Here is a 114,177-nt window from a genome sequence, read left to right on the forward strand (position 1 = left end):
TCAGCGGCTACAACGCCACCGGCCTGTATGCCTATTCGATCTACGGCGATGCGCTCGTCGACAACGACGGCACGCTCAAGGTCGACGGCACGAACACCGCCCAAGGCGGCTGGGCGAAGTCGTACTACGGCAACGCGACGGTCGACAACGGCGCGACCGGCGTGGTCAACGTCAACGGCACCTACGGCGCGGCCGGCCTGATCGCCGGTGCATACTACGGCACCGCGACGGTCGCCAACGCGGGCAGCGTCAGCGCGAATTCGGATCTGGGCGTGGCGCGCGGCGTGTTCGCGTACGGCGACTCGGCCGTCGTGACCAACGCCGGCACCGGCACGATCAACGCCAACGGCAACCTGCAGGCGATCGCCATCGATGCCGAAGGCCTCCGCGGCGCGACGGTCACCAACGACGGCGCGCTGACCGCGACGTCCAACGGCGACGCGATCGGCGTGTGGGCGACGAGCTACGGCGACAGCGGCGTGACCAACAACGGCAGCATCGACGTCGACGCCATCAACGGCATCGCGTACGGCGTCTACGCCGGTGGTTACAACGCGTACGTGCGCAATTTCGCGAACATCGATGCCGCGTCGGTCTATGGCGACGCGATCGGCGTCGGCGTGGGCGGCGTGTACGCCTTCGCGCAGAACGACGGCCTGATCAACGCCAACGGCGGCTCGGCCGGCGTGGGCATGTTCGGTTACGGCGTGGTGTCGGCGAACCTCAACAACACCGGCACCATCAACGCCACCGCCAGCGCGACCGACGGCTTCGCGGCCGGCATCCTCGCCGTCGGCGACGCGGCCGGTTCGTACAACGGCGGCACGATCACGGCCGTGGGCGCCTACGCCACCGGCATCGACATTCGCGCGACCAGCGACGGCTCGGCCGTCAACGTCAACCAGGTCATCGTGCGCGGTGGCGACGTCACCGGCATCAGCGTGCGCGCCAGCGGCGAAGGCGGCACGGCCAACGTCCTGAACTACGGCGTCGTGGATGCCGAAGGCGACCTGTTCGCCGTCGGCGTCGCGGCGGTCGCGCGCGGCTATCTCGGCACGGCGAGCGTCTACAACGGCGGCAGCGTCTACGCCTCGGCGAAGTACGGTTCGGCGCAGGGCATCGTCGCCTCGGCCGACATGGACGCGTCCGTCGACAACCAGGGCAGCCTGGTCACGCTCGGCGGCGACAGCGCCTACGGCATCCTCGCGCTGTCGGCCGACGGCGACGTCACCGTCGACAACGGCTTCCAGATGGCCACCGTCGCCAGCAACCGCGGCTACGGCATCGCGTACGGCATCGCCGCGCAGTCGAACAACGGCCTGGTCACGATCAACAACGACGGCCAGATGATCACCGTCGGCGATTCCACCGCGATGGGCATCTACGCCTCGACGAAGTGGAACGACGTCGAGGTCACCAACAGCGGCCAGCTGTATTCGGTCTCCAAGTACGGCGGCGCCACGGGCGCGATCGCGATCACCTACACGGGCGACGCGAACGTCTCCAACGGCGAATACGGCCAGGTCATGGTGCAGGGCGGCTACTCGGCCGGCGGCCTGCGCGCGATCTCGCTGTACGGCGATGCGAACGTCACCAACGACGGCGACGTGCAGACCACCGGCGGCGTGCTCGACCGCGGCCTGACCGCACGTTCGCTGTACGGCGGCACCGCGACGATCACCAACAACGGCACCATCTCCACCGAAGGCGGCTACAGCTCCTACGGCGTGTGGGCGCGTTCGGATTACGGCGACGCCACGGTGAACAACATCGGCGGCATCGAGTCGTACTCGGCGTACGGCGTGGCCTACGGCGCGCTCGCCGGCGGTGCGTACACCATCAGCATCGACAACAGCGGCGACATCCGCGCCTACGCTGCGGATACCGCGGCCGGCGTGCTGGCGTACTCGGTGGCCGGCGATGCGACCGTCGTCAACAGCAACTACCTCCTCGGCGTTGCGGGCAACGCGGCCTACGGCGCGCAGGTCATCGCGAATGCCGGCACGGCGACGCTGACCAACACCGCCGACGGCCGGATCGTGGCCAGCGGCTACAACGTCGCCGACGCGGTGTTCGCGTCCGGCGCCGTGGTGAACGTCACCAACGACGGCACGCTGATCGCGGATGCGGACGGCTGGGCCGCGGGCATCGAAGCGGTCGGCGGCGACATCAACCTCGTGTCGAACACGGGTGCCGACATCTCCGCCTACGCGTACTCCGGACGCGCCACCGGCATGTTCGCCAGCGCCGACGGCGATGCGACCGTGCGCAACGGCGGCGCCATCGACGCCGAGTCGGACGCGGGCGATGCGTTCGGCACGTTCGCGCAGGCCGGCGGCAACGCGGTGCTCACCAACGGCGGCGCGCTCAACGCGACCTCGCACCACGGCAACGCCTTCGGCATGGTCGGCATCGGCTACAACGCCGACCTCAGCCAGAGCGCCTCGATCACGGTCAGCGGTTACGGCACGGCGGTCGGCATCGAAGGCGTGGGCTACGCGCACGCGAACATCATCAACAACGGCGATGTCTCGGTGACGGCGGTGTCCGGCATCGCGGCGGGCCTGTACACGTACTCGGTGCACGACACGCGCCAGGTCAACAACGGCACCATCGACGTGCACGCCGGCAGTGGCCGCGCGTTCGGCATGTATGCCTACGGCTTCGATGACGTGGAGCTGGTCAACCGCGCGGGTCGTTCGATCACCGCATCGGTCGACAACGGCACCGCCTACGGCATGTATGGCTACGGCGGCCGCACGATCCTGACCAACGACGGCGCGATCGACGTCACCTCCGGCGACGGCGCGGCGATCGGCATGCTCGGCTTCGGTTACGAAACCAGCAACGTCTCCAACGGCGAAACCGGATCGATCCTCGGGCACGCCAACCAGGTGCTCGGCCTGATCTCCGCCGGCGACGTCGCGACGGGCTCGAACGCGGGCGACATCTCGGTGCACGGCGGCCAGCTCGCGATCGCGATGCAGGGCGCCGGCATCGACGAAGACAGCACGGTGTCGCTGTACAACACCGGCACGCTGTACGCCAACGTCTCCAACAAATACGGCACGGCCGCGGGCATGGTCGGCAGCGCCGACGGCGACGTGCACATCGACAACGCCAATGCGATCGACGTGCGCAACGGCCGAAACACCTACGGTGTGCAGGGCCGTTCGGAATACGGCACCGTTTCGATCGACAACAGCGGCGCGATCACCAGCTACGGCACCCTCTTCAACGGGGCCGCGTTCGGCATCGAAGCGTCGGGCTACGGCGGTGTCTCCGTCGATTCCTCCGGTTCCATCGTCGTCGAAGGCAAGTACGCCACCGGCATCCGGGCGATCTCCGAAGGCGGCGACGTCACGGTCGACAACTCCGGTTCGATCGAAGCGGGCGGGCTCGTGCGCCAGGCGCTGGGCATTCTTGCGATCACCGATGCGGGCGACGCCACGGTCACCAACTCGCACAGCGTGACGATCGAGGGAACCGCAACGGGCTCGGGGGTCACGGGCATCATCGCCGGTTCGTACAACGGCACCGCCACGATCCACAACGTCGATGGCGCGACGGTCACCACCACGTCCGAGTACGGCAATGCCGGCGGCCTGTACGCCTTCGGCCCGGACGTCACGATCGACAACGGCGGCGACGTGCTGGTCAGCGGCGGTCTCTCCGCGGTCGGCGTCGGGTTCGATTCGGACCACGCCACCATCGTCAATGGCGGCACGATCACCGTCGCGCAGACCGGCGGCAGCGCACCGCAGCCGCCGACCCTGACCGTCAACCCCGGCAACGGCATCGGCATCGCCGGTTACGTCGGCGATGGTGGTTCGGCGCATGTCACGAACGATGGTTCGATCGATGTCGCGGCGCTCGATTACGCCTTCGGCATCAAGGTCGACGGAGCGGGCGACGTCACGATCGACGGCACGGGTTCGATCAACGTCGGCGGGCAGACTGCGCTGGGCATCTACGTGGAAGCGCTGACGGTCGACATCACAACGGGCGAAACGCTTTCGGCCCATGGTTCGAATGTGGCGCTGGGTGTGTCCGCGTACGGCAACGAAGTCGCGATCCACAACGCCGGAACGACCGACGTATATGCGAGCTTCCACGCGGTCGGTCTCCAGGGCATCGGTATCGACGACGTCGCGATCGACAACAGCGGCGATTTGCTCGTGTACTCCTACGGCCACGAGGCGACGGGCATCTCGGCGCTCTCCGGCGCGCACGCGACCGTCGACAATGCCGGCGATATCTCGGTCTCCATCGGCCAGGGCGGCGACGGCGAAGCGTTCGGCATCCACGTTCGGAGCGGCGGGTACGGCGCGGTGGTGAACGGCGGAACGATCACCGTCGACGCCTCGGCGATGCCGCAGGACGGGCTCGCCACCGGCATCTTCGCGCTGGGCGAAGCGGCGGTGAACGTCGACAACACCGGCGACATCACGGTGACCGGCGCCTACACGGCGACCGGCGCCCACGTCTGGGGTCTCGATGCAAGCTTCCACAACGCCGGCGACATCACCGCGACCGGCCGCCGTGCCGCGGTCGGCGCGCACGTGGACGCCGGGACTGCCGACTTCGACAACGCCGGCGATATCACCGCCCACGCCTACCTGGCCTACGGCGTCCTCGCCTTCGGCGACGACCTCACGCTCATCAACGGCGGCGACATCACGGCGACCGCAGAGCTCAGCGCGATCGGCCTGGGCGCCCTGGGCGACGACCTCATTACCGCGAACAACACGGGCGACATCTACGCGATCGCCTACCAGGGCGACGCGATCGGTGCATTCGTGCAGTCGTACGGCAACGTCGACTTCGTCAACGGCGGCTCGATCACCGCGCACGCCGCGGGCGAAACCATCGGCCTGGAAGTTCGCGCCGAAGACGCGCACGTGACCAACAGCGGCCTCATCGGCGCCGTCCACCAGGACTACGCCATCGCGCTGGACCTCGATGTCGTCGGCAACGCCACGGTCGACAACGTCGGCGACATCGTCGCGCAGGCCTCCGAAGAAGGCAGCATCGCCATCCACGGCGGCGACGGCTTCGACCTGGTCACCAGCAGCGGCTCGATCTCCGGTGCGCTGTTGATGGGCGCGGGCGACGACCGCTTCACCAACGCGGCCGGCGGCACGTGGATCGTGCGCGGCCACGCGACCGACTTCGGCGACGGCGACGACGCCATCGTCAACGGCGGCACTATCGTGCTGCACGACGCGGCGATCAGCCTCGGCGGCAACAGCGCGACGGGCAACAGCTTCGCCAACAACGGCCTGATCTCGGTCCGCGGCGACAGCCTGATCGACATGGGCACCGGCAGCCCGGCGCCGCTCGCGGGCAACAACGCCCCGATCGACGTGCTCAACCCGGTCGCCTTCACCAACAACGGCACGATCAGCTTCCTCGACGGCGCGCCGGACGACGTGCTCACCGTCACCGGCGGCGACTTCGCCGGCCAGGGCGCGCTGGACGTCGACGTCTCGCTGCTCCACGGCACCAGCGACATGCTGTACATCGACGGCAACATCGCCAGCACCTCGGTGCAGACGCTGAACGTCAACGTGCTCGACCTGCTCACCAGCGCCACCGAGATCGACATCCCGGTCGTGGTGGTGGAAGGCGAGTCGACGGAGAGCAACGTGCAGGCGGGCAACATCATCGCCGGCAACGTGAACTTCAACGCGAACAACTTCCTCGACCTGAAGGTCGGCGTGAAGACGCACCTCAACGCCGACAACAGTTCGGTCGACATGTTCTCGCTGACGCTGGGCTTCGGTGGCCTCAACGACACCGGCGCCATCGCCACCGCGATCGCCCCGGGCGCGCACAGCCTGATGGCGGCGCAGGTCGGCACGTTCCGCCAGCGCATGGGCGTGTTCTCGCAGCTGGGCGACAGCGACAAGGGCGCGTGGGTGCGCGTGTTCGGCGACAAGGGTTCGATCACGCCGGATGCGCAGCTCGACAACCTGCCGGCGACGAACAACTTCGCGTTCGACCAGACCAACCAGGGCGTGGAAGCGGGCGTCAACGCGCTGGTCACCGATGGCTTCTTCATCGGCGCCAGCCTGTCGAAGTCGCGCGGCAAGCAGGACCTGTCCAACGGCTTCGGCAGCGACGACATCGACGGCACCACCGTCGGCGGTTACGTCACCTGGCTCGGCCAGAACGGCATGTACGCCGACGTCTCGTACCGCTGGATGCATTTCGACGCCGACATGACCTCCTTCGGCGGCCAGCGCGAAGTGGGCGGCGACGCCGGCGCGATCAACGCCGAACTGGGTTGGAACGTGTGGACCTCCGCCGGTGGCATGAAGCTCGTGCCGCAGGTGCAGTACACCCGCACGAAGGTCGAGAACATCGATCGCATCGAAGGCGACCTGGCGGACTTCGTTTCCGAAGGCGGCACGTCCTCGCGCGCCCGCCTGGGCCTGGAGATGGAGCAGACCTTCCAGTCGGCCTCGGGCACGAAGTGGACGCCGTACGGCGTGGTCAGCATCGTTCGCGAATTCGACGGCGAGACCAGCTTCACCGTCGCCGACACGTTCAGCGGTCGCATGAGCACCGAAGGCACCAGCGGCCAGCTGGAGTTCGGCGTGAACGCGAAGATCGGCGAGCGCGTCGACGTGTGGGGCGGCCTGAACTACCTCGACGGCGGTGCCATCGACGGCGTGTGGGGCGGCCAGCTCGGCATTCGCTACACCTGGTAACCGCATCGGTCCCGGCGGCTGTCGCCGCCGGGGCCCATTCAGTCGGAACACCCCCCGCATGGGGAGCAGAAAGCGCTGGCTCCCGGCGCGGAAATCGATTCAACTGTCCCGCTCGCGAGAGGGGACATCTGGAGAAGTTCGTGGCAACCAGCAAGAAGACGCCCGGCGGCAACAAGCCCGCCGCGCAGGCGCCTGAGGCGCCCGCCGCAGACGCCGCGGCAAAGCCGGCCCAGAAGCCGCCGCTCGACCTCACCCAACTCAAAGTCGAAAAGAGCTGCTCGCGCGGCCTGTCGACGTGGTTGTCGAGCAACCGCGTTTCGCTCGCGATCTCTTCCTACCAGACCGGCCGCGTCTACCTGGTCGGCAGCGACCAGCAAGGTCGCGTGTCGTTCTTCGAACGCATCTTCGAACGCGCGATGGGCATCGTCGGCAACGCGCAGCGCATCTATCTCGGCGGCCTGTACCAGTTGTGGCGCTTCGAGAACGTGCTGCGCCAGGGCGAGGTCATCCACGGCAAGTTCGACAAGTGCTACGTGCCGCGCAACGCGCAGACGATCGGCGATCTCGACATCCACGAGCTCGGCATCCGCAGCGATGGCCGCGTGGTGTTCGTCAACACCAAGTACTCGTGCCTGGCCGAGCTGAGCACGACGCACAGCTTCAAGCCGATCTGGAAGCCGAACTTCATCAGCAAGCTCGCGCCGGAAGATCGTTGCCATCTCAACGGGCTGGCGATGGTCGACGGCAAGCCGAAGTACGTCACCGCGGTGTGCAAGTCCGACGCCGTCGACGGTTGGCGCGACCGCCGCATGAACGGTGGCGTGGTGATCGACGTGGAGACCGACGAGATCGTCTGCGAAGGCCTGTCGATGCCGCACAGCCCGCGCTGGGCGAACGGCAAGCTGTGGGTGCTCAACGCGGGCACCGGGCATTTGGGTTACGTCGATTTCGCGACGAAGTCCTTCGTGCCGACCGCGTGGTTCCCGGGCTTCCTGCGTGGCTTGTCGATTGTCGGCAACGTCGCGGCGGTGGGTTTGTCGAAGCCGCGCAACCAGCGCTTCGAAGGCCTGCAGCTGGACGAAGAACTCAAGAAGCGCGACGCCGAACCGTGGTGCGGCGTGCAGATCGTGAACCTGTCCAACGGCGACGTGGTCAACTGGATCCGCTTCGAAGGCGACATCAGCGAAATCTTCGACATCAGCTTCCTGCCCAATGTCGTCAACCCGATGATGATCGGCCTGCGCACGGCGGAAATCCGCGAGCTGATCACCTTCGAACCCGAGCAACAGTCGCAGTCCGAGGCGCTCGCATGAATCGCCGCATCTTCGTCGCCGTCGCATTGATGGTGGCCGCGCCCGCGTTCGCGCAACAGGCCGCCAAGCCGGCGCCGCAGCCTGCGTTGCAGGGCGGCCCCGACGCGACCTTCGCCGCGTGGGACAAGGACGGCAACGGCACGTTGTCGAAGGACGAATTCCGCGCCGGCTGGCTGGCCACGCGCGAGGACCTCGCGCTGCGCCGCCTGCGCACCGAGTTCGCGCGCCACGACGCCGACAAGAGCGGCAAGCTCGAAGCCGGCGAGTACGCCAAGCTCGCGCTCGTGCAGCGCGCGGGCACGTCGGCGCCGGCGATGACGGCGTTCGACAAGGACAAGGACGGCGGCTTGCAGTTCGCCGAGTACCTGGAGTTCGTGAAGGTCGCAGGCGCGCAGCAACAGCCACGCGCGGCCGCGCCGAAGGCGAAGTGACGATGGCTTATTCGATCGTTCCCGTCTGGCGCAACGTCACGCCGGAATTGCAGGCCGAGCTCGTCGACTTCTGGATCGGCCACAAGGCGATGGCCGACGCCGAGCGCGCGAAGCTGCGCGCGCAGCAGGCCGTGTGCGTGTTGCGCGATGCCGACGGCGCGCTGTGCGGCGTGGCCACGGCCTTCGTGCAGGTGCGCCCGCGCCTGCGCCAGCCGATGTACTACTTCCGCCAATTTATTGCTCCAGAGCATCGCCGGCAGCAGCAGGCGATCCCGATTTTCAAAGCCGCCTGCGAAATCCTCGAAGCGGCCAATCGTGCGTCGCCCGAATGCCTGGGCGTGCTGATGGAGATCGAAAACCCCGACCTGGCGCGGATCTTCTCGCACGTGGTCGGCGCCCGCACGGGTGCGGTCTTCCTGGGCTACTCCCCGCGCGGCCACCAGCTGCGGGCGGTGTATTTCCAGGGCGCCAAGCTCTTCCAGCCTGCGCCGCTGCGCCGCCGCCAGGCCGCGCCGGGCCTCGCGAAGACCCCCGAACAAGCCCCAACCGCCTGATTTCACGGGGGGTCCGACTTGCGGTGCCTCCGCGGCGCCGCTATGATTCCGCCTCTTTTGTTCCGCCCTACATCGCGCGGCAACCTTCCGGCGTCCCCGGAACAAGCCCGACCATGTACCAATCGAGTCACGCAATGAAGACTTTTACCGCCAAGAACGAGACCGTCCAGCGCGACTGGTACATCGTCGACGCCGAAGGCAAGACCCTCGGCCGCCTCGCCACCGAGCTCGCACGCCGCCTCCGTGGCAAGCACAAGCCCGTTTACACGCCCCACGTCGATACCGGCGATTACCTCGTGGTGATCAACGCCGAGAAGATCCACGTGACCGGCCGCAAGCTGCAGGACAAGATGTACTACCGGTTCACCGGTTACATCGGCAACCTGAAGTCCGAATCCCTCGGCCAGGCGCTCGAGCGCCACCCCGAGCGCGTCATCGAAACCGCCGTCAAGGGCATGCTGCCCAAGAACCCGCTGGGCCGTGCGATGTATCGCAAGCTCAAGGTCTACGCTGGCCCGAATCATCCGCACACGGCCCAGCAGCCGCAGCCCCTGGACATCTAAGGCAACCATATGGCTATCCAGCAGAATTACGGCACCGGCCGCCGCAAGTCCTCGACCGCCCGCGTGTTCCTGCGCAAGGGCACGGGCACCATCACCATCAACGAGCGCACGATCGAAGACTTCTTCGGCCGCGAAACCGCCCGCATGATCGTGCGCCAGCCGCTCGAACTCACGCAGTCGACCGACAAGTTCGACATCCTCGTGACGGTCGAAGGCGGCGGCATCACCGGCCAGGCCGGCGCGATCCGCCTCGGCATCTCGCGCGCGCTGGTCGAATACGACGAGTCGCTGAAGACCGAACTGCGCAAGGCTGGTTTCATGACCCGCGACGCGCGTGAAGTCGAGCGTAAGAAGGTCGGTCTCCACAAGGCCCGCCGCGCCACGCAGTTCTCGAAGCGCTAATTTTTCGGGCAACGCAATCGCGGTACAATCAAAACAAGCACGTATAGCCCCGTCGCCAAGCGGTAAGGCACCTGACTCTGACTCAGGCATTCGGTGGTTCGAATCCATCCGGGGCTGCCAAACAAGAAGACCCGCCGAAAGGCGGGTTTTCTTTTTTCCGTACAATGCACGGCTCCCACGCGTCGGAAGAGCCCCTGCAATGAAGCTCGGTTCCCTCAAGGAAGGCGGCCGCGACGGCACGCTGATCGTCGTCTCCCGCGACCTCAAGCGCGGCGTGCGCGCCACCACCATCGCGCCGACCCTGCAGCGCGCACTGGAAGACTGGTCCAACACCGCGCCGCGCCTCAATGCGTTGTCCGACGCGCTCGATGCCGGCGATGCGCCCGATGCTTTCGACATCGACATGGCCGCGCTCGCCGCGCCCTTGCCGCGCGCCTATGAATTCGTCGACGGCAGCGCGTATCTCCCGCACGTCGAACGCGTGCGTCGCGCGCGTGGCGCCGAAGTGCCGGAAAGCTTCTACGTCGACCCGCTGATGTACCAGGCCACCAGCGCCGGCTTCCTCGGTCCGCGCGATGCGGTGAAGGTCGTCGACGAAGGCTATGGCATCGACCTGGAAGCCGAGATCGTCGTGATCACCGACGACGTGCCGATGGGCGTCTCCCCGGAGCGCGCCGCCACGCACATCCAGTTGATCGGCCTGGTCAACGACGTCTCGCTGCGCAATCTCATTCCCAACGAACTCGCCAAGGGCTTCGGCTTCCTGCAGTCCAAGCCGCGCTCGGCGTTGTCGCCGGTGTTCGTGACGCCGGACGAGCTCGGCGATGCCTGGCAATCCAGCAAGGTGCACCTGCCGCTGGTGACGCATATCAACGGCGAATGGTTCGGTGCGCCGGAAGCGGGCGTCGACATGCAGTTCGACTTCGCGCAGTTGGTCGCGCATGCGGCGAAGACGCGTCCGTTGTCGGCCGGCACCATCGTCGGCTCGGGCACGATCGCCAACGAAGACACCAGCAAGGGCGCCTCGTGCTTCGCCGAAAAGCGCACGGTGGAAACCCTGGCCAACGGCAAGCCGACGACGCCCTTCATGTCCTTCGGCGATGCGGTCCGCATCGAGATGCTGGACGCGCAGGGCCGCAGCATCTTCGGCGCCATCGACCAGCGCATCGAACGCCAGACGCCGGCCGTCTGAGGCGCGTTCCTGAGGGCGCGCCCGGCGGGCTTTCGCGCCCGCCTGCGCCAAGCTAAGGTGACTGCGCCGCCAGCCGCGGCACGGGGGGAAGGGCGGCAGTGAACGACCGGCTTCGTCTGTATTCGTACTGGCGCTCCAGCGCCGCGTATCGCGTGCGCATCGGCCTGAACCTCAAGGGCCTGCCGTACGAACTGTTTCCCGTGCACCTGTTGCGCGACGGCGGCGACCAGCACAAGCCGGCGTTCCGTTCGGCGAATCCGCAGGGCCTGGTGCCGGTGCTCGAACACGGCCAGCGCATGCTGCGCCAGTCGATGGCGATCCTCGAATACCTCGACGAAGTGTGGCCCGATCCGCCGCTGTTGCCGGCCACCGCGCGCGACCGCCAGCGCGTGCGCGCGCTCGCGCAACTGGTCGCATGCGACATCCATCCGCTCAACAACCTGCGCATCCTGCAGTACTTCGAACGCGAGTGGCACGTGCCGCAACCCGAGCGCGACGAGTGGGTGCGCCACTGGATCTGCGACGGCCTGGATGCGTTCGAAGCGATGCTGCACGACCATCCCTCCACCGGCAGCTTCTGCGACGGCCAGGTGCCGACCATCGCCGACGCCTGCCTGATCCCGCAGCTCTACAACGCGCGCCGCTTCGGCGTGGACATCGCACGCTTCCCGACCATCGCGCGCATCGAGCAGGCCTGCCTTGCGCATCCGGCCTTCGACGAAGCGCGGCCGGAGAAGCAACCCGATGCGCCGGAGAAGAGTCCCGGCTGAAAATTTCGAGTCGATCGCTAGGTTGAACGGCTGCCGGCGATTCTCGAAGGGCGTCATTGACGCCTATGCGTCACTGGCGTACATTCGCCGTGATTTTCATCGAGACCAGTTACTTCACCCAGGACGTTCTCGAGCTTCTCAGCGATGAGGAATACGCCCGTCTGCAGGCGTGGCTGGCGTCGAATCCAGATGCCGGAGACTTGATCCAGGACACCGGCGGATTGCGCAAGGTGCGTTGGTCCGCAGGCGGGAAGGGCAAGCGTGGCGGTGTTCGCGTGATCTATTACGACGCGAGCGACGTGCATCAGATTCGCATGCTGCTCATCTACCGGAAGGGCGTGAAGGACGATCTGACCGCGAAGGAAAAAGCCATCCTTCGTTCCATCAACGCGCAGTGGTGACATGGACGCGAAACTCTTCAAGCGTTTGGTCGGCAGCATGGAGGCGATGGACGAGATCGTTCGCGGAGAGCGACCGCCGTCGCGCGAATTCCATGTCGATGCCGTGGGCGTGCGCGAAATCCGCAAGGCGACCGGGCTTTCGCAGCAGAAGTTCGCCGACATCATCCATGTCAACGTGGGCACGCTGAAGAATTGGGAGCAGGGGCGCCGGGAGCCGACGGGTCCTGCGAAGGCCTTGTTGCAGGTGATCAAGGCAGACCCGCAATACGTCATCGAGACGCTGGCGCACGCGACCTGAAAAAAAGCCCCGCATCGCGGGGCTTTTCGTTTCTTTCGATGTCGTGCGACGTCAGTGCGCTTCGAACACGTCCGCATACGGGTCGTGCTCGCCGGTCGCGCCTTCGGACAAGCGGAACTTCAGCGCCAGGCCGTCGCGCGAGTCGGCCGCGTTGAGCGCCGATTCCTTTTCGACCTTGCCTTCCTTGTAGAGACGGAACAGGCACTGGTCGAACGACTCCATGCCCGCTTCCAGCGATTCTTCCATCGCCTGCTTCAACTCGTGCACCTGGCCGCGGCGCAGCAGGTCGCGGATCATCGGCGTGTTGATCAGCACTTCGCACGCGGGGATGCGGCGGCCGTCGACGCCGATCACCAGGCGCTGCGAAATCACGGCCTTGAGGTTCAGCGCGAGGTTCATCAGCACGTTCTTGTGCGCGGCCTCGGGGAAGAAGTTGAGGATGCGTTCGATCGTCTGGTCGGCGTTGTTGGAGTGCAGCGTCGCCAGGCAGATGTGGCCGGTTTCGGCGAAGGCGATCGCCGCTTCCATCGTCGTGGCGTCGAGGATTTCGCCGATGAGGATCACGTCCGGCGCTTCGCGCATCGCGTTCTTGAGCGCGTTGTGGAAGGCGTGCGTGTCCAGGCCGACTTCGCGCTGGTTGACGATCGACTTCTTGTGCTTGTGCAGGTATTCGATCGGATCCTCGATGGTGAGGATGTGGCCGGCCGACGTGCTGTTGCGGTGGTCGATCATCGAGGCGAGCGTGGTGGACTTGCCCGAACCGGTGGAACCCACGATCAGCACCAGCCCGCGCGGGGCCATGATGATTTCCTTGAGCACCTGCGGGAGCTGCAGCTCCTCGATGGACGGGATCACGCTGCGGATGGCGCGGATCACCATGCCCACTTCGCCGCGCTGCTTGAACACGTTCACGCGGAAACGGCCCGAGTCGGCCAGGGCGATGGCGATGTTGAGCTCGAGCTCGCGCTCGAACTGCGGCACCTGGCCCTCGTCCATCAGCGAATAGGCGATCTTCTTGACCATGCCCGCGGGCAGGCCGGTGTTCCCGAGCGGATAAAGCTTGCCCTCGACCTTGATGTACACCGGCGCACCGGTGGTCAGGAACATGTCGGAGGCATTCTTCTCCGTCATCAGCTTCAGGAAATAGCCGATATCCATAGCGCGTACTCTCTCCCGAAGGCGACCGTTTGCATGCGCGGCGCCGGCTTAACACAATGACTGCGCGCTCAATCCCCTAAAGACCGGCACGGCACCCCTCTATGCGCCCAAGCTTCGCACACTTCACCCGAACGCAACACGCGAGGCTCTGCGGCCTTGTGATCGCAATCGCGTTGTCAGGCTGCGCCAGCGTGCCGCCGCCGACCAGCGAGTTGTCGGCGGCGCAGCAATCGGTCGCGCGGGCCGAAAGCGCCGATGCGGACCAGTACGCAACCTCCGAACTGGTGGCCGCGCGCAACGCGCTGGAATCGGCCCAATCGGCGATGTCCGCCGGGGACGACGAGGATGCGCTGCGCTTCGCGACCTCCGCTTCGGCGTGGGGCGACCTGGCGCTGGCCCGCAGCCGCGCGGCCACCACCCAGGCCGATTACGACCAGCGTCGCGCGGAGATCGCCGGCCTGCGCCAGCGCCTGCAGTTGGGCGCGAACGATGAAACCCCGGCGCTCGCTTGGCCCGCACCGGCGCCGGCGCAGGGTCCGGACGTGGCCGCGGCGCTTTCGCAGCGCCTGGTCGCGCTCGATGCCGACGCCCGCCTGCAAGGCCTCGCCGCCTACGAGCGGCTGCGCGCGCGGCAGGCCGTCGACGTGTTGCCCGAAGCGCGCAAGAGCGATCGCGCGCAGGCGACCCAGATCGCGCAGCAGCGCGTGCAGACCGCGGAAATCGCGGCCCAGACCGAAGCCACGCGCCGCGAAGTCGATCGCCTGGACCGCGAGCGCAGCGAACTGCTCGTCGAAGCCAGCCGCCAGGAAGCCGAGCGCGCGCGCCAGGAAGCCGAGCGCCTGCGTTTCGAAGCCCAGATCCAGATGGAAGAGGCGCAGCGCCTGCGCGCGACCGCCGAATCCGAAGCCGCCGCCCGTGCGCAGGCCGAGGAGATCGTCCTCGACGTCGCCGGCGACCAGGCCGCCAAGCTCGCCGCCGCCAAGGCGCGCGACGCCGAACTGGCGCGCAAGGAAGCCGAGCTCTCCGGCGCGGTGGGCGACCTGCCGCCCTCCAAGCGCAGCGGCGGTTCCGAAGTCTTCACCCTCGGCGGCGATGCCTTCGCTTCGGGCAAGGCCGCGCTGTCGTCCAGCGGCAGTGGCAGCGTTCGCGCGCTGGCCGCGTACATCGCCGCCGCGCCGACGGGCCGCATCCGCATCGAGGCCCACACCGACGGGCAGGGCGAAGCGGCCGCCAACAAGGACCTCTCCCAGCGCCGCGCCAACGCCGTGCGCGACGCACTGGCCGCCGCGGGCGTCCCGAAGTCGAAGATGACCGCCACCGGGATGGGTGAATCGTCCCCGATCGGCAGCGACGACACCGCCGCCGGGAGAGCGCGCAACCGCCGCGTCGAGATCATCGTCGCCGACAAATAACCTTTTATTTTCAATGTCTTGACGTCGCCTTGCCGACTGTCGGCAAGCGGCGGCAAATCATCAAAGGTCCTCTTGCCGAGTCGTGGGGGGAGGAGTAGCGTCGGTTCCCCGAGCACTCTTTTTGCTCGGCTCGCGAGAGACCAGGCCGATGACGCAAACGCCCGCATCCGAGGAGCGTGCCGCCGGACGAAATGTCCGGGCCGGCGCTGAATCGAATGTCACGGCGGCCTGCGAACACAACGACCTGATGCCATCCTCGCCCCCATGGACGCCCCGTGCCCCCAGGCCCGGGGCGTTCGCGTTTCAGAAGTAGTGGATCTACCAGGAGGCTGACATGTTCGAAGGGCAACCGCAGGCGGAACTCGACGCGCTGATGAAGACCAATCCCGAGTTCAAGAGCCTGTATCAGCGCCACAAGGAACTCGACAAGAAAGTGCTCGACGCCGAACTCGGCGTGCTGGCCGTCGACGACCTCACCTTGTCGAAAATGAAACGCGAAAAGCTCGCCGCGAAAGACCGCCTCGTGACGATGTACGACGGACGACACTGACGACTTCCTAACCGTCGCGGGCGGCACCGGCGTCCTCGTCCGCCGATGCCGTCCGCGGTGGCAACCGGACCCGCTGCATGGGCGCCGGCATTCCTAAGCGATAATCGCCCCCTCCCGCCGCACAGCATTGCGGCCGCACCAGGGCGACACCGCATGCCGATCCACCACTCCGTGCTCGAATTGATCGGGCAAACGCCGGTCGTACAGGCCCAGCATCTCGACGCGGGCCCGTGCACGCTGTTCCTCAAGCTCGAAAGCCAGAACCCCGGCGGGTCGGTGAAGGACCGCATCGGCGTTTCGATGATCGAAGCCGCAGAGAAAAGAGGCGACATCAAACCCGGTGACACGCTGGTCGAAGGCACCGCGGGCAACACCGGCATCGGCCTTGCACTCGTCGCGCAGCAGAAGGGCTACAAGCTCATCCTCGTCGTGCCCGACAAGATGAGCCGCGAGAAGATCTTCAACCTCAAGGCGATGGGCGCGCAGGTCGTGCTCACGCGCAGCGACGTCGCCAAGGGGCATCCGGATTACTACCAGGACATGGCCGAACGCATCGCGCGCGAAACGCCCGGCGCGTACTTCATCAACCAGTTCGGCAATCCCGACAACCCGGCCGCGCACGAGTTCGGCACGGGCCCGGAAATCCTGCGGCAACTGGATGGCGATCTCGACGCCATCGTCTTCGGTTGCGGCAGCTCGGGCACGATGACGGGCCTGTCGCGTTGCTTCGCGCAGCACTCGCCGAAGACCGAGTTGATCCTCGCCGATCCGGTCGGCTCGATCCTCGAGGAATACATCAATCGCGGCACGCTCTCCGACAAATCGGCGAGCTGGATGGTCGAAGGCATCGGCGAGGATTTCCTGCCGCCGATCTCCGACTTCTCGCGCGTGAAGAAGGCCTACGCGATCTCCGACAAGGAGAGCTTCCTCACCGCGCGCGAGTTGCTGGCGAAGGAAGGCATCCTCGGTGGGTCGTCCACCGGCACGCTGCTCGCCGCCGCGTTGCGCTGGTGCCGCGAACAGACCACGCCCAAGCGCGTGCTCGTCTTCGTCTGCGACACGGGCAACAAGTACCTGTCGAAGATGTACAACGACTATTGGATGCTCGACAACGGCTTCCTCGAACGGGAAACGCACGGCGACCTGCGCGACCTGATCCTGCGCCCGTACTCGCGCCGCGACACCGTCGTCGTCGCGCCGACCGACCTGCTCGTCACCGCGTACCAGCGCATGAAGCTCTACGACGTCTCGCAGCTGCCGGTGATGGACGGCGAGAAGATCGTCGGCATCGTCGATGAGTCCGACGTGCTGCTGCACGTCTACGGCAACGAAGATCGCTTTCGCGATCCGGTGTCGACCGCGATGGTCTCCAAGCTCGACATCCTCGACGTGCGCTCGCCGATGGAATCGCTGCTGCCCGTGTTCGATCGCGGCCACGTGGCGATCGTCACCGAGCCCTCGCCGGAAGGCCCGCGCTTCCTCGGCTTGATCACGCGCATCGACCTGCTCAACTGGCTGCGGCGCCGGGTGCAGTGACCCCCGACGCGGACCCGCGATTGCGCCGGTGGACCGCGCCGCTGCGGTTCGCCGCGCGGCTGTTCACCGGTCGCGCCGCGCCCGGCGAATTGCGCGCAGCGTGCGTGCGCGTGCTCGCCAACGTGCCGTTCGCCGACGGCGCACGTCGCCGTTTGCTGCTGTCCACGCGTCCGAACCCGTTCGCGCCCCGCGACCCGCACGCCCATGCATGGCCGCGCGATCTGATGCGGCCCGCGCCGCCCGTCGCCGGCAAGCCCGATGTCTTCGTGTGGGCGCTGATCGACTGGCATTTCCGCATCCAGCGCCCGCAGCATCTCGCGCACGCATGGGCGCAACGCGGACACCGCGTGTTCTATGTGTCGAACGAATCGATCGACGCACCGGCGCCCGGTTTCTCGCCGGAATTGCTGGATGCGAACGCGCGCCTGTACCAGGTGCATCTGCACGTCAGCAACGCGCCGACGATCTATCACGCGATGCCGACGGCAGCGCAATCGGCCGAGCTCGACGCGAGCCTGCGCGCATTCCTCGAATGGACCGGCGCGACCGACGCCATTTCGGTGGTGCAACATCCCTTCTGGTCGGACCTCGCCACGCGCGTGTCCGGTGCGCGCGTCATCTACGACTGCATGGACCACCATGCCGGTTTCGACAACAACGCGCCCGACGTGATCGAAGCCGAGCATCGCCTCGTTGCCGAGGCGGAAAGCGTCGTCGTCACCAGCGCATGGCTTGCGCAATCCTTCGAAGGAAAAGCGCGTCGGGTGCAGGTCGTGCGCAACGCGTGCGACTACACGCTGTTCGCAACGCCGCCGCGTGAACGCTTCCGCGATGAAGCGGGTCGCCGCGTCATCGGCTACCACGGCGCGATCGCACCGTGGTTCGACGTCGAACTCGTCGCGCGCGTTGCGCGCGCATTCCCGGACGCGCTCGTGGTGCTGGTCGGCGCGGACACGACGGGCGCGGCTGCGCAACTCGCCGAGTTCCCGAACGTCCGCTTCACGGGCGAAGTGGACTACACCACGCTGCCTTACTGGGTTCACGGATTCGACGTCGGCCTGCTGCCTTTCCGCGTGACGCCCCTGACGCTGGCGACCAACCCCGTGAAGGTTTACGAATACCTGGCCGCGGGGAAACCGGTCGTGGGCGTCGACCTGCCCGAAATGGCGCAGTTCGACGAACTCGTTCACATCGCGCGTGACGACGGGCACTTCCTCGCCGCCGTGCGCGCCTGCCTCGACGCCGCGCCGGACGAACACCAACGCCGTGCACGCCAGGCATTTGCCTCACAACAGACCTGGGGCCGCCGCGCGGATGCCATCCTCCCCGGCTGCTAGAATCGTCGACGCACGCACATTTTGCGCACTCACGCTAATGGGACCCCGCGGATGAAACCAGAAGGACAGGGCGGCACGCGACACGGGCTCGGTACGCTCGCGATCCACGCCGGGCAATCCCCCGACCCCTCGACCGGCGCCGTGATGACGCCGATCTACGCGACCTCGACGTATGCGCAGTCCAGCCCCGGTGAACACCAGGGCTTCGAGTACTCGCGCACGCACAATCCCACGCGCTTCGCCTACGAGCGCTGCATCGCCGGCCTGGAAGGCGGCACGCGCGGCTTCGCGTTCGCCTCGGGCCTGGCGGCGACCTCCACGTTGCTGGAAGTGCTGGACAGCGGCGACCACGTGATCGCGATGGACGATGTCTACGGCGGCACGTTCCGCCTGTTCGAGCGCGTGCGCCGCCGCACGGCGGGCCTGGATTTCAGCTGGGTGGATCTCACCGATCCGGCGAAGTTCGAAGCCGCGATCAAGCCCAACACCAAGATGGTGTGGATCGAAACCCCGACCAATCCGTTGCTGAAGATCGTCGACATCGACGCGATCGCGAAGATCGCGAAGCAGCGCGGCCTGCTGGTCGTCGTCGACAACACCTTCTCCTCGCCGATGGTGCAGCGCCCGCTGGAACACGGCGCGGACATCGTCATGCATTCGGCGACGAAGTACCTCAACGGCCACAGCGACATGGTCGGCGGCATCCTCGTGGTCGGCGACGACGCCGAACTCGCCGAGAAGCTCGCCTTCCTGCAGAACTCCATCGGCGCGGTGCAGGGGCCGTTCGACAGCTTCCTCGCGCTGCGCGGCCTCAAGACGCTGCACTTGCGCATGCGCGCGCATTGCGACAACGCGCTCGCGTTGGCGCAGTGGCTGGAATCGCATCCGGCGATCGAACGCGTCGTCTATCCGGGCCTGGCCTCGCATCCGCACCACGCGCTCGCCAAGCGCCAGATGGACGGGTTCGGCGGCATCGTCACGATCTTCGTGAAGGGTGGCCTGGAAGCGTCCAAGCGCTTCTGCGAACGCACCAGGCTGTTCACGCTGGCCGAATCGCTCGGCGGCGTGGAAAGCCTCGTCAACCATCCCGCGATCATGACGCACGCGTCGATCCCGCCGGAACGCCGCGCGCAACTGGGGTTGTTCGACAACCTCGTGCGCCTGAGCGTGGGCGTGGAAGACCTCGAAGACCTGCGTCGCGATCTCGACCACGCACTGCAATCGAAGACCTGATGAGCACCGATACGCCAGCCAGCCTGCAGCCCCAACGGGATGCGGCGCCTGCGATGCAAGACAGCGACGCAGCGCTGCTGCAAGCGCGCCGCGACGTGCTGTCCTACAAGTACGAAGTCGACCGCCTCTACACCGAATACCAGCGCGTGCACGGCGCCTACGCGCATTCGTCGGTCGAATTGCTCGCGCAGTACAACAAGGTGGTGGACGAGCTCGGCCGTTCGCGCCTGTGGCAGTTGTTCACGAAGATCGCGAAGGTCTGGTCGCGCATCCGCTACAAGCGCGAATACACCGACGTGATCCGTTCGATCCCGTTGCCGCGCGTCGTGCCGCCCGCGGGCTCGCGCCTGCGTCGCCCGGAACTGCCGGACATCGGCGCGATCGAATACCGCGCGCACCCGGTGCCTGCCGAGAAGACCTGGGAAGCGACGTCGTTCCTGTCGCACACCTACTACAACAAGATCGAAACGATCCTCGCGCGCCAGCCCGAGGGCCAGCGCCGCGTGTTCGTGCAGTCGGCGATCATCGATTGGTTCGTGCCGCTGTTCCAGCGCCCGCAGCACATGGCGCTCGCGATGGCGCGCCAGGGCTACCTGGTGTTCTACGTGACGGCCAACATGCTCGGCGATCGCGCGAAGGGCTTCCATGAAGTCGCGCCGAACGTGTTCATCACCAACCAGCCCGCGCATCTGATGGTCGATGACGCGCTGGTGTCGTGCTATTCGACGGTGGCCACGCTGCTGTCGTGGCAGGCCGACGTGGCCAGGAAGGTGCGTGCGCGCAACAACAAGCTGCTGTACGAGTACATCGACCACATCGATCCCGAAATCTCGTTCCACACCACCGGCCAGCTGGCCCGCCAGTTCGCATTGGTGGACGACGAGCACATCGACCTGGGCCTGGCATCGGCCGCGACGCTGCGCGAGGAACTGCGCGCGAAGCTCAACACCGTGCCCGTGACCTACGTGCCCAACGGCGTGGACACCTATCACTACGACGAAGTGCTGCGCCACGACCGCCGTGCGACCGTGCCGCCGGACATGCGCGACGTGGTCGAAGCGGGGCGTCCGATCGTGGGCTACTTCGGCGCGATGGCACCGTGGTTGTGGTACGAGGCGATGAACGAACTGGCCAAGCAGCGCCCGGACCTGTCGTTCGTCTACATCGGCCCGGATTACCTGGACGCGGCGCGCAAGCTGGAGTCGCTGTCGAATGTCTACGCGCTCGGCGCGGTCGACTACGCGGTGCTGCCGTATTTCGCGCAGCACTTCGACGTGGCCATCATCCCGTTCAAGCAGGGCGAGATCGCGCGGACCACGTCGCCGCTCAAGCTGTTCGAATACTTCGCGCTCGGCCTGCCGGTGGTCGTGACGCAGGGCATGGAAGAGTGCGAGCAATTCCCCGAAGTGCTGACCGCGGGCTCCGCCGAAGCGTATTCGGTGGCGATCGACGAGGCGTTGTCGCGTTCGCGCGATCCGGAATGGATCGAACGCTTCCGCGCACTGGCCGAAGAAAATACCTGGGACAAGCGCGCGCAGGTGCTCAGTGCCGCGCATGACGCCGTTCTCGAAAACAAATCCGTGAGCAACTGATGACGACTTTGCGTGTTGGGCTGGTGGGGTACTACGGCTGGGGCAACTACGGCGACGAGTTCTTCAAGGACGTGCTCGAAACCGAATTGAAGGATTGCCGCTTCCGCGTCCTCCACGACCTCGGTCCGAAGGGCGAGTTGATCCTGGACAACCTCCAGGCGAACATCGCCGACGTGGACGTCATCATGATCGGCGGCGGCGACCTGGTCATCCCGTTCTCGCTCAGCACGCTGTACTGGCGCCCGGAATTCCTCGCCAAGCCGGTGGTGATCTACGGCGTGGGCGTGCCCAAGTGGGGCGGTTACAACGCCGATGTCGTGCTGAAGATGCGCGAGTTCTTCCAGCATCCGTCGGTGAAGAAGATCACCGCGCGCGACCAGGAAAGCGCGGAGTGGATTTCGCAGCACCTCAAGCCGACCGCGCCGGTCGAATGCGCGCCCGACATCGTGTGCGCGTACACGCACGAATACGTCGCGCCGCGCGATCGCACCTTCGGCGTGGTCCTGCGCCACCAGCAGAATGGCGTCAGCCAGGAAAAGACGCGCGCGCTGCTCGATGCCGTCCGCGCCCGCGGCTTCCACCCGCGCCTGCTGATGCTCGCCACGGGCCGCACGCTGGCCGACGACTTCGATACGGTCGCGCGCCTGGACCTGGGCAACGCCGACATCGTGATCCGCGACAACCTCGCCTCGTTGACCGATGAACTGATCTCCTGCGATCGCGTCGCCTCGATGAAATTCCACGGCTGCGTGGTGGCGATGACGCACGGCGTGCCGTGCCTGGCGTTGTCGTCGGCGAACAAGTTCAAGAATTTCTACGCCGAACTCGGCAAGCAGGCGTGGGTGTCCTCGCTCGCCGACGCCGCGCTGGAAACCAAGCTCGACGCCTTCCTCGACGCGCCACGCATGGCCTTCCCGCCGTCGATCCGCGAACACGCGCGCGAAGGCCTGGCCGCGCTGCGCCAGGACCTGGGCGACGCGGCCGGTGGTACGGTGAAGCACGCCCGCGGCGAGCGCGCCGTCGGCCACTGACGGATTCGATCCCATGCCCATCGGCACGTTCGGACGCGACCTGGCCGCGACCTTGCGGGAACCCGCGTTCTGGGGCTACTCGAGCTGGCTCGACATCCTCGTCAAGTATCGGCGCACGTCGATCGGCCCGGTGTGGATGGTGCTGCCGCCGTTCGTGTTCGTCGTGCTGCTCGGCACCATCTATTCGCAGCTGATGCATTTCCCGCCGCAGCACTACCTGCCGTTCCTCGGCGTTGGGTATCTGCTGTGGCGCGTGATCATCCAGGTGATCACCGAATCGACGTCGGTGCTGCGCAACCACAAGTCCTTCATCTTCGACGGGCGCGTGCGGCTGACCGACTATTTCCTGCGCACGCTGTCGAAGGCGATGTTCTATTTCGTGGCGTCGCTGCCGATCCTCGCGGGTGTGTTCGCGTGGTCGGACGAGATGCACGTCGCCAACCTCGCGACGTTGTTGGTGACGATGCCTGTCTTCCTGCTCGGCATGCTGTGGCTCGCCGCGCACCTGGCCTTGTTCGGCGCACGCTTCCCGGATACTGCGGAATTCACGAACACGATCCTGATCTTCGCGTTCCTGGTCACGCCGATCCTCTGGTATCCGCAGCAGGCGCATGGCGGTCACGTGCTGACCATGGTCACGCGCGCCAATCCGGCCGCGCACCTGATCAACTTCGTGCGCGATCCATTGCTCGGCAAGATGCCGGACGCGTACACGCTGTGGTTCGTGGGCATCTTCGTCGTGGTCGGCGGTCTGTCGACGTCGTGGTTGTATCGACGCTACGGCCGCTACGTGCCGCTCTGGATCTGAGGCGCACATGGCATCGAACCCCAAGCAGGGCGCGTCCATCCGGCTCAGCCGCGTCACGCTGAAGCTGCCGACCTTCTTCCAGCACCAGAAGGCCGAGGATTCGTGGCTGAAGACCTTGTTCGGCGCGGCGATCGACCGCCCGGACCGGCGCCTCAACACGATCCTCAGCGACATCGATTTCGAAGCCAACGATGGCGACCGCATCGCGCTCATCGGGCGCAACGGTGCCGGCAAGACGAGCCTGTTGCACCTGTTGACGGGCTGCTACCTGCCCACCGAAGGCGAAGTCGAAATCCACGGTTCGCGCCAGGCACTGCTCAACGTTTCGCTCGGCTTCAATCCGGAAGCGACGCTGCGGGAAAACATCTTCCTTCGCGGCGCGGCGATGGGCGCGCCGATGCACACGATCCGCGACTCGGTGGGTTCGATCCTGGAATTCGCCGAACTCGGTGCGCTCGCGGGCCGACGCCTGGCGACGCTGTCGGCGGGCCAGCGCATGCGCCTGGGCTTCGCCATTTCCACCAGCGTGCAGCCGGACATCATGTTGCTCGACGAGTGGATCGGCACGGGCGATGCGCAGTTCATCAAGCGCGCACGCGAACGCATGCAGGACCGCGTGTCGGGTTCGCGCATCATGGTGCTCGCCAGCCACAGCGACGACCTCGTGCGGCGCGTGTGCAATCGCGGGCTCGTGCTCGAAGCCGGTCGCGTGGTGTTCGATGGCGCGATCAAGCAGGCGCTCGATCACTACCGGCATTTGATCGCGCCGAAGGAACAACCCGCCGCCGCGGCCGCCGCGCCTGCGTTCGTTCCGCAGCGCCTCGCACATGCGACGGGTCACGGCATTCGCTTCGCGAAGCCGCCGCATCGCCTGTTCGAAAACCTGGGCGAAGGCCGTTACGGCTTCACCGTGGAAATCCACGACGACACGCTCGCCAACGCGCTTGCATCGCTGTCGGCATCGCTCGCCGCGCGCGGGCTGCGGCCCAGCGCGTTCGCGTCGACGACGCGTGGCCTGCCGAATGTCTTCGAATTCACCGGCGCCGGCGGCGCCACCGCGCGCGTCACGCTGACCGCATACGTGCCCAACGACACTGCGCGCCAGGCGCCCGGTGCGGTCGGTCGCATCCATTTCGCGATGGTCGACGCCGCGCACGCCAACGCGCATTCCTGATTATTTCCGACCCCAATCCATTCGAGGCCACCTCATGTCGCTCTTCCGTAACGCCGCGCTGATCGCCGCTTCCGCGCTCGTCCTTGCCGCCTGCCAGCGCAGCGAAACCGCCGCCGATGCGGCGACCGACGCCGCCGCGCAGCAGACCGTCCCCACCGCCGCCACCGTCGCGACCGCGCCGGCCGCGATCGCCGGCCCGCACATCGCGTCGGTCAGGGTCGGCCGTTACATCGAACCCAAGACCTTCCAGGTCGGCGGCGTGGCCACCAAGTTCAAGCAGGGCGAGAAGCTCTTCGCGATGGTGCAGCTGGAAAACATCGACGCGCCGACGCGCGTGGACGTCGCGCTGATCGATTCGCAGGGCGGCAACGTCGCCGGCGACAGCAAGACCATCGCGGCGAAGGGCGCGCATCGCGCCAACTTCTCGCTCGCGCCTGCCACCACGCTCGCTGCCGGCAGCTACACGCTCGAAGCGACGATGGAAGGCCAGGCGCAGCCGGAAAGCGTTTCGATCGAAGTGCGCTGAGGCACTTCGCTTCGAGTCACGCGTCGCGCGATGCGAAGCGCGACGCGATGACCTGTGCGATGCGCTTGCCCGCCAGGCCATCGCCGTACGGATTGTGCGCGGTCGACATCCGCGCATAAGCCTGCGCGTCGTCGAGCAGGTGCGCCACGCTTTCGGCGATGCGGTTTTCGTCGGTTCCCACCAGCAGCACCGTGCCGGCATCGACGGCTTCCGGGCGCTCGGTGGTGTCGCGCATCACCAGCACCGGCTTGCCGAGCGACGGCGCTTCTTCCTGCACGCCGCCCGAGTCGGTGAGAATCACGTAGCTGCGCTGCATGAGGAATACGAACGGCAGGTAATCCTGCGGTTCGACCAGGTGCACGTTCGACAGGCCCGCCAGATGGCGGCGCACGGGTTCCTGCACGTTCGGATTCAGGTGCACCGGATACACGATCTGCAAATCGGGCCGCGCCGCGAGACGCGCGATGGCGCGGCAGATGCGTTCGAAGCCTTCGCCGAAATTCTCGCGACGATGACCGGTGATGAGCAGCAGGCGGCGGTTTGGATCGAGGAAGGGGAAGCGCGCTTCCATCGCGCCGCGCAGTTGCGCGTCTTCGCGCAGGCGCGCGTCCACTTCGAGCAGCGCGTCGATGACGGTGTTGCCGGTGACGTGGATGCCGTCGGCGGCGATGCCTTCGCGCTCGAGGTTCTCGCGCGAGCGCGGCGTCGGTGCGAAATGCAGCGCGCACAGCGGCGCGGTCAGGCGGCGATTCATTTCCTCCGGCCACGGCGCATGCATGTTGCCCGTGCGCAGGCCCGCTTCGACGTGGCCGATGGGCACGCGTGCGTAGAACGCCGCCAGCGAGGTCGACAAGGTCGTCGACGTATCGCCATGCACGAGCACCAGGTCGGGCGCGAACTGCTGGAACACCGGCGTCATGCCGGTGACGATGCGGCTGGTGAGGTCGGGCAGGGTCTGGCCCTGCTGCATCAGGTCGAGGTCGGCGTCGGGGCGGATGTCGAAGACTTCCAGCACCTGGTCGAGCATCTGCCGATGTTGTGCGGTCACCACGACCTGCGCTTCGAGGTCGGGGTGGGCCTGGATCGCATGCACCACCGGCGCCATCTTGATGGCTTCCGGTCGCGTGCCGAATACGACCATGACGCGCCTGCGCCCTTCGCTAGTTGTCATGGGAGGTACTCGTCTCCGGGCCGCATCAGCCCGGCCAGCGTTTGAAGACCCAACGGTCCAGGAAAAAGAACACGACCACGGGCACGAAGGTCATGGTCGCGATGACCCCGTAAAGATACCCGGCATGCAGGACCGAGACCACAAGGTGCATCACGGCCGCGGACGCGGCGATGTTGCCCGCATGCACGAGCAGGTAGCGCGGAAGATCGCGCTGCACGCGGTTCTCCGAGCGGAACGCGAAGCCGCGCTGCAGCAGGAAATTCAGCGGCACGGCCGCAAGGTAAGCCAGCACGGACGCGGGCACGGGTGCCACGCCCGCATGTTCGACGAGCAGCCACGCCATCACGCCGTAGAACAGCGTGGTCGCGCCGCCCACCATCGCGAAGCGCACGAAGCGCGCCGCCATCGCGGAGAGGTCCATCGTCATCCGCCTTTCCGCGCGGACAGGCGACCGACGGTCTTGCGCACGACGTACTGCGGCTTGCCGTTGAGCGTGAGCAGCACGCGGCCCACGTATTCGCCGATCGCGCCGAGCGAGAGCAACTGGATGCCGCCGAGGATCAGTACGGTGACGATCAGCGAGGCCCAGCCGACGGTCCATTCCGGATGCAGCAACTTGGACACGACCACCACGCCCGCCATCAGGAACCCGAACACCGACGACAGCGCACCGACCAGCGAGACGAAACGCAGCGGCACGACGGAGAAACTCGTCGCCATCTGCGACCACAGCGAGACCAGCTTGGTGAAGCTGTAACCCGAGCGCCCGTCGCCGCGCGCATGGTGTTCGACTTCGACCGTCGCGATGTTGCGCGTGGCCTGCAGGATGAGCCCGTCGACATAGACGAAGGGGCCGTCGTAACGCAGCACTTCGTCGCGAATCTCGCTGCGCATCGCGCGGAACGGCGAGAGGTACAACCCCTTTGGCTTCTTCAGCAAACGCTGCGCGACCCAATCGTTGAAGCGGCTGCCGAGCACCTTCCACGCCGCGTGTTCGCGCCGCGCGAAGTTCGCGTAGCACACGTCCGCGCCGCCTTCGATCTTCGCCACGAGCGTGGCGATGTCGTCGGGCGAATGCTGCAGGTCGTCGTCCATCGTGACGACGATGGCGCCGCGCGCGTGCGCCAGGCCCGCCATCACCGCGTTGTGCTGGCCGGCGTTCATGCGCAGGTCGACGCCGCCGAGCCAGGGATGTTGCGCGGCGAGCGATTCGATCACTTGCCACGCATCGTCGGGCCCGCTGTCGTGCACGAGCACCGCTTCGAAACCGTCGAGGCCGTAGCGCGGCGCGAGCGCGGCTTCGAGCCGGCGCGCGAGCTCCGGCAGGATGCGCGCGCTGCCGTAGACCGGGATCACGACCGACAGCGCGATGGGCGTCTCAACCATAGTATTTCCCGATGACGCGTTCGAGGTAGCGCGCGTCGAAGCCGATGCCGATGCGTGCGGCGATACTGCGCGCGAGCGCGGTGTCGACGGGCATCGGGCGACCGAGGTCGAGCGAGGTGTAATTCGCCTTGCGGCCGAGCACCTGCTCGAATACCGCGACGATCTTCGGCATCGGCGTGGAGGCCGGGCTGGCGATCGTGACGGTGCGCCGGTCCTCCGGCCACTTGTCCAGCAACGCGGCGACGATGCGCACGACATCATCGACGTCGACGAGGTTGCGCTCGGCGTTCGCCCACAGATCGAAGTGCTCGCCGCGCACGATGCGGTCGCGCAGATAGTTGGTGAGCGTGTGCGGATTGTCGGTGCGCCCGACGACCTGCGGCAGGCGCACGATTCGGCCGCCGTGCGCGCGCACCAACGCTTCCATCGCCAGTTTGTGGCGGATGTAGGGACGGCGCGCTTCGTGTTCGTCGGCGACGCCGCAACTGCTGAAATACAGCAGCGTGCGCGGATCCTGGAGGTGTTCGCGCAGCAGCGCTTCTTCGCGCGCGAACGCCGCCGGATCGGTTTCCGTCGAATTGGAAACGCCCGATGCGAAGGCGATGCACCCGTGGCGCGCTTGCACGACCGGCGCCATCGCGTGCGCGAGCATGCCGCGTCCCACGATCGCGGCGCCTGTCACGGGCCTCAGGTGCGTCATCGGGTCACGCGCGTCCGCTCGCGACGTATTGCGCGCCCATCGGCACGCGCGTGAGCAGGCGTTCGAGCGGGCGCAGCGCGGCGAGCGCATGCGGGAAGAAGATCGTGTAGTCCACGTGCGTGTCGTTGAAACCCGCATCGCGCATCAGGCTGCGCGTTTCGATGCTGCTGAGCAGGATGGCGTCTTCGTCGAACGGACATTCGTCGACGACCTTGCGCGTCAGCGGATTCCACGGATTGTGTTCGAACACGAACAGCCGGCCGCCCGGCTTGAGCACGCGACGCAATTCGCCCAGCCAATTCGCGCGTTCGACCGGCGCGATGTGGTGGAAGACGCACGCGGCCACCGCGACGTCCACCGCAGCGTCGTCCATCGCGAGGCGGTCGCCTTCGATCACGGACAGCGCGACATCCGGATGCGCCTGCGCGGCCATCGCCAGGCTTTCGCGCGAGACATCCATGCCGTGCAGTTTCGTACCGGGCAGGGCGTCGCGCAGGAAGCCGAGCGTGCCGCCGATGCCGCAGCCGAAATCGAGCAGGCGCGCCGGCGTTTGCGCAGACATCGCGCGCGCGACATACGCGGCCTTGGAGGCGGCGAAGTACGCCGGCTCCTCGCCGCTGGCGCGGATGCTTTCGCCGTGCAGGCGCGCGTAATCGCGCGCGTAGCGGTCGAATTCGGGAGGCGTGTCCAAAGCCGCCCCTGCGTTAAAGCGCCTGCTGCAATTCCGGCAGCAGTTTGAACAGATCGCCGACCAGGCCGATGTCGGCGATCTCGAAGATCGGCGCCTCGGGATCCTTGTTGATCGCCACGATCGTGCCGGCGTCCTTGATGCCGGTCAGGTGCTGGATCGCGCCGCTGATGCCGACGGCGACGTACAACTCCGGCGCGATGATCTTGCCGGTCTGGCCGACCTGCAATTCGTTCGGCACGTAACCGGCGTCCACCGCCGCGCGCGAGGCGCCGACCGCGGCGCCGAGCTTGTCGGCGAGCTCGTAGACGATCTTGAAGTTTTCCGCCGAACCGACGCCGCGGCCACCGGAGACCACGCGCTTGGCACTCTGCAGGTCAGGACGATCGGACTTGCCGGCGGCGAGTTCCTTGAAGCGCGTGTGCGTGGGCAGCGTCGCGTCGGCGTTCGCCGCTTCGACGGCGGCGCTGCCGTCGCGCGCGACTTCCGGCCACGAGGCCGTGCGCACGGTCGCGACGACCGGGCGGCCCTGCGGCGCTTCGACGGTGACGATCGCGTTGCCCGCGTAGATCGGGCGCTTGAACGTGTGCGTGCCTTCGACCGACATGACATCGGACACCTGCGACACGCCGAGCAGTGCGGCGACGCACGGCATCAGGTCCTTGCCGAAGGTCGTGCTGGGGCCGAACACATGCGTGTAATCGGCGGCGAGCTTCGCCACCTGCGGCGCCTGCACCTGCGCGAGCGCATGCGCGTTGGCGGCGTTGGCGACGGTGAGCACGCGCGCGACGCCCTGCAACTTCGCGGCATCCGCGGCGACGGAAGCGGGATCGGCCGCGAGCACGACGACGTCGATCGACTCAGGTTTAAGCGCCTTCGCTGCGGACACGCACTTGGCGGTGGATGCGTTGAGCTTGCCGTCGAGATGTTCGGCGACGATCAGGACCTTGGACATCAGAGCAACCCCTTCGCTTTCAGTGCGGCGACCAGTTCGGCCGCGTCCTTCACCATCACGCCCTTGCTGCGCTTGGCAGGCGGCGCGTAGTGCGTGGTCTTGAGTTCGTCGGCGGCGTCGAGGCCGAGATCGGCGAACGGAATGGATTCGAGCGGCTTGCTCTTGGCCTTCATGATGTCGGGCAGCTTGATGAAGCGCGGCTCGTTGAGGCGCAGGTCGGTGGTGACCACCGCCGGCAGGTCGACTTCGAGCGTTTCCAGGCCCGCGTCGACTTCGCGCACGACCGTGGCCTTGCCGTCGGCGACGTCGAGCTTCGACGCGAAGGTCGCCTGCGGGCGGCCCCACAGCGTGGCGAGCATCTGGCCGGTCTGGTTGGCGTCGTCGTCGATGGCCTGCTTGCCGAGGATGACGAGGTCGGGCTGTTCCTTCTCGACCAGCTTCAACAGCGCGCGCGCGGCGGTGAGCGGGGCGATCGCGCCGTCGGCGACCACGTGGATCGCGCGGTTGGCGCCCATGGCCAGGCCGTTGCGCAGGTGGGCCTGGGCGTCGGCGGGGGCGATGGTGGCGACCACGACTTCCGTCGCGATGCCCTTGTCGCGCAACCGCAGGGCTTCTTCCAGCGCGATTTCGTCGAACGGGTTGGCCGACAGCTTGACGCCGTCGGTGACCACGCCCGAACCGTCGGGTTTGACCTGGATGCGGACGTTGTAGTCCACCACGCGCTTGTAGCCGACGAGGATCTTCATTGGGGGAGGGGCATCCGATGATCGAAGCGGACCGCGATTTTAGCCCGCCCGGCCGGCAAGGTGGACGAAAGACCGATGGGGCCCGGACGTGCCCGCGCTAGAATCCAGCCTCTTTGCATCGGAGGTTCCATGGCCGGCAACAAGCTCTTCCCGGACGCGGCCACGGCCCTGGCCGACCTCGTCCAAGACGGACAGACCCTCGCGGTCGGCGGTTTCGGCCTGTGCGGCATTCCCGAGGCGCTGATCGCCGCGTTGCGCGATACCGGCGCCAAGGGCCTGACGGTGATCTCCAACAACGCGGGCGTCGACGGCTTCGGCCTCGGCCAGCTGCTCGCGACCCGGCAGATTCGCAAGATGATTTCGTCGTACGTCGGCGAGAACAAGGAATTCGAGCGCCAGTACCTGGCCAACGAGCTGGAACTGGAGTTCAACCCGCAGGGCACGCTCGCCGAGCGACTGCGCGCGGGCGGCGCGGGCATCCCGGCCTTCTTCACCCGCACCGGCTTCGGCACGATCGTCGCCGACGGCAAGGAAACGCGCGAGTTCGACGGCCACAGCTACGTCCTCGAAACCGCGTTGCACGCCGACGTCTCGCTGGTGAAGGCGTGGAAGGCGGACAAGGCCGGCAACCTGGTGTTCCGCAAGACCGCGCGCAATTTCAATCCGGCGTGCGCGATGGCCGGCAAGACGTGCGTGGCGGAAGTCGAGGAGCTCGTCGAAACCGGGCAGATCGATCCCGACCACGTGCACCTGCCCGGCATCTACGTCGACCGCATCGTCGTCAACGCGACGCCCGAAAAGCGCATCGAACAGCGCACCGTCCGCCAGGGAGGCGTGTAATGGCCTGGACCCGCGACCAGATGGCGCAACGCGCCGCGCAGGAACTCACCGACGGCGCGTACGTCAACCTCGGCATCGGCTTGCCGACGCTGGTGGCCAACTTCATTCCCGACGGCATGGATGTGTGGCTGCAATCGGAGAACGGTTTGCTCGGCATCGGCCCGTTCCCCACCGAAGACGAAGTCGACGCCGACCTCATCAACGCCGGCAAGCAGACGGTCACCGCGCGCGAAGGTGCGAGTTATTTCGGCAGCCACGATTCGTTCGCGATGATCCGCGGCGGTCACATCGATCTGGCGATCCTCGGCGCGATGCAGGTCACCGACCAGGGCGATCTCGCGAATTGGATGGTGCCCGGCAAGATGGTCAAGGGCATGGGCGGCGCGATGGACCTGGTCGCCGGCGTCAAGCGCGTGGTCGTGCTGATGGAACACACCGCGAAGAACGGCGAACACAAGTTGCTTTCGCAATGCACGCTGCCGCTGACCGGCGTGGGCGTGGTGAATCGCGTGATCACCGATCTCGCCGTGCTCGACGTCACCCCCGCGGGCCTGAAGCTGGTGGAACTCGCGCCCGGCGTGACGCAGGACGAGCTGGCCGAAAAGACGGGCGTTGCCGTTCTCCCCTGAAAAGCGACCTGACGCGTTCAGGCAGCGAGCGCCCAAAAACGGCGTTCGCTGAACCATTCGCGTTACTTCCGGTAACCCCGGAAGGACATCATGCGGTGCGCGCGCCAATTGTGATGGGAATGCGCTTGCGTCCACCTGTGCAAAGGGATAATCCTTAGCCGAGCGGGGAGAGGATCGACCCGCGCACGCTGCATCAGGGGGCCGTCTCCCACGGTTCGCGGCGGACATCAATTCAACGGGAACCCATTCGAATGCGCCTTCCTTTGCTCCTCGCCGGTGCGCTTGCCCTGGCGGCATGCACTGCTCACGACACTCCTTCCGACGGCAATGGATCCGCCGCGAAAGGCAACGCCACCGCGTCGGCGACGCAATCGCCCGCCGGCCTGCGCAACCACCGCGCGCGCGCCATCGCCGGCGTGCCCGACCGCGGCCAACTGTTCGCCTACACCGCGGCCTCGCCGCGCAGTCGCAGCGCGTACACGTGGCATGCGATCGCGCTCAGCGAGGACCACGCGCTCAACGCGATCGCGTCGGGCACGCTCGACGTGCCGGCGCCCGATGGTTCGACGATCTCGCTGAAGTTCGACCACGCGGTCGACCACGGCGACGGCAACTGGACCTGGGTCGGCCGTCCGGCCGGCACCAAGCCGGGCACCGAAGCGATCATCACCTTCGGCCCGAAGGCCGTGTTCGGCACCGTGCCTTACGGCCGCAAGCCCGCGCTGCGCATCTCCTCGGCGCAGGGCCGCACGTTCCTGATGGAAACCGATCCGGTGAAGCTCGCGCGCCTGGACAACGTCGGCCGTCGCCCGACCGGTCCGGACTCGGTCGCGCCGCCGCCGGCGCTCGCCGCCGCGCGCGACAAGGTGCTCGCGCGCGCTGCCGCGCAGCCGAAGACGCAGTCGCTCGTCGCCTCCGCCGCGGCGCCCGAATCGAACACCGTCGATGTCGTCGTCGGTTACACGAACGGGTTCGCCACGCGCCTGGGCGGTGAGTCGCAGGCCGTGACGCGTTTGACGCACCTGGTCGCAGTGACCAACCAGGCCTTCACCAACAGCCAGATCAATGGCGCGGTGCGCCTGGTCGGCACGGTGCAGGTGACGTATCCGGACGACACCAACAACGAAACCGCGTTGCGCGCCCTCAGTGGCGTGACGTGCACCGAGTTGGAAAACGGCAACCTCAGCTGCAGCCCGGCGGCGATTCCCGCCGCGTTGCAGCCGCTGGTCACCGCGCGCGAAAACCTGCGCGCCGACCTGATGTCGCTCGTGCGCAACTTCACCGATCCGGAAAACGAAAGCTGCGGCATCGCCTGGGCGATCGGCAGCGGCGAAGCGCCGATCACGCAGGCCGACGCGGAAGCGGGCATTTCGATCATCAGCGACTCCAACGGCATCGGCGACGACGACAGCACCGGGCAGCCGTTCCCCGACAACGGCTACGTCTGCCGCAACGAAACCTTCGCGCACGAGCTGGCCCACAACATGGGTTCGGCGCACGACGCGACGACCGCCGCGGGCGTCGACGGCGTGCTGACGCTCGATGAGCACGGCCGTTATCCGTACTCGTTCGGCTACAAGACCGACGCGGGCAGCTTCTACACGATCATGGCGTACGGCGACGATGGCCAGCAGGCCTTCCGCGTGTTCTCCAATCCGCGCATCAGCTCGTGCGGTTCGATGGCGTGCGGCACGGCGAATGCGGACAACGCACAGAGCCTGAGCAACACCATCCCGGTGGTCGCGCAGTTCTACGCGTCGATCTACGGCGGTACTTTCGCCGACGTGCCGACCAACTTCTGGGCCTTCGCGGACATCCAGAGGCTTTACGAAGGCGGCATCACGGGTGGTTGCGCCACTTCGCCGCTGCGTTATTGCCCGGCCACCGCCGTGGCGCGTGATTCGATGACGGTGTTCCTGCTGCGCGCCAAGCACGGTCGCAACTACCAGCCGCCGGCGGCGACCGGCATGTTCGCCGACGTGCCCGCCAATTACTGGGCGCGCGCGTGGATCGAACAGGCCGCGCGCGAAGGCATCACCGGTGGCTGCGCGACCAACCCGGCGCGTTTCTGCCCGACGACCCCGGTCGCCCGCGACCAGATGGCCATCATGCTGCTGCGTGCGCGCCACGGCGCGGCGTACCAGCCGCCGGCGGCGACCGGCACGATGTACGTCGACGTGCCCAAGACCTATTGGGCGGCGGCCTGGATCGAGCAGTTGTCGAAGGAAGGCATCACCGGCGGGTGCAAAACCACGCCGAAGACCTACTGCACCACCACGAGCGTCGCGCGCGACCAGATGGCCGTTTTCCTCGGCCGCGCCTTTACGTTCTGATCGTTTCCGGGCGGGGCGCCGCATGCGCCCCGCCCGCATTTCGTGAGCCGCCGGTGAAGGCGGCTGAAGTCCTGCCGCTGAGTTCATCACGCCTCTTGCATCTGAGCAGGCGTATCTCGCAATGCCTGAGCTCCCGCAGGGGGGGCCTTTCATGGCAGATCGGGAGAGCGACATGCGGAGCGGAATCTTGGTAATGGGGGTACTCGCCGGCTTGCTGGCAGGGTGCTCGGCAGGTGGACAGACGGACCTTGGCGCGAACAGTCGCGCCGCGGCTTCGAGCGCGACCGACGCGAAGTCGGTGGCGAGCACACGGCGCACGCAGGGTGCGCAGATCGCGTCGGCAGCCGACACCGGTTCGTTGTTCACGGTGGATCGCGCGCAAGCGCAGGTCCGTCGCGGCGGCATGGTGTACACGCCGGTCGCATTGAGCGAATCGCATGCACTGCGCGCGATCGCCGGCGGCACGCTCGACGTGACCGCGCCGGATGGCGAACGCATCGCGGTCAAGTACGCCCGCCACGTCGAACACGCGGACGGCAACTGGTCGTGGGTCGGCCATCCGGACGCGAAGACCGGGCAGGGCGGCGACGCGCTGCTCACCTTCGGCGAGAAGGCGGTGTACGGCACGATCAAGCGCGCCGATGGCCGCGAGTTGCAGGTCACCACGATGGGCGGCCGCACCTGGCTGGTCGAAGCCGATCCGATCGCCGCGAAGAACGCGCCGAATCCGGAACTGATGGCCGCCGACCACCTCGCGATGCCGGTCATGGCGCAGGTCGCCGATGCCGCCGCGAAGGCGAAGACGAAGGCCTCCGCGATGAAGACCGCTTCGTCGATGAAGAGCGCTTCGAAGCTCCGCGCCTCGGCGGCGGGCCCGAACACGGTCACCGTCGACCTGCTCATCGGCTACACCGCCGGCCTGCGCACGCAGCTGGGCGGCGCCTCGCAAACGCAGACGCGCCTGACCAACCTCATCGACGTGGCGAACGATACGTTCGTGCAAAGCCAGGTCGATGCGCAGATCCGCCTCGTGCAGTCGATGGAAGTGAACTATCCGGACAACACCGCCAATCGCGTGGCGTTGATGGAACTGAGCGCGGTGACGTGCGCGAACAGCAATGCGACCGACCGCACCCTGCCTTCGGGCGGCGTGACGTGTTCGCCCGCGGCGCGCCCGGCGGCCCTGGCGGCGCTGGTCAACGCACGCGAACAGGTCGGTGCCGACCTGGTCACGCTGATCCGCCCGTTGCGCATGCCCGACCAGCAAAGCTGCGGCGTGGCGTGGATGCTCGGTGGTGCGCAACAGCCCTTCAACAGCACCAGCGATGACTTCGCGTTCTCCGTGGTCAGCGATTCGAGCGGCGCCGGCTTCCCGAGCAACGGCTCGACCTGCCGCAACGAAAGCCTGATCCACGAACTCGGCCACAACATGGGCCTGCAGCACGACCGCACCGCCGCGGCCGGCGCCGACGCCGTGCTCGACGCCGACGAGTTCCCGCATCACGCCTTCGGCTTCGGCTACAACACGGCGACGTTCTTCACCGTGATGGCCGTGCGCCAGACGGGCCAGACCGGCATCCGCGTGTTCTCGACGCCGAACCTGTCGATCTGCCAGGGCCAGCCCTGCGGTATCGCCGACCAGGCCGACAACGTGCGCAGCCTGCTCGACACGTTGCCGACCATCGCCGCGTTCCGCGCGCCGCCGATGAACTTCGAAGACGTGCCGACCAACTACTGGGCCTACGATGCGATCCGTCGCGTGTTCGCCGCCGGCATCACCAGCGGCTGCAGCGCGGCGCCCGCGCGTTACTGCCCGACGGCCGTGGTCAAGCGCGACCAGATGGCGATCTTCCTGCTGCGCGGCATGCACGGTGGCAGCTTCCAGCCGCCGGGCGTGACCACCAGCTCGTTCGCCGACATCCCGCAAGGGTTCTGGGCGATCTCGTGGGTCGAGGCGCTGGTTAACGAAGGCATCACCAGCGGTTGCGGCGTGAACCCGGCGCAGTACTGCCCGGCCGGCTCGGTCACGCGCGCGCAGATGGCGGTGTTCCTGTTGCGCGCCAAGTACGGTGCGGCGTTCGTGCCGCCCGCCGCGACCGGCCGCTTCGCCGACGTCCCGACCAACTACTGGGCCGCGGCGTGGATCGAAGCGCTTGCCGACGAAGGCATCACCGGCGGTTGCGCCGCTTCGCCGGCGCGCTACTGCCCGGAGACGGCGGTCACGCGCGACCAGATGGCGGTCTTCCTGACGCGCACGTTCAACCTCTGACGCTTGCCTGAACCAACAAGGGCGCCATCGAATCCGATGGCGCCCTTTCTTTTTGCGCGAACGGTTTGCGTCAGAGGTTCTGGTAATTCGGCCCCGAACCGCCTTCCGGCGTGACCCACGTGATGATCTCGTACGGATCCTTGATGTCGCACGTCTTGCAGTGCACGCAGTTCGCGGCATTGATCTGCAGGCGCTTGCCGGTGTTCGCGGGACCGTCGGGATCGTCGACGATTTCGTAAACACCAGCCGGGCAGAAGCGCGTGCACGGATTGTCGTACTCGGCCGCGCAACGCGTGACGCACACGGTGGGATCGTGCACGACCAGGTGCACGGGCTGGTCTTCGTCGTGTTCGGTGGCCGCGAAGTACACGCCGGCGAGGCGATCGCGCGGCGCGAGTTCGCGCGCGATGTAATCGACCTTGCTCGCCTCGTGCGTGCCGACCTTGTCGATGGAACTCCAGTCCGCCTTGTTCTTCAGCGTCCACGGCGACAGACCGAAGGTCACCGTTTCCCATGCGGCGTTGAGCAGCCCGAACCACAGGCCCTTCTTGAAGGCGGGCTTGATGTTGCGCACCTTGCGCAATTCGGCCATCACCGCCGAGCCGCGCAGCTTCGCATCGAAGCCCGTGGACGACAGTTGCGAGGCGTGCAGATGTTCGGCGGCGAGCATCGCCGAGCGGATCGCCTGGTGCGTGCCCTTGATCTTGGGCACGTTGAGCGTGCCCGCGGTGTCGCCGATCAGCAGCGCGCCCGGCATTTCGCACTTGGGCAGCGACTGGTAACCACCGGTGACGATCGCGCGCGCGCCGGCCGAGACGATGGTGCCGCCTTCGAGCAGCGATTTGACCGACGGATGGTTCTTCCATTGCTGGAAGGCTTCCCACGGCTTGTATTGCGGATCCTTGTAGTCGAGCCCGCTGATGTACCCCAGCGCGATGCGGCCCTTGTCCAGGTGATACAGGAACGAACCACCGTAGATGTCGGTGGGCAGCGGCCAGCCGAGCGAATGCACGACCTTGCCCGGGCTCGTGCGTTCTTCCGGCACCTGCCACAGTTCCTTGATGCCGATCGAATAGCCCTGCGGATCGCAGTCGGCGGTGAGGTCGAATCGCTTGAGCAAACGCTTCGTCAGGTGCCCGCGTGCGCCTTCGGCGAGCACGGTGACCTTCGCGCGGATGTCGATGCCCTGCGTGAAGCCGGGTTTGTGCGTGCCGTCCTTCGCCACGCCCATGTCGCCGATGCGCACGCCGGCGACGCGGCCGTCTTCGTCGTGCAAGGTTTCGCTCGCGGCGAAACCGGGATAGATCTCCACGCCGAGCGCTTCGGCCTGCGGCGCGAGCCACGCGCACAACGCACCGAGGCTGACGATGAAGTTGCCCTTGTTGTGCATCTGCGGCGGCACGATGGGCGTCTTGATCGACGAGGTCTTCGTCATCAGCAGGAATTCGTCGTGCGTCACGGGCACGCAGATCGGCGGCGGGTTGTCGCGCCAACCGGGGAGCAGGGCATCCAGCGGCTGCGGCTCGATCACCGCGCCGGACAGGATGTGCGCCCCGATGGTCGAGGCCTTCTCGATCACGCACACGGTGGTGTCGGGGCTGAGCTGCTTGAGCCGGATCGCGCAGGCCAGGCCGGCGGGACCGGCGCCCACGACGACGACGTCGTACTCCATTACGTCGCGTTCGGTGTCAGTCATGTAACCCTCCGGTCGATGGCGCCATTCTAAGGCGCATGACGGCGCAGGCGATCCAATTGGCGGGGGCGAGCGTGACGTTCGACCCCGCGTGGCTGGGCGAAAACGAGGCGTGGGCCCTGTTCGAAGCGTTGTACGCGGCCCTGCCGTGGGAACGGCACCGCATCAAGGTCTACGGCCGTGCGATCGACGCGCCGCGGCTCAGTTGCTGGATCGGCGACGCGGCCTACAAGTATTCGGGGACGGTGTTCGAACCGCACCCCTGGCCGGCCGCGCTGGCGCCGGTGCGCGAGCGACTGGCGCGCGAACTGCAGGGCGACTTCAACAGCGTGCTCGCCAACCTCTACCGCAATGGCGCCGACCGACTGGGCTTCCATCGCGACAGCGAACCCGAACTGGGGCCCGAGCCGCTGATCGCGTCGGTGAGCCTGGGGGCGACGCGGCGCTTCCGGTTCCGCGCACGGCAAGGGGAGGGCACGCTCGGACTGGAGCTCTCGCACGGCAGCCTGCTGGTGATGTCGGGTGCCACGCAACGCAATTGGTTGCATGCGGTGCCGCCGACCGCGCGCACGGTGGGGCCGCGCATCAACCTGACGTTCCGGCATGTAGCGCCGCGATGACGCGGGTCAATCTTCGTCGGCGAGCAACTCGAGCGCCATGACCAGCGCATCTTCGCGCCCATCTTTCGCCGGGTAATAGCGCGGGCGGCGGCCGATCTCGTTGAAGCCTTCGTCGTGGTAGAGCGCGATCGCCGGTGCATTCGACGGACGCACTTCGAGGAACACGCGCTGCGCGCCGCGACCGCGCGCGAGTTGCAGGATCGCGCGCAACAAGCGGCGACCATGGCCGCGGCCCTGGACTTCCGGCGCGGTGCAGACGTTGAGCACGTGCGCTTCGCCCGCGGCGACGCTCAGCACCGCATAGCCGATGATGTCCGCGTCCTGCACGAGTACCCAAGCCGGATGATTGGCGAGCAGGCAATCGCGGAACACGCCTTGCGTCCACGGGAACGGGTAGGCGCGTTGTTCGATCGCCATGACCTCGGGCAGGTCGGCTTCGCGCATCGGGCGCAGCGACGCATGCGGCAGGCTGTCGGCGGCGAGCGCGCTCATCGGCGTGCGGCCTTGCGCAACGCGCGCAACTGCGGCCACAACGCGCGCTTGGCGGCGGGCGTGCGCAACTGCGCGAGCGGCGGGAGTTTCGGCAGCGCCGCCAGGTCGGTCTTCGCTGCGCGCGCGATGGCCTGCGTCAACGGCGTGTCTTCGATCGCGTCGGCGTTGTGCACGCGGAACACGACGTGGCCGAGCGCGTCGAGCATCTCGCGCTGGAAGTCGTCCCACGGCGGCGACGCATCGGTCATGCGGTTTCGCTCACGACCTTGCGCCGACGGAACCACATCGCGGGCCCCGACAACGCGTACAACGCCGTCGCTGCGAGCAGCACGCGCGGCGGGTCGATCCACAACGCGATGAGGATGGCGACGGCGACGACGATCGCGGTGAACGGCACGCGTTCGGCGCGCGCGCCGTGGCCGCTGCCCTTGAAGCTGTTGTAGCGCACGCGGCTGACCATCAGCAGGCCCGCGATCACCGCCACCACGGCGGCGGGGTAACGCAGCTCGGTGCCGGAGAAGCCGAGGTCGTCGCAGGTCCACACGAAGCTCGCCATCAGGCCCGCGGCCGCGGGACTGGCCAGGCCGATGAACCAACGCTTGTCGACCTGGCCCACCTGGCTGTTGAAGCGCGCCAGGCGCAAGGCCGCGCAGGCGGCGTAGAGGAACGCGACGAGCCAGCCGACCTTGCCGAAGATCGCGCCGTCGAGCTTCATCGACGACAGCGCCCAGTGATACATCACCAGCGCCGGCGCCATGCCGAAGCTGACCAGGTCGGCGAGGGAGTCGTACTGCACGCCGAACTCGGTCTGCGTGTTCGTCATGCGGGCCACGCGGCCGTCGATGCCGTCGAGGATCGCGGCGATGAAGATCGCGATGCAGGCCACCTCGAACTTGCCCTGGGCGGCGGCGATGATCGCGAAGAACCCCCCGAACAGGCCGCCGGTCGTGAACAGGTTGGGCAACAGGTAGATGCCGCGCGGGCGAGGCCGCGCTGGTTCGATGGGCTCCATGGCCAAAGTGTAGCGCCTGCGACGCAGGTCGCTTGCGCGCCCCCCGTCGCAGTGCTGCAATCGCCCCACTATCCCGGGGGAAGCGCCATGAACCGATCGACCCGCCTGCTCGTGGGCGCCTGCGCCCTGGTGATGTTCGCGCCTGCCTTCGCCCAGGCCGTCTACACGTGGAAGGACGACAAGGGCGTGACCCACTATTCCGATTCGCCGCCGCCGTCGGGTGCGAAGAAGAAGAATGTGCGCACGTCCGCCGATCCGGCGCCTGTCGCCAAGCCCGTCGCCGAAGTGAAGGCGGCCGATGCCGCCGACGCCGCGGCCAAGCCCGACAACGCCGCCGAGCAGGCCGCCAAGCAGGCGCAGGCGCAGGCCGCCGCCGAACAGCAGGCAAAGCAGCGCGACCAAGCCTGCAAGCAGGCGCAGGCCAACCTCGCTGTGTTGAACAGCCAGGCCGGCGTGTCGGTCGACCGCGACGGCGACGGCAAGGCCGACGCGGTGCTCGACACCAAGCAGCGCGCGCAGGAAGCCCAGGCCATGCAAGCGGTCGCCTCCGCCAACTGCAACTGACGCAAGCCGCATGTACCTGCGCGCGGGCTGGGTGGTGATGGGCCTTGCGATCGTGGCGGGCACCGCGTGGTACGCCGCGCGCGACCCCGCCGAGCCGGCCCGCGAACGCGCCCGCCGCGAGCGCGCCGAACAGGCCTCCGCGGAAATCGCCGCCGACGCGCAACCGATGCTCTATCGCTGGCGCGACGCGCAGGGCCAGCTGCACGTCACGCAGGAACCGCCCGCGGGCCGCCGTTACGAACGCGTCCCTCGGGACGTGCCCGCGCGCGCCATCGAAGTCGACGGCAACCGCCCGTAACGCAATCCGCGTGATGCGAGCGGGCCGGCGCGAGGTCCCGTGGCAGAATGCGGGTCTTTCCGCCGTCCGAAGTCCCCCCGATGCGTCTGTCGCAATTCCATCTCCGCACCGTCAAGGAAACGCCCGCCGACGCCGAAGTCGTCAGCCACCAGCTGATGCTCCGCGCGGGCATGATCCGCAAGCTCGCCGCCGGCCTGTACACATGGTCGCCGCTCGGCCTGCGCGTGCTGCGCAAGGTGGAAGGCATCGTGCGCGAGGAAATGAACCGCGCCGGCGCGATCGAATTGCTGATGCCGTCGATCCAGCCGAGGGAATTGTGGGAAGAGACGGGCCGCTGGGAGAAGTTCGGCGGCCAGCTGCTGAAGATCAGGGATCGCAAGGAAGCCGAGTACTGCTACGGCCCGACGCACGAAGAAGTGATCACGGATTTCGCGCGCAACGAGCTGTCCAGCTACAAGCAGTTGCCGGTCAATTTCTACCAGATCCAGACGAAGTTCCGCGACGAGATCCGCCCGCGTTTCGGCGTGATGCGTGCGCGCGAGTTCCTAATGAAGGACGCGTACTCCTTCCACGTCGATGAAGCCTCGCTCGCCGACGAATACCGCAACATGTACGACACCTACGGGCGCATCTTCACGCGCCTGGGGCTGAAGTTCCGCGCCGTGTCCGCCGATTCGGGCGCGATCGGCGGCAGCGTCTCGCACGAATTCCAGGTGCTCGCCGAGTCGGGCGAGGACGCGATCGCGTTCTCCGATGGTTCGGACTACACCGCGAACATCGAACTCGCCGAAGCATTCCCGCCCGGTCCGCGGCAGGAAGCGGCGGAAGCCTTGCGCAAGGTGGAGACGCCGACGCAGAAGACATGCGAAGACGTCGCTGCGTTGATGGGCATCGCGCTCGATCGCACGGTGAAGTCGGTTGCGGTGATGGGCGACGACGGCTTCGTGCTGGTGCTCGTGCGCGGCGACCACGTCGTCAACGAGGTCAAGCTGCGCAAGCTCGCGGGCCTGGCCGACTATCGCCTCGCGACCGAAGCGGAAATCACGACGCACCTGGGCGCCGATCCGGGCTTCCTCGGTCCGCTGCAACCGCGCGCCGACATCACCGTCATCGCCGATCGCAGCGTCGCGGCGATGCACGACTTCGTCGTGGGCGCCAACGAAAACGGCTACCACGTCGCCGGCGTGAACTGGGGGCGCGACCTGCCGGAAGCCGACATCGTGGCCGACGTGCGCAACGTCGTCGCGGGCGATCCCTCGCCCGACGGCAAGGGCACGCTGGGCATCGCGCGCGGCATCGAAGTCGGCCACGTGTTCCAGCTCGGTCGCAAGTACGCCGAAGCCATGCAGTGCACCGTGCTCGACATGGCGGGCAAGGCCGTCGTGCCGTTGATGGGTTGCTACGGCATCGGTGTTTCGCGCATCGTGGCCGCCGCGATCGAACAGAACAACGATGCCAACGGCATCCTCTGGCCCGAAGCGATGGCGCCGTGGCAGGTCGCCGTGTGCGTCATCAATCCGAAGAACGACGCGAACGTCGCCGCCGCCGCCGAAACCCTGCACCGCGAGCTCAACGCGGCGGGCATCGACACGGTGCTCGACGACCGCGGCCTGCGCCCGGGCCAGATGTTCGCCGACATCGAGCTGATCGGCGTGCCGCATCGCGTGGTCGTGTCCGAGCGCGGCCTGGCCGCGGGCACGTTCGAGTATCGTGCGCGCACCGCCGCCGATGCCGAGCAGCTGGACCGCGAGGCCCTGTTCGCACGCTTGCGCACCTGAAACCAGATCCTTCCTTCACCTTGCCGAGGAACGCCCCGATGTCCATCGATCTCAACGGCCTGTCGGCCAAGGAACTCGACGCGCTGATCGCCCAGGCGAAGAAGCGTCGCACCACGCTGAGCAAGCGCAAGCCGATCGCGCTGGTGCGCAAGAAGCTCACCGCGCTCGCGCGCGCCGAGGGGTACACGGTGGCCGAACTGTTCGGCGGCGCGGCGGGTTCGGCGCCGGCGAAGAAGGCCCCGACCAGCGCGGCGCCTTCGTCGCGCAAGTCGACCAAGGGCTACAAGCTGGGGAAGGTCGCGCCGAAGTACCGCAACCCGCAGAACGCCGCCGAAACCTGGGCCGGCCGCGGACAGCAGCCGAAGTGGATGGCCTCGCAGATCGCCGCGGGCAGGAAGCTCGAAGACTTCCTGATCCGGTAAACGACGTCAGAGGTTGCGGCGCGCGGAGACCAGCAGGTTTCCGAACAACAGGCCCGCAACCAGTGCCATCAGCGAATTGAGCACCGCGATCGCCGCGGCGCTGCCTGCATCGACGTTCTGTTGTTGCACCAGGTCGATCACGCCGCGCAGCGCGATGCTGCCTGGCACCAGCATGATGATGCCGGGCACGCGCACCAGCGCACCCGGTCGCTGCGAGAGGCGCGCATAAGCGTTGCCGAGCGCGGAGGTCGCGAGCGCCGCGAGGAACACGCCGCCCACGGCGTCGAACATCTGCCCACCGAAGCGCGCGATGAGATACCCGCCCGCCGCCGACAGCATCACCACCCAGTAGTCGCGCAAGCCTGCGCGGAACAACACGGCGAAGGCGAACGCGCCGCTGACGAGCGCGACGCCCTCGACCCATTCGGGTTGCGGGCGCGAGGCGCGGATCTGCGGATGCAGCCCGATGTACTCCGCGAGTTTGAACGCGATGACGGTGCCGATCGTGAGCTTGAGGATCGTCGTGAGCGCGCCGGCGAATCGCGCCGTGCCGGACACCAGGTGCCGGCTGGTGAGTTCGTTCACCGCGTTGGTGAGCGTCATGCCGGGGAGCAGCACGATGAGGGCGGCGATCGTGACGGTGTTGAGGTTGAGCGGGCCGACCAGGCTCGCCACCGTGATCGCGACCAGGCCCGCGACGACGCCGGCGATCGCGTCGCTCGCTTCGTTCAAGCGGACGCGGCCCTGCGAGGCGAGTTCGAGCATGCCGATCAGCAGGCCGATCAGGCCGGCGGTGCCGATGTCGAGCCAGGGCAGGCGCAACAGGCCCGCGACGGCCGCCGAGGCCAGGCCGAAACCGAAGACCTGCATCGCGCGCTGTCGCGTCGTCGGCGGTCGCGACAATGCGCGAAGTTGCGCGTGTCCTTCCGCGATGCCGACGCGGCCGGCCATCACGTCTTCGGCGATGCGATCGGCCTCGCATAACTTGTAGAGGTGCGTGTCTCCGGGCGCCAAACGGATCACTCGCGTCGTATCCGAGACGCCCGCGGGTCGACGCGGATCGCTGAAGGACAGGATCATGCCCGTGGGGTTCGACCACGGTTCGCAGTCGAGTCCCAGGCGTTGCGCCACCGCGACCACCGCGCCTTCCAGGCGTTGCGCGGTCGTGCCGTAGGCATGCAGGTGCTCGGCGACTTCGAGCACGAATTCGATGCGTTCGGCGTAGCCGGCGCTCGCGGCGTCGGCCGTTGCCGATGCCACCGTCGGAACCAGGGAAGGAGGCGCGCTCATATGTTCGAAGCATCGCATGACACTCGCGACACACAAGGCGGCGGCGAGGGCACTCGGTCATCCATCATCGGACGAATCGTTGCATTCCGTCCCGGAATGGATTACAACGGGATCATCTCCCGCCTGGGACGTGCCATGGCCCAACCGCTCGAAAAACCGCAGGCACACGCACCGGACCTGTCTTCGGCGCAGTCCGCCGCGGCTGCGCTGCGCACCTTCTTCCGCATCGCCGATGCCTGGGGCCTGTCCAACGACCAGCAGCGCCAGTTGCTCGACTGCGGCCGCAGCACGTTCTACGAGTGGAAAAGCGGGCGCGTGAAGCGCGGCCTGGACAACGCCACGCTCGAGCGGATCTCCCACGTCTTCGGCATCTACGCCGCGCTGCAGGTGCTGCTGCCCATTCCCGAACGCGCGCACGCCTGGATCAAGCGCGACAACGCCGCGCCGCTGTTCGGCGGCAAGTCCGCGCTCGATCGCATGCTCGCCGGGCAGGTGTCGGATCTGTTCGTCGTGCGCCAGTACCTCGACGCGCAACGCGGCGGGTGGTCCTGACGCACGTGCGGCTCACGCATGTCCAACTCGCGTGGGACACCTCGTGCCGGCTCGTCGCAAGCCGGTATCCGGCGGTGGGCCTGTTCGATGCGGTCGCCGATCCGCTGGACCTGGAGGTCGTGTTCGCGGTCGAAGCGCTCGGCAATCCGCGCCTGCGCCAGGAACAGGGCGCCCTGTCGCTGCTGCCGCAGGACCAGCGCATCAGCGGCCCGGGCACCACGCCGATCATGTCGGCGTTCACCCATCTCAACCCCGAGGGCTCGCGGTTTTCCGACGGCACCTGGGGCGTGTATTACGCGGCGAACGACCTCGACACCGCGATCGCCGAAGTCAGCCACCATCGTGCCCGCTTCCTCGCGCGCACCGCGGAGGCGGCCATCGAAATCGATCTGCGCTGCTATCGCGTGCCGGTGCGCGCGCGGCTGCTCGACCTGCGCGGCCGTCGCGCACCCGCGGGCATCCTCGATCCCGCCAGTTATGCCGCTTCGCAACCCTTCGCACGCACGCATCGCGATGCGAACGAGCCGGGCATCGTCCACGACAGCGTGCGGCGCCGCGGCGGGCAATGCGTCGCGCTGTTCACGCCGAAGGCGACGGTGCCGCCGGCGCAGCAGGCCGAACACGTCGCCCTGTGCTGGAACGGTGAACGCATCCATGCGTGGTACCGCAAGTCGGACGCCCGGTTGCTGTAAAGCGCGCGTCCACGCCCGGCGCAAGCGGGACTCTGTATGCTCCGCGCCAAAGGGGACCCGATGCGCGACGAGAGCCGCCCGCCCAGTCTTGAAAGCGATGCCGAAAGCCGCCTGCGCCTGCTCGGCAGCTGGACGCTCGCGCACGCCGCCGGGATGGCCGAGCAACTGCGGATGGCGCCGGACACCGTCGAAGCCGTCGACGCGTACGACATCGAACACCTCGACTCCGCCGGCGTGCTCCTGCTGCTGCGCTACGCGCGGCGCCGCGGCCTGGACCTGGACAGCTTCCACTTCCGCGACGACCACGTCCCGCTGGTCTCGGCCATCGAGGACGTCGCCGACGACCGCCCGAAGAAGAAGCGCGAATTCGGCGTCAGCGCCGCGCTCGCGCGCCTGGGCTACGCGGTGCACGACAACTGGCGCGAGATCCTCGCGCTGGTGGGCTTCCTCGGCGAGAACCTGATGAAGTTCGGCCGCATGCTCGCGCAGCCGCGGCGCTTCCGACTGACCGCGACCGTCTTCCACATGGAACAGGTGGGCCTGGACGCCGTGCCGCTCGTGTTCCTGCTGTCGTATCTGGTCGGCGCGGTGATCGCCTTCCTCGGCGCGAACATCCTGCGCGACTTCGGCGCGGAGATCTACGTCGTCGAATTGGTCAACGTGGCCTTCCTGCGCGAGTTCGGCGTGCTGCTCACCGCCATCATCCTCGCCGGCCGCACCGCGAGCGCGTTCACCGCGCAGATCGGTGCGATGCAGAGCCGCGAGGAAGTCGATGCGATCCGCACGCTCGGCATGGATCCGATCGACCTGCTCGTGCTGCCGCGCGTGATCGCGTTGCTGGTGATGCTGCCGCTGCTCACGTTCATCGCGATGATCGCGGGCTTGCTCGGCGGCCTGTCGGTGGGCGCCTTCAGCCTCGACATCCCGCCGCAGGCGTACCTTGCGCGCATGGAATCGACGATCGAAGTGCGGCATTTCCTCGTGGGCCTGTCGAAGGCGCCGCTGTTCGCGCTCGTGATCGGGTTGATCGGCTGCCTGGAAGGCCTGCAGGTCGAAGGCACGGCGCAATCGGTGGGCGAACGCACGACCTCCAGCGTCGTGCAGACCATCTCGCTGGTGATCGTGATCGACGCGATCATGGCGCTGTGGTTCCTGCAGATGGACATCTGACATGGCCATCGACGAAAACAACATCGTCATCCGCGTCCGGGGCCTGACCAACACCTTCGGCGAGCAGATCGTGCACGAGAACCTCGACCTCGACGTGCGCCGCGGCGAAATCATCGGCGTCGTGGGCGGGTCGGGCGCGGGCAAGTCGGTGTTGATGCGTTCGATCATCGGCCTGCGCCGGCCGGATGCGGGCGAGATCGAAGTGCTCGGCGTCGATGCGCGCGACGAAGACGAAGACGTTCGCAACCACATCCAGCGCAACACCGGGGTGTTGTTCCAGGACGGCGCGTTGTTCTCCTCGCTGAGCGTCGGCGAGAACGTGCAGGTCCCGTTGAAGGAAGAACACCCCGAGCTTCCCGATTCCCTGCGCTACGAACTCGCGCTGCTGAAGGTGAAGCTCGCGGGCCTGCCGGCCGACGCGGTGAACAAACTGCCTTCGCAACTTTCCGGCGGCATGCGCAAGCGCGCGGGCCTGGCGCGCGCACTCGCGCTGGACCCGCCCTTGTTGTTCCTCGACGAACCCACCGCGGGCCTGGACCCCATCGGCGCGGCCGCGTTCGACGAACTCATTCTCACCCTGCAACAGGCCCTGGGCCTGACGGTGTTCCTGATCACGCACGACCTGGACACGCTGTACGCGATCTGCGATCGCGTCGCGGTGCTGGCCGACAAGCGCGTGGTGGTGAACGCCCCCATCGAGGAGGTCGAGCGCTTCGACCACCCGTGGGTGCAGGAATATTTCCACGGTCCACGCGCCCGCGCCGCCCGCACGGCGACCGCTGGCACAATGGCCTGAAGGGAGGGTCCATGGAAACCAAGGCCAACTACGTCCTGATCGGCGCCTTCACGCTGGCGGTCAGCATCTTCGGCCTGTTGTTCGCGTTGTGGGCGGCCAACTGGTCCTCCGAACGCGAATGGAACAAGTACCACATCGTCTTCAACGAGGCGGTCACCGGTTTGTTCGAGGGCGGGAGCGTGCGCTACAACGGCATCACCGTCGGCACCATCGACCAGTTGCGCCTGGCGCCGAACGACCCGCGCAAGGTCGTCGCCACGGTGCGCATCAACACCAACACGCCGATCAAGACCGACACGCACGCGAAGATCTCGCAGGACGGCCTCACCGGCCCGACCTTCATCCAGCTCAGCGGCGGCAGCCCGAACGCGCCGCAGCTGGTGTCCAACGACAGCGACGTGCTGCCGACCATCGCCACCGAACCCTCCGCGCTGCAGAACATCGCCGACACCGCCAACCGCCTGGTCGCGCGCATGGACGTGCTGCTCAGCGACGAGAACGTGCGGCGCATTTCCGATTCGCTCGCGAACATCGAAGCGCTCACCGATTCGGTCGCCGCGCAGCGCGAGGACATCGGCGCACTGATCGTCAACGCGCGACAGGCCAGCGAACAATTGAAGGTGACGTTGGACACCACCAACGGCGCGGTCGAACGCCTGGACAAAGATGTCGTGCGGCAGTTGCCGCAGATCATCGCGAAGCTCGATCGCACGCTCGCGCAATTCGAATCGGTGGCCACCAACGCCAACGGCGTGATCGACGACAATCGCGCGCCGCTCGCCAACGGCCTGCAGCAACTCGGGCCGGCGATGGCCGAACTGCGCGGCCTGGTGCGCGACCTGCGCCGCGTCGCGAGCCGCCTCGACGCCAACCCGGCGGGCTACGTGCTCGGCCGCCAGCAACCCAAGGAGTTCGTGCCCGAATGATCACGCGCATCCGCCTGGTGGTCGCAACCGCCGTGCTGGCCCTGCTTGCCGGCTGCAGCACCATCGTGGGAAAGCGGGAGTCGCTGTCGCTCTACGCGCCCGAAGCAAAAGTGCAGCCCGATGCGGCCTGGCCGCAGGTGGACTGGGCCTTGCAGATCCCGCGCCCGCACGCATCGGAATTGCTGGATTCCCCGCGCATCGTGGTGCGCCCGGCCGATGGCGAATTGCAGGTCTACCACGCTGCGATCTGGGCCGAACCCACGCCCGACCTCGTGCAGGACGCCGTGCTGCGCGCCTTCGAAGACAGCGGCCGCATCGGCGCCGTCGCGCGTCGCGGGACCGGGGTCAAGGCCGATTACGAATTGTTGCTCGACATCCGCAACTTCGAATCCGATTACGCAGGCGGCGCGACGCCGAGCGCGGACGTGCAGATCGTCGCCAAGCTCGTCGCCAACCGCACCAACACGGTCGTGGCGACGCGCATGTTGAAGCAGCGGACACCGGCGGCTTCGACCAAGGTCGGCGATGTCGCGCGTGCGTTCGATGCCGCGCTGTCGGCAGCCGTGAAGGACGTCGTCGGTTGGGCGCTGGTGGAAGGCCAGAAATTCGACCAGGCGCATCCGGCGCCGGTGCCGCCGATCAAGCGCTGACTTTCTTCCGCGCCAGCGCCGGCTTTTCCACGAGGTGCCAGGAGAGCACCGCCAGCGCGATGGTGCCTGCGCCCGATGCCGCGATCATCTGCTCGGGCGTGATGCCCGGGATCGTCGACACCAGCAACTGCTGCATCGGGAAGGCATAGATGTAGATGCCGTAGGAGTAGTCGCCGAGCTTGTTGAATTTGCGAATCCAACCGCCCGGCACGTACGCCAGCCACATCACGATGTAGGGCGCGGTCAGCGGATAGACCCAGAAGAACGCCCTCGGCTGCCAGATGCCCACGACCAGCAACGCGCACGCGGCCGCGAACAGCTTGCCCGACATCGGAATGCGGTCGCGGTAGATCCACATTCCCGCGCCGCAGAAGAAAAAGAAGAACAGGCGGAAGGTGTGCCAGTGCTTGTACGCCTGCGCATGCGCGATCCAGAACGACAGCAGCATCAGCGCCGTACCGACGATCACGATCCGCGTGAATGCACGCGCCTTGTCCGACTTCACGAAGCCCGCCACCCACCACACCAGCGCGAGCGTGAGATAGCAGCGCAGCTCGAAGGGCAGCGTCCACAGCGAACCGTTGATGACCTGCATCGAATTGGATTCGAACACGCCCGGCAGGCTGTATTTCAGGCCGGTGAGGACCGTCGTGTTCTTCCAGATGAACTTCCACACGGCCCAGTCGCTGAAGTACTCGTTCAACGGCACCGTCGTGACCAAGGGCCCCATCACGAGCGCCAACAGTATCGACATCACGAACAACGCAGGGAAGATGCGCAGCGCACGCGCGCGCACGAAGGCCTTGAAGTTGTCCAGGCGCAGCAGGCTCGCGGTGACGAGGAACCCGCTGGTGATGAAGAACACGTCCACCGCCACGCCGCCCGGCGTGTAACCGAGCCACTGCACCCAGGGTTCGAACGCGGGGCTGAGCACGATCGCGTAGCTGTGGCTCCACAGCACGGCGAAGGCCGCCGCGAAGCGGACCAGGTTGAAGTTGTTGTCGCGCCCCGTCGCGTATTGCGAGAGCCGCATCGTCAACCCAGCCGCGCCCGTTGCGCGGCGAGCGCGTCGCGTTGCGCGGTCCAGTCGATCAGGCGCTGGCGCTCCTGCTCGACGACGGCCGCCGGCGCGTTCTGCACGAAGGTCGCGCTGGCGAGCTTGTTGGTCGACTTCACCAGCTCGGCTTCGACGCGCTTGAGTTCCTTGTCCAGGCGCGTGCGTTCGGCGGAGAGGTCGACCAGCCCTTCGAGCGGCACGAACAACTTCATCTCGCCGACCAGACCCGCGGCCGCGGCGGGCGGTTCGCCCTGCAGCACGTCGATCGTTTCGATGCGGTTGAGGAAGCGCAGCTGCGAGTCGAAGCGACCCAGGCGCTTGCACTCGGTTTCACCGCCGCCCTGCACGAGCAACGCGATCTGCTTGGTCGGAGACACGCCCAGTTCGCTGCGGATGCGGCGCAGTGCGCTGACCATCGCCTTGAGCCATTCGACGTCGGCTTCGGCCGCCGCGAAATCGCCGGCGTTGTCGCCGGCCTGCGGATAGGACTGCAGCGAGATCGTCGGCGCGTCGATCGACAGGCGCGGCGCAACCGACTGCCACAGTTCTTCCGTCACGAACGGCACCAGCGGATGCAGCAGGCGCAGCAGCGATTCCAATACATGCAGCAAGGTATGGCGCGTGCTGTCGGCGGCCTGTGCGTCGCTGCCGTTGAGCGCGGGCTTGGCGAGTTCGACGAACCAATCGCAGAACTCGTTCCACGCGAACTCGTACAGCGCCTGCGCAAGCAGGTCGAAGCGATACGCGGCGAAGTGCGTGGCCGCCTGCGTCGTCGCGTTTTCGAGGCGCGCGAGAATCCAGCGCTCGGCATCGGTCGCGGGCGTCGGCTTGCCGGTGAACACCTTGCCTTCGGTGTTCATCAACACGAAGCGCGTGGCATTCCACAACTTGTTGCAGAAATTCTTGTAGCCCTCGGCGCGACCGAGATCGAACTTGATGTCGCGGCCCGGGCCGGCCAGTGCGGCCATCGTGAAGCGCAACGGATCGGCGCCATGCGCGGCGATGCCGTCGGGGAATTCCTTGCGCGTGGCCTTCTCGATCTTCTCGGCCATCTTGGGCTGCATCAGCCCGGTCGTGCGCTTTTCGATCAGCGCACCGAGCGCGATGCCATCGATGATGTCGATCGGATCGAGGATGTTGCCCTTCGACTTCGACATCTTCTGGCCGTCCTTGTCGCGAACCAGGCCCGTGATGTAGACGTCGCGGAACGGCACGCGCCCCGTGAGGTGGTCGGTCGCCATGATCATGCGCGCGACCCAGAAGAAGATGATGTCGAACCCGGTGACGAGCACGGACGACGGCACGTAACGATCGAAGCCGAGTTCCGACATCTTCGCTTCGTCCGGCCAGCCCATCGTGCTGATCGGCCACAGTTGCGAAGAGAACCAGGTTTCGAGGACGTCGTTGTCCTGCGTCAGCGCGACGTCGCTTCCGAGCGCGTGCTTCGCGCGCACTTCGTCTTCGTTGCGACCGACGTAGATCTTGCCGCTGGCGTCGTACCACGCCGGAATGCGATGGCCCCACCAGAGCTGGCGGCTGATGCACCAGTCCTGGATGTTCTCCATCCAGTGGCGATAGGTGTTGATCCAGTTCGGCGGAACGAACTTCACTTCGCCGCTCTCGCACAACTCCAAACCACGCTTCGCGAGCCCATCCATCTTCACGAACCACTGGTCCGTGAGATACGGCTCGATCACCTGGCCCGTACGATCGCCGCGCGGCACCTGCAGCTTGTGCGGCTTGGTCTCGACGAGCAGGCCCTGCGCTTCGAGATCGGCGAGCACCTGCTTGCGCGCGATGTAACGATCCAGGTCGCGATACGCCTCGGGGACGTTGTCGTTGGTCACCGCATCGGGCGTGAAGATGTTGATCAGCGGCAGGTCGTGGCGCTGGCCGACGAGGTAGTCGTTGAAGTCGTGCGCCGGCGTGACCTTCACCACGCCCGTGCCGAATTCGCGATCGACGTACGCGTCCGCGATGATCGGGATCTCGCGATCGGTCAGCGGCAACTTCACCCGCTTGCCGATCAGCGGCGCGTAGCGCTCGTCGTCCGGATGCACCATCAGGGCGGTGTCGCCGAGCATCGTTTCCGGGCGCGTGGTCGCGACCGTGAGCAGGCCACTGCCGTCGCTGAGCGGATACGCGATCGACCAGAGATGACCGTCTTCTTCTTCGTTGACGACTTCCAGGTCGGAGATCGCGGTCTTCAACACCGGATCCCAGTTGACCAGGCGCTGGCCGCGATAAATCAATCCGTCGTCATGCAGGCGCACGAAGGATTCGATCACCGCGTCGGCGGCCATCGGATCCATCGTGAACACACTGCGCGACCAATCGCCCGACGTGCCGAGTCGGCGCATCTGGCGTTCGATCGTGTGGCCGCTCTGCTCGCGCCACTCCCACACCTTGTCGATGAAACCCGCGCGGCCGAGGCCGTCGCGCGTCAGGCCATCGCGCGCGAGGTTGCGCGCGACCACCATCTCCGTCGCGATGCCGGCGTGGTCGGTGCCCATCTGCCACAGCGCATCGAAGCCGCGCATGCGGTGATAGCGCACCAGCGCATCCTGCAGCGTGTGCTGGAACGCGTGGCCCATGTGCAGCGTGCCGGTGACGTTCGGCGGCGGCAGCAGGACGACATAGGGTTCCCCGATGCCGCGCGGCTTGAACGTGCCGGCGCTTTCCCACGCTGCGTACAGGCGGGATTCGAAGGAAGAAGGATCGTAGCTGGGGGCGAGGGTGTCGCTCATCGGGTCACATATCGTGCTTGGTTACATCGAAGCCGCGCGCGGCGTACTGCTTCCAGCGCTCGCGCAACGGGCCGCGCGCGCTTTCGTCTGCGGGCACCACTTCCAGGACGCGTTCGACCGCGCCGTCCACCGCGCCATCGCGCAGGTTGATCACGATCGGCCGCAGCGCCGCATCGACGTCGGGCGGCGCGATCAACACCGCGGCTTCCTCCTCGTCGTCGTCCTGGCCTGCGATCTGATGCGGGATGTAGGCATCGTCGCCCATGTCCCACAACAGATCGTCGAGCGTTTCCGCTTGCTCCGCATCGCGCGCGAGGATCAGCGTCGCGATCCCCGCGTCGTGCGCCTTGCGAGCGAGCTCGCAAACGAGCCGCAGCGGTTCATCGCGGAACCGCGGCTTCGCGATCAGGTAGAAATCGGCGCGCGGCACGCGGTCAGGCTGCCGCGCGATCGAGCAACCACTGCGAGAGCAGGCCGACCGGGCGACCGGTGGCCATGCCGCGCTTGCCTTCGTCGTTCGCCACGCCCGCGATGTCCAGGTGCGCCCAGCGCTGGCCTTCGGCGAAGCGCGCCAGGAAGCAGCCCGCGGTGATCGCGCCGGCCCAGCGGCCGCCGATGTTGTAGACGTCGGCGAAGCTCGACTCGAGCAGCGACTGGTATTCGTCCCACAACGGCAGGCGCCATGCGCGGTCGAAGGTGGTTTCGCCGGCGGCGAGCAATTCGGCCGACAGATCGTCGTGCTTGGTCATCAGGCCGCTGGCGTACTTGCCGAGCGCGACGACGCAAGCGCCGGTGAGCGTGGCGACGTCGACCAGCGCCTGCGGTTCGAAGCGCTGCGCATAGGTGAGCGCGTCGCACAGGATCAGGCGGCCTTCGGCGTCGGTGTTGCCGACTTCGATGGTCTTGCCCGACATCGAGGTGATGACATCCGACGGGCGATAGCTGTCGCCGTCGGGCATGTTCTCGACGGCCGGCACGATGACGACGAGGTTGATCGGCAACTGCATGCCGACCGCGGCGACGAAGGTGCCCATCACCGTCGCGGCGCCGCACATGTCGTACTTCATTTCCTCGATGCCGCCCTGCGTTTTCAGGTTGATGCCGCCGGTATCGAAGGTGATGCCCTTGCCGACGAGCACGTAAGGCTTCGCCGCGCCACCGTTGTTCCACTTCATGATCACCATGCGCGGCGGATTGGCCGAACCGCGGGCGACCGCGAGCAGCGAGCCCATGCCGAGCGCATCCATCGCGTCGCGGTCGAGCACGTCGCACTCGGCCTGCGGGAAGCGCGCGGTGAATTCCTGCGCCTGCTGCGCGAGGTAACCGGGATTGCAGATGTTGGGCGGCAGGTTGCCGAGTTCGCGCGAGAACGCGACGCCCGCGGCGATCGCCTTGCCCTGCGCGAGCGCTTGCGCGTCGTCGCCGGCAATGGCCATCGACTTCAGGCCCGTTTCTTCGCGCTTCTTGTTCTTCGCGCCGAGCGTGGCGGTGTAGCGGTAGCACGCGTGCGAAGCGGCGACGACGGCCTGGCGGATGTTCCAGGCGGTGTCGCGTTCCTTCACGGGCACTTCGGTGAGCGTGAACAACGCCGAGACGACCGGGCCGGTGCGCAGCGCGCGCGCGGCGTCGCCGACGGCCTTGAGGTATTGCGCGGCGCCGAACTTGTCGCGGTCGCCCAGGCCGATGACCAGGACGCGCGGCGCGGTAACGCCGGACAGGTCGTGCAGCAACGCGGTGCGGCCGGTCTTGCCGCTGGCGTCGCCGCGGGTGATGAGCGCGGCGATGCGGCCGCCGCTGGCTTCGTCGATGGCTTGTGCGGCGGGCGACAGGGTGCCGTCGGCGAAGGCGCCGACGACGACGCAATCGGTCGTCACGCCGGCGACGGACGCGGAGTTCAGGGTGAATTCGAGGGACATCGCAACGTTCCGGGGGGTGAGAAGGTCGCCCGCGACTTCGGGGTCGCGTCGGTTTCCGTACAATCGCACGGCGTTCAATGCCGCGCGGCCGGACTTCCGGCGATCGAATGCGGAATTCTAGAGCAACGAGGCCCGATGCCGAAGCTGGACCGCTATCTCTCGCGCGAATTCGCCCAGTCGGTGCTGGCCGCGTTCGTGGTCCTCGGCCTGATCAGCCTCGGTGGCGTCTTCGCGGACCTGCTCAGCGAGATCGCCCGCGGCCGCGTGCCCGCCGGCCTGATGCTCTCGCAGTTGGGCCTGCGCATCATCACGTTCCTGCCGATCCTGCTGCCCCTCGCGCTGATGCTGGGCATCCTGCTGGCCATGGGCCGGCTGTACCGGGATTCGGAAATGCCGGTACTGGCCTCCGTGGGCGTGGGCCCCAAGCGGCTGCTCCGGCCGCTGGCGGTGGTCGTCATCCCGATCGTGGTCGTCGTGGGCTTGTGTTCGTTGTGGCTGGGGCCGGCGGCCCTGCGCCTGGGCGAACGCATGATCTGGGACGCCAACCGCAACCTGGTGCTCACCGGCCTGGAGCCGGGGCGCTTCATCGCGCTGCCCAACAACGGCGGGGTCATCTATGTCGGCGGCATGTCGCAGGACGGGAAGACGTTCTCGCGCATGTTCGTGCACCGGGTGTCGGGCGACCGGATCGACGTGAGCACGTCGATGACCGGCGCGCTCACCGTCGATGCCGACGGCACGCGGTATCTCAAGCTCGATGACGGCTTCCGCGTCGAAGGTCCGTCCGGCGCCGGCCGCGACTATCGGCTGATGCGCTACGCCAGCAACGAGCTGCGCCTGCCCGACACCGAGGCCAAGCGCGCGAAGGACGACCCGGAACTCTCCTCGACGATCGAACTGCTGTCCGATCCGCGCCCCGGTGCCACCGCGCAGTTGCATTGGCGCATCGCGCCGCCGCTGTTGACGCTCGCCTTCGCGTTGATCGCCGTGCCGCTCGCGCGCAGCGCGCCGCGCCAGGCGCGTTACGGCAGCATCATGATCGCGTTCCTCGCGTATCTGGTCGGCATGTTCAGCACGGTGCTGGGCCGGCAGTGGATCGAAGCCGGGCGCGCGCCCGCGGCGCTCGGGTTGTGGTGGTTGCTGCTGCCGGTGCTCGCATTCGCTGCGTGGTTGTACCTGCGCGACGGCCGCATGCGTCGTCCGCGCATCGGGAGCGCTGCATGAAGCCCTTCCCGAAGGTCCACGATCTCTACATCGGTCGCGTCGTCCTGGGGTCGGTGCTCGTCACGTGGGCTGTCGTCACCGGCCTGGATCTCGTGCAGGCGTTGCTGCTCGGCGAGATCAAGGACATCGGCCAGGGCCAGTACGGCTTCGTCGAAGCGCTGACCTATGTCGCCTACACCGCGCCGCGCCGCGCGTACACCTTGTTCCCGACCGCGGCGGTCGTCGGTTCGCTGATGGGCCTGGGGCAACTGGCGGCGAGTTCCGAACTCACCGCGCTGCGCGCGCTGGGCCTGTCGCGCCGGCGTTTGAGCGGCGCGGTCGCGCTCGCACTCGCCGTGCTGACGCTGCTGATGGTGGTGAACGGTGAAACGCTCACGCCCTGGAGCCAGCGCAAGGCCGACCAGCTGAAAGCGCAGGCGCGTTCGAACAACGCGATCCTCGCCCAATATGCCGGGGTGTGGGCGCGCGAGGGCGACGTGTTCTTCAACGCGCTCAGTGGCCAGCAGCGCACCGCGAAGGGCGACCAGTGGCTCGAATTGAGCCACGTCAGCCTGTATCAGTTCGACGACGAGGGCCGTCTGTCCTCCATCGCGCAGGCCGCCATCGCCGAACATCGCCCGAGCGGTTGGCTCCTGCGCAACGTCACGCGCACGACGTTCGGCGCGACGTCGGTGACGCAACAAACGATTCCGGTGGAACGCTGGAAGACGAATCTCGACGACGCCGCGCTGGCGGCAAGCGTCACGCGCCCGCGCTATCTGCCTTCGCGCGATCTGGCGCAGAGCATCGATTACTTCAAGCGCAACGGGCTGGATTCGGGCGACTTCGAAGAAATCTATTGGGGCCGCTGGTTCTATCCGATCAACGTGCTGGCGTTGTGCCTGGCGGCGGTGCCGTTCGCCTTCGGTTCGCTCCGCAGCGGCGGCATGGGCAAGCGGTTGTTCATCGGCATCGTGTTCGCGCTGGGGTTCTGGATGTTGCAGACCCTGTTCGGCAATCTCGCGCAGGCGTTCCACTTCGACGTGCGGATCGCGATGTTCCTGCCGCTGGCGGTGATGTTCGGTGTGTCGGCGTTCCTGTTCCGTCGGCGAAGCGGTTGATGTGCTCCCTCCCCTGCACGCAGGGGAGGGCTGGGGTGGGGTTGCGTCGGTTCGCTGCGACCTGAGACCCCACGATTCGCGCTATGCGCGAATCACCCCCCTTGTGCGGGGGGTAGGGTCGGCGCGCGCTGCTTCGCATCGCGCAACATGCGTGTCTGGCTCGCGCGGTCGTGCCAGGTGAGGCGGTCGCGATCGATCCACGCCCACCAGAATCCGAGTCCCGCTGCGAGCAGGGACACCGATCCCATTGCGTAGCGGATCCACAGTGCGCGCCAGGTCGGTTTGCCGCCATCGGGCGTGGTGACGCGCAGGCGCCAGGGGCGCATGCCGAGGGTTTGGCCGCCGCGTCGCCAGCTCAGCACTCCATAGAGTCCCGCGATCGTCCAGCACACCAGCCACAGCAGCCATTGCAGGGGGCTGAAGGGTGGGATGTTCTGGTGCGTGTCGTGGTGGCCTACGTAGGTGTAGGCGAGGGTGAAAGCCAGGGACGCCAGGAACCACAGGGCGATTACGGGGAATGCGTCGTAGAGCAACGCGAATAGGCGCCAGAAGATCAGGGCTTTGGGTTTCTCTTCCGGGGGGATTTTGGTTTGCATCGATGAAGGATACCGGGGGGTGTGGGGGTGGCTCCACCAGAGGGGCGCAGCGGCGCGCCGCATTGAAGGCCACATTGCTCCGCAAGAGCTCAAGCTCCGCAATGTGGCCTTCAACGCGACGTCCACTGCGCGCTACTCGTCGGGTTGCTCGACAGCTGGTTATGGATGGTTGCGTTGTGCGTTGATGCATTCGCGCCTACAGCCAGCACACCCGACGGGCGGTGCCTTGCCCGTCGAGGACATCTTGTAGCCGAGCTCCGGTCGCGCGCTCTACTCGATGTCCTCTCTCGGGCATCGGCACCTTCGCGGCGATCTGTCAGAAAGGCAGCGCGCTCCGCTCTCAAAGATCGGCCAGTGCGAAGCTTGCTTCGCACCCTCCAATAAAAGCTCGGGCGCGTTGCCCTGATCGAAGCGACCCGCAAGGTGATGCCCCAGCGTTGATGGTTTCAACTTTTTTTCCCAAGAAAATTTGGAACCATCAACGTTCGGGCGGCGCGCCAATGATTTCGAAAGAAGTCGGATAAGCTGCGAAACATGCCGTCCTCCTCACCCTCCCAACGTCGCACGCTTGCCATGCAGCGCGGGCCCGTGCCTGAGGCGGATTCGCAGGCCATCGCTGAATTTCTCGATGCGCTGTGGGCGGAGTCGGGTGTGGCGCAGGCGACGTTGGAAAGTTATCGGCGCGATCTGGAAGGGTATGCGCGGTGGCGCGAGGGGCAGGGCGGTGGGTTGGCGGGGGCGGATCGTGCGGCCTTGTTCGATTATTTTGCAGAACGTACGCATGCGGGGTATTCGCCGCGCAGCAATTCGCGGTTGCTGTCGACGTTGCGTGCGTTCTACAACCATTGCGTGCGGCGGCAGGTGCGCGAGGATGATCCGACGGCGTTGATCGATCCGCCGCGGTTGCCGCGTTCGTTGCCGAAGGCGTTGTCGGAAACGGATATCGATGCGTTGCTCAATGCGCCGGACATCGACGATGCGATCGGGTTGCGGGATCGTGCGATGTTCGAGTTGATGTATGCGTGCGGGTTGCGCGTGAGTGAGTTGTGCAATTTGCCGTCGACCGGGCTCAATTTGCGCCAGGGCGTGTTGCGCGTGATGGGCAAGGGCAGCAAGGAGCGCATGGTGCCGCTGGGCGAAGAAGCGCAGCACTGGTTGCAGCGTTATCTCACCGAGTCGCGGCCGAAGATCGCGGGCAAGCGAGCGCTCGCGCCGTTGTTCCTCGAACACAGTGGCGAAGCGCCGTCGCGGCAGCGGTTCTGGGGGTTGGTGAAGCAGTACGCGGCGGCCGCGGGCATCGACCCGCGTCGCATCAGCCCGCACGGGCTGCGCCACAGTTTCGCCACGCACCTGCTCAACCGCGGTGCCGACCTGCGCGCGCTGCAGCTCCTGCTCGGCCACAGTTCGCTGTCCACGACACAGATCTACACGCTGGTGGCGCGCGAACATTTGCAGAAACTGCACGCCAAACACCATCCGCGCGGGTGAATGCGCCCGGCGTTGGCCGATCCGTGACCAGCGGTACTGGCCCTTCAGGAGCGTCGTGCCATGATCCCGCCGCCCCCTTCCTGGATCGTTCGATGATGCGTTTCGCCGCCGGCCTGCTTTGCGTTGCCCTCAGCCTGTCCGCCTGTGCGCAGGAGGGCCCGCCGGCCGTCGCCGCCAAGCCGGGCGCCAAGGCGACCAAGGCCCCCAACGCCATCGAACCCTTCATCCGTTCCGGCACGCCCGAGGCCCGGGCGCGCGACGCGATCCGCCGCATCAACGACCAGGTGACGATCGAATGGGTCGGCGCCGCGCCGTTCCCGGGGTTCCGCCAGATCGTGGTCGGCGGCCAGGTGGTCTACGTCAGCGACGACGGCAAGTACCTGATGCAGGGGCAGGTCTTCGACACCTTCACCGACACCAACATGGGCGACGCGCCGCTGAACGCCGTGCGCCGCAAGCTGATGGCCACGATCCCCAAGGCCGACCGCATCGTCTTCTCGCCGCCGAATCCCAAGTACACCGTCAGCGTCTTCACCGACGTCGAATGCGGGTTCTGCCGCAAGTTCCACAGCGAAATCGCCGAGATCAACCGCCAGGGCATCGCGGTGGAATACCTCGCGTTCCCGCGCATGGGCCTGGGCAGCCCCGATTTCCAGAAGATGGTTTCGGTGTGGTGCGCGCCCGACCGGCGCCGCGCGCTGACCGACGCCAAGAACGACCGCCCCGTGAAGAACGTCAACTGCACCAACCCGGTGACGATGGAATACGACGTCGGCCGCCGCGCGGGCCTGACGGGCACGCCGATGATCGTCGCGGCCGATGGCACCGCGCTCGGCGGCTACCTCCCGCCGGAGAAGCTGCGGGCCGCGCTGGACCAGCTCGCGGCCGGCAAGGCGGTCGGGCGGTCGAACGCAACCGAACCGGCGGCCGGCCGGGGCGGGGCCGGGAGCCGCTGACCGGTTAGAATGCCGGGCCCGTTCCCACGGTTCCGTCCCAGATGATCGTCCTCGAGGGCCTGCCGGCCCTTTCGCCGTTCCGACGTGAACGGCTCGAAGCGCGCCTCCGGGCGCTGGCACCCGCGCTCCGCATCGCCGGCGCCTGGTTCACGTATTGGGTCGAGCCTGCGAACGGCGAGGCACGCGTCGATCGCGACGCCCTCCATCGCATCCTCGAAGCCGGCGACACGCAGGCGCCACGCGCCGACGGCGCGGTCTCGCGCTACGTGCTGCCGCGCCTGGGCACGATCTCGCCATGGGCGAGCAAGGCGACCGAGCTGCTGCACGGCGCCAATCTCCCGATCAAGCGCGTCGAACGCGGCCTGCGCCTGGACATCGCGGGCTGGCCCGACGATCCCGCCACGCAAACGGCGCTCGCGCGCTTGCTGCACGACCCGATGACGCAATCGCTCGTCGCCGAACGCAACGCGGGCGCGGCGATGTTCGCAACGCCCGAGCGCGCCTCGCTCGAAGTCGTGCCCGTCGCCACGCTCGATGCCGCCAACGCGCGCCTGGGCCTGGCGCTGGCGCAGGACGAAATCGACTACCTGCGCTATCGCTACACCGAATTGGCGCGCGATCCGCACGACGTCGAACTGATGATGTTCGCGCAGGCGAACTCCGAGCATTGCCGCCACAAGATCTTCAACGCCTCGTGGACCATCGACGGGCGCGAGATGACGAACAACGGGCAGAACGTCTCGTTGTTCAAGATGATCAAGCACACGCACGCGCGCACGCCGGAACACACGCTGTCGGCGTACAGCGACAACGCGGCAGTGATGGAAGGCGCGGACAACGTCTCGCGCTTCCGCCCCGATCCGCAGACGCACGAATATCGCAGCGAACCGGCGCAGCCCGGCGCGTTCTGCATCAAGGTCGAAACGCACAACCATCCGACGGCGATCTCGCCGTTCCCCGGTGCGTCCACCGGCGCCGGCGGTGAAATCCGCGACGAAGGCGCCACCGGTCGCGGCGGCCGCCCGAAGGCGGGCCTCGCCGGTTTCTCGGTCTCGCACCTGCGCATCCCGACCTTGCCGCAACCGTGGGAAGCGCCGCGCGCGCTGAATCCGCGCATGGCGCCCGCGCTGGAAATCATGACCGACGGCCCGCTCGGCGCCGCGGCATTCAACAACGAATTCGGTCGTCCGAACCTCAACGGCTATTTCCGCAGCTTCGAACTCGGCGAAGGCGACGGCCTGGTCCGCGCGTACGACAAGCCGATCATGCTCGCCGGTGGCCTGGGCGCGATGGATCGCGACATGGTCGCCAAGCGCGCGCTCTCGCCCGGCGACGCGGTGATCGTGCTCGGTGGTCCCGCGATGTTGATCGGCCTGGGCGGCGGCGCCGCGAGTTCGGTGGCGTCGGGCGAAAGCGCCGAAGACCTCGACTTCGCGTCCGTACAGCGCGACAACCCGGAGATGGAGCGCCGCGCGCAGGAAGTGCTCGACCGTTGCGTCGCGCTCGGCGCCGACAATCCGATCCTGTCGGTGCACGACGTGGGCGCGGGCGGTTTGTCGAACGCGATTCCCGAATTGCTGCACGATTCGGGCGTCGGCGGCGTGATCGACCTGGATCGCATTCCGACCGACGATCCCACGCTTTCGCCGATGCAGTTGTGGTGCAACGAATCGCAGGAACGCTACGTGCTCGGCATCGCGCCGGAGCGCGTCGCGGAATTCGCCGCGCTTTGCTTGCGCGAGCGTTGCCCGTTCGCCGTCGTCGGCCACGCCACGGCGGAAGAACGCCTGGTCGTTGCGCATGGCGCCACGATCCAACAGTTGCCCGACGATCGCGCGATCGACCTGCCGATGGACGTGTTGTTCGGCAAGCCGCCGAAGATGCACCGCGACACGTCCACGCCGCCTGCGCCGCGTTGGCCGGAACTGTCGACCAATTCGCTCGATCTCAACGACGCCGGTTTGCGTGTGCTCGCGCATCCGACCGTCGCCTCCAAGCAATTCCTGATCACCATCGGTGACCGCACCGTCGGTGGCCTCACCGCGCGCGATCAGATGGTCGGTCCATGGCAGATGCCGGTCGCCGATTGCGCGATCACGCTCGCCGATTACGCGGGCTTCGGTGGCGAAGCGATGGCGATCGGCGAACGCTCGCCGCTGGCGTTGCTCGACGCCGCCGCCGCCGCGCGCATGGCCGTGGGCGAGGCGATCACCAACCTGTGCGCCGCGCCCGTCGCGTCGCTCGATCGCATCAAGCTCTCCGCGAACTGGATGGCGGCCGCCGGTCACGCCGGCGAAGACGCGAAGTTGTTCGACGCCGTGCGCGCGGTCGGCATGGAACTCGCGCCCGAACTCGACCTCAGCATTCCGGTCGGCAAGGACTCGCTGTCGATGCAGGCGCAGTGGACCAGCGATGGCGTTGCGCACAAATCCGTGTCGCCGGTGTCGCTGATCATTTCCGCGTTCGCGCCCGTCGACGACGTGCGCCAGCAGCTCACGCCGCTGCTCGTGCGCGAAGCCGACAGCGAGGTGTGGCTGATCGGCCTGGGCGGCGGCAAGCAGCGCCTGGGTGGATCGATCCTCGCGCAGACGCATCCGGCCGCCGGTGTCGGCGCTTCCGCGGCGTTGCCCGCGTTCGCCGGTCCGGTGCCCGATCTCGACGATCCGCAACGCCTGCGCGCATTCTTCGAATTGATCCGCGACGCGCGCGAAGCGGGCCTGCTGCAGGCGTACCACGATCGTTCAGACGGCGGCGCGTTCGCGGCGTTGTGCGAAATGGCGTTCGCTTCGCACCTGGGCCTGGACATCTCGCTCGACAACTGGGGCGAGGATCCGTTCCGCACGCTGTTCAACGAAGAACTCGGCGCGCTGGTGCAGATCCATGCGGAGGATCGCGCGGAGTTCGCCGATCTCGTCGCGCGCCATGGCCTGATCGATTGCGCGCAGCGCATCGCGCGCCCGACGACGGCGCCGACGGTCCGCGTCCTGCGCGAAGGCGCCGTGCTCACCGAATGGCGCTGGGATGCGCTGTTCGACGCCTGGTGGTCGGTCACGCACGCGATGCAACGCCTGCGCGACAACCCCGAGTGCGCCGATGAAGAACAAGCCACCGCGCGCCGTTTCGACGCGCCGGGTTTGCAGCCGCGCCTGACCTTCGAACCGGCCGACGACATCGCCGCGCCGTACATCAACGTCGGTGCGCGTCCGCGCGTGGCGATCCTGCGCGAGCAGGGCGTCAACAGCCAGGTCGAGACCGCGTACGGGTTCGACCGCGCGGGTTTCGCCGCCGTCGACGTGCACATGAGCGATCTCATCGCCGGCCGCGCGACGCTGGAGGACTTCAAGGGCTTCGTCGCCTGCGGTGGTTTCAGCTACGGCGACGTGCTGGGCGCCGGCCGCGGCTGGGCGACTTCGGTGCTCGAACGTCCGGAGATGCGCGAGCAGTTCGCGCGCTTCTTCGCACGCGCGGACAGCTTCGCGCTCGGCGTGTGCAACGGTTGCCAAATGCTCGCGCAGCTCAAGCCGATCATCCCGGGCGCCGAACACTGGCCGCGCTTCCTGCGCAATCGCAGCGAACAGTACGAAGCGCGCCTGGCGCTGCTCGAAGTGTTCGACTCGCCGTCGCTGTTCCTGCAGGGCATGGCGGGTGCGCGCATCCCGGTCGCGGTGGCGCATGGCGAAGGCCGTGCGGCGTTCGCGAACGAGGGCGATGCGAAGAAGGCGTTGATCGCGCTGCGCTACGTCGATGGCGACGGCAAGACGGCGACTTTGTATCCGGCCAACCCCAACGGCTCGCCCGATGCCATCGCCGGCCTGACGTCCACCGACGGCCGCGTGACCATCCTGATGCCGCACCCCGAACGCACGCTGCGCACGGCGAATTACAGCTGGGCCCCGCGCGGTTGGGGCGACGACGGTCCGTGGATGCGGATCTTCCGGAATGCGAGGAAATGGGTGGGGTAAGGGCGGCATTTCCCCGACCGACCCCCTACGCGGCGTCTGCTAGAGTCAGGCGATCATGAATGCCATCGTCGAAACATTCGATTCACGGCCCGACCCGGGCAGCATCGAGGCCGCGGCGGACGACCGCATCGTCGCCGCCCTCGTCGAGCGCGGCCGGCTGAAGGACGCCGACCTCGCCCGCGCACGCCGCCTGCAGGAAGAAACCGGCGGCAGCCTGCTCGGGCTGCTCGCGCGCCTGGGCCTGGTGTCCGAACGCGACCACGCCGAAACCGCGTCCGCCGTCCTCGGCCTGCCGCTGGTGAGCGCGAAGGACGCGCCCGAGTTGCCCCCCGAATCGGTGGTGCTCTCGACGAAGTTCATGAAGCAATTCCACGTCGTGCCGATCGCCGAACGCGACAACCTGGTCGACGTGCTGATCGCCGATCCCCAGGATATCTACGCACTCGACGCCGTGCGCCTGGCCACCGGCCGCGACGTGCGTCCGAGCATCGCGCTGCGTTCGGAAATCGACGACCTCATCGAACGCTGGCACGGCCAGGGCCGCAGCGCGATGGGTGCGATCGTCGAAACGGCCGAAGGCGAAACGGGCGACATGGACGATGTCGAGCACCTGCGCGATCTCGCGTCCGAAGCACCCGTCATCCGTTTGGTGAACCTGATCATCCAGCGTGCGGTCGAACTGCGCGCGTCGGACATCCACATCGAGCCGTTCGAGAACCGCCTGAAGGTGCGTTACCGCGTCGACGGCGTGCTCGAGGAATCGGAAAGCCCGCCGGCCAACCTCACCGCCGCGATCATCAGCCGCATCAAGATCATGGCGAAGCTCAACATCGCCGAACGCCGCCTGCCGCAGGACGGCCGCATCATGCTGCGCGTGCAGGGCAAGGAACTCGACCTGCGCGTAAGCACCATGCCGACCTCGCACGGCGAGAGCGTGGTGATGCGACTGCTCGATCGCGAGACCGTCGTGCTCGACTTCGAGCGCCTGGGTTTCACCGACGAATTCCTGCCGCAGTTCCAGCACGTGCTCGAACAACCGCACGGCATCATGCTGGTCACGGGCCCGACCGGTTCGGGCAAGACCACCACGCTGTACACCGCGCTGAGCAAGCTCAATACCAGCGACGTCAAGATCATCACCGTCGAAGATCCGGTCGAATACCAGATCGAAGGCATCAACCAGATCCAGGCCAAGCCGCAGATCGGGCTCGACTTCGCCAACGCGTTGCGGTCGATCGTGCGACAGGACCCGGACATCATCATGATCGGCGAAATGCGCGACCTGGAAACCGCGCGCATCGCGATCCAGTCCGCGCTCACCGGCCACCTCGTGCTCTCCACGCTGCACACCAACAACGCGGCCGGCGGCATCACGCGCTTGCTGGACATGGGCGTGGAGGATTACCTGCTGACCTCGACGGTCAACGGCATCCTCGCGCAGCGTCTCGTGCGCCGCCTGCACACGGAAAGCGCGGAGCGCTATCGCGCCTCGCCCGAAGAAATCGAGAAGTTCAGCCTGCGCAAGTACGAGCGCGATGGCGACATATATCTGTATCGCCCGAAGCCTTCCGAATATTCGCCATCGGGTTACCTCGGGCGCACGACGATCATGGAGTTCCTCGTGATGAACGACGAACTCCGTCGCGCCGTCATGCGCCACGCCGGCATGGGCGAGCTCGAACAACTCGCGCGCCAGTCCGGCATGCGCACGATGTACGAGGACGGCATCGTCAAGGCCCTACAGGGCGTCACCACCATCGAAGAAGTCCTGCGCGTCACCGAAGACGCATAAGCCCCCATGCCCCTTTTCCGCTACAAGGCGCTCAACGCACGCGGTGAACTGCTCGACGGCCAGATGGAGGCCGCGACCGCGGGCGAAGTGGCCGTGCGCCTGCAGGAGCAGGGGCACCTGCCGGTCGAAACGCGGCTGGCGTCCGAAGGCGGCGGCGAATCGGCGTGGCGCGCGTTGTTCAAGTCCAAGCCCTTCGCGGGCGAACGGCTCGTGCAGTTCACGCAACAGCTCGCGACCTTGCTCGGTGCGGGCCAGCCGCTCGATCGCGCGCTGACGATCCTGCTGGAATTGCCGGAAGACGAAGCGGCCAAGCGCACCATCGCCGACATCCGCGATGCGGTGCGCGGCGGCAGCGCGTTGTCGACGGCATTGGAGCGACAGCACGGCACGTTCTCGCGGTTGTACGTCAACATGGTCCGCGCGGGCGAAGCCGGCGGCACGCTGCACGAAACGCTGCAACGCCTGGGCGAATATCTCGAACGCAGCCGCGCATTGCGCGGGCGCGTGGTCAACGCGCTGATCTACCCGGCGATCCTGCTGCTCGTCGTCGGTGGCGCGCTGTTGTTCCTGCTCGGTTACGTGGTGCCGCAGTTCTCGGCGATGTACGCCAGCCTCGATGCGGAACTGCCGTGGTTCTCGAAGATGGTGCTGGGCCTGGGCCTGTTCGTGCGCGACTGGTGGATCGTGATAGTGGTCCTGCCGGCGCTCGCGCTGTGGTGGTTCGACCGCAAGCGGCGCGATCCGGCCTTCCGCGCGCGCTTCGACGAATGGCTGCTCGGCAAGAAGATCGTCGGCCCGCTGATCGCGCGGCTGGAAACCGCACGTTTGGCGCGCACGCTCGGCACGCTGCTGCGCAATGGTGTCCCGCTGCTGACCGCGCTGGGCATCGCGCGCAACGTGATGGGGAACCTCATGCTCCAGGCGGATGTCGAATCCGCCGCCAACGACGTGAAGAGCGGCGTCGGCCTGTCCACGGCGCTCGGCAAGGGCAAGCGGTTTCCCCGCCTGGCCTTGCAGATGATCCAGGTGGGCGAGGAATCCGGCGCGCTCGACACCCTGTTGCTGAAGACCGCCGACACGTTCGAAGCCGAAACGGGACAGGCGCTGGACCGCATGCTGGCCGCACTCGTCCCCGTCATCACGCTGGTGCTCACCGCCGTCGTCGGCGTGGTGATCATGGCCGTGCTGATGCCCATCTACGACCTCACCAACGCCATCGGATGACCCTCATGAACCGAAACCTCAGGATCCCGGCCGCACGCGCCGCGCAATCGGGCTTCAGCCTGATCGAGATCATCATCGTGGTCGTGCTCATCGGCGGCATCGTCGCCTTCGCCGCCACGCGCATCCTCGGCGGCGGCGACCGCGCCAAGGTCAACCTCGCCAAGGCGCAGGTGCAGACCATCGCCGAGAAAGTGCAGCAGTACGAACAGGACACCGGCACGCTGCCGCCTTCGCTCAACGATCTCGTGCAGAGCGACGCGAGCGGTTGGCTCGGCCCCTACGCCAAGACCGGCGAGCTCAACGACCCCTGGAACCATCCCTTCGTCTACAAGACTCCCGGCGAAGGCAAGGCCTTCGACCTGATGAGCCTGGGCAAGGATGGCAAGCCGGGCGGCACGAGCGTCGACGGCGACATCGCGTTCGAATAACCGCATGCGCCCGGTCGCGTTACCGCGCGGCTTCACGCTGCTCGAAGTGCTGATGGTGCTGGTGCTGATCGCAGCGGCCAGCGCGCTCGCGGCCGCGGCCATCACCGGCGGCTTTTCCGGCATGCGCCTGCGCGCCGATGCGAAAGAGATCGCCGCGCAGTTGCGCTACACGCGTGCGCAGGCGATTTCCACCGGGGAGCCGCAACGCTTCCTGATCGATCCGGCCGCGCACACGTGGCTCGCGCCGAACGATCGCGCCGGCACGATCGACAAAAAGTTCGGCATCACCTTCACCGGCGCGCGCGAAGTGAAACCTGCGAACGGCATCGGCGGCATCGTGTTCTTCGCCGACGGCGCGTCCACGGGCGGCCGCGTGCAACTCAGCCAGAAAAGCGCGGCGTGGAATATCGATGTCGCGTGGCTCACGGGCGAAGTCAAAGTGCGTCCGGGTGAGGTGCAGCGATGAACCTGCGTCGGCGCGCCGCGGGTTTCACGCTGATCGAAGTGATCCTCGCCTTCGCGTTGCTCGCGTTGGGGTTGACGATCCTGCTCGGCATTCTTTCCGGCGCGACCAAACAGGTGCGCTGGGCCGACGATGCAGGACGCGCGGCGATGCACGCGCAGTCGCTGATCGCGCAGCAGGGCGTCGGCGCGCCGCTCGAACAAGGGCACAAGGAAGGCGATTTCGAACAGGGGCGTTATCGCTGGACGCTCGACATCGAGCCGTGGCGCGACCCGAGCCTGGTCTCCGACAACCCGCAGCCGCAGGATCCGACCGCCTCGAAGATGTACGCGATCGACCTGCAGGTGCAGTGGGGCGACGGCACGCCGCGCAATCGCTTGCGGATCCGCACGCTGCGCCTGGTCGCGCCGACCTTGCAGGGAGGCATCTGATGCAGCGGCAGCGCGGCTTCTCGCTCATCGAAGTGTTGCTCGCGACGATGTTGCTTGCCGCGGGCCTCGCGCTCGCGTTCGCGTCCCTGCGCGCCGCGACCGCGACCGCCGCGCGCGGCGAAACCATCGCGCAACGCAACGAACACATGCGCGCGGTCGAGTTGTTCCTGCGTCGTCGCATCAGCGGTGCGCGTCCCGTGCAATTCGGCCTCAACCAGGACACGGGCATGCCGCGGCGTTTCGAAGGCGATGCCACGCACATGCGCTTCGTCGCCGACCTGCCCGATTACCTCGGACGCGGCGGGCCGTATTTGCACGAACTCACCCTGGTCGACGGGGAGGGCGGCCCACGCCTCGAAGTCACGTTCACCCTCGTGCTCGCAGGCGAAACGAAATCGGAAACGCCGCCGCGCGAACCCGAATTGCTCGCAGGTCCGTTGCGCGAAGCGACGTTCCGCTATCGCGCGATGAAAGCCGACAACACGATCGGCGATTGGCAGGACCAGTGGATCGCCGGCGATCGCCTGCCGGTGCAGGTCGAAATCACGCTGCAGGACGCCGATGGCCGCGCGTGGCCGCCGATGGTGATGACGCTGCCGCTCGCGGCGGGTTACGTGGGGTCTTCACTATGAGTGCGCAGCGCACGCAACGCGGTGTCGCGCTGCTGCTGGTGCTGTGGCTGATCGCGTTGCTCACCGCGTTGATCGGCGCGTTCGCGCTGACGGCGAAGATCGAAGGCCTGCAGGGCCGCGTGTTGCACCGCGGCGTGATGGCCGAGGAAGTGGCGCGCGCGGGGATGGAATACGCGCTGACCCGCGTCACCGAACCCGACCCGCGCCGCCAGTGGCGGCCCGATGGGCGCGACTACGACTGGACGTTCGCCGACGCCGACGTGCAGATCGCGCTGACTGACGAAAACGGGAAGATCGATCTGAACCAGGCGGACCTGGCCTTGCTCGCCGCGTTGTTCCAGCAGCAGGGCGCGATGTCGATGGAAGATGCGCGCAAACTCGCCGCCGCCGTGATGGACTGGCGCGACCCCGACCTGCTGACGCAACCCGAAGGCGGCGCCGAAGATCCCGACTACGCCGCGGCCGAACGCCCGTACGGCGCGAAGGACGCGCCCTTCGAAAGCGTCGCCGAACTCGAACAGGTGCTGGGCATGACGCCCGCGCTGTACGCGAAGATCGCGCCGGACCTGACGGTGTTCAGCGGCCGAACGCGCCCGGACCCGGCCTTCGCCTCGGCCCCGGTGCTGCGGGCGATGGGCCTGGACCCGGAGCCGACGATCGCGCGCCGTCGCGCATGGGATCCGTCCTCCGGGCAACCCGCGCCCGTGCTGGAAGGCGGCGAGCCTTTAGTGAGCAGCGGCAGCGGCACGTATAGTATCGACAGCCGTGCACGGCTTCGCGATGGACGCGAAGCGAGGCTGCGCGTCGTGGTGCGTGCGGGGGGTAACGGCCTGCCGGGCTCCGCGTACACGCCGCTGCGCTGGGAGGAGGGAGCATCGCCGCGATGAATGCACTGCGCGACCGTATCGGCCGCATCCAGACGCGTGTCCTGCCGGGCGCGGGTGGATGGCTGTCGTGGTGGTCGCGCGCGCTCGCCGCGTGGTTGCCCGTGCGCTGGCGTGCCGCGCTCGGCCTCGGGCGCGATCGCCTGCTGCTCTCGCAGGATGCCGGCACCGGCGAAGATGCACTGCAGGTGCGCCTGCAGACCGGTGATGTCGACGCCGCCGCCATCCGCGACATCGGCCGCCTGCCCGCGGGCGAAGACCTCGGCATCGACGCCGATCCGCTCGCCACCGTGCTCGCGCCTTCGATCGTCGACCTGCCGCGCTGGCTCGTGATGCCCGCCGCCTCCGGTTTGCGCCGTCGCCTCACGCTGCCCTCCGCCGCGGCCGAACGCCTGCGCGACGTGGTGTCCTTCGAAATCGATCGGCAGACGCCGTTCACCGCCGAGACCGCCGCGTTCGATGCGCGCATCCTCGGTCGTCGTGCGAGCGACGGCCAACTCGACGTCGAACTCGTCGCCGTCCCGCTCACCGCCATCCAGCCGCGCATGGCCGCGCTCGGTGGCATCCAGTCGACGCTCGCGGGCATCGACCTGTCCGACAACAACGGCGTGCCGCTCGGCGTGAACCTGTTGCCGCCGGCGCAACGCCGTCATCGCGCCGATCCGCTCGCACGCTGGAACTGGGTGTTCGGCGCCGTCGCGTTGCTCGCGCTCGCCCTGGCGCTGTGGCAGATCCTCGAAAACCGCCGCGCGGCCGCGGATGCCTTCGAAACCCAAGTCTCTGCGCAGTCCGCGAAGGCGCGCACCGCTTCGCAGCGTCGCCAGGAACTCGTCGACATGGTCGAAGGCCAGGCCTATCTCGACCAGATGCGCCGCGGCCGCCCGAGCGCGATCGAAGTGATCGACGAACTCACGCGCCGCCTGCCCGACACGACCTACATGGAAAAGGTCGCCATCGAAAACGACAAGCTCACGCTGATCGGATTGAGCAGCGAAGCCTCCTCGCTCGTGCAGCGCCTGGAAGGCTCGCCGCTGTGGCGCGCACCCGCGCTCACCGGCGCGCTGCAACCCGATCCGCGTTCGGGCCGCGATCGCTTCACGCTGACGGCCGACCTCGTGGTCGTGCAACCCACCGTGCAGAACGTGCAGAACAAGCAGGAGACCACGCCCCGTGGCGCCGGCAACGACTGACCGCGATCGCTGGCTCGCGCTCGGCCTGCTGGTGGCCGCGCTCGCACTGGCGTATTTCGTGCTGCTGCATCCTTGGTGGACGGTGCCGATGATGGATACCGAAGACCGCATCGCGGGCCTGCAAGCGCGCGAGCTGCGCGTGCGCACGCAGTTGGCGCAGGCGCCGGCGGTCGAACGTCGTCTCGTGCAGGTGCGCCAGGCCTTGCGCGGTCGCCCCGGTTTTCTGCCCGAAGCCACGCCGGAATTGGCGACCGCAGGCCTCGTGCAACGCCTCGAAGCCGTCGTCGCGCAGGCGAGCCCCGGCAACCGGAGTTGTGCAATCACCAATCGCTCGCCCCTGTCCGAACAACGCCCGGCCGAACGCTTCGTGCGTGTCACGGTGCAGGTGCGCCTGCGTTGCGGCACCGGCGAACTGGCGAGCGCGCTGCACGCGCTGGAAAGCGGCAGCCCGCGCGTGTTCGTCGAAAACCTCAACATCCTCGCGCAGCGTTACTTCTACATGCCGGGGCAGGGCAAGGCGCAAAGCGGCGGGCTCGACGTGAGCTTCGATTTGTACGGTTACATCGCGCCGCGCGCGCCCGGACGCACCGCGCGCGCCGCCGCGCCGCCGCCGCCGCAGGCGCAACCGGAACTGCAGCCGGAAGACGCACCGCAGCCGATGACGGGAGGCAACGTCGATGCGACTGAGTGACGCCGGCCCCCGCACCTGGTTGCTCGCCACCCTCGCCGGTTGGGCGTTGCTCGCGTGGGTGCTCGCACTCGTGGGCATGGGCGGGCGCATCGGCAAGTTGTCCGACGATCCCTCGCTGTTGCGCGCGTTGCCGGATGTGCCGAAGGCGCAACCCGAGCGTATCGGCCCCATCGCGCAGTACGCCGAAACCGCGCAACGTCCGCTGTTCTCCGAAGATCGCCGCCCGCAACCGTTCTCGCTGCAACCGCAGGGCGACGACAGCGAGGCGCAGCAATTCGAATTCGCGCTCACCAGCGTGCTGATCACGCCGCAACTGCAGATGGCGATCATCACGCCCACCAACGGCGGCCAGCCGATCCGCATGAAGCAGGACGAAGCGCCGGCCGAAGCGCAGGGCTGGCGCCTGGTGTCGCTGGAACCGCGCGCGGCCACCTTCGTCGGCCCGCAGGGCGAAAAGCGCATGGAACTGCGCACCTTCGACGGCAAGGGCGGCGTGTCGCCGACCAATCCCGTGCCGCCGCCCCAGATCAACATGGACGAACCGCTGGACACGGCCTCCGCGCCGCCGCCCCCGCCGCCGCCCGCCGCCGTGACCAACGCCAACGCGGCGCCGCAGCAGACCGGTTCGACGCTCGAGGACGCCCCGATGACGCCCGAACAACAGATGGACGCGATCCGTCGCCGCATCGAGCAACGTCGCGCGCAATTGCGCGAGGAAGCGCAGCAACAAAATACCCAGAAGACTCCGGCGAAATGAGCAGAGAGCGAGCCATGACGACTGATCGATCCAAACTCGCGACGCTCGCGATCACCGCCTTTCTCGTGGCGTTGGCCGGGTGTACCTCGCAACCGGTGGCCACGATCCGCAAGGACGGCGACCGCACCGTGCCGGTGATCCAGTCGAACCTGCCGCGCCCGCAGATGGACACCACGACCGGCACGACCACCACGCCCGTCGGCGAAACGCCACCCGCCACCGACGGCACGCCGTCCGCGCAGCTCAAGCGCGGCAGCGGCGAGGTCATCAACAGCAGCGCGGCGAGCGCGCCGCCGCCGAACCTGGGTGGCAGCTCCGGCGCGGCGACGTTCAATTTCGAAGGCGAATCGCTGCACGCGGTGGTGAAGGCGATCCTCGGCGACATGCTCGGCCAGAACTATGTCATCGCGCCGGGCGTGCAGGGCACCGTGACGCTGGCCACGCCGCGGCCGGTGAGCCCGGCGCAGGCGATGTCGCTGCTCGAACAGGTACTGGGCTGGAACAACGCGCGCATGGTGTACGCCGACGGGCGCTACAACATCGTCGCCGCCGACGCCGCGCTCGCGGGCACGGTCGCACCGCGCACCGGTTCGCCCGCGCTCGCGCGCGGTTACGAGGCGCGCGTGGTGCCGCTGCGTTTCATCTCCGCCGAGGAAATGAAGAAGGTGCTGACGCCCTACGCGCGCGCCAACGCGATCATCACCACGGATAACTCGCGCAACGTCATCACCATCGGCGGCACGCGCGCCGAACTCGAAAACTACATGCGGACGATCGAGATCTTCGACGTCGACTGGTTGAAGGGCATGTCGGTGGGCGTGTTCCCGCTCAAGTCCGGCAAGGCCAGCAAGGTCGTCGGCGATCTCGAAAAAGTGTTCGGCGAATCGAGCAAGTCGCCGGTGGCCGGCATGTTCCGCTTCATGCCGCTCGACGGCGCGAACGCGGTGCTGGTGATCACCTCGCAGCCGCGTTATCTCGACGAAATCCAGTCGTGGCTCGACCGCATCGAAGGCGCGGGCGGCGAAGTGCAGCTGTTCTCCTACGAGCTGAAGTACGTCAAGGCGAAGGACCTGGCCGATCGCCTCGCGCAGGTGTTCGGTAGCGGCAGTCGCGGCGGTGGGGAGAGCAGCGGTTCGCCCTCGCTGATGCCGGGGCTGGAGTCGACGGAAATCAAGGACGCCGGCGTGGGCGACGACGGCACGAGCAACGCCACGATCGGCGGCGACTCGGGCGGCAGTAGCCTGGGCGAAGGCATGTCCCTCAACCCGCGCAGCGGCGGCAGCAACGGCGCGGTCACGCTGCAGGTCAACGGCGACACGGTCGGCGTTGCCGCGGTCGACGAGACCAACACGCTGCTGGTGCGCGCGAACGCGGGCGCGTGGACGTCGATTCGCGACGTGATCGAACGCCTCGACACGATGCCGCTGCAGGTGCACATCGAGGCGCAGGTCGCCGAGGTGAAGCTCGAAGGCAACCTGCGCTACGGCGTGAACTGGTACTTCGAGAATGCGATTCCCGATCCGACCCTGCGCGCCCTCGCGCTCGGCCGTTCGATCTGGGGTTCGACCGCGGGCAGCGCGGGCGGGCTCGCCACCGACGGCGACGGCAACGTGACCGGCGGATTGTCGGCCACCTTCCTCGGCCCGAACGCGATGGCGGTGATCAACGCGCTGGACCGCGTCACCGACGTCAACCTGCTGCAGACGCCGTCGGTCGTCGTGCGCAACAACGCCGAGGCGACGTTCAACGTCGGCAGCCGCATCCCGATCCAGCCGGTGAGCGTGAACACCGGCACGTCCGATCCGACCAACACCATCAGCCAGGTGCAGTACCTCGACACCGGCACGATCCTGAAGGTGCGCCCGCGCATCACGAAGGACGGCATGGTGTTCCTGGACCTGGTGCAGGAAGTCAGCACGCCGGGCCCGATCGCGGCCGACGCGCAGGGCAACGTGCGCATCGACACGCGCCGCCTGAAGACCGAAGCCGCCATCCTGAGCGGTGAGACCGTCATGCTGGCCGGCCTGATCCAGGATCAGCGAGACAAGGGCTCCTCCGGTGTTCCGGGGCTGAGCCGCATTCCCTGGATCGGCGGCCTGTTCGGCACGCAGAGCACCATCACCACGCGCACCGAAGTCATCGTGTTGCTGACGGCGACGATCATCCGCAACCCGCAGGAAGCACGCGATCTCACCGACGAGTACGGCCAGAAATTCCGCGCGCTGGAGCCGCTGTATCGCAAGTAAGGCGAGGGTAAGATCGGCTCCAGGGGTATCACGGAGCCAGGAATGACCAATGCGGCGGCGCCCATCGTCGTCCTGCCGGTGTCGGTCGACGATGTCGCGCTCGATGCGTGCCTCGCCGCGGTCGACGCCGGCACGCAGCCGGGTACGCGCGTGTGGCTCGCCGACGACGCGCGCGCCGGTCCGCGCGAGCACGCCGTGATCCAGGGTTGGCTCGCGCGCACGCCGATGCAGGCGCACTACACGCGTCGGCAGCGCATGGTCGGCGACGTCGCGCATCTGGATGAAGTGCTCGGCGCCTGCGGTGATTCCGATGTCGTCGTGCTCGCGCCCGATGCGCAACCCGCGCCCGGGTGGCTCACGCAACTCACCGCCTGCCTCGCGCGCGATTCGGCGATCGCCACCGCCACGCCCTGGTGCAACGCCGGCGAAGTCGCCGCGTGGCCGCGCGTGGGCGAGATCGACCCGATGCCCGCCGATCTCGAACGCCTCGCGCGCGCATGCGCCGCGATGGCACCGATGCATCCCGAACTGCCCGCCGCCGTCGGCCACGCCGTGTTGTTGCGCGGCCGCGCGCGCCAACGCGCGGGCGGCCTGGATGCCGCGAGCTATGGCTCGTGGATGGCGGCGTTGATCGATCTGTCGCTGCGCCTGTCGGGCCTGGGCTGGCGCAACGCGCTGTGCGAAACCGCGTTCGTCGCGCGCCCGGGCGAAGGCTTTCCGTTCGACGGCGACATGGACGCGCTCGCCGTGCGCTGGCCTGCGTGGCACGCGCGCCTGGCGCAATTCCTCATGGGCGATCCCTTGCGCCACGTGCGCGAAGAACTCACGGCGAAACTCGCGGTCGTCGGGCCGCCGGCGCCGCAGCGGGAGTTGTTCGCATGACCGACGGCGACATCGCAGTGGTCGTGGTCGCGCACGAAAGCGCGGACACGCTCGACGATTGCCTCCTGCGCCTGCGCCACGCGACCGGCGTCGGCCAGATCCGCATCATCGACAACGGCTCGCGCGACGGCACGCTGCAGATCATGCAACGCCACGCCGCCGCCGATGCGCGCGTGCGCTTCGTCGCCAATCCCGACAACCCCGGCTTCGCCACCGCCTGCAACCAGGGCGCGGCCGAATGCGACGGCCCGTGGCTGGCCTTCGTCAATCCCGATTGCCTCGTCGAATCCGACACGCTTTCGCGCCTGCGCGAGGCCGCCGAAGACCTCGGCGGCGCGGCGATCGTCGGCGCCGATCAAGTGGACACGAGCGGCGAGCGCGATCCGGCAACACGACGCCGCGATCCGGATTTCGCCGCGATGCTGCATTCGCCGTCGAACGCCAACCTCGGCGTGCCGATGGATGCCGGTGAACCCTTGCAACGCGTGGAAGCGATTTCCGGCGCATTGATGTTGCTGCCGCGCGCGTTGTTCGAACGCTTGCAGGGCTTCGATGCCGGCTACCGCCTGCATGCCGAAGACCTCGATCTGTGCCGCCGTGCGCGTGCGCTCGGCGCGACCGTGGCCGTCGCCAACGACGTGCAGGTCGTGCACGTGCGCGGGGTGTCGTCGCGCGCGCGGCCGGTGTTCGTCGAATGGCACAAGCACCGCGGGTTCTGGCGGTACTTCAGCAAGTTCGAAGCGTCGCAACGCTCGATGTTGCAGCGCCTCGGCGTGTTCTCGCTGATCTGGGCACGCTTCCCGTTCGCGACCGCGCGCGCGGTGTGGCGCGCGCTGAGCAGCTGATCGCGGAAGTCCGGCGCTGCGCGCGCATCGCACGCGCGCAACGCCGGAGACCTCAGTACTTCACGAACTCCCACAGCGCATTGTCCGAGGCGTCGCACGCCCAGGCCGTCACCGTCTCGCCCTCGGGAACGAAGCTGCCGCGCTTGGCATGCAGGCACTGCCCGGTGCCGACGTTCTGCACCTGCCAACGCATCTGCCTTCCACTCGCATTCGGCACCTGCGCGCTGGCGCCGGTTTCCAGGATGCGCCAATGCCCGTCCGTGCCCGTGAGGCAGTTGGCATAGACCACGGCGTTGTCGACGCCGCCATCGATCAGGCACGTTCCCTCGACGGGGCCGTCGAAGCGGAACGTCGTCGCCGACGCATCGATCGGGACGAACCGCAAGCTGCTCCGGCGATCGTTCTCGCACGCGACCGACACCGGGAACTCGCCCAGGCTCATGCACGCACCGTCGATGACCGATCGCAACGCGAACGCACCGCTCGGCGCACGCGCGCCCTGGCGGCTCGCCATCCACGTCGGCGCCTGGCCCGTCGTGAAGCTGCAGGTCGCTTGCGACGCGGTGCCCGCGTAGAAGTCCAGGCACAGGCCGGTTTGCTGGCTGCGGATCATCGCCGTGCCGGGATTGCCTTCGGAGAAGTTCACATCCCAGCGCTGCGTTTGCGCACCGTTGCAGGTGAACGCGTTGACGACCGTACCGGGCGCCGAGCCGGCCTCGGCATCGAGGCAATGCTCGGACTTCATGTTGCGGACGATGTAACCGCCCTGCACGGCGGACTCGAACTGCCACATCTGCGCATCGCCGACCGTCAGGCACTGCGCCTGCAGCACCTTGAATCCGTAATCGGGCGGCTCCGGAACATGCAGGCAGGAACCGGCGAGGGGCCCGTCGAACATGGCCAACTGCACCGGCACGTTGGTGGGCGGCGCATCGGCGAAGGCGGGCAGCGCCGCGCCAAACAGTGTTATCGCAAGCAGGGAACGCAACATCGGAACCTCCTTTCTCTCTCCTGAAGGAAGGTCCAGCGTTGCAAACGCGATACCACGATGTCGCTCAGCGCGCGGCGCGCAAACGATGCGCCGCTTCCCTTCGTCAAGCCGGAATCAGCCGCGCGCGGCGTTGATCGTGTCGCGCAGCTCACGCGCGGCGCGTGCCGCAGCTTCCGCGTAGTCGTCACCCGAAGACGCGTAGAGGATCGCGCGCGACGAACTCACGAGCAGGCCCATGCCGTCCTTCGTCGCGGCGTTGCGCACCACGGCTTCGGCATCGCCGCCCTGCGCGCCGACGCCCGGCACGAGGATCGGCATGTCGCCGATGATCGCGCGCACTTCGCGGAGTTGCTCCGGCCACGTCGCGCCCACGACGAGCGCGCAGTTGCCGTGCGTGTTCCATTCGTTCGCGACTTTTTCCGCGACGTGCTGATACAGCGGGCGCCCGTCGATCACCAGGTCCTGCAGGTCGCCGGCGCCCTTGTTCGACGTGCGGCACAGGATGACGACGCCGCGATCGGCGCGATCGAGGAAAGGCTGCACCGAATCGCGCCCCAGATACGGATTGGCGGTGACCGCGTCGGCGGCGTAGCGATCGAAGGCTTCGCGCGCGTATTGCTCCGCGGTGCTGCCGATGTCGCCGCGCTTGGCGTCGAGGATCACCGGGACGCCGGGATGCGCGGCGTGGAGGTGCGCGATGAGGCGCGTCAATGCGCCTTCGGCACCGAGCGCTGCGAAATGCGCGATCTGCGGCTTGAACGCGCAGGCGTACTGCGCGGTGGCATCGGCGATGTCGCGGCAGAAGGCGAACACGCCTTCCTCGTCGCCGGCGAAATTCCGCGGGAACTTCGCCGGCTCCGGATCGAGCCCCACGCAGACGAGGGAGTTGCTGGACGACCAACGATCCTTCAGCGCCTGCATGAACTGCATCGATCGCTCCTTACTTGAGGGCCTTGAAACGCAGGCGATGCGGCTTCGCGCCTTCTTCGCCCAAACGACGCTTCTTGTCTTCTTCGTACTCGCGGTAGTTGCCCTGGAAGAACTCCACGTGCGAGTCGCCTTCGAAGGCGAGGATGTGCGTGGCGATGCGGTCCAGGAACCAGCGGTCGTGCGAGATGACGAAAGTGTTGCCGGGGAATTCGAGCAGCGCGTCTTCGAGCGCGCGCAGCGTTTCGACGTCGAGGTCGTTGGACGGTTCGTCGAGCAGCAACACGTTGCCGCCCTGCAGCAGCGTCTTGGCCAGGTGCAAACGACCGCGCTCACCGCCCGACAACGCGCCGACCAACTTCTGCTGGTCCGCGCCCTTGAAGTTGAAGCGGCCGATGTAGGCGCGCGACTGGATCTCGATGCCGTTGATGTTGAGGATGTCCGCGCCGCCGGAGACTTCCTGGAAGACGTTGTGGTTGCCTTCCAGCTTGTCGCGGCTCTGGTCGACGTAGGCCAGCTTGACCGTCGAACCCATGTCGATCGAACCGCTGTCCGGCGTTTCCTGCCCGATGATCATGCGGAACAGCGTCGACTTGCCGGCGCCGTTGGGGCCGATGATGCCGACGATCGCGCCCGCGGGGACCATGAAGCTCAGGTCGTCGATCAGCAGGCGATCGCCGAAGCGCTTGGAAACGTTCTTGAACTCCAGCACCTTGCTGCCCAGGCGCTCGCCCGGCGGGATGAAGATTTCATTGGTTTCCTGGCGGCGCTGGTAGTCGACCGACTGCAGCTCTTCGATGCGCTGCAAGCGCGCCTTGCCCTTCGACCGGCCGCCCTTCGCATTCTGGCGGGCCCACTCGAGTTCCTTCTGGATCGCCTTCTGGCGCGCCTTTTCGCCGGACTCTTCCTGCTTCAGGCGCTCGTCCTTCTGGATGAGCCACTGCGTGTAGTTGCCCTTCCACGGAATGCCGCGGCCGCGATCGAGTTCGAGGATCCACTCGGCCGCGTTGTCGAGGAAGTAGCGATCGTGGGTGACGGCGACCACCGTGCCCGGGAAGCGGGCGAGGTATTGCTCGAGCCACTCGACCGATTCGGCGTCGAGGTGGTTGGTGGGTTCGTCGAGCAGCAGCATGTCCGGCTTTTGCAGGAGCAGGCGGCACAGCGCGACGCGGCGCTTCTCGCCACCGGAGAGCTTGCCGACGACGGCATCCCACGGCGGCAGGCGCAGCGCGTCGGCGGCGACTTCGAGCTGGTTTTCCAGGGTGTGCGCATCGCCGGCGGCCAGGATCGACTCCAGGCGCTGCTGTTCGGCGGCGAGCTTGTCGAAGTCCGCGCCTTCCTCGGCGTAGGCCTCGTAGATGCGGTCGAGCGCGGCCTGGGCCTGCAGCACTTCGCCCACGCCTTCCTCGACGGCTTCGCGCACGGTCATGGCGGGGTCGAGCTGCGGCTCCTGGGCCAGGTAGCCGACCTTGATGCCCGGCTGCGGGCGGGCTTCGCCGCTGAAATCGGTGTCCACGCCGGCCATGATCTTCAGGACCGTCGACTTGCCGGCGCCGTTGAGGCCCAGCAGGCCGATCTTGGCGCCCGGGAAGAAGGACAGCGAGATGTCCTTGATGATCTGGCGCTTCGGCGGGACCGTCTTGGACACGCCGTTCATGGTGTAGATGTATTGCATCGAGGCTCCGCAGGCGGGCGCGGTCGAGCTGCCGTAGGGGCAGGGCCGCGAGGGTAAATCGGGATCGCGGGATTATAGGGGACGCCGGTCGATGGGGCGTCTGTAAACGCTAAACTTGGCGCCTTTCCCCACGACCACGGACCGCCGAATGTTCCCTCGCGACGCCCGCATCGAAGGTTTCGACCCCGAACTCGCCGCTGCCATCGCCGGCGAGAACCGCCGCCAGGAAGACCACGTCGAGCTGATCGCGTCGGAAAACTACGCCAGCCCGCGCGTGATGGAAGCGCAGGGCAGCCAGCTGACCAACAAGTACGCCGAAGGCTATCCGGGCAAGCGTTACTACGGCGGCTGCGAATACGTCGACGTCGCCGAACGGCTGGCGATCGAACGTTGCAAGCAGCTGTTCGGTGCCGACTACGCGAACGTGCAGCCGCATTCGGGCTCGCAGGCCAACCAGGCCGTGTATCTCGCGTTGCTGAATCCGGGCGACACGATCCTCGGCATGTCGCTCGCGCACGGCGGCCACCTCACGCACGGCGCGAAGGTGAACATCAGCGGCAAGTTGTTCAACGCCGTGCAGTACGGCGTGAACGACAAGGGCCTGATCGATTACGCCGAAGTCGAACGCCTCGCACTCGAACACAAGCCGAAGATGATCGTCGCCGGCTTCAGCGCGTACTCGCAGATCATCGACTGGGCGAAGTTCCGCGCGATCGCCGACAAGGTGGGCGCGTACCTGTTCGTCGACATGGCGCACGTCGCCGGCCTCGTGGCCGCGGGTGTTTACCCGAACCCCGTGCCGCACGCGCACGTGGTCACCTCCACCACGCACAAGACGCTGCGCGGCCCGCGCGGCGGCATCATCGTGGCGAAGGCCAACGAAGACCTCGAAAAGAAACTGCAGTCGATCGTGTTCCCCGGCATCCAGGGCGGCCCGCTGATGCACGTGATCGCGGCGAAGGCCGTGGCGTTCAAGGAAGCGCTGGAGCCGGAGTTCAAGACTTACCAGCAGCAGGTCGTGAAGAACGCGCAGGCGATGGCGAAGACCATCATCAAGCGCGGCTACAAGATCGTCTCCGGCGGCACCGAGAACCACCTGATGCTCGTCGACATGATCGGCAAGGGCATCACCGGCAAGGACGCGGAAGCCGCGCTCGGCAAGGCGCACATCACCGTGAACAAGAACGCGGTGCCGAACGATCCGGAAAAGCCGTTCGTGACCTCGGGCCTGCGCCTGGGCACGCCGGCGGTGACGACACGCGGCTACAACGAAGCCGAGTGCATCGCGCTGGCCAATTGGATCTGCGATGTGATAGACGCGCCGAACGATGCCGCTGTGTTCAAGCGCGTTCGGGAAGAAGTTACGAAGCAGTGCAAGGCGTTTCCGGTTTACGGCTGAATGCAGGGAACAGGGAATAGGGAATAGGGAATAGGGAATAGTTGATACGAGGGAGCTTGAGGGCTTCGCCCAAGGAGGGGCGATGGATTTCAGGGATTTGCGAGTTTGGGATGAAGCGATGGAGTTGGCCGAACAGGTGTATGCGGTGACGAGCACTTTTCCCAACGAAGAGCGGTTCGGGCTGACTGCGCAACTGCGCAGGTCCGCCGTTTCCGTGCCGTCGTGCATCGCCGAAGGCAATGGACGAGACGGGGTGCGGGACTATTTGCGCTTCCTGTCGATGGCGCGCGGATCCCTCTCTGAACTCCACACCCAGGTGATGTTGTCGACGCGACTGGGCTTCATCGCGCTGACTGCCGCGGCGCAGCTGGAGCATCAGATCCTGAAGGTCGGCAAGCTTCTCCAAACCCTGAGAAAGTCGCTTCGCGCAAAGTTGCCGCGCAACACCCATTCCCCATTCCCCATTCCCCATTCCCCAAAGACGCCCTGATGCACTGCCCCTTCTGCCAGCACGTCGACACCCGCGTCATCGATTCGCGCGTGTCCGAAGACGGCGCCACCATCCGGCGGCGCCGTGAGTGCGAAGCATGCGGGGAACGGTTTTCGACGCTGGAAACGATCGAACTGAAGTTGCCCCTGATCATCAAGGGCGATGGCCGGCGCGAAGCCTTCGATGCGCGCAAATTGCGCCTCGGGTTCGATCGCGCGCTGCAGAAGCGGCCCGTGTCGGAAGAACAGATCGAAGCCTCGGTGCGCGCGGTCGTGCATCAACTGCGCATGACGACCGAGCGCGAGCTCGCGTCGCGTCGCGTCGGTGAATTCGTGATGGCCGAATTGCGCAAGCTCGACCACGTCGGTTACGTGCGCTTCGCGTCGGTGTATCGCTCCTTCGAGGACGTGGCCGATTTCCGCGAGGAACTCGATCGCCTCGAACGCGAGTTGCCGCCGGGCGAAGGCCAGCTGCCCTTGCTCGAGGGCGAGCCGACCGAGAAGGCGCGGCGCCGGTGAACGGGCTGCGCGCCCTGCTCATCGCTGCGGCGCTGGCCTGGGCGCCGATTTCCAGCGCGCAGGATGCAACGCAGCATGCCGCGCCTGCGACGGAAAGATCGATCGCCGGCGATTACCATCTCGAAAGTGTGATGGAGACCGGTTCGGGCCTGCGCTTGAAGGACGACGGCACGTTCGAATGGTTCTTCACCTACGGCGCGCTCGATCTCGCCGCACGCGGCAAGTGGTCGCGCGCGGGCGACGGCATCGATCTCGTCGTCGGGGAAATGGGCTATCCGCCGCAATTCCCCGAAACAAAATTCGACCGCATGCACCTGCGCAGCGACGACGGCGAACTCGTGCCGGCGTGGCCGTGGGACATGGATGATTTCCGCAAGAACGAGGAACGCGGCGTTTACGTGCGCGAAGAATGATGTCGCAACCCCAGCAGGCGTATACCGCCACCGACCACGCGATGATGGCGCGCGCGCTGCGACTGGCGCAGAAGGGCGCGTATACGACCAAGCCCAATCCGATGGTCGGCTGCGTGATCGCGCAGGGCGACGAAGTCGTCGGCACCGGTTGGCATGAGCGCAAGGGCGGGCCGCACGCGGAAGTCTTCGCGCTGCAGGCGGCCGGCGAACGTGCGCGCGGCGCGACGGCCTACGTCACGCTCGAACCGTGTTCGCATGTCGGCAGCACCGGCCCGTGCGCCGATGCGCTGATCAGTGCGGGCGTCACGCGCGTGGTAGGCGCGGTGCGCGATCCGTTCCCGGAAGTCGATGGCAGTGGTTTCGAGAAGCTGCGCGCCGCCGGCATCCAGGTCGATGTCGGCTTGATGGAAGCGCAGGCGCGCCAGCTCAACAAGGGGTTTTTCTCGCGCATCGAGCGCGGCCGTCCGTGGGTGCGGGTGAAACTCGCGACGAGCCTCGACGGCCGCAGTGCGCTGGCTTCGGGCGATTCGAAGTGGATCAGCGGCGAAGCGGCACGACGCGACGTGCAGAAGTGGCGCGCCCGCGCCGGCGCGATCCTCACCGGCGCGGGCACCGTGCTGATGGACGATCCGCATCTCACCGTGCGCCTGGGCGACGACACGCCGTTCGTGCCGCCGTTGCGCGTGGTGCTCGATCCCGGCCTGGCGACCGTGCAACGCGGCCACGTCCGCGAAGGCGGCGCCCCCACGCTCTACATCCACGCGACCGATGCGCGCATGCCGCGGGGTGTCGAAGCCGATCACGTCGCGGTGCCGGTCGAAGCAGGTCGCATGGATCTTGGCGCCGTGCTCAAGTTGCTCGCGCAGCGGCAGATCAACGAGGTGCAGGTCGAAGCGGGCGCCACGCTCGCCGGCGCGTTCCTCACCTCCGGCCTCGTCGACGAACTGCTGCTGTATGTCGCGCCGGTGATGCTGGGCGAACGCGCGCGGCCGCTGTTCGACAACCTGCACATCGACGAGATGACGGAACGACTCAACATGCATGTCGCCGAAACGCGCCGCATCGGCGAGGACGTCCGCGTGTTCGTGCATCCGGGGCCCGCACCGAAATGAACGACGGCCTCCAGGAACCCGCTTTCCACGACCATTTTTCCGCCGTCGCCGCGCAGTACGCGCAGGCACGGCCGGAATATCCGGCCGAGCTGTTCGGCTGGATCGAATCGATCGTGCTCGTGCATGGCCTCGCGTGGGAACCCGGCTGCGGAAGCGGGCAGGCGACGCGCGATCTCGCGCCGGTGTTCGACCGCATCCTCGCCACCGATCCGAGCGCCGCGCAGATCGCGCAGGCGCACGGGCCGTCGAACGTCACCTTCCGCGTCGAGCCCGGTGAAGCGACGACGCTCGGCGATGGCACCGCCGACGCGATTTGCGTTGCGCAGGCGCTGCATTGGTTCGACCAGCCGCGCTTCTTCGCCGAATGCGCACGCGTGCTCAAGCCCGGTGGCGTGCTGCTCGCGTGGGGTTATCAAAACCTGATCGCACCCGATGGCATGGAAGCGGTGCTGAAGCAATTTTCCGACGTGATCGAGCCGTACTGGCCGCCCGAGCGGGAGATGATCGACGACGCGTATCGCGACTTCGCGTTCCCGTTCGATTGGATCGAGACGCCGGTGTTCGAGTTACGCGCGGAGTGGAACCTGGCGCGCATGCTGGGTTACTTCTCGAGTTATTCGGCGACCAAGCGTTACATCGATGCGCACGGCACCGATCCCGTCGCCGCGCATGCACCCGCGATCGCGAAGGCATGGGGCGATCCCGAGCAAACCCGCCTGCTGCGCTGGCCGATGTTCGTGCACGCGCGCAGGAAGTTGGAGGACTGATGTTCACCGGATTGATCGCCGGCGTGGGCCGGCTGGCGTCGCGCGAAATGCGCGGCGGCGACGCGCGCTTGCGCATCGACGTCGGCACCTTGCCGTGGGGCAAGGGCGCTGATGTGCGCATGGGCGAAAGCATTTCCGTCAACGGCACGTGCCTGACGGTGGTGGCGTTCGACGATGCGGGTTTCGAAGCCGATGCGTCGAACGAAACGCTCGCGCTGACGACGCTCGGTGACCTGGCCGTCGGACGCGCGTTGAACCTCGAGCGCGCGATGTTGCCGACCGATCGCCTCGGCGGACATCTCGTGAGCGGACATGTCGATGGCGTGGGGACGGTCGCGCACACGTGGGACGACGGACGCGCGCAACGTTGGGTGTTCGCGGTGCCGGCGTCGCTGCGCCGCTACATCGCGGCGAAGGGTTCGATCTGCGTCGATGGCGTGAGCCTCACGGTCAACGCGGTCGACGATTCGGGATTCGAAGTCGCGCTGGTGCCGCACACGATCGCGCACACGGCCTTCGGCGAAACCAAGCAGGGCGACGCGGTGAACCTGGAAGTGGACATGCTCGCGCGTTACGTCGAGCGCCTGATCAATGAACGTGCTTGATGAGAGCCGGAGACACACACGCATGAGCTTCGCCACCATCCCCGAATTGCTGGACGAACTGCGCGCCGGCCGCATGGTCGTCATCGTCGACGACGAAGATCGAGAGAACGAAGGCGACCTGATCATGGCCGCCGAAGTCGTGCGGCCCGGCGACATCAACTTCATGGTCACGCATGCGCGCGGCCTGGTGTGCCTGTCGCTCACGCGCGAGCGCTGCCGCCAACTCGGCCTGCCGCCGATGGTGCGCGACAACACCTCGCCGCACGGCACCAACTTCACCGTGTCGATCGAAGCGGCCGAAGGCGTCACGACCGGCATCTCCGCGTACGACCGCGCCCACACCATCCGCACCGCGGTGAAGCCCGACGCGACGTCCGAAGATCTCTCGCAGCCCGGCCACATCTTCCCGCTGCAGGCGCAGCCCGGCGGCGTGCTCAGCCGCGCGGGGCACACCGAGGCCGCGAGCGACCTCGCGCAGCTCGCAGGCTTCGAACCGGCCGGCGTGCTGGTGGAAATCCTCAACCCCGACGGCAGCATGGCGCGCCGCCCGGAGCTGGAAGTGTTCGCGCGCGAGCATGGGTTGAAGATCGGCTCGATTGAAGACCTCATCCGTTATCGCCTCGCCACCGAACACACGGTCGAGCGCGTCGACAAGCGCGAGATCGACACCGAGCATGGCCCCTTCACGCTCCACACCTATCGCGACCGCGTCAGCCGCGCGCTGCATTTCGGGCTGTTGCGCGGTGAAGCGGACGCACGCGTGCCTTCGCTCGTGCGCGTGCATGCCCTCAATCCGCTGGCCGACGCCGTGCATTGGCGCCGCCCGGATTTCGGCCCCGCGGTGGGCGACGTGCTCAAGGCCATCGCCGCCGAAGGCCGCGGCGCACTCGTCCTGTTGGGCGAGGCGCAGGACGCCGAGGCCGTGCTGGCCCGCATCCGCGAGCAGCCGGCCGCGCCGCAGGACCGCGCGGGCGCGTTGGCCGAATGGCGCCGGACCGGCGCGGGCTCGCAGATCCTGGCCGACCTGGGCCTGGGCAAGCTCCGCGTGCTGGGCACGCCGCGCAAGCAGGTGGGCCTGGCGGGCTTCGGCCTGGAGGTCGTGGCGCATGTCGAATGGCCCGCGCGCTAAACTGCGCGCCCCCCGCGTCCCCGCGACCGAGCATTCCATGAAGTTCATCGAAGGCGACATGCGCGCCGCGCCCGGCGCCCGCTTCGCCATCATTGCCGCCCGCTGGAACCCGCGCGTCACCGACGCGCTGGTCGAAGGCGCGCGCAAGGCCTTCCTGGACAACGGCGTCGCCGCCGAGGCGCTCGACTTCGTTCGCGTGCCCGGCGCATGGGAATTGCCGCTTGCCGCTGCGCAGCTTGGCGCTGCCGGCAAGCATGTCGCGATCGTCGCGCTGGGTTGCGTCGTGCGCGGCGACACGCGGCATTACGAGCACGTCGCGGATCGTTGCGCGGACGGCCTGATGCGCGTGTCGATCGACTATCGCGTGCCCGTGCTCAACGGCGTGCTCGCGGCCGAACGATTCGAAGACGCCGAAGCGCGCGCCGGCGGCAGCCACGGCAACAAGGGCGAAGAAGCGGCGCTGGCCGCCATCGAAATGCACAACCTGCTGGAGAAGCTGCCTTGAACCGACGCCGCGACGGCATCGACCCGGTCCACCGTTCGCGCGCGCGACGCCGCGCGCTGCAGGCGCTCTACGCCTGGCAGATGACGGGCGGCAGCGCGGAACAGATCGTCGCGCAGTTCGCGCACGAGCAGGCGCACGAGATCGCGGACCTCGTCTACTTCGAGGACATCGTGTTCGGCGTGATCAAGCATCTGACGGATATCGACACGGCGTTGCAGCCTTTCCTGGATCGCACCGTCGAGGAAGTCGATCCCATCGAGCGCGCCGCGTTGCGCATCGCCGCGTATGAACTGCGCCATCGCATCGACGTGCCGTATCGCGTCGTGATCAACGAAGCGATCGATACCACCAAGCGCTTCGGTTCCGAGCACGGCCATACGTTCGTCAACGGCGTGCTCGACCACGCAGCCGCCGCGTGGCGCACGGCGGAGTTCGACGCCAAGCGCAAGTGAGCGCGAACGAGTTCGAACTGATCGAGGCCATCCGCCGCCGCGCGACGACGACGCGCGCGGACGTGCTCCTCGGCATCGGCGACGACGCCGCGCTGCTCCAGGTGCCCACCGGCCACGCGCTGGTCGTGGCGACCGACACGCTCAACGCGGGCGTGCATTTCCCCGTCGAAACGCCGCCCGCCGACATCGGTTGGAAGGCGCTCGCGGTGAATCTTTCCGATCTCGCCGCGATGGGCGCCGCGCCTGCGTGGTGCACCTTGTCGTTGTCGCTTCCCGAAGCGGATGCGACGTGGGTCGATGCGTTCCTCGAAGGGTTCATGCGCCTGGCGGTGTTGCACGACGTCGCACTCGTCGGTGGCGATACGACGCGCGGGCCGTTGTCGATCAGCGTGACGGTGCATGGCATCGTCGATCCGGCGCGCGCGCTGCGTCGCGCCGCGGCACGCGAAGACGACGATGTCTGGGTGAGCGGCACGCTCGGCGACGCCGCGGCGGCGCTCGAGCAATGGCGCGCAGGCGCGTTGATCGATCCGACCTTGCGCGAGCGGCTCGATCGACCGACGCCGCGCGTTGCGCTGGGGCGTGCGCTGGGCGGCATCGCGCGCGCGTGCATCGATGTGTCCGATGGCTTGCTCGCGGATTTGGGGCATGTGTGCGTTGCCAGCGGCGTCGGCGCGGAAATCCAGATCGATGCGTTGCCTGCGTCGGACGCGTTGCGCGCGGAATTCGGCGGCGATGCGCGCCGGCACCTGCAGGCGGCGGGTGGCGATGATTACGAGTTGTGCTTCACCGCGTCGGTCGCGGCGCGCGAGGCCATCGAGACGGCGGCGCGGAATGTCGATGTCATGGCGACGCGCGTCGGACGCATCACGGCGCGCGGGCCAGGGCCGGTGGCGGTGTTCGATGCGGACGGTGCGCCGTGGTTGCCCGGGTCGATGGGGTGGCGGCACTTCGCGGATTGATTGCGGTAACCCGGATTACTTCGCCGCCGCGATCACGACCGACATCGCATCGGCTTTCACGACGGTCTTCTTCGGCTGCCCCTTGAGCTGCGCCTGCGACTCCATCGGGGCGTCGGGTTTCACCGCCGCATTCGCCGGCAGGAAAGCGAAATCCAGCGTGACATCCGCTGGCACCGGCCACGCGCCGACGATCGCTGCGTGCAACTGCGTCGCCATCACCAAGGTCGCGATCAGGCTCGGGTGTACGCCATCGGGGAACGTCGCCGCATCGCCGTTGCGGTGCGCGAGCGCGCGCAAGGCCTTGCCGGCCGGGACCACCTGCGCATCGATGCGCGAAGCGATCTGCTTCGCGGCGCGATCGAGTTTGTTCTGCCAAGCGTCGTCGGGGCCCCAGGTCGCGAGGACGTAAACCGGCGTGCCCACCGTCTTCGCACGCGCGGCGAATTCGCGATGCGCGCGTTCACTCGCACGACACTCGACGGAATTGCGCTGGTCGCTGTCGACCATGCAGGCGAGCACACCGCCGCGTTCCTGCAACACCAATGCGTCCCAATGTCCCGCGCCAAGTGCAGCGGCCGCCTTGCCGTCGATCCATCGGTCGGCGAGCGAACCGCCGGGCGCGACGAAGGTCTGCGTTTCGATCGTTACCGGCGTCGGCTGCGAGGCGGCGAGCGCGCGGAGCGTCGAGGGAAGATCGTTGACGTAGGTCAGGCTGTTGCCGACGAAGAGGACGCGCAACTTGCGCGGCGCCGTCTCCTGCGCATGCGCGAAGCTCGAAAACGCGAGCAAGAGCAGTGCAAGGAACGTGCGACGGCGAACGTGCGGCATGGCCACCTCGCGGGGTAGGGTGCGTGCATCGCAACGCCGGACGCGGCCAGCGTCAAGTGCGCTTCGGCAGGTCAGCGGCACGAGGCCGTGAAGGCGGCACGGATCCAGCGCAGGTCGGGGGCTTCGGGATCGCCGCTCGCGTCCACGACGTCGAAACGGCACGGAAACTGCGCGAGCGCGGGTTGCCGTTGCAGGAACACCTGCGCGGCGCGGACCAGCCTGCGCCGCTTGCCCGCGTCGACCGATGCCGCACCGCCGCCGTAGCCCGCATGCGCGCGATAGCGCACTTCAACGAAGACGACGGTCGCGCCGTCGCGCAGGACGAGGTCGAGTTCGCCGACCTTGCTCAGCGCGTTGCGGGCGAGCAACTGCAGCCCTTGCGCCTGGAGATACGCGAGCGCGGCGGCCTCGACGGCGGCACCGCGCGCGCGGCGATCGATGGGCTGTACGTCAGCGCGCGGACGCATCCGCGAGCGGCACGGGCGAGCCACCACGGAACGTCGACCACGTCGGCGTGTGCAGGATGTTGCCGACCGGATCCAGGCGCAGCGTGCCGGTCGCGCCCTGCACCTGGCCGTTGGGATCCAGCGCGAGCTTTTCGAGGTACGCGGTGATCAGCCACGCGTCGTAGCCGAAGGCGAACAGGCGCGCCGCCGGACCGCGCGCGGTCTTGAGCTGCGAAGCCACGCTTGCCGCCGAGGGCAGGCCCGACACGCCGCGCACGATCCACGGTTCGGTGGGATAGGCGATGCCGTCGAGCACGAGATCGTCGGCGGGCTTGCCCGTGCCGGCGACCAGCGCGGACGTGGCCACCAACGGTTTTTCGCCGAGGCCGGCCGCGCGCAGCAGCGGTGCGACCGTGCGCGCTTCGGACGCGCGCGTGGCGAGGAACACCGCATCGACCTGGCCCGCTTTCTGGAGGGCCGATTGCAGGCGCGCGAGCAGCGATGCCGCATCGCCGCCCATTTCGAGCGATTCGACGACGGTGCCGCCGCGTTCGGCCAGCGCGTCGCGCAGCGCAGCGGCGGCGCGATGCAGGCCTTCGTCGACGCCGTTGATCACGAGTACGCGCTTGGCGTTGTGCGCGCGCAGGTATTCGGCGGCGGCGATGCCGTCGTCTTCGGGCGACAGCGAGAAGCTCGCGTTGCCCGCCGGCGGCGGAATCGAGGCGCGATTGAGCGCGAGCATCGGCACGGTGGGCTTGGCGTCGCGGAACACCGCGGCCACTTCATCGCGACCGAGCGGGCCGACCACGAAGTCGTTCCCTTCGGCGACGGCCTTCTGATAAGCGGCGACTGCGCCGCCCGGCGTGCCGGCGGTGTCGTAGAACGCGACTTCGGGGCGGCGACGCGATTCACCGTAGTAACCGGTGAGGAAGCCATCGCGCACGGGCGCCGCGGACGGCGAGAGGCTGCCCGACAGCGGCAGCAGCACCGCGAGCTTCACCGGCGGGCGATAGCCGTCGCTTTCGGCGGGCGGACGATTGCCCGCGTCGAATTTCCATGCGCCACGATCGAACGGCCGCGGCAAGGGCAGGCCGCGACGCTGCAGCGCGTGGCCGGCGTAGGGATAGAGCGGGTCGCCCGCGGGGAGCGCGGCGGCGTCGGCGGACAGCGTGGCGTCGTCGAGGCCGGCGAGCAGCTTGTCGATCGCGCGGTCGTTTTCCGCACGCTTGTCGGCGGGCAGCGTGCCCGCGTTTTGCGCCAGGTCGCGCGCCTGCGCGAAGGCCGGCGAAAACGCGTGGGCCGCGGCGTCCGGCCCGGAGACCTTCACGCTGGCGCAACCGGCCATGCCGATCGCGAGCATGCCCAGCAGCACGGCGCGCAGCCAATTGCCTCGAGTGAACATGCGGGTCCTGGTGCTGCTCGAACGCATCGAAACCTCGGCCGTCGGCGCGGCATGGGGGGAAGCGGCTAGGATTCTACCCGTCCGCCCGTCGATGCCACCCTTGACGTGCGCAATTCGCCGAAGGGTTCCCGATGTCCTCTCCTGTTCGACCCGGCACGCTGCACGTGATTGCGACGCCCATCGGGAATCTCGGGGATCTCTCGCCGCGCGCGCTCGACACGCTGCGCAGCGTCTCGGCCATCTGCGCCGAAGACACGCGCCACACCCGCCAGTTGCTCGCGCATTACGGGCTCGAACGGCCGCTCGTGGCGCTCCACGAACACAATGAAGAACAGCTCGCCGACAAGCTCGTCACGCGCTTGCAGGCGGGCGAATCGCTGGCGCTGGTCTCCGATGCGGGAACGCCGCTGGTCAGCGACCCCGGTTTTCGCCTCGTGCGCGCAGCGCGCGCGGCGGGGATCGCGGTGAGCCCGGTGCCGGGCGCGTGCGCCTTTGTCGCGGCCCTGAGCGTCGCGGGGTTGCCGAGCGATCGGCTCGTGTTCGAAGGGTTCCTGCCCGCGAAAGGCAACGCGCGCCGGGAACGCCTGACGACCCTCGCCGCGGAAACGCGCACGCTCGCCTTCTACGAATCGGCGCACCGCATCGAGGAAACGCTGGCCGACATGGCGACGGTCTTCGGCGCGCAACGCCACGCCGTGGTCGCGCGCGAGCTGACCAAGCTGTTCGAAACCGTCCTGGACGGCACGCTGGAAGACCTGCAGGCGCGCGTGGCCGCCGATCCGAACCAGCGCAAGGGCGAGTTCGTCGTCCTGGTCGCGGGCGCGGGCGAAGACGAAGACGCGCGCATCATCGAAGGCCGGCGCCTGTACGCGAAACTCGGCGAACACCTGCCGCCGTCCACCGCCGCCAAACTCGCCGCCGAACTCAGTGGCGCGCCCCGCAAGGCCTTGTACGGCAGCTGATTCCTCGAAGAATTGCACCAAATGCCGATAGGCGCGCTGCACCGCGCACGCTAACGTCCGCCACACCCTACCGGCGAACCGACACATGGGCGTGGGCGACGCCGCGCTGCACCGACCGATCGAACGCACCGTCTACACCTGCGCGCTCGACGACACGCCGGCGCACTGGGCGTCGTTCGCGGTGTGGCTCGCCACCGCGCTCGGGCCCGGCGGCATCGACGCGCGCGACATCGTCGCGCACCACGTCGCGCCGCTGCCGCCGGACATCCAGGCGCTGTGCGAAACGCATCGCCTGCGCACGGTGGCGATCGCGCCGTTCGATTCGCGCAGCGCGCAATGCAACAAGATTCGCCAGTGCGAAACCGACTTTGGCGATGCGCGGCGCGTGGTGATGATCGATGTCGCCACGGTGTTCTCGGGGCGACTGCCGTTGCATGCACTCGATGCGCCGGTCGCGGGCACGAGCGCCGATCCCGCGAATCCGCCGCTGTCGATTCTCAGGGGCGTGTTTGGTGCTGCGGGCCTGCGGATTCCGGACGCGCGCACGCACCTGGACAGCGGTTTGTACGTGTTCGATGCGCGCGCATGTCGCGACACCATCGGCCCGCGTTGGTCGCATTGGGCGCGCTGGTTGCTCGAGCGCGCGGGTCTGCTCGAACGATGGCGTGCGCAGGTCGATCAAGTCGCGTTGTGGCTCGCGCTCGCCGAGTGCGGCATGCAAGTGCAAGCGTTGCCCGATCTCGAACGCATCCTGTTGCGCCACCACGGCAAACTCGATGCGCACATGTGCGTCGATGCGAACGCAATCGAACACGCAGGAGAAGCACTCGTCATCGCCAACGCCGCGATCGAACGCTTCCAGCACGAACGCTTCGACAACCGCACGTACTGGAATCATCGCTACGCCGCGCATCCGGAGCTGGGTAGCGGACCCGCCTCGCGTGGGGAAGCGCTTGCGGACAAGCGCGCGTGGTTGTCCGCGTTGACGTCGCATGCGCCCGGCATGTCGGTCCTCGACTGGGGATGCGGCGACCTCGAAGTCGCGCGCACCTTGCCGTGCGGCGACGGCACGGGCGTGGATGTCTCCGTCGAAGCATTGCGCCTGGCGCGTTCGAAGCGGCCCGACTGGCGCTTCCTGACGCCGGTGCAATTCGATGCGCTCGATGGGCGCCCGCGCGATCTGGTGCTGTGCCTGGACGTACTCATCCACCAGCGGCGTTACGACGAGTACGCGCTGATGCTGCATCGCCTCGGGCCGCTCGCGCGCCTGGGCTTGCTGGTTGCCGGCTATGACGCCGCACCGCGCAGTCGTTCGCACGTCACCTGGTTCCACGAGCCGCTGCGGACGACGCTCGCCGCGATGCCGCATGTCGTCGAAGCCATTCCGTTGATGGAGCGCGGTGACACGACGCTCTATTTCGCCGCCACCAGCGAAGCGGGCCGCGCGCTCGCGCATCGCGTCATGGACGCACGCGTCGCCTGAGCGCAGATACCAAAAAGCCCGCTAGCGCGGGCCTTTTGGTGGCGAAGCCGGTCGATAAGCCGGGTTCTGTCGTGGACAACCATTCCTCTGGACGCATCGTCACCGATGCGCCTCAAGCAGCCTACCCGGACCCGACGCGGGCAACGTCATGAGGTCCCTATTTGGCCTTGCTCCCGGTGGGGTTTGCCGTGCCGGTCCGTTACCGGACTCGCGGTGCGCTCTTACCGCACCATTTCACCCTTGCCTGAGCCCCGAAGGGCCATCGGCGGTTTCTTTCTGCTGCACTTTCCGTCGGCTCGCGCCGCCCAGGCGTTACCTGGCACCGTGCCCTGTGGAGCCCGGACTTTCCTCGGCGCGCTTGCGCGCGACGCGGTTGCCTGACCGACTCCGCCGCCGGGGATTGTGTCAGAAGCGGCGGCCGGGGGGTGGGCCGGGGTCGGGGGCCCCGAGGGGCCGAATCTCAAAATTTGAGACGATTCATGGGTTAGTGGATAACTCTTGATCCAGTCTCTGAAGTTCGTCGCAAGCCATTGATGGCAAAAGGCAAAAGTTGTCCCCAAGCCTGTTGACAACCCTGTGGGCGGGGCCTAACGTGGCGACTCGTGGGAATTCCGGGAAATCCGTGGAGACCCATCCTAAACAGCCCGCAGCAGACGGGCGAAACCGGGCAGGGCGATGTTCCAGGGTGAGACCGCCATCACAATTGACGACAAGGGCCGGCTGGCCATCCCGACCAGCTACCGGGACGTCGTCGCGCGCGAATGCGGCAACCAGTTGGTGGTCACCTACAACCCGTTCGACGCCGGTTGTCTCTACATCTACCCGATGCCCGCCTGGGAGCGCGTCCGCGACCAGGTCAACGCCTTGCCGCGCACCAAGAGTGTCAGCCGCAACCTGCAGCTGAAGCTGGTCGGCGCGGCAACGTTCGTCGAGCCCGACGCCAGCGGCCGCATCTCGCTGCCGGCGAGCCATCGCAACGCAACGGGGCTCGAAAAGAAAGCCGTGCTGTTGGGCATGGGCGACAAATTCGAATTGTGGAGCGAGCAGTCGCACCTGGCGCAGATCCGGCAGACCTTGTCGGACGACGACCTGGGCGACGGGCTGCTCGAACTGCAGTTGTGACCGGCGGTGGCGCGGATGCCCGGTCCGCCCACCTTCCGGTCTTGTTCGCGCAGGTCATGGAAGGGCTGCGTGTGCGCACGGACGGACGTTACCTCGATGGCACTTTCGGCCGCGGCGGCCACGCCGCCGGCGTGTTGGACCAGTTGGGCGCAGGAGGGCGCTTGCTGCTGATGGACAAGGATCCCGAGGCGATCGCCGAAGCCGGACGCAAGTTCGGTACGGATGCCCGCGTCGCGATCCGCCGCGGCAGCTTCGCCGACCTCGGCACCTGGGACCTCGCACGCGAAGGCCTCGATGGCGTGTTGTTCGACCTCGGCGTCTCCTCCCCGCAACTCGACGTCGCCGAACGCGGCTTCTCCTTCGCGAAGGACGGCCCGCTCGACATGCGCATGGATCCCGATTCGGGCGAAAGCGCCGCGCAGTGGCTCGCGCGCGCCGACGATCGCGAGATCGCCGATGTGTTGTTCACCTATGGCGAGGAGCGCCAGTCGCGCCGCATCGCACGTGCGATCGTCGCGCGTCGCGCCACGCAGCCGCTGGAGCGCACCGCGCAACTGGCCGACCTCATCGCCTCGGTGATGCCGCGCGGCGATTCGAAGATCCACCCGGCCACGCGCTCGTTCCAGGCGATCCGCATCTTCATCAATCGTGAACTGGCCGATCTCGAAACCGGCCTCGACGCCGCGCTCGAGTGCCTCAAGCCCGGCGGTCGCCTCGCGGTGATTTCCTTCCATTCGCTCGAAGACCGCATCGTCAAGCAGTTCATCGCGCGCCACGCGAAAGCGCCGCCGACCAACCGCCGCATGCCGGTGGTGCCCGATTTCGTGCCGACACTGCGCATGATCGGCGACGCGACGAAAGCCGACGCCGCCGAACTCGCGGCCAATCCGCGTGCACGCAGCGCCGTGCTGCGCGTCGCCGAAAAAGTCGGGGAGGCCGCGTAATGCTGCGCATTCTCCTGTTCGTCCTCGTCATCGCCAACGTGGCCTCGGCCATCGGCGTGGTGTACGCGCGGCATGAACACCGCCAGTTGTTCGTCGACTTCAAGCGCCAGGAGCGCCAGCGCGACGAGCTCAACATCGACTTCGGCCGCCTGCAGCTCGAACAGGCGACGTGGGCCGAAGCCAATCGCATCGACCAGGTCGCGCGCAACCAGCTCGGCATGGCGTTCCCGTCGGCCGACGAAACCGTCGTGGTGCGCCCATGAGGCCCGGCATGCCGTCGAACGAAAAGCGCGGCACCCACGGCCTGGGCAGGCTGCGCGCGATGTTCGGCGCGCAGCGGCAGAAGCCGCGCGGCCGTGCGCAGTTCAACCTGCGCGGGCGCCTGGCGATCGTCGCCGGCACGCTCGCGCTGTGTTCGGTCGCGTTGTTCGGTCGCGCGTTCGACCTGCAGGTCGTGCACAACAAGTTCTACCAGGCGCAGGGCGATGCGCGCTTCCTGCGCGAAATCCCGATCGCCACCTCGCGCGGCATGATCACCGACCGCAACGGCGAGCCGCTCGCGGTGTCCACGCCGGTCGAATCGATCTGGGCCAATCCCCAACTGCTGCTCAAGTCGCCCGAGCGCATTCCGGAACTCGCCAAGGCCCTCGGCGTGCCGGCCGATCACCTCGCGCGCAAGCTTTCGCAGCGCGCGTCGAAGGAATTCGTCTACCTGCAGCGCCGCATGCGCCCGGAAGCGGCGCAGGCCATCGTCAAGCTCGGCACCCCCGGCGTGTTCTCGCAGCGCGAATACCGCCGCTTCTATCCGCAGGGCGATGCGGTCGCGCACGTGCTCGGCTTCACCAACATCGACGACAGCGGCCAGGAAGGCCTGGAACTGGCGTTCGACGAATGGCTGCGCGGCACGCCCGGCGCAGAGAAGGTGATCCGCGATCGCCGCGGCCGCATCGTCGAGAACGTCGACCTCGTCCGCGCCGCGTTGCCGGGCAAGGACCTCACGCTGTCGATCGACCGCCGCATCCAGTTCCTCGCCTATCGCGAACTGCGCAACGCGCTGCTCGAGAAGGGCGCAAGCAGCGGTTCGGCCGTCGTGCTCGACGTCGCCACCGGCGAAGTGCTGGCGATGGCCAACCTGCCGTCCTACAACCCGAATGCGGTCGAAAGCGCCAATCGCGACGCGCACCGCAACCGCGCGGTCACCGACCTCATCGAACCCGGTTCGACGATGAAGCCGATCACCGTCGCCGCGGCGCTCGAAAACCACGTGATCACGCTGGGCACGCGCTTCGACACGAATCCGGGCTGGATCCCGAACGGCCGCTACCGCACGACCGACACGCACAACTACGGGCTGCTCGACACCACCGGCGTGATCACCAAGAGCTCCAACGTCGGCGCCGCGATGATCGTGCACCGCCTGCCGGACCGCACGTTCTACGACTACATGCGCAAGCTCGGCTATGGCAAGACGACCGAGAGCGGATTCCCGGGCGAAGCGGCGGGCCTGCTGCCGGCGCCGGATCGCTGGAGCGGCACGAGCAAGCAAACGATGTCGTACGGCTACGGCCTCAGCGTGACTCCGTTGCAGATCGCGCAGGCGTACGCTGCGATCGGCAACGGCGGCAAGTTGATCGCGCCGACGTTCGTGAAGGGCCAGCGCAACGAGGCCCACCAGGTGATGGATCCGGTGGTCGCCAACGAAGTCCTGCGCATGATGGAAACGGTGACGCTTCCGGGCGGCACCGCGACCCAGGCGCGCGTGCTCGGTTATCGCGTCGCCGGCAAGACCGGCACCGCGCGCAAGGCGAGCGCGGGCGGTTATTCGCGCCGTTACGTCGCGTTCTTCGCCGGCCTGGTGCCGGCGAGCAATCCGCGCTTCTCGATGGTCGTGGTGATCAACGATCCCGCGCCGGAGCTCGCGTATGTCGGTGGCCTGGTGTCGGCGCCGGTCTTCCACAACGTGATGGACGGTGCGCTGCGTTTGATGGATGTCGCGCCGGACGATCTCGACGCATGGCTCGCCGTGCAGGCCGCGGCGGAAGCCAAGCGCGCGCCGAAGACGACGACGGCCCCCGTTGCGACGCCCGCGCCCGCCGCGCCGGTGGCGTTGCCGGTGGTGCCGACGCACGGAGCGCGCCAATGACGCGCGCGATGCGCCTTTCCGAATTGTTGCCGGATGTCGCGGCCGTGCCCGCTGGCCTGGAAATCACCGGGCTGGTGATGGACAGCCGCGGGGTGAAGCCGGGCGATGCGTTCGTCGCGATCGCGGGCTTCGGCGCGCATGGCTTGCTGTTCGCCGAACAGGCGAAGGCGAGCGGTGCGCGCGCGGTGTTGTTCGAACCGCCGGCGCCGGAAACCGCGCCCGCGCCCGTCGATGCGATCCCCGTGCCGGGTTTGCGCGCGCGCCTGGGCGAACTCGCCGATCGCTTCCACGATTTCCCGTCGCATGCGATGACCACCGTCGGCGTCACCGGCACGAACGGCAAGACGTCGACCGTGCAGTTGCTCGCGCAGGCGTGGACCTTGCTCGGCACGCGCGCGGCGTCGATCGGCACGCTCGGCGCCGGCCTGTATGGCCACGTGGTGCCGACCGGATTCACCACGCCGCTCGTGTTGCAGGTGCATCAGCTGATCGCGCAATTGCGCGACGAAGGCGCGCAGGTGTTGTCGATGGAAGTCAGCTCGCACGCGCTCGACCAGGGCCGCGTGGCGGGCGTGCATTTCGATGTCGGCGTGTTCACCAACCTCACGCGCGACCATCTCGATTATCACGGCGACATGGACAGCTACGGCGCCGCGAAGGCGAAGCTGTTCGGCTGGCCGGGCCTGCGCGCGGCGGTGATCAACCTCGACGACGACTACGGTCGCGCGATGTTCGATGCCTTGCCGAAGACCGTGCGCCACGTGGGCACCAGCGCGCGCGGCGATGGCGATGCAACGGTGCGCGCGGAACACATCACGCTCGACAATCGCGGCGTCGGCTTCGAACTCGTGGTCGGCAACGAGCGCAATGCGGTCCGTTCGCCGCTGCTCGGCCGCTTCAACGTCGACAACCTGCTCGCCGTCGCGGGCACGCTCGTCGCGCTCGACCATGCGCCGGCGAAAGTCGCCGACGTGCTCTCGCGCCTGCAACCGATCCACGGCCGCATGAACCGCCTCGGCGGCGAAGGCGATGCGCCGATGGTCGTCGTCGACTACGCACACACGCCCGATGCGCTCGAGCAAGCGCTGACCTCGCTGCGCGCACATGCCGCGGCCAAGCTCGCGTGCGTCTTCGGTTGCGGCGGCGAACGCGACACCGGCAAGCGCCCGCAGATGGCCGCGATCGCCGAACGCCTGGCCGATCGCGTGTTCGTCACCGACGACAATCCGCGCGGTGAAGACGGCGACCGCATCGTCGAAGACATCGTCGCCGGCTTCAGCGATGCGATGCGCGTGGATCCGCGCCTGACGATCGAACGCGACCGCGCGAAAGCGATCGCGCGCGCGGTCGGCGAGGCCGGCCCGAACGACATCGTCCTCATCGCTGGCAAGGGTCACGAGCCGTATCAAGAGATCGACGGTGTGCGCCACCCGTTCGACGACACGGAAGTCGCAAAACACGCACTGGCTCATCGCACATTGGAGCCTCGCCCATGATCGCCATGCCGCTCTCGCGCATCGCGAATCTCGTCGGGGGCCGTGTCGTTGGCGATGACGTGATGGTCGACGTCGTCGCCACCGACACGCGCGCCATGCCGCACGGGCACCCGCTGTTCATCGCGCTCAAGGGCGAACGTTTCGACGGCCACGACCACCTGTCGATGGCCGCGCGCAATGGTGCCGTCGCCGCGCTGGTCTCGCGCGAAATCGATAGCCCGCTGCCGCAACTGATCGTCGCCGATACCGAGCGCGCGCTCGCCGCGTTCGCCGCCGGCGTGCAGCGCGAACGCAAGACGAAAGTCATCGCGATCACCGGCAGCAACGGCAAGACCAGCGTGAAGACGCTGGTGCTGGCGATCCTGCGCGAAGCGTTCCCGGAGGAGGGCGCGGTCTACGCGAACCCCGGCAACTTCAACAACGAAATCGGGCTGCCGCTCGCCGTGCTCGCTGCGCCGGCGCAGGCGCACTTCGCCGTGTACGAAATGGGCGCCGGCAAGCCGGGCGACATCACGTATCTCACCGCGATCGCGCGTCCCGACATCAGCGTCGTCAACAACATCGCACCGGCGCACCTGGAACGCATGGGCAGCCTGCTCGGCGTGGCCGACACCAAGGGCGCGATCTACGACGCGCTGCCGGCCGATGGTGTCGCGGTGATCAACGCCGACGATGCGTTCGCACCGTATTTCGCCGAGCGCGCGCACGGCCGCCGCCTGATCCGTTACGGGCTCGACGCGACCGCCGACGTCACCGCGCACGCGATCGACCTGTTGCCGGACAGCGCGCACTTCACGCTCGTCACGCCGATCGGCGAAGTCGAAGTCGGCCTGTCGATGGCTGGCCGTCACAACGTGTTGAACGCGCTCGCGGCCGCGTCGATCGCGCTCGGCGCGGGCATCGAACCGGACGTGATCGCCGAAGGGCTCGCGAAGGCGCGCCCGGTCGCCGGCCGCCTGGTCACGCATCGCCTGCAAAACGGCGCGATCGTGATCGACGACAGCTACAACGCCAATCCCGGTTCGCTCAACGCGGCGATCGATACGCTCGCATCGAGCGGCGACACCGCATGGCTCGTGCTCGGCGACATGCGCGAACTCGGCGCGGATGCCGAGTTGCTGCATGCCGAAGCGGGCCGTCGCGCGAAGAGCGCGGGCATCGCGCGCCTGTACGCGCTCGGTCCGCTGAGCAAGCACGCCGTCGACGCGTTCGGCGAAGACGGCCATCACTTCGATACGCACGCTGCATTGGCGCAGTCGCTGGCGAGCGGGCTGCGCGAAGGCGTGCGCGTGTTGGTCAAGGGTTCGCGCGGAAGCGCGATGGACAAGATCGTGTCCGCGCTTCTGCGCGACGAGGGGAACGATCCGCATGCTGCTTGAACTCTTCCGCTGGCTGGAACAACTCCAGAGCCTCTTCGGGCTCTTCGGGTACCTCACGTTCCGCGGCATCCTCAGCGCACTCACCGCACTCGCGCTGTCGTTGTGGTGGGGCCCGGCGATCATCCGCCGCCTCGCGCTGCTCAAGGGTGGCCAGCCGATCCGCAAGGACGGCCCGCAGTCGCACTTCTCCAAGGCGGGCACCCCGACGATGGGCGGCGCGCTGATCCTGCTCACGATCGTCGCATCGGTGCTGCTGTGGGGCGACCTGCGCAACCGTTACGTCTGGCTCGTGCTCGGCGTGATGGTCGCCTTCGGCGCGATCGGTTGGTGGGACGACTGGATCAAGATCGTCAAGCGCGATCCCAACGGGATGAAGTCGCGCTGGAAGTATTTACTGCAGTCGCTGTTCGGGCTGAGCGCCGGCCTGTTCCTCTGGTACACCGCCGATACGCCGGCGGCTACCACTTTTTACATTCCGTTCTTCAAGACGGTCGCCCTGCCGCTGGCGTCGATCACGTTCGTCGCGCTCGCGTACTTCTGGATCGTCGGCTTCTCCAACGCGGTGAACCTCACCGACGGCCTCGACGGCCTGGCGATCATGCCCAGCGTGCTGGTCGCGTGCGCGCTCGGCGTGTTCGCGTATGCATCGGGTAACGCGGTGTTCTCCGAATACCTGCAGATTCCGCCGGTGCCCGGGGCGGGCGAACTCGTGATCATCTGCGCGGCGATCGCCGGCGCGGGGCTCGGGTTCCTGTGGTTCAACACCTATCCGGCGATGGTGTTCATGGGCGACATCGGCGCGCTCGCGCTTGGTGCGGTGCTCGGCACGGTCGCGGTCATCGTGCGCCAGGAACTGGTGCTGGTGATCATGGGCGGCGTGTTCGTCGTCGAGACGCTCTCGGTGATGATCCAGGTCGCTTCGTTCAAGCTCACGGGCAAGCGGGTGTTCCGCATGGCCCCCATCCACCACCACTTCGAGCTCAAGGGTTGGCCGGAGCCGCGCGTGATCGTGCGCTTCTGGATCATCTCCGTGATCCTCGTCCTGGTCGGGCTGGCCACGTTGAAGGTGCGCTGATGACCGACGGCACGAACGCCCGGCACCAGGCCACGCGGCTCGACGCGATCGAGGGCCGCTTCGACCCATGGCTGATGGGCGCGGCGATCGCGCTCGCGGCATTGGGCGTTGTCATGGTCGCGTCGAGCTCCATCGCCATCGGCGAAGGGCTCGATGTCGGGCCGTTCTATTTCCTCACCCGTCACCTGGTGCTCCTCGCCGGCGGTTGTGCGCTTGCGTTCTGGATGATGCGCACCGAGCTCAAGACGATCGAAGCGAAGAACCACCTGTTGCTGCTGGCGTGCTTCGCGCTGCTGCTCGCGGTGTTCGTGCCCGGTTTGGGTCGCACGGTGAACGGCGCGCGCCGCTGGCTGAACTTCGGCGTCTCGAACTTCCAGGCCGTCGAAGCGGTGAAGCTGCTCTACATCGTGTGGCTCGCGAGCTACCTCGTGCGCTTCCGCGACGAAGTCAACGCGACCTGGATGGCGATGCTCAAGCCGCTCGGCGTCGCGGTGGTGCTCGTCGGACTGTTGATCCTGCAGCCGGACTTCGGTTCGCTCTCGCTGATCCTGGCGATCACCGCGGGCATGCTCGTGCTCGGTGGCGTGAACATGCCGCGCATGTTCGGCCCGGTGTTGGTCGGCCTGCCGATCCTCGCGGCGATCGCGATCGCCGAACCGTATCGCGTGCGCCGCTTCACCTCCTTCCTGGATCCGTGGGCCGACCAGTTCGACAGCGGCTACCAGCTCACCAACTCCCTGATGGCGGTGGGCCGCGGCGAAATCTTCGGCGTGGGCCTGGGCGCATCGGTGCAGAAGCTGTCGTACCTGCCCGAAGCGCACACCGACTTCATCCTCGCGGTGATCGCGGAAGAACTCGGCCTGGTCGGCGTCTCGCTGGTCATCGGCCTGTATGCGCTGCTTGCGGGCCGCGCGTTCTGGGTCGGGTTGAAGTGCGTCGAGATGCGCCGCCACTTCGCGGGCTATTGCGCCTTCGGCGTCGCGTTGTGGGTGAGCCTGCAAAGCTTCGTGTCGATCGGCGTGAACCTCGGTCTGCTGCCGACCAAGGGCCTGACGCTGCCGCTGATTTCCTCGGGCGGTTCGAGCGTGCTGATGACGGCGATGGCGATCGGCCTGCTGTTGCGCGTGTCCTACGAACTCGATCGCGCCGAACGCCAGGTCGCGCGCCTGCGCGGCGAAGCGCTGCAACCGGCGCCGGGCAACGTGCCCGCGACGACGCAGCCGCCGACGCCCGCCGCGACGGCGAGCGTGCGCGGCACGAGCCGCCTGCGCCAGCGCGTCGAACCCACGCTCGGGAGGACGTCCGCATGACGGCGCCCGCACGCGTGATGATCCTCGCCGGCGGTACGGGCGGCCACATTTTCCCCGGCCTCGCGGTCGCGCGCGCCTTGCGTGCGCGCGGTGCGGAAGTGACGTGGCTCGGCGCCGACGGCCAGATGGAAACGCGCCTGGTGCCGCAGCACGACGTGCCGATCGACACCATCGCGGTGAAGGGATTGCGCGGCAAGGGCATCGCGACGCTGCTCGGCGCACCGGTGCGCGTGTTGAATGCCGTACGTGGGGCCGCGCGCGTGATCGCGCAGCGTCGCCCGCGCGCGGTGATCAGCTTCGGTGGTTACGCCGCGGGTCCGGGCGGCGTGGCCGCGCGACTGGCCGGCATTCCGCTGATCGTGCACGAACAGAACCGCGCGCCCGGCTTCACCAATCGCGTGCTCTCGCGCATGGCGCGCCGCGTGCTGACCGGTTTCCCGAATACATTCGCCAACAGCGTGATCGCCGAAGTCGTCGGCAATCCGGTGCGCGAAGAGATCGCGGCCGTGCAACCGCCGCAGTTGCGCATGGCGCGCGGCAACGGTCGCATGCGCCTGCTCGTGCTAGGCGGCAGCCAGGGCGCGCGCGCATTGAACATGGCCGTGCCGAAAGCGCTGCAGGCGATCAACGATCCGATGATCGAAGTGCGCCATCAGTGCGGCGAGAAGCTGCGCGCCGATGCCGATGCGGCCTACGCGCAGGCGGGCATCGCCGCGCGCGTGGAGCCCTTCATCGCCGACATGGCCGATGCGTACGCGTGGGCCGACATCGTCGTGTGCCGCGCCGGTGCGCTCACGCTCGCCGAACTTTGCGCCGCGGGCGTCGGCAGCGTGCTGGTGCCGTTCCCGCAGGCGGTCGACGACCACCAGACGCGCAACGCCGAATACCTCGTCGAACGCGGCGCGGCCGTGCTGCTGCCGCAGAACGACCAACTCGCCGACCAACTGCGCAACGTGCTGATCGACTTGCGCGCCAATCCCGTCCGCCGTAGCGCGATGGCCGAAGCCGCGCGCGCGATCGCCCGTCCCGATGCCGCTGCGCGTGTCGCGCAGATCGTGCTCGAGGAAATCGCGCGCTTCGACCGGACGCACAAGGAGGCTGCGTGATGGCCAACGTCCAGCGCCGCCTGCAAGCCACCGGCGATCTCGCCAAGGCCTATCCGCGCGTGCATTTCATCGGCATCGGCGGCGTGGGCATGAGCGGCATCGCCGAAGTGCTGTGCACGCTCGGCTACCAGGTCTCGGGGTCCGACAACGCCGACAACGCCGTCACGCGCCGCCTCGCGCAGCTCGGCGCGAAGGTGCATCGCGGCCACAGCGCGGTGAACGTGCTCGACACCGATTGCGTCGTCGTCTCCAGCGCGATCCGCAAGGACAATCCGGAATTGATGGAAGCGCGCGCGCAGCGCATTCCGATCGTGCCGCGCGCCGAGATGCTCGCCGAACTGATGCGCTTCCGCCGCGGCATCGCGGTCGCAGGCACGCACGGCAAGACGACGACGACCTCGCTCGCCGCAAGCGTGCTCGGTGAAGGCGGCATGGACCCGACCTTCGTCATCGGCGGCAAGTTGCTCGCCGCCGGTGCGAACGCGCGCCTCGGTGGCGGCCAGTGGTTGGTCGCCGAAGCCGACGAAAGCGACGGCTCGTTCCTGCGCCTGAATCCCGCGGTCGCGGTGATCACCAACATCGACGCCGACCATCTCGAGAATTACGGCGGCGACTTCGCGAAGGTGCAGGAAGCCTTCGCCGAGTTCCTGCATCGCCTGCCGTTCTACGGCCTGGCGGTGTTGTGCATCGACGATCCGGAAGTCGCGACGCTCGCGAAGAACACCCCGCGCCACGTGATGACCTACGGCTTCGATCCGCAGGCCGACGTGCGCGCCGAGGACGTGAGCCAGATCGGCCCGTGCATGCACTTCACGCTGCACCTGCCCGATGGTTCGCGCACGCCGGTCGAACTCGCCTTGCCGGGCCGCCACAACGTGCAGAACGCGCTCGCCGCGGCGGCGATCGGTTGGCAGCTCGGCGTCGCGCCGGAAGCGATCGCGTTCGCGCTGAAGAAGTTCGAAGGCATCGGTCGCCGCTTCAATTTGCTTGCGCAGTTGCGCACGCCGAAGGGCGCGACCGTGCAGCTGGTCGACGACTACGGCCACCACCCGAAGGAACTCGAAGCGGTGTTCGCCGCCGCGCGCGGCGGTTGGCCGGACAAGCGCCTGGTCGTCGCCTTCCAGCCGCATCGCTACAGCCGCACGCGCGATCTGTTCGACGAGTTCGCGGCGGTGTTGTCGACGGTCGATGCGCTGGTGTTGACCGAGGTCTACCCGGCGGGCGAAGCGCCGATCGCCGGCGCCGATGCGAAGGCGTTGGCGCGCGCGATCCGCACGCGGGGTCGCGTCGATCCGATCGTCGTCGGCGGCGCGAGCGAGTTGTCGAGCGTGTTGCCGGATGTGTTGCAGGACGGCGATTTGCTGCTGCTGATGGGCGCCGGCGACATCGGCGCGGCCGCGCAGCAGATCGCAACGCAAGGTTTTGAAGGAGCATTGAAGTGAACGGTCATAGTTTCCCGCCGCTGCGCGTGACCGACCCGGCCGTGTTCGGCCGCGTCGCCGTGCTGATGGGCGGCACCAGTTCCGAGCGCGAGGTTTCGCTCGATTCCGGCCGCAACGTGCTGGACGCGCTGCGCTCGCGCGGCGTCGCCGCCGATGCGGTCGACGGCATTCCGAACCTGATTCGCGAATTGCAGGACAAGCATTTCACGCGCGTGTTCAACATCCTCCACGGCCATGCCGGCGGTGGCGAAGACGGCGTGCTGCAGGGCCTGCTCGATGCACTGAACGTGCCGTACACCGGTTCGGGCGTGCTCGGCTCGGCCCTGAGCATGGACAAGATCCGCACCAAGCAGGTGTGGCTGTCGCTCGGTCTGCCGACGCCCAAGTACGTGCAACTGGGCAAGGGCGCGGACGTGCATGCCGCCGCGTTATCGATCGGCCTGCCGGTGATCGTGAAGCCCGCCGCGGAAGGTTCGAGCGTCGGCGTCTCGCGCGTGTATGAAGAAAAGGATCTCGACGCCGCCGTCGAACTCGCCAAGCGCTACATCGACGAAGAAGCCCGTGGCGAACTGTTGATGGAGCAACTGATCGAAGGCGACGAGCTCACCGTCGCCGTGCTCGGCGACACCGCGCTGCCTTCGATCCGCATCGTGCCCAAGGGCCAGTGGTACGACTACCACGCCAAGTACGTCGCCGAAGACACGCAGTACCTGTGCCCGGGCCTGGAAGGCGAAGCCGAAGACGAAATTCGCCGCCTCGCCGTCGCCGCGTTCAAGGCGGTGGATTGCAGCGGCTGGTCGCGCGTGGACGTGATGCGCGACCGCGCGAGCGGCAAGTTCTACCTGCTCGAAGTGAACACTGCGCCGGGCATGACCTCGCACTCGCTGGTGCCCAAGGCCGCGCGCCAGGTCGGCATCGAGTTCGACGAGTTGTGCTGGCGGATCCTCGAAACCTCGCTCGACCGCGACGGAGGTGCGCACAAGTGAACGCACTGCTGCGCATCCTGGCGTGGACCCTCGCGGTGGCACTCGTCGTGCTGCCGGTCGTTGCGTTGCTCAACGGTTGGGTCGCGTCGGAACGCTGGCCGCTGCGCACGCTGCGCGTGCAGGGATCGCTGCACAACGTCGATGAATCGCAGTTGCGCGCCACGGTGCTGCCGTATGCGCAACGCGGCTTCTTCGCCGTGGATTTGGAAGCGGCGCAGAACGCCGTCGCGCGCCTGCCGTGGGTCGAGCGCGCCGAAGTGCGCAAGCACTGGCCCGACGTGCTGGAAGTGCAAGTGGTCGAACATCGTCCGTTCGCACGCTGGGGCAGCGATCGCTTGCTCAGCGAACACGGCCGCCTGTTCCCGGTGAAGGGCATCCGCGTGCCGGCGAAGCTGCCGGAACTCGCCGGGCCCGACGCGCGCGTGCAGGACGTGGTCGCGCTCTACAACGAATCGCGCGCGTTGTTCGCTAGCACGGGGCACGACGTGCGCTCGCTGAAGCTCGACGCGCGCGGCAGCTGGTCGCTCGTGCTGAACGATGGGACCGAAGTGGTCGTCGGCCGCAGCGATGCACGCCCGCGCCTGGGCCGCTTCGCGCGACTGCTTCCGCAATTGACGGCGCAACCGCAACGCCTGTTGCGTCGCGCCGACCTCCGCTACACCAACGGGTTCGCGCTGCAGTGGGTCGATGCACCCAAGGCCGCCGCCGCGCCCGTCACGAATTCGCAGGGAAACACATGAACCGCAAAGGCGACAAATCCTTGATCGTGGGCCTCGACATCGGCACGTCGAAGGTCACGGCGCTGGTGGGCGAATACTCGCCGGGCAGCCCGATCGAGGTGATCGGCATCGGATCGCACGAATCGCGCGGGCTGAAACGCGGCGTGGTCGTCGACATCGAATCCACCGTGCAATCGATCCAGCGCGCGGTGGAGGAAGCCGAGTTGATGGCCGGCTGCGAAGTGCGCTCGGTCTACGCCTCGATCTCCGGCAACCACGTGCAGTGCCGCAACTCGCAGGGCATCGCGCCGATCCGCGACGGCGAAGTCACCTACGCCGATCTCGATCGCGTGCTCGAAGCGGCGAAGGCCGTGGCGATCCCCGCCGACCAGCGCATCCTCCACGCGATCCCGCGCGACTACGTGCTCGACGATTCGCAGGAAGGCATCCGCAATCCCGTCGGCATGACCGGCGTGCGCCTGGAAGTGCATGCGCACCTGGTCGTGTGCGCGCAATCGGCGGCGGCCAACATCAGCAAGTGCGTGCAGCGTTGCGGGTTGCAGGTCGACGATTTGATCCTCGCCTCGCTCGCGTCCAGCACCGCGGTGCTCACGCCGGACGAACGCGAGCTCGGCGTCGTGCTCGTGGATCTCGGCGCGGGCACCACCGACATCGCGGTGCACGTGCAGGGCGCGATCGCACATTCGGCTTCGCTGCCGATCGCCGGCGACAAGGTCACCGAAGACATCGCGCACATGCTGCGCACGCCGACGCCGGAGGCCGAACAGATCAAGGTGCGTTACGCCTGCGCGCTCGCACAGTTGGCGACGGCCGAAGAAAGCATCCAGGTGCCGAGCGTGGGCGATCGCCCGCCGCGTCGCCTGCCGCGCCATTCGCTCGCGCAGGCGGTGCAGGCGCGTTACGAGGAAATCTTCGAGATGGTGCAGGCGGAACTTCGCCGCAGCGGTTTCGAACAGCACGTGCGCGCCGGGATGGTGCTCACGGGCGGTGCTTCGAAGATGGAAGGCGTCGTCGAACTCGCCGAGGAAATGTTGCAGATGCCCGTACGCGTGGGCATCCCGCAGCACGTCACCGGCCTGGGCGAAGTCGTCGGCAATCCCGTGCATGCCACGGGCGTCGGGCTGCTGCTGATGGGCAGCCAGATCGAAAACCCGCGCAGGCCGTCGATCTCGGCGGGCCGCGCAGGCTCGTTCTTCAACAAGTTGAAGAACTGGTATCGCGGCGAGTTTTGAGGAAGGCGGGCAGGGCGGAAGGACGGCGGCGGAAAATTTTTGCGGTACGCAATACGTGGTTCATAAAACACTTATAAGAGGACACGGACATGGCGCATTTCGAACTGGTTGAAAAGATGGCCCCGAACGCGGTGATCAAGGTCGTCGGCGTCGGCGGTGGCGGCGGCAACGCGGTCGCCCACATGGTCAACAGCAGCGTGGACGGCGTGGAATTCATCACGGCGAACACCGACTCGCAGGCGATCAAGAACTGCGGCGCGAAGCTGCAGCTGCAACTGGGTTCCAACGTCACCAAGGGTCTTGGTGCCGGTGCGAATCCGGAAGTCGGCCGCCAGGCCGCGCTGGAAGATCGCGAACGCATCATGGACGCGCTGCAGGGCTCGGACATGGTGTTCATCACCGCCGGCATGGGCGGCGGCACCGGCACGGGCGCGGCGCCCGTCGTCGCGCAGCTCGCCAAGGAGATGGGAATTCTCACGGTCGCGGTGGTCACCAAGCCGTTCCCGTTCGAAGGCCGTCGCCGCATGCAGGTGGCGCTCAAGGGCATCGACGAGTTGAGCCAGCATTGCGACTCGCTGATCACGATCCCCAACGAAAAGCTGATCACCGTCCTGGGCCGCAACGCCACGATGATCCAGGCCTTCCGCGCCGCCAACGACGTGCTGCTCGGCGCCGTGCAGGGCATCGCGGACCTGATCGTGCGTCCGGGCCTGATCAACGTCGACTTCGCCGACGTGCGCACCGTCATGTCCGAAATGGGCCTGGCGATGATGGGCACGGGTGCGGCGCGCGGCGACGATCGCGCGCAGGCCGCAGCCGAATCGGCGATCCAGAACCCGCTGCTCGACGACGTCAATCTCTCCGGCGCCAACGGCATCCTGGTCAACATCACCGCCGGTCCGGACTTCACGATGGCGGAGTTCGACGAGGTCGGCCGCACGATCGAGAACTTCGCTTCCGAAGACGCGACCGTCGTCATCGGCACGGTGCTCGATCCGGAGATGCAGGACGAAGTGCGCGTCACCGTCGTCGCCACCGGCCTGAATCGTGCGGTGTCGCGCCAGGCGTTGCCGGCACGCGACCACGGCGTGGCCTACCAGGGCCGCGAGTCGATGGTGCGTTCGCCGATCAAGCTGGTGCGCAACGCGACGACCGGGCAGCCGGATTTCGACGCGATGGCCAACCTCAACGAACCGGTCGTGCCGAACTTCTCCAACGCGACGTCGGGCAACCTGCGCGGCAATCGCAGCGAGCCGGCCGCGGCGGATTTCGGTGGCGACAGCAGCTACCTGGACATCCCGGCGTTCCTGCGTCGCCAGGCTGACTGAGCAGTTTTAAACGGCTGAGCACCGCGGGGCTGCGCCAGGCCCCGCGACGTGTCCTTCGGTCGGCCGGTGCGTACCGGCCGACCCCTTTCGGGCATGTCCTGGTCGAACCCGGCGCACCCTAGGGACGCACCCACAAGGCACGTCCGCGAGACGCTCCGTCCACGCCTTGCCGAAGCATTCAGCAGGTCGCGTGGTACCCTTTGCGGCCGCTGCGCCCCCGGCGCAGTCCGTTCGAATCCCCCGCCTCGGTCCGAGGTTCGAGAGTCAAGATCGCACGCCGACGATGCTGCCCCAACGCACCCTCAAGAACGTGATCCGCGCGACCGGCGTGGGCCTGCACAGCGGAGAGAAGGTTTATCTCACGCTGCGTCCGGCCGCCGTCGATACGGGCATCCGTTTCCGGCGCGTTGATCTGGATCCGGTCGTCGAGATTCCCGCGGATGCATCGCTCGTCACCGAAACGATGTTGTGCACCGGCCTGTCGTCCAACGGCGGCAAGGTCATGACCATCGAACATCTGATGTCGGCCTTCGCGGGCCTGGGCATCGACAATGCGTATGTCGACCTGTCGGCGCCGGAAGTGCCGATCATGGACGGCTCGGCCGGTCCGTTCGTGTTCCTGCTGCAGTCGGCGGGGATTTCCGAGCAGTCCGCGCCCAAGCGTTTCCTCCGCATCCGCAAGCCGGTCGAAGTGCGCGACGGCGACAAGGTCGCCCGCTTCGAGCCTTACGACGGTTTCCGCATCGGCTTCACCGTGGTTTTCGACCACCCGGCCATTCCCGCTGCGCAGTCGCGCGCGGAGGTCGATTTCTCCACGACTTCCTATGTCAAGGAAGTGAGCCGCGCGCGCACCTTCGGGTTCATGCGCGACCTGGAGTTCATGCGCGAGCGCAACCTCGGCCTCGGCGGCTCGATGGACAACGCGATCGTGCTCGACGAGTTCCGCGTCCTCAACGACGACGGACTGCGCTACGCCGATGAGTTCGTGCGCCACAAGATCCTCGACGCCGTCGGCGACCTGTACCTGGCCGGCCGCCCGATCATCGGGGCCTTCGAGGGCTTCAAGTCCGGCCACGCGCTCAACAACAAGCTGGTTCGCGCGCTCCTGGCCGATGCCTCGGCCTGGGACGAAGTGACCTTCGACGACCCGGCCGCCGCGCCCGTCGTCTACGGCAACCCCGCCATCGCCTGACCGGCGGTTGTCCCAAAGGGTTGACCTCACACCCTTCCGCATGCCCGTCCGACAGCGCGGTCACCTCCGTGATCGATCTGTGAACCGGATTGGTCGGTTTAACGAGTGTTTAACGAATTCTGAATGATTCGTTAGCGAATCGGGGGCAAAAGGCGGGGTAGCATCCCCTCCAAGCCGAATCGGGCCTCCCTCGCAAACGCACTCGGGGGGATCGACCGGCCAGAGTCAGGAGTCTTTGGAACCCGTGTCTTTGGGATCCACGAGGGACGCCAGCGCGGACTGCAACGCTTGTTTCGCAGCCGCCGACATCGGTGTGACTTTAGGTTTCGGCCGCTCAGGCGGTTGGAATGGGAGGGTCGTCGTTTTGACGACCAGCTCGGTCGCATCGAGCCCGAGGGATCGGGCCGCGTCAAGGAGGTCCTGTGCGACGAGCCGCAGTTTGGCCCGCCACACCGGTGCATCCACGACGTAGACGAGCCTGCCACCGTCGACGTTCGCCACCCGCGCATGCGGAGCGAGTGCAGGAGGCAGGGAAGGGCGCAACCGCTGATCCAGCGCGTCAAGCCATAAGGCACGGCGCAGGGGATCGAAGGCGACGTCCGCGAGCAACGCCTCCATGGGCGCTTGCGGACCCGCGTTTCGATTGGCACGTGCGGGCTTCGGCTTGCTGGACTTGGGATCTGAAATCGACATGAGCTTCAAAATCGTACTGAACAATCGACACCGACAGCCGACGGGCCTCGTCGACCGCCTCTCGGACAACGCGCAGCGTCGTCCGGGTGTGGCCGCAGGCATTCTGCTCGCTTCCGGCCTCGTGCTGGGGCTCGGCGCTTCGGTCGGCATCGCCGGCGCCTACAACTCGCACTTGCAGGCCAAGGTCGAGAAACAGGAAAGCGAACTCGCCGCCACGCGCGCGACGTCGCAACGCGAAATCAATGCGCTGGCCGCGCGCCTGGGTGAACTCCAGGCCCAGGCCAACCGCCTCAACGCCCTCGGCGAGCGCCTGACGCGCGCCGGCCAGCTCGAAGACGGCGAGTTCGATTTCGAACAGCCGGTCCCGACCGGTGGTCCCGGCCCCGTGCGCGACATGCCCCGCGACGAGCTGCATCGCGAGCTGACCTCGCTCGAGAAGGAATATGCCGCCTCGGGCCAGCAGCTCTCCGTGATGGAAGCGCTGCTGTTCAACCGCGAGCTCGATCGCAACGCGGTTCCCTCGCGCGATCCGATCGCCAACAGCTACATCACGTCCGGCTTCGGCGGCCGCGCCGATCCGATCGTCGGCGGCCACCAGTTCCACAAGGGCATCGACTTCAAGGCGAAAGTGGGCGATCCCGTGCTCGCCGTCGCCGACGGCGTGGTCAGCTTCTCCGGCGTGCGCTCGGGCTACGGCAACGTCGTGGAAATCGACCACGGCAACGGCTACGTCACCCGTTACGCGCACAACTCGCGCCTGATGGGCCGCGTCGGCGACCTGGTTCGCGCCGGTCAGCAGATCGCGAAGGCCGGCTCCACCGGCCGTTCCACCGGCGCCCACGTGCATTTCGAAGTGTGGGACAACGGCCGCGTCGTGAATCCGCGCAAGTTCCTGGGCCAGACCGGCAACCGCTCCGCCACGCGGGGCTGATCCAGAATCTGGGAACTCCGAAGGCCGCGCCCGGTCACATGCGGGCTTGATAGGCGCCGCCGCGGTCCCCAGCTACAATGCCGCGTTGCCGTACAAAGGGCGCCCAGCGCCCTTTTTTATTGCCGAAGGCCTCCCTCGCGAGTGCCCGGCCCACTCCCCGGAATTTGGTGTCCCACGATGCTCAACAGCTTGCTCACCCGCGTCTTTGGCAGCCGTAACGAACGCCTGCTTGGCCAGCTCGGGGGCATCGTCAAGAAGGTCAACGCGCTCGAAGTACAGATGCAGGCGCTGTCGGATGCCGAGCTCCAGGCGAAGACGCCGGAGTTCAAGGACCGCATCGCCAAGGGCGAGTCGCTCGACAAGGTCCTGCCCGAAGCCTTCGCCGTCTGCCGCGAAGCCTCGCGCCGCGTGATGGGCATGCGCCATTACGACGTGCAGCTGATCGGCGGCATGGTGCTGCACCTGGGCAAGATCGCGGAAATGCGCACGGGCGAAGGCAAGACGCTCGTCGCCACGCTGCCGACGTACCTCAACGCGCTCGAAGGCAAGGGCGTGCACGTGGTCACCGTCAACGATTACCTCGCCCGCCGCGACTCGGCGTGGATGGGCAAGTTGTACAACTGGCTCGGCCTGTCGGTCGGCGTGGTCTATCCGGGCATGCCGCATTCGGACAAGCACGCCGCGTACGCCGCCGACATCACCTACGGCACCAACAACGAGTTCGGCTTCGACTACCTGCGCGACAACATGGCGCTGGCGAAGGAAGACCGTTACCAGCGCGGCCTGCATTACGCGATCGTCGACGAAGTCGA

The 114,177-nt window shown here is 67.4% G+C and carries 106 protein-coding genes, 1 tRNA gene, 1 other RNA gene and 2 pseudogenes (2 of these 110 cut by a window edge); 84 read left to right on the forward strand and 26 right to left on the reverse strand.

Annotated elements, in window-relative coordinates:
- The 11 genes from GN331_RS05710 to GN331_RS05760 all read left to right on the forward strand — a co-directional run.
- A protein-coding gene (locus GN331_RS05710) for a hypothetical protein (RefSeq protein ID WP_156640883.1) crosses the window boundary here: on the forward strand, positions 1–6,716 show its 3' portion. Its footprint begins 1,003 nt before the window's first position; 6,716 of the gene's 7,719 nt are visible here — the last part of the coding sequence; its start codon lies off the left edge, out of view; the stop codon is at positions 6,714–6,716.
- Positions 6,717–6,856: 140 nt separating this feature from the next.
- The gene (locus GN331_RS05715) at positions 6,857–8,029 is read left to right on the forward strand and encodes a TIGR03032 family protein (RefSeq protein ID WP_331713370.1); all 1,173 of its coding nucleotides are present in this window, start codon (positions 6,857–6,859) and stop codon (positions 8,027–8,029) included.
- Complete coding sequence (locus GN331_RS05720; RefSeq protein ID WP_156640884.1) at positions 8,026–8,460, forward strand: EF-hand domain-containing protein; 435 nt, start codon at positions 8,026–8,028, stop codon at positions 8,458–8,460. The genes GN331_RS05715 and GN331_RS05720 overlap by 4 nt, the downstream gene beginning before the upstream one ends.
- Positions 8,461–8,462: 2 nt before the next feature.
- On the forward strand, positions 8,463–9,014 hold the full coding sequence (locus GN331_RS05725; RefSeq protein ID WP_156640885.1) for a hypothetical protein: 552 nt from the start codon (positions 8,463–8,465) through the stop codon (positions 9,012–9,014).
- A 134-nt stretch (positions 9,015–9,148) separates the two neighbouring features.
- Positions 9,149–9,577, forward strand: a complete 429-nt coding sequence (gene rplM, locus GN331_RS05730; protein ID WP_156640886.1) for a 50S ribosomal protein L13 — start codon at positions 9,149–9,151, stop codon at positions 9,575–9,577.
- A gap of 9 nt (positions 9,578–9,586) precedes the next feature.
- A complete protein-coding gene (rpsI, locus tag GN331_RS05735; RefSeq protein ID WP_156640887.1) occupies positions 9,587–9,979 on the forward strand; it encodes a 30S ribosomal protein S9 in 393 nt (130 codons plus the stop codon).
- 45 nt (positions 9,980–10,024) lie between these two features.
- A tRNA-Gln gene (locus GN331_RS05740) sits at positions 10,025–10,099 on the forward strand.
- Between the two features lie 79 nt (positions 10,100–10,178).
- Positions 10,179–11,171, forward strand: coding sequence for a fumarylacetoacetate hydrolase family protein (locus GN331_RS05745; RefSeq protein ID WP_156640888.1), 993 nt, complete (start codon positions 10,179–10,181; stop codon positions 11,169–11,171).
- 98 nt (positions 11,172–11,269) lie between these two features.
- Complete coding sequence (gene maiA / locus GN331_RS05750) at positions 11,270–11,941, forward strand: maleylacetoacetate isomerase (protein WP_331713371.1); 672 nt, start codon at positions 11,270–11,272, stop codon at positions 11,939–11,941.
- Positions 11,942–12,030: 89 nt separating this feature from the next.
- Complete coding sequence (locus GN331_RS05755; RefSeq protein WP_231734339.1) at positions 12,031–12,342, forward strand: hypothetical protein; 312 nt, start codon at positions 12,031–12,033, stop codon at positions 12,340–12,342.
- Between the two features lies 1 nt (position 12,343).
- Complete coding sequence (locus GN331_RS05760; RefSeq protein WP_156640890.1) at positions 12,344–12,640, forward strand: helix-turn-helix domain-containing protein; 297 nt, start codon at positions 12,344–12,346, stop codon at positions 12,638–12,640.
- 51 nt (positions 12,641–12,691) lie between these two features.
- Here the strand turns inward: GN331_RS05760 and GN331_RS05765 are convergent, their stop codons facing one another.
- Positions 12,692–13,798 carry a PilT/PilU family type 4a pilus ATPase gene (locus GN331_RS05765; protein WP_156640891.1) on the reverse strand — a complete coding sequence of 369 codons (1,107 nt, stop codon included), beginning with the start codon at positions 13,796–13,798 and terminating at the stop codon, positions 12,692–12,694.
- Positions 13,799–13,989: 191 nt separating this feature from the next.
- Here GN331_RS05765 and GN331_RS05770 point away from each other — a divergent pair, with 191 nt between their 5' ends.
- The 10 genes from GN331_RS05770 to GN331_RS05815 all read left to right on the forward strand — a co-directional run bounded on the left by GN331_RS05770 (position 13,990) and on the right by GN331_RS05815 (position 24,997).
- Positions 13,990–15,210, forward strand: coding sequence for an OmpA family protein (locus tag GN331_RS05770; RefSeq protein ID WP_197427013.1), 1,221 nt, complete (start codon positions 13,990–13,992; stop codon positions 15,208–15,210).
- A gap of 334 nt (positions 15,211–15,544) precedes the next feature.
- The gene (locus GN331_RS05775) at positions 15,545–15,760 is read left to right on the forward strand and encodes an HP1242/YdcH family protein (protein WP_156640893.1); all 216 of its coding nucleotides are present in this window, start codon (positions 15,545–15,547) and stop codon (positions 15,758–15,760) included.
- 153 nt (positions 15,761–15,913) lie between these two features.
- Entirely contained in the window at positions 15,914–17,296 is a 1,383-nt protein-coding gene (locus GN331_RS05780) for a pyridoxal-phosphate dependent enzyme (protein ID WP_156640894.1), read from the forward strand.
- Positions 17,293–18,633 (forward strand): glycosyltransferase, encoded by a 1,341-nt coding sequence (locus GN331_RS16975; protein WP_197427014.1) that lies wholly within the window; start codon positions 17,293–17,295, stop codon positions 18,631–18,633. Before GN331_RS05780 ends, GN331_RS16975 begins: the two co-directional genes overlap by 4 nt.
- A 51-nt stretch (positions 18,634–18,684) precedes the next feature.
- Positions 18,685–19,866, forward strand: a complete 1,182-nt coding sequence (locus tag GN331_RS05790; RefSeq protein WP_156640896.1) for a cystathionine gamma-synthase — start codon at positions 18,685–18,687, stop codon at positions 19,864–19,866.
- 53 nt (positions 19,867–19,919) lie between these two features.
- Positions 19,920–21,458 (forward strand): glycosyltransferase, encoded by a 1,539-nt coding sequence (locus tag GN331_RS05795; protein WP_197427015.1) that lies wholly within the window; start codon positions 19,920–19,922, stop codon positions 21,456–21,458.
- Positions 21,458–22,489, forward strand: a complete 1,032-nt coding sequence (locus GN331_RS05800; protein WP_156640898.1) for a polysaccharide pyruvyl transferase family protein — start codon at positions 21,458–21,460, stop codon at positions 22,487–22,489. Before GN331_RS05795 ends, GN331_RS05800 begins: the two co-directional genes overlap by 1 nt.
- Before the next feature lie 13 nt (positions 22,490–22,502).
- A complete protein-coding gene (locus GN331_RS05805; RefSeq protein ID WP_156640899.1) occupies positions 22,503–23,297 on the forward strand; it encodes an ABC transporter permease in 795 nt (264 codons plus the stop codon).
- Positions 23,298–23,304: 7 nt separating this feature from the next.
- Positions 23,305–24,471, forward strand: a complete 1,167-nt coding sequence (locus tag GN331_RS05810) for an ABC transporter ATP-binding protein (protein ID WP_156640900.1) — start codon at positions 23,305–23,307, stop codon at positions 24,469–24,471.
- 34 nt (positions 24,472–24,505) lie between these two features.
- Positions 24,506–24,997: a hypothetical protein gene (locus tag GN331_RS05815; RefSeq protein WP_156640901.1), complete on the forward strand. Its 492-nt coding sequence runs from the start codon at positions 24,506–24,508 to the stop codon at positions 24,995–24,997.
- 16 nt (positions 24,998–25,013) lie between these two features.
- On the opposite strand, the gene wecB is transcribed toward GN331_RS05815, so the two are convergent.
- The 7 genes from wecB to GN331_RS05850 are packed head-to-tail and all read right to left on the reverse strand — an operon-like array spanning position 25,014 to position 30,643.
- Positions 25,014–26,168, reverse strand: a complete 1,155-nt coding sequence (wecB, locus tag GN331_RS05820) for a non-hydrolyzing UDP-N-acetylglucosamine 2-epimerase (RefSeq protein ID WP_231734340.1) — start codon at positions 26,166–26,168, stop codon at positions 25,014–25,016.
- A 25-nt stretch (positions 26,169–26,193) separates the two neighbouring features.
- Positions 26,194–26,595 carry a GtrA family protein gene (locus tag GN331_RS05825; protein ID WP_156640902.1) on the reverse strand — a complete coding sequence of 134 codons (402 nt, stop codon included), beginning with the start codon at positions 26,593–26,595 and terminating at the stop codon, positions 26,194–26,196.
- Positions 26,592–27,554 (reverse strand): glycosyltransferase family 2 protein, encoded by a 963-nt coding sequence (locus GN331_RS05830; protein ID WP_156640903.1) that lies wholly within the window; start codon positions 27,552–27,554, stop codon positions 26,592–26,594. The genes GN331_RS05825 and GN331_RS05830 overlap by 4 nt, the downstream gene beginning before the upstream one ends.
- The gene (locus tag GN331_RS05835) at positions 27,547–28,254 is read right to left on the reverse strand and encodes an NAD-dependent epimerase/dehydratase family protein (protein WP_197427016.1); all 708 of its coding nucleotides are present in this window, start codon (positions 28,252–28,254) and stop codon (positions 27,547–27,549) included. Before GN331_RS05835 ends, GN331_RS05830 begins: the two co-directional genes overlap by 8 nt.
- 4 nt (positions 28,255–28,258) lie before the next feature.
- A complete protein-coding gene (locus GN331_RS05840) occupies positions 28,259–28,945 on the reverse strand; it encodes a class I SAM-dependent methyltransferase (protein ID WP_156640905.1) in 687 nt (228 codons plus the stop codon).
- Between the two features lie 13 nt (positions 28,946–28,958).
- Entirely contained in the window at positions 28,959–29,897 is a 939-nt protein-coding gene (locus GN331_RS05845) for an electron transfer flavoprotein subunit alpha/FixB family protein (RefSeq protein ID WP_156640906.1), read from the reverse strand.
- The gene (locus tag GN331_RS05850) at positions 29,897–30,643 is read right to left on the reverse strand and encodes an electron transfer flavoprotein subunit beta/FixA family protein (RefSeq protein ID WP_156640907.1); all 747 of its coding nucleotides are present in this window, start codon (positions 30,641–30,643) and stop codon (positions 29,897–29,899) included. The genes GN331_RS05845 and GN331_RS05850 overlap by 1 nt, the downstream gene beginning before the upstream one ends.
- Before the next feature lie 129 nt (positions 30,644–30,772).
- On the opposite strand from GN331_RS05850, the gene GN331_RS05855 reads away from it, so the two are divergent.
- The 4 genes from GN331_RS05855 (at position 30,773) to GN331_RS05870 (ending at position 36,714) form a co-directional block, all read left to right on the forward strand.
- Positions 30,773–31,483, forward strand: coding sequence for a CoA transferase subunit A (locus tag GN331_RS05855; protein ID WP_156640908.1), 711 nt, complete (start codon positions 30,773–30,775; stop codon positions 31,481–31,483).
- Entirely contained in the window at positions 31,483–32,112 is a 630-nt protein-coding gene (locus tag GN331_RS05860; RefSeq protein WP_156640909.1) for a CoA transferase subunit B, read from the forward strand. The genes GN331_RS05855 and GN331_RS05860 overlap by 1 nt, the downstream gene beginning before the upstream one ends.
- Positions 32,113–32,363: 251 nt before the next feature.
- The gene (locus tag GN331_RS05865; RefSeq protein WP_156640910.1) at positions 32,364–34,445 is read left to right on the forward strand and encodes a reprolysin-like metallopeptidase; all 2,082 of its coding nucleotides are present in this window, start codon (positions 32,364–32,366) and stop codon (positions 34,443–34,445) included.
- A gap of 172 nt (positions 34,446–34,617) precedes the next feature.
- The gene (locus GN331_RS05870; RefSeq protein WP_197427017.1) at positions 34,618–36,714 is read left to right on the forward strand and encodes a reprolysin-like metallopeptidase; all 2,097 of its coding nucleotides are present in this window, start codon (positions 34,618–34,620) and stop codon (positions 36,712–36,714) included.
- A 70-nt stretch (positions 36,715–36,784) separates the two neighbouring features.
- Here the strand turns inward: GN331_RS05870 and GN331_RS05875 are convergent, their stop codons facing one another.
- A complete protein-coding gene (locus GN331_RS05875; RefSeq protein ID WP_156640912.1) occupies positions 36,785–38,410 on the reverse strand; it encodes an electron transfer flavoprotein-ubiquinone oxidoreductase in 1,626 nt (541 codons plus the stop codon).
- 35 nt (positions 38,411–38,445) lie between these two features.
- Here GN331_RS05875 and GN331_RS05880 point away from each other — a divergent pair, with 35 nt between their 5' ends.
- Positions 38,446–39,027 (forward strand): alpha-ketoglutarate-dependent dioxygenase AlkB family protein, encoded by a 582-nt coding sequence (locus tag GN331_RS05880; RefSeq protein ID WP_156640913.1) that lies wholly within the window; start codon positions 38,446–38,448, stop codon positions 39,025–39,027.
- Between the two features lie 6 nt (positions 39,028–39,033).
- Here the strand turns inward: GN331_RS05880 and rimI are convergent, their stop codons facing one another.
- From rimI to pssA, 3 genes are read right to left on the reverse strand one after another with little or no spacing between them, the layout of a single operon-like run.
- Positions 39,034–39,519 (reverse strand): ribosomal protein S18-alanine N-acetyltransferase, encoded by a 486-nt coding sequence (gene rimI, locus GN331_RS05885; RefSeq protein ID WP_156640914.1) that lies wholly within the window; start codon positions 39,517–39,519, stop codon positions 39,034–39,036.
- The gene (locus tag GN331_RS05890) at positions 39,516–39,767 is read right to left on the reverse strand and encodes a hypothetical protein (protein ID WP_156640915.1); all 252 of its coding nucleotides are present in this window, start codon (positions 39,765–39,767) and stop codon (positions 39,516–39,518) included. The genes rimI and GN331_RS05890 overlap by 4 nt, the downstream gene beginning before the upstream one ends.
- Positions 39,764–40,531 (reverse strand): CDP-diacylglycerol--serine O-phosphatidyltransferase, encoded by a 768-nt coding sequence (gene pssA / locus GN331_RS05895; protein ID WP_156640916.1) that lies wholly within the window; start codon positions 40,529–40,531, stop codon positions 39,764–39,766. The genes GN331_RS05890 and pssA overlap by 4 nt, the downstream gene beginning before the upstream one ends.
- Positions 40,532–40,618: 87 nt before the next feature.
- Here pssA and GN331_RS05900 point away from each other — a divergent pair, with 87 nt between their 5' ends.
- From GN331_RS05900 to GN331_RS05915, 4 genes are all read left to right on the forward strand, one after another.
- Positions 40,619–41,095, forward strand: coding sequence for a DUF4124 domain-containing protein (locus GN331_RS05900; protein ID WP_156640917.1), 477 nt, complete (start codon positions 40,619–40,621; stop codon positions 41,093–41,095).
- A gap of 10 nt (positions 41,096–41,105) precedes the next feature.
- A complete protein-coding gene (locus GN331_RS05905) occupies positions 41,106–41,393 on the forward strand; it encodes a DUF4124 domain-containing protein (RefSeq protein WP_156640918.1) in 288 nt (95 codons plus the stop codon).
- A gap of 80 nt (positions 41,394–41,473) precedes the next feature.
- A complete protein-coding gene (locus GN331_RS05910; RefSeq protein ID WP_156640920.1) occupies positions 41,474–43,171 on the forward strand; it encodes a proline--tRNA ligase in 1,698 nt (565 codons plus the stop codon).
- Positions 43,172–43,209: 38 nt separating this feature from the next.
- Complete coding sequence (locus tag GN331_RS05915; RefSeq protein ID WP_156640922.1) at positions 43,210–43,593, forward strand: H-NS histone family protein; 384 nt, start codon at positions 43,210–43,212, stop codon at positions 43,591–43,593.
- A gap of 6 nt (positions 43,594–43,599) precedes the next feature.
- Here GN331_RS05915 and GN331_RS05920 read toward each other — a convergent pair whose 3' ends face one another.
- A complete protein-coding gene (locus GN331_RS05920; RefSeq protein WP_331713372.1) occupies positions 43,600–44,853 on the reverse strand; it encodes a threonine/serine exporter family protein in 1,254 nt (417 codons plus the stop codon).
- Between the two features lie 165 nt (positions 44,854–45,018).
- Here GN331_RS05920 and GN331_RS05925 point away from each other — a divergent pair, with 165 nt between their 5' ends.
- From GN331_RS05925 to GN331_RS05950, 6 genes are read left to right on the forward strand one after another with little or no spacing between them, the layout of a single operon-like run.
- Positions 45,019–45,435 carry an MbcA/ParS/Xre antitoxin family protein gene (locus GN331_RS05925; RefSeq protein ID WP_156640926.1) on the forward strand — a complete coding sequence of 139 codons (417 nt, stop codon included), beginning with the start codon at positions 45,019–45,021 and terminating at the stop codon, positions 45,433–45,435.
- Complete coding sequence (locus tag GN331_RS05930; protein WP_331713373.1) at positions 45,426–46,127, forward strand: RES family NAD+ phosphorylase; 702 nt, start codon at positions 45,426–45,428, stop codon at positions 46,125–46,127. The genes GN331_RS05925 and GN331_RS05930 overlap by 10 nt, the downstream gene beginning before the upstream one ends.
- Positions 46,128–46,187: 60 nt before the next feature.
- Complete coding sequence (locus GN331_RS05935) at positions 46,188–47,297, forward strand: MlaE family ABC transporter permease (protein WP_156640928.1); 1,110 nt, start codon at positions 46,188–46,190, stop codon at positions 47,295–47,297.
- 1 nt (position 47,298) lies between these two features.
- Positions 47,299–48,093 carry an ABC transporter ATP-binding protein gene (locus GN331_RS05940; RefSeq protein WP_156640930.1) on the forward strand — a complete coding sequence of 265 codons (795 nt, stop codon included), beginning with the start codon at positions 47,299–47,301 and terminating at the stop codon, positions 48,091–48,093.
- A gap of 11 nt (positions 48,094–48,104) precedes the next feature.
- Positions 48,105–49,019, forward strand: a complete 915-nt coding sequence (locus GN331_RS05945; protein WP_156640931.1) for an MlaD family protein — start codon at positions 48,105–48,107, stop codon at positions 49,017–49,019.
- The gene (locus tag GN331_RS05950; protein WP_156640933.1) at positions 49,016–49,669 is read left to right on the forward strand and encodes an ABC-type transport auxiliary lipoprotein family protein; all 654 of its coding nucleotides are present in this window, start codon (positions 49,016–49,018) and stop codon (positions 49,667–49,669) included. The genes GN331_RS05945 and GN331_RS05950 overlap by 4 nt, the downstream gene beginning before the upstream one ends.
- On the opposite strand, the gene GN331_RS05955 is transcribed toward GN331_RS05950, so the two are convergent.
- From GN331_RS05955 to GN331_RS05970, 4 genes are read right to left on the reverse strand one after another with little or no spacing between them, the layout of a single operon-like run.
- Positions 49,659–50,702, reverse strand: a complete 1,044-nt coding sequence (locus GN331_RS05955) for an acyltransferase family protein (protein WP_156640935.1) — start codon at positions 50,700–50,702, stop codon at positions 49,659–49,661. The genes GN331_RS05950 and GN331_RS05955 overlap by 11 nt on opposite strands.
- 2 nt (positions 50,703–50,704) lie before the next feature.
- Complete coding sequence (locus GN331_RS05960; RefSeq protein WP_156640938.1) at positions 50,705–53,473, reverse strand: valine--tRNA ligase; 2,769 nt, start codon at positions 53,471–53,473, stop codon at positions 50,705–50,707.
- A gap of 4 nt (positions 53,474–53,477) precedes the next feature.
- On the reverse strand, positions 53,478–53,903 hold the full coding sequence (locus GN331_RS05965; RefSeq protein WP_331713374.1) for a DNA polymerase III subunit chi: 426 nt from the start codon (positions 53,901–53,903) through the stop codon (positions 53,478–53,480).
- Between the two features lie 4 nt (positions 53,904–53,907).
- Positions 53,908–55,389 carry a leucyl aminopeptidase gene (locus tag GN331_RS05970; protein WP_156640940.1) on the reverse strand — a complete coding sequence of 494 codons (1,482 nt, stop codon included), beginning with the start codon at positions 55,387–55,389 and terminating at the stop codon, positions 53,908–53,910.
- Between the two features lie 135 nt (positions 55,390–55,524).
- Between GN331_RS05970 and lptF the strand changes: the two genes are divergently transcribed.
- Both lptF and lptG read left to right on the forward strand, forming a co-directional pair.
- Positions 55,525–56,613: an LPS export ABC transporter permease LptF gene (lptF, locus tag GN331_RS05975; RefSeq protein WP_156640942.1), complete on the forward strand. Its 1,089-nt coding sequence runs from the start codon at positions 55,525–55,527 to the stop codon at positions 56,611–56,613.
- The gene (lptG, locus tag GN331_RS05980; RefSeq protein WP_156640943.1) at positions 56,610–57,713 is read left to right on the forward strand and encodes an LPS export ABC transporter permease LptG; all 1,104 of its coding nucleotides are present in this window, start codon (positions 56,610–56,612) and stop codon (positions 57,711–57,713) included. Before lptF ends, lptG begins: the two co-directional genes overlap by 4 nt.
- A 92-nt stretch (positions 57,714–57,805) precedes the next feature.
- Here lptG and GN331_RS05985 read toward each other — a convergent pair whose 3' ends face one another.
- Entirely contained in the window at positions 57,806–58,309 is a 504-nt protein-coding gene (locus GN331_RS05985) for an RDD family protein (RefSeq protein WP_156640945.1), read from the reverse strand.
- Positions 58,310–58,843: 534 nt separating this feature from the next.
- Between GN331_RS05985 and xerD the strand changes: the two genes are divergently transcribed.
- The 16 genes from xerD (at position 58,844) to GN331_RS06065 (ending at position 77,180) form a co-directional block, all read left to right on the forward strand.
- On the forward strand, positions 58,844–59,797 hold the full coding sequence (gene xerD / locus GN331_RS05990) for a site-specific tyrosine recombinase XerD (RefSeq protein ID WP_156640947.1): 954 nt from the start codon (positions 58,844–58,846) through the stop codon (positions 59,795–59,797).
- A gap of 92 nt (positions 59,798–59,889) precedes the next feature.
- Entirely contained in the window at positions 59,890–60,753 is an 864-nt protein-coding gene (locus GN331_RS05995) for a DsbC family protein (RefSeq protein WP_156640949.1), read from the forward strand.
- A 41-nt stretch (positions 60,754–60,794) separates the two neighbouring features.
- Positions 60,795–64,715, forward strand: coding sequence for a phosphoribosylformylglycinamidine synthase (gene purL / locus GN331_RS06000; protein ID WP_156640951.1), 3,921 nt, complete (start codon positions 60,795–60,797; stop codon positions 64,713–64,715).
- A 55-nt stretch (positions 64,716–64,770) separates the two neighbouring features.
- Entirely contained in the window at positions 64,771–66,507 is a 1,737-nt protein-coding gene (gene gspE / locus GN331_RS06005; RefSeq protein WP_156640953.1) for a type II secretion system ATPase GspE, read from the forward strand.
- 6 nt (positions 66,508–66,513) lie between these two features.
- Positions 66,514–67,731: a type II secretion system protein XpsF gene (gene xpsF, locus GN331_RS06010; protein ID WP_156640955.1), complete on the forward strand. Its 1,218-nt coding sequence runs from the start codon at positions 66,514–66,516 to the stop codon at positions 67,729–67,731.
- Entirely contained in the window at positions 67,728–68,159 is a 432-nt protein-coding gene (locus GN331_RS06015; RefSeq protein WP_197427018.1) for a type II secretion system protein GspG, read from the forward strand. The genes xpsF and GN331_RS06015 overlap by 4 nt, the downstream gene beginning before the upstream one ends.
- 4 nt (positions 68,160–68,163) lie before the next feature.
- Complete coding sequence (gene xpsH / locus GN331_RS06020; RefSeq protein WP_156640959.1) at positions 68,164–68,625, forward strand: type II secretion system protein XpsH; 462 nt, start codon at positions 68,164–68,166, stop codon at positions 68,623–68,625.
- Entirely contained in the window at positions 68,622–69,053 is a 432-nt protein-coding gene (xpsI, locus tag GN331_RS06025; RefSeq protein ID WP_156640961.1) for a type II secretion system protein XpsI, read from the forward strand. Before xpsH ends, xpsI begins: the two co-directional genes overlap by 4 nt.
- Entirely contained in the window at positions 69,053–69,685 is a 633-nt protein-coding gene (locus GN331_RS06030; RefSeq protein WP_156640963.1) for a prepilin-type N-terminal cleavage/methylation domain-containing protein, read from the forward strand. Before xpsI ends, GN331_RS06030 begins: the two co-directional genes overlap by 1 nt.
- Positions 69,682–70,572 (forward strand): type II secretion system minor pseudopilin, encoded by an 891-nt coding sequence (locus GN331_RS06035; RefSeq protein ID WP_156640965.1) that lies wholly within the window; start codon positions 69,682–69,684, stop codon positions 70,570–70,572. The genes GN331_RS06030 and GN331_RS06035 overlap by 4 nt, the downstream gene beginning before the upstream one ends.
- A complete protein-coding gene (locus GN331_RS06040) occupies positions 70,569–71,759 on the forward strand; it encodes a PilN domain-containing protein (RefSeq protein WP_156640967.1) in 1,191 nt (396 codons plus the stop codon). Before GN331_RS06035 ends, GN331_RS06040 begins: the two co-directional genes overlap by 4 nt.
- Positions 71,740–72,450 (forward strand): type II secretion system protein GspM, encoded by a 711-nt coding sequence (gene gspM / locus GN331_RS06045; RefSeq protein WP_331713375.1) that lies wholly within the window; start codon positions 71,740–71,742, stop codon positions 72,448–72,450. Before GN331_RS06040 ends, gspM begins: the two co-directional genes overlap by 20 nt.
- The gene (locus GN331_RS06050; protein WP_156640969.1) at positions 72,437–73,207 is read left to right on the forward strand and encodes a general secretion pathway protein GspN; all 771 of its coding nucleotides are present in this window, start codon (positions 72,437–72,439) and stop codon (positions 73,205–73,207) included. The genes gspM and GN331_RS06050 overlap by 14 nt, the downstream gene beginning before the upstream one ends.
- A gap of 14 nt (positions 73,208–73,221) precedes the next feature.
- Positions 73,222–75,453: a type II secretion system secretin GspD gene (gene gspD / locus GN331_RS06055; protein ID WP_156640971.1), complete on the forward strand. Its 2,232-nt coding sequence runs from the start codon at positions 73,222–73,224 to the stop codon at positions 75,451–75,453.
- A 42-nt stretch (positions 75,454–75,495) separates the two neighbouring features.
- On the forward strand, positions 75,496–76,335 hold the full coding sequence (locus GN331_RS06060) for a glycosyltransferase (RefSeq protein WP_156640973.1): 840 nt from the start codon (positions 75,496–75,498) through the stop codon (positions 76,333–76,335).
- Entirely contained in the window at positions 76,332–77,180 is an 849-nt protein-coding gene (locus GN331_RS06065; RefSeq protein ID WP_156640975.1) for a glycosyltransferase family 2 protein, read from the forward strand. The genes GN331_RS06060 and GN331_RS06065 overlap by 4 nt, the downstream gene beginning before the upstream one ends.
- 52 nt (positions 77,181–77,232) lie before the next feature.
- Here the strand turns inward: GN331_RS06065 and GN331_RS06070 are convergent, their stop codons facing one another.
- The 3 genes from GN331_RS06070 to ettA all read right to left on the reverse strand — a co-directional run bounded on the left by GN331_RS06070 (position 77,233) and on the right by ettA (position 80,773).
- The gene (locus GN331_RS06070; protein ID WP_156640977.1) at positions 77,233–78,171 is read right to left on the reverse strand and encodes an RICIN domain-containing protein; all 939 of its coding nucleotides are present in this window, start codon (positions 78,169–78,171) and stop codon (positions 77,233–77,235) included.
- 114 nt (positions 78,172–78,285) lie between these two features.
- Positions 78,286–79,101: an orotidine-5'-phosphate decarboxylase gene (gene pyrF / locus GN331_RS06075; RefSeq protein WP_156640979.1), complete on the reverse strand. Its 816-nt coding sequence runs from the start codon at positions 79,099–79,101 to the stop codon at positions 78,286–78,288.
- Between the two features lie 10 nt (positions 79,102–79,111).
- Entirely contained in the window at positions 79,112–80,773 is a 1,662-nt protein-coding gene (gene ettA, locus GN331_RS06080; RefSeq protein ID WP_156640981.1) for an energy-dependent translational throttle protein EttA, read from the reverse strand.
- A 148-nt stretch (positions 80,774–80,921) separates the two neighbouring features.
- On the opposite strand from ettA, the gene glyA reads away from it, so the two are divergent.
- The 11 genes from glyA to thiL all read left to right on the forward strand — a co-directional run bounded on the left by glyA (position 80,922) and on the right by thiL (position 89,125).
- Positions 80,922–82,172: a serine hydroxymethyltransferase gene (gene glyA / locus GN331_RS06085; RefSeq protein ID WP_156640983.1), complete on the forward strand. Its 1,251-nt coding sequence runs from the start codon at positions 80,922–80,924 to the stop codon at positions 82,170–82,172.
- 82 nt (positions 82,173–82,254) lie between these two features.
- Positions 82,255–82,662 (forward strand): four helix bundle protein, encoded by a 408-nt coding sequence (locus GN331_RS06090; RefSeq protein ID WP_156640985.1) that lies wholly within the window; start codon positions 82,255–82,257, stop codon positions 82,660–82,662.
- On the forward strand, positions 82,662–83,180 hold the full coding sequence (gene nrdR / locus GN331_RS06095) for a transcriptional regulator NrdR (RefSeq protein WP_156640987.1): 519 nt from the start codon (positions 82,662–82,664) through the stop codon (positions 83,178–83,180). The genes GN331_RS06090 and nrdR overlap by 1 nt, the downstream gene beginning before the upstream one ends.
- Positions 83,177–83,593: a hypothetical protein gene (locus tag GN331_RS06100; RefSeq protein ID WP_156640989.1), complete on the forward strand. Its 417-nt coding sequence runs from the start codon at positions 83,177–83,179 to the stop codon at positions 83,591–83,593. Before nrdR ends, GN331_RS06100 begins: the two co-directional genes overlap by 4 nt.
- Positions 83,590–84,705 (forward strand): bifunctional diaminohydroxyphosphoribosylaminopyrimidine deaminase/5-amino-6-(5-phosphoribosylamino)uracil reductase RibD, encoded by a 1,116-nt coding sequence (gene ribD / locus GN331_RS06105; protein ID WP_425489265.1) that lies wholly within the window; start codon positions 83,590–83,592, stop codon positions 84,703–84,705. Before GN331_RS06100 ends, ribD begins: the two co-directional genes overlap by 4 nt.
- Positions 84,702–85,472 (forward strand): class I SAM-dependent methyltransferase, encoded by a 771-nt coding sequence (locus GN331_RS06110; protein WP_156640991.1) that lies wholly within the window; start codon positions 84,702–84,704, stop codon positions 85,470–85,472. The genes ribD and GN331_RS06110 overlap by 4 nt, the downstream gene beginning before the upstream one ends.
- Positions 85,472–86,077, forward strand: coding sequence for a riboflavin synthase (locus GN331_RS06115; protein ID WP_156640993.1), 606 nt, complete (start codon positions 85,472–85,474; stop codon positions 86,075–86,077). The genes GN331_RS06110 and GN331_RS06115 overlap by 1 nt, the downstream gene beginning before the upstream one ends.
- 22 nt (positions 86,078–86,099) lie before the next feature.
- Positions 86,100–87,206, forward strand: a complete 1,107-nt coding sequence (gene ribB / locus GN331_RS06120; RefSeq protein WP_156640995.1) for a 3,4-dihydroxy-2-butanone-4-phosphate synthase — start codon at positions 86,100–86,102, stop codon at positions 87,204–87,206.
- Positions 87,207–87,243: 37 nt separating this feature from the next.
- Entirely contained in the window at positions 87,244–87,711 is a 468-nt protein-coding gene (ribH, locus tag GN331_RS16725; RefSeq protein ID WP_231734341.1) for a 6,7-dimethyl-8-ribityllumazine synthase, read from the forward strand.
- Entirely contained in the window at positions 87,708–88,163 is a 456-nt protein-coding gene (nusB, locus tag GN331_RS16730; protein WP_231734342.1) for a transcription antitermination factor NusB, read from the forward strand. Before ribH ends, nusB begins: the two co-directional genes overlap by 4 nt.
- Positions 88,160–89,125 (forward strand): thiamine-phosphate kinase, encoded by a 966-nt coding sequence (gene thiL / locus GN331_RS06130; RefSeq protein WP_331713376.1) that lies wholly within the window; start codon positions 88,160–88,162, stop codon positions 89,123–89,125. The genes nusB and thiL overlap by 4 nt, the downstream gene beginning before the upstream one ends.
- A gap of 15 nt (positions 89,126–89,140) precedes the next feature.
- Here the strand turns inward: thiL and GN331_RS06135 are convergent, their stop codons facing one another.
- From GN331_RS06135 to GN331_RS06145, 3 genes are all read right to left on the reverse strand, one after another.
- Positions 89,141–89,953: an SGNH/GDSL hydrolase family protein gene (locus GN331_RS06135; RefSeq protein ID WP_156640999.1), complete on the reverse strand. Its 813-nt coding sequence runs from the start codon at positions 89,951–89,953 to the stop codon at positions 89,141–89,143.
- 71 nt (positions 89,954–90,024) lie between these two features.
- On the reverse strand, positions 90,025–90,420 hold the full coding sequence (locus GN331_RS06140) for a YraN family protein (protein ID WP_156641001.1): 396 nt from the start codon (positions 90,418–90,420) through the stop codon (positions 90,025–90,027).
- Complete coding sequence (locus GN331_RS06145) at positions 90,404–91,801, reverse strand: penicillin-binding protein activator (RefSeq protein ID WP_425489266.1); 1,398 nt, start codon at positions 91,799–91,801, stop codon at positions 90,404–90,406. The genes GN331_RS06140 and GN331_RS06145 overlap by 17 nt, the downstream gene beginning before the upstream one ends.
- A 131-nt stretch (positions 91,802–91,932) precedes the next feature.
- On the opposite strand from GN331_RS06145, the gene rsmI reads away from it, so the two are divergent.
- Together rsmI and GN331_RS06155 are read left to right on the forward strand one after the other, a co-directional pair.
- Positions 91,933–92,763, forward strand: coding sequence for a 16S rRNA (cytidine(1402)-2'-O)-methyltransferase (rsmI, locus tag GN331_RS06150; RefSeq protein ID WP_156641005.1), 831 nt, complete (start codon positions 91,933–91,935; stop codon positions 92,761–92,763).
- Positions 92,764–92,848: 85 nt separating this feature from the next.
- Positions 92,849–94,246 (forward strand): class I SAM-dependent methyltransferase, encoded by a 1,398-nt coding sequence (locus GN331_RS06155; protein WP_156641007.1) that lies wholly within the window; start codon positions 92,849–92,851, stop codon positions 94,244–94,246.
- A gap of 39 nt (positions 94,247–94,285) precedes the next feature.
- Here the strand turns inward: GN331_RS06155 and rnpB are convergent.
- Positions 94,286–94,635, reverse strand: an RNA gene (gene rnpB / locus GN331_RS06160) — RNase P RNA component class A.
- Between the two features lie 286 nt (positions 94,636–94,921).
- Here rnpB and mraZ point away from each other — a divergent pair.
- From mraZ to lpxC, 15 genes and pseudogenes are all read left to right on the forward strand, one after another.
- Positions 94,922–95,368 carry a division/cell wall cluster transcriptional repressor MraZ gene (gene mraZ / locus GN331_RS06165; protein ID WP_156641009.1) on the forward strand — a complete coding sequence of 149 codons (447 nt, stop codon included), beginning with the start codon at positions 94,922–94,924 and terminating at the stop codon, positions 95,366–95,368.
- Positions 95,365–96,312, forward strand: coding sequence for a 16S rRNA (cytosine(1402)-N(4))-methyltransferase RsmH (rsmH, locus tag GN331_RS06170; RefSeq protein ID WP_331713377.1), 948 nt, complete (start codon positions 95,365–95,367; stop codon positions 96,310–96,312). The genes mraZ and rsmH overlap by 4 nt, the downstream gene beginning before the upstream one ends.
- Positions 96,312–96,575: a cell division protein FtsL gene (gene ftsL, locus GN331_RS06175; RefSeq protein WP_156641010.1), complete on the forward strand. Its 264-nt coding sequence runs from the start codon at positions 96,312–96,314 to the stop codon at positions 96,573–96,575. Before rsmH ends, ftsL begins: the two co-directional genes overlap by 1 nt.
- 59 nt (positions 96,576–96,634) lie before the next feature.
- Entirely contained in the window at positions 96,635–98,455 is a 1,821-nt protein-coding gene (locus tag GN331_RS06180) for a peptidoglycan D,D-transpeptidase FtsI family protein (protein ID WP_156641259.1), read from the forward strand.
- A complete protein-coding gene (locus GN331_RS06185; RefSeq protein ID WP_156641012.1) occupies positions 98,452–99,951 on the forward strand; it encodes a UDP-N-acetylmuramoyl-L-alanyl-D-glutamate--2,6-diaminopimelate ligase in 1,500 nt (499 codons plus the stop codon). The genes GN331_RS06180 and GN331_RS06185 overlap by 4 nt, the downstream gene beginning before the upstream one ends.
- On the forward strand, positions 99,948–101,330 hold the full coding sequence (locus tag GN331_RS06190; protein ID WP_156641014.1) for a UDP-N-acetylmuramoyl-tripeptide--D-alanyl-D-alanine ligase: 1,383 nt from the start codon (positions 99,948–99,950) through the stop codon (positions 101,328–101,330). Before GN331_RS06185 ends, GN331_RS06190 begins: the two co-directional genes overlap by 4 nt.
- Positions 101,320–102,405 (forward strand): phospho-N-acetylmuramoyl-pentapeptide-transferase, encoded by a 1,086-nt coding sequence (gene mraY / locus GN331_RS06195; RefSeq protein ID WP_156641016.1) that lies wholly within the window; start codon positions 101,320–101,322, stop codon positions 102,403–102,405. Before GN331_RS06190 ends, mraY begins: the two co-directional genes overlap by 11 nt.
- Positions 102,405–103,715 (forward strand): putative lipid II flippase FtsW, encoded by a 1,311-nt coding sequence (gene ftsW / locus GN331_RS06200; protein WP_156641018.1) that lies wholly within the window; start codon positions 102,405–102,407, stop codon positions 103,713–103,715. Before mraY ends, ftsW begins: the two co-directional genes overlap by 1 nt.
- Positions 103,712–104,782, forward strand: a pseudogene (gene murG, locus GN331_RS06205) (undecaprenyldiphospho-muramoylpentapeptide beta-N-acetylglucosaminyltransferase); the annotation flags it as partial. The gene ftsW and the pseudogene murG, both read left to right, overlap by 4 nt.
- Before the next feature lie 38 nt (positions 104,783–104,820).
- A complete protein-coding gene (gene murC, locus GN331_RS06210; RefSeq protein WP_156641021.1) occupies positions 104,821–106,263 on the forward strand; it encodes a UDP-N-acetylmuramate--L-alanine ligase in 1,443 nt (480 codons plus the stop codon).
- Positions 106,260–107,249, forward strand: a complete 990-nt coding sequence (locus GN331_RS06215; protein ID WP_331713378.1) for a D-alanine--D-alanine ligase — start codon at positions 106,260–106,262, stop codon at positions 107,247–107,249. The genes murC and GN331_RS06215 overlap by 4 nt, the downstream gene beginning before the upstream one ends.
- A pseudogene (locus GN331_RS06220) lies at positions 107,246–107,929 on the forward strand (cell division protein FtsQ/DivIB); the annotation flags it as partial. The gene GN331_RS06215 and the pseudogene GN331_RS06220, both read left to right, overlap by 4 nt.
- 56 nt (positions 107,930–107,985) lie before the next feature.
- Entirely contained in the window at positions 107,986–109,221 is a 1,236-nt protein-coding gene (ftsA, locus tag GN331_RS06225; RefSeq protein WP_036169410.1) for a cell division protein FtsA, read from the forward strand.
- Positions 109,222–109,310: 89 nt separating this feature from the next.
- Positions 109,311–110,549, forward strand: a complete 1,239-nt coding sequence (gene ftsZ, locus GN331_RS06230) for a cell division protein FtsZ (RefSeq protein ID WP_156641023.1) — start codon at positions 109,311–109,313, stop codon at positions 110,547–110,549.
- A gap of 283 nt (positions 110,550–110,832) precedes the next feature.
- Positions 110,833–111,741: a UDP-3-O-acyl-N-acetylglucosamine deacetylase gene (lpxC, locus tag GN331_RS06235; RefSeq protein ID WP_156641025.1), complete on the forward strand. Its 909-nt coding sequence runs from the start codon at positions 110,833–110,835 to the stop codon at positions 111,739–111,741.
- A 225-nt stretch (positions 111,742–111,966) separates the two neighbouring features.
- On the opposite strand, the gene GN331_RS06240 is transcribed toward lpxC, so the two are convergent.
- Complete coding sequence (locus tag GN331_RS06240; RefSeq protein ID WP_156641027.1) at positions 111,967–112,434, reverse strand: DciA family protein; 468 nt, start codon at positions 112,432–112,434, stop codon at positions 111,967–111,969.
- Here GN331_RS06240 and GN331_RS06245 point away from each other — a divergent pair.
- Positions 112,433–113,365: a M23 family metallopeptidase gene (locus GN331_RS06245; RefSeq protein WP_156641029.1), complete on the forward strand. Its 933-nt coding sequence runs from the start codon at positions 112,433–112,435 to the stop codon at positions 113,363–113,365. The two genes, GN331_RS06240 and GN331_RS06245, sit on opposite strands and share 2 nt — an antisense overlap.
- A 177-nt stretch (positions 113,366–113,542) precedes the next feature.
- Positions 113,543–114,177: the start of a preprotein translocase subunit SecA gene (secA, locus tag GN331_RS06250; RefSeq protein ID WP_156641030.1), read on the forward strand. Its footprint extends 2,104 nt past the window's final position; the window shows 635 of its 2,739 coding nt (coding positions 1–635); its start codon is at positions 113,543–113,545; the stop codon falls past the right edge of the window.

Source organism: Noviluteimonas gilva, assembly GCF_009740395.1.
Taxonomy (GTDB): Bacteria; Pseudomonadota; Gammaproteobacteria; order Xanthomonadales; family Xanthomonadaceae; genus Noviluteimonas; species Noviluteimonas gilva.

What these genes read in the sequence shown, in the direction of transcription:
- GN331_RS05720 (WP_156640884.1), top strand. Translation starts at nt 8,026, where the DNA reads ATGAATCGCCGCATCTTCGTCGCCGTCGCATTGATGGTGGCCGCGCCC.
- GN331_RS05725 (WP_156640885.1), top strand. Translation starts at nt 8,463, where the DNA reads ATGGCTTATTCGATCGTTCCCGTCTGGCGCAACGTCACGCCGGAATTG.
- rplM (WP_156640886.1), top strand. Translation starts at nt 9,149, where the DNA reads ATGAAGACTTTTACCGCCAAGAACGAGACCGTCCAGCGCGACTGGTAC.
- rpsI (WP_156640887.1), top strand. Translation starts at nt 9,587, where the DNA reads ATGGCTATCCAGCAGAATTACGGCACCGGCCGCCGCAAGTCCTCGACC.
- GN331_RS05745 (WP_156640888.1), top strand. Translation starts at nt 10,179, where the DNA reads ATGAAGCTCGGTTCCCTCAAGGAAGGCGGCCGCGACGGCACGCTGATC.
- GN331_RS05760 (WP_156640890.1), top strand. Translation starts at nt 12,344, where the DNA reads ATGGACGCGAAACTCTTCAAGCGTTTGGTCGGCAGCATGGAGGCGATG.
- GN331_RS05765 (WP_156640891.1), bottom strand. Translation starts at nt 13,798, where the DNA reads ATGGATATCGGCTATTTCCTGAAGCTGATGACGGAGAAGAATGCCTCC.
- GN331_RS05775 (WP_156640893.1), top strand. Translation starts at nt 15,545, where the DNA reads ATGTTCGAAGGGCAACCGCAGGCGGAACTCGACGCGCTGATGAAGACC.
- GN331_RS05780 (WP_156640894.1), top strand. Translation starts at nt 15,914, where the DNA reads ATGCCGATCCACCACTCCGTGCTCGAATTGATCGGGCAAACGCCGGTC.
- GN331_RS05790 (WP_156640896.1), top strand. Translation starts at nt 18,685, where the DNA reads ATGAAACCAGAAGGACAGGGCGGCACGCGACACGGGCTCGGTACGCTC.
- GN331_RS05795 (WP_197427015.1), top strand. Translation starts at nt 19,920, where the DNA reads ATGCAAGACAGCGACGCAGCGCTGCTGCAAGCGCGCCGCGACGTGCTG.
- GN331_RS05800 (WP_156640898.1), top strand. Translation starts at nt 21,458, where the DNA reads ATGACGACTTTGCGTGTTGGGCTGGTGGGGTACTACGGCTGGGGCAAC.
- GN331_RS05805 (WP_156640899.1), top strand. Translation starts at nt 22,503, where the DNA reads ATGCCCATCGGCACGTTCGGACGCGACCTGGCCGCGACCTTGCGGGAA.
- GN331_RS05810 (WP_156640900.1), top strand. Translation starts at nt 23,305, where the DNA reads ATGGCATCGAACCCCAAGCAGGGCGCGTCCATCCGGCTCAGCCGCGTC.
- GN331_RS05815 (WP_156640901.1), top strand. Translation starts at nt 24,506, where the DNA reads ATGTCGCTCTTCCGTAACGCCGCGCTGATCGCCGCTTCCGCGCTCGTC.
- wecB (WP_231734340.1), bottom strand. Translation starts at nt 26,168, where the DNA reads ATGACAACTAGCGAAGGGCGCAGGCGCGTCATGGTCGTATTCGGCACG.
- GN331_RS05825 (WP_156640902.1), bottom strand. Translation starts at nt 26,595, where the DNA reads ATGACGATGGACCTCTCCGCGATGGCGGCGCGCTTCGTGCGCTTCGCG.
- GN331_RS05830 (WP_156640903.1), bottom strand. Translation starts at nt 27,554, where the DNA reads ATGGTTGAGACGCCCATCGCGCTGTCGGTCGTGATCCCGGTCTACGGC.
- GN331_RS05835 (WP_197427016.1), bottom strand. Translation starts at nt 28,254, where the DNA reads ATGACGCACCTGAGGCCCGTGACAGGCGCCGCGATCGTGGGACGCGGC.
- GN331_RS05845 (WP_156640906.1), bottom strand. Translation starts at nt 29,897, where the DNA reads ATGTCCAAGGTCCTGATCGTCGCCGAACATCTCGACGGCAAGCTCAAC.
- GN331_RS05850 (WP_156640907.1), bottom strand. Translation starts at nt 30,643, where the DNA reads ATGAAGATCCTCGTCGGCTACAAGCGCGTGGTGGACTACAACGTCCGC.
- GN331_RS05855 (WP_156640908.1), top strand. Translation starts at nt 30,773, where the DNA reads ATGGCCGGCAACAAGCTCTTCCCGGACGCGGCCACGGCCCTGGCCGAC.
- GN331_RS05860 (WP_156640909.1), top strand. Translation starts at nt 31,483, where the DNA reads ATGGCCTGGACCCGCGACCAGATGGCGCAACGCGCCGCGCAGGAACTC.
- GN331_RS05865 (WP_156640910.1), top strand. Translation starts at nt 32,364, where the DNA reads ATGCGCCTTCCTTTGCTCCTCGCCGGTGCGCTTGCCCTGGCGGCATGC.
- GN331_RS05870 (WP_197427017.1), top strand. Translation starts at nt 34,618, where the DNA reads ATGCGGAGCGGAATCTTGGTAATGGGGGTACTCGCCGGCTTGCTGGCA.
- GN331_RS05875 (WP_156640912.1), bottom strand. Translation starts at nt 38,410, where the DNA reads ATGACTGACACCGAACGCGACGTAATGGAGTACGACGTCGTCGTCGTG.
- GN331_RS05880 (WP_156640913.1), top strand. Translation starts at nt 38,446, where the DNA reads ATGACGGCGCAGGCGATCCAATTGGCGGGGGCGAGCGTGACGTTCGAC.
- rimI (WP_156640914.1), bottom strand. Translation starts at nt 39,519, where the DNA reads ATGAGCGCGCTCGCCGCCGACAGCCTGCCGCATGCGTCGCTGCGCCCG.
- GN331_RS05890 (WP_156640915.1), bottom strand. Translation starts at nt 39,767, where the DNA reads ATGACCGATGCGTCGCCGCCGTGGGACGACTTCCAGCGCGAGATGCTC.
- pssA (WP_156640916.1), bottom strand. Translation starts at nt 40,531, where the DNA reads ATGGAGCCCATCGAACCAGCGCGGCCTCGCCCGCGCGGCATCTACCTG.
- GN331_RS05900 (WP_156640917.1), top strand. Translation starts at nt 40,619, where the DNA reads ATGAACCGATCGACCCGCCTGCTCGTGGGCGCCTGCGCCCTGGTGATG.
- GN331_RS05905 (WP_156640918.1), top strand. Translation starts at nt 41,106, where the DNA reads ATGTACCTGCGCGCGGGCTGGGTGGTGATGGGCCTTGCGATCGTGGCG.
- GN331_RS05910 (WP_156640920.1), top strand. Translation starts at nt 41,474, where the DNA reads ATGCGTCTGTCGCAATTCCATCTCCGCACCGTCAAGGAAACGCCCGCC.
- GN331_RS05915 (WP_156640922.1), top strand. Translation starts at nt 43,210, where the DNA reads ATGTCCATCGATCTCAACGGCCTGTCGGCCAAGGAACTCGACGCGCTG.
- GN331_RS05925 (WP_156640926.1), top strand. Translation starts at nt 45,019, where the DNA reads ATGGCCCAACCGCTCGAAAAACCGCAGGCACACGCACCGGACCTGTCT.
- GN331_RS05935 (WP_156640928.1), top strand. Translation starts at nt 46,188, where the DNA reads ATGCGCGACGAGAGCCGCCCGCCCAGTCTTGAAAGCGATGCCGAAAGC.
- GN331_RS05940 (WP_156640930.1), top strand. Translation starts at nt 47,299, where the DNA reads ATGGCCATCGACGAAAACAACATCGTCATCCGCGTCCGGGGCCTGACC.
- GN331_RS05945 (WP_156640931.1), top strand. Translation starts at nt 48,105, where the DNA reads ATGGAAACCAAGGCCAACTACGTCCTGATCGGCGCCTTCACGCTGGCG.
- GN331_RS05950 (WP_156640933.1), top strand. Translation starts at nt 49,016, where the DNA reads ATGATCACGCGCATCCGCCTGGTGGTCGCAACCGCCGTGCTGGCCCTG.
- GN331_RS05955 (WP_156640935.1), bottom strand. Translation starts at nt 50,702, where the DNA reads ATGCGGCTCTCGCAATACGCGACGGGGCGCGACAACAACTTCAACCTG.
- GN331_RS05960 (WP_156640938.1), bottom strand. Translation starts at nt 53,473, where the DNA reads ATGAGCGACACCCTCGCCCCCAGCTACGATCCTTCTTCCTTCGAATCC.
- GN331_RS05970 (WP_156640940.1), bottom strand. Translation starts at nt 55,389, where the DNA reads ATGTCCCTCGAATTCACCCTGAACTCCGCGTCCGTCGCCGGCGTGACG.
- lptF (WP_156640942.1), top strand. Translation starts at nt 55,525, where the DNA reads ATGCCGAAGCTGGACCGCTATCTCTCGCGCGAATTCGCCCAGTCGGTG.
- lptG (WP_156640943.1), top strand. Translation starts at nt 56,610, where the DNA reads ATGAAGCCCTTCCCGAAGGTCCACGATCTCTACATCGGTCGCGTCGTC.
- GN331_RS05985 (WP_156640945.1), bottom strand. Translation starts at nt 58,309, where the DNA reads ATGCAAACCAAAATCCCCCCGGAAGAGAAACCCAAAGCCCTGATCTTC.
- xerD (WP_156640947.1), top strand. Translation starts at nt 58,844, where the DNA reads ATGCCGTCCTCCTCACCCTCCCAACGTCGCACGCTTGCCATGCAGCGC.
- GN331_RS05995 (WP_156640949.1), top strand. Translation starts at nt 59,890, where the DNA reads ATGATGCGTTTCGCCGCCGGCCTGCTTTGCGTTGCCCTCAGCCTGTCC.
- purL (WP_156640951.1), top strand. Translation starts at nt 60,795, where the DNA reads ATGATCGTCCTCGAGGGCCTGCCGGCCCTTTCGCCGTTCCGACGTGAA.
- gspE (WP_156640953.1), top strand. Translation starts at nt 64,771, where the DNA reads ATGAATGCCATCGTCGAAACATTCGATTCACGGCCCGACCCGGGCAGC.
- xpsF (WP_156640955.1), top strand. Translation starts at nt 66,514, where the DNA reads ATGCCCCTTTTCCGCTACAAGGCGCTCAACGCACGCGGTGAACTGCTC.
- GN331_RS06015 (WP_197427018.1), top strand. Translation starts at nt 67,728, where the DNA reads ATGACCCTCATGAACCGAAACCTCAGGATCCCGGCCGCACGCGCCGCG.
- xpsH (WP_156640959.1), top strand. Translation starts at nt 68,164, where the DNA reads ATGCGCCCGGTCGCGTTACCGCGCGGCTTCACGCTGCTCGAAGTGCTG.
- xpsI (WP_156640961.1), top strand. Translation starts at nt 68,622, where the DNA reads ATGAACCTGCGTCGGCGCGCCGCGGGTTTCACGCTGATCGAAGTGATC.
- GN331_RS06030 (WP_156640963.1), top strand. Translation starts at nt 69,053, where the DNA reads ATGCAGCGGCAGCGCGGCTTCTCGCTCATCGAAGTGTTGCTCGCGACG.
- GN331_RS06035 (WP_156640965.1), top strand. Translation starts at nt 69,682, where the DNA reads ATGAGTGCGCAGCGCACGCAACGCGGTGTCGCGCTGCTGCTGGTGCTG.
- GN331_RS06040 (WP_156640967.1), top strand. Translation starts at nt 70,569, where the DNA reads ATGAATGCACTGCGCGACCGTATCGGCCGCATCCAGACGCGTGTCCTG.
- GN331_RS06050 (WP_156640969.1), top strand. Translation starts at nt 72,437, where the DNA reads ATGCGACTGAGTGACGCCGGCCCCCGCACCTGGTTGCTCGCCACCCTC.
- gspD (WP_156640971.1), top strand. Translation starts at nt 73,222, where the DNA reads ATGACGACTGATCGATCCAAACTCGCGACGCTCGCGATCACCGCCTTT.
- GN331_RS06060 (WP_156640973.1), top strand. Translation starts at nt 75,496, where the DNA reads ATGACCAATGCGGCGGCGCCCATCGTCGTCCTGCCGGTGTCGGTCGAC.
- GN331_RS06065 (WP_156640975.1), top strand. Translation starts at nt 76,332, where the DNA reads ATGACCGACGGCGACATCGCAGTGGTCGTGGTCGCGCACGAAAGCGCG.
- GN331_RS06070 (WP_156640977.1), bottom strand. Translation starts at nt 78,171, where the DNA reads ATGTTGCGTTCCCTGCTTGCGATAACACTGTTTGGCGCGGCGCTGCCC.
- pyrF (WP_156640979.1), bottom strand. Translation starts at nt 79,101, where the DNA reads ATGCAGTTCATGCAGGCGCTGAAGGATCGTTGGTCGTCCAGCAACTCC.
- ettA (WP_156640981.1), bottom strand. Translation starts at nt 80,773, where the DNA reads ATGCAATACATCTACACCATGAACGGCGTGTCCAAGACGGTCCCGCCG.
- glyA (WP_156640983.1), top strand. Translation starts at nt 80,922, where the DNA reads ATGTTCCCTCGCGACGCCCGCATCGAAGGTTTCGACCCCGAACTCGCC.
- GN331_RS06090 (WP_156640985.1), top strand. Translation starts at nt 82,255, where the DNA reads ATGGATTTCAGGGATTTGCGAGTTTGGGATGAAGCGATGGAGTTGGCC.
- nrdR (WP_156640987.1), top strand. Translation starts at nt 82,662, where the DNA reads ATGCACTGCCCCTTCTGCCAGCACGTCGACACCCGCGTCATCGATTCG.
- ribD (WP_425489265.1), top strand. Translation starts at nt 83,590, where the DNA reads ATGATGTCGCAACCCCAGCAGGCGTATACCGCCACCGACCACGCGATG.
- GN331_RS06110 (WP_156640991.1), top strand. Translation starts at nt 84,702, where the DNA reads ATGAACGACGGCCTCCAGGAACCCGCTTTCCACGACCATTTTTCCGCC.
- GN331_RS06115 (WP_156640993.1), top strand. Translation starts at nt 85,472, where the DNA reads ATGTTCACCGGATTGATCGCCGGCGTGGGCCGGCTGGCGTCGCGCGAA.
- ribB (WP_156640995.1), top strand. Translation starts at nt 86,100, where the DNA reads ATGAGCTTCGCCACCATCCCCGAATTGCTGGACGAACTGCGCGCCGGC.
- ribH (WP_231734341.1), top strand. Translation starts at nt 87,244, where the DNA reads ATGAAGTTCATCGAAGGCGACATGCGCGCCGCGCCCGGCGCCCGCTTC.
- GN331_RS06135 (WP_156640999.1), bottom strand. Translation starts at nt 89,953, where the DNA reads ATGCCGCACGTTCGCCGTCGCACGTTCCTTGCACTGCTCTTGCTCGCG.
- GN331_RS06140 (WP_156641001.1), bottom strand. Translation starts at nt 90,420, where the DNA reads ATGCGTCCGCGCGCTGACGTACAGCCCATCGATCGCCGCGCGCGCGGT.
- GN331_RS06145 (WP_425489266.1), bottom strand. Translation starts at nt 91,801, where the DNA reads ATGTTCACTCGAGGCAATTGGCTGCGCGCCGTGCTGCTGGGCATGCTC.
- rsmI (WP_156641005.1), top strand. Translation starts at nt 91,933, where the DNA reads ATGTCCTCTCCTGTTCGACCCGGCACGCTGCACGTGATTGCGACGCCC.
- GN331_RS06155 (WP_156641007.1), top strand. Translation starts at nt 92,849, where the DNA reads ATGGGCGTGGGCGACGCCGCGCTGCACCGACCGATCGAACGCACCGTC.
- mraZ (WP_156641009.1), top strand. Translation starts at nt 94,922, where the DNA reads ATGTTCCAGGGTGAGACCGCCATCACAATTGACGACAAGGGCCGGCTG.
- ftsL (WP_156641010.1), top strand. Translation starts at nt 96,312, where the DNA reads ATGCTGCGCATTCTCCTGTTCGTCCTCGTCATCGCCAACGTGGCCTCG.
- GN331_RS06180 (WP_156641259.1), top strand. Translation starts at nt 96,635, where the DNA reads ATGTTCGGCGCGCAGCGGCAGAAGCCGCGCGGCCGTGCGCAGTTCAAC.
- GN331_RS06185 (WP_156641012.1), top strand. Translation starts at nt 98,452, where the DNA reads ATGACGCGCGCGATGCGCCTTTCCGAATTGTTGCCGGATGTCGCGGCC.
- GN331_RS06190 (WP_156641014.1), top strand. Translation starts at nt 99,948, where the DNA reads ATGATCGCCATGCCGCTCTCGCGCATCGCGAATCTCGTCGGGGGCCGT.
- mraY (WP_156641016.1), top strand. Translation starts at nt 101,320, where the DNA reads ATGCTGCTTGAACTCTTCCGCTGGCTGGAACAACTCCAGAGCCTCTTC.
- ftsW (WP_156641018.1), top strand. Translation starts at nt 102,405, where the DNA reads ATGACCGACGGCACGAACGCCCGGCACCAGGCCACGCGGCTCGACGCG.
- murC (WP_156641021.1), top strand. Translation starts at nt 104,821, where the DNA reads ATGGCCAACGTCCAGCGCCGCCTGCAAGCCACCGGCGATCTCGCCAAG.
- ftsA (WP_036169410.1), top strand. Translation starts at nt 107,986, where the DNA reads ATGAACCGCAAAGGCGACAAATCCTTGATCGTGGGCCTCGACATCGGC.
- ftsZ (WP_156641023.1), top strand. Translation starts at nt 109,311, where the DNA reads ATGGCGCATTTCGAACTGGTTGAAAAGATGGCCCCGAACGCGGTGATC.
- lpxC (WP_156641025.1), top strand. Translation starts at nt 110,833, where the DNA reads ATGCTGCCCCAACGCACCCTCAAGAACGTGATCCGCGCGACCGGCGTG.
- GN331_RS06245 (WP_156641029.1), top strand. Translation starts at nt 112,433, where the DNA reads ATGAGCTTCAAAATCGTACTGAACAATCGACACCGACAGCCGACGGGC.
- GN331_RS06240 (WP_156641027.1), bottom strand. Translation starts at nt 112,434, where the DNA reads ATGTCGATTTCAGATCCCAAGTCCAGCAAGCCGAAGCCCGCACGTGCC.